Annotated in this window: 102 protein-coding genes, 2 tRNA genes and 3 pseudogenes (1 of these 107 running past the window's edge); 79 read left to right on the top strand and 28 right to left on the bottom strand. The window is 54.3% G+C overall.

Features of this window, described 5'->3' with window-relative positions:
* From K1V27_RS10250 to K1V27_RS10220, 7 genes are all read left to right on the top strand, one after another.
* Positions 1–277, top strand: the 3' portion of a protein-coding gene (locus K1V27_RS10250) for a PilZ domain-containing protein (RefSeq protein ID WP_258929900.1). Its footprint begins 200 nt before the window's first position; 277 of the gene's 477 nt are visible here — the last part of the coding sequence; its start codon lies beyond the left edge, outside the window; it ends in the stop codon at positions 275–277.
* Between the two features lie 34 nt (positions 278–311).
* Positions 312–1,043, top strand: coding sequence for a 3-deoxy-manno-octulosonate cytidylyltransferase (gene kdsB / locus K1V27_RS10245; protein ID WP_258929899.1), 732 nt, complete (start codon positions 312–314; stop codon positions 1,041–1,043).
* 197 nt (positions 1,044–1,240) lie between these two features.
* Positions 1,241–2,389, top strand: a complete 1,149-nt coding sequence (gene carA, locus K1V27_RS10240) for a glutamine-hydrolyzing carbamoyl-phosphate synthase small subunit (protein ID WP_258929898.1) — start codon at positions 1,241–1,243, stop codon at positions 2,387–2,389.
* Between the two features lie 89 nt (positions 2,390–2,478).
* Positions 2,479–5,724 carry a carbamoyl-phosphate synthase large subunit gene (carB, locus tag K1V27_RS10235; RefSeq protein ID WP_258929897.1) on the top strand — a complete coding sequence of 1,082 codons (3,246 nt, stop codon included), beginning with the start codon at positions 2,479–2,481 and terminating at the stop codon, positions 5,722–5,724.
* Positions 5,725–5,735: 11 nt separating this feature from the next.
* Positions 5,736–7,181 carry an amidophosphoribosyltransferase gene (purF, locus tag K1V27_RS10230; RefSeq protein WP_435051666.1) on the top strand — a complete coding sequence of 482 codons (1,446 nt, stop codon included), beginning with the start codon at positions 5,736–5,738 and terminating at the stop codon, positions 7,179–7,181.
* Between the two features lie 31 nt (positions 7,182–7,212).
* The gene (locus K1V27_RS10225) at positions 7,213–8,334 is read left to right on the top strand and encodes a KpsF/GutQ family sugar-phosphate isomerase (RefSeq protein WP_258929895.1); all 1,122 of its coding nucleotides are present in this window, start codon (positions 7,213–7,215) and stop codon (positions 8,332–8,334) included.
* Between the two features lie 34 nt (positions 8,335–8,368).
* Positions 8,369–10,222 carry a M48 family metallopeptidase gene (locus tag K1V27_RS10220; RefSeq protein WP_258929894.1) on the top strand — a complete coding sequence of 618 codons (1,854 nt, stop codon included), beginning with the start codon at positions 8,369–8,371 and terminating at the stop codon, positions 10,220–10,222.
* Positions 10,223–10,287: 65 nt separating this feature from the next.
* Here K1V27_RS10220 and K1V27_RS10215 read toward each other — a convergent pair whose 3' ends face one another.
* From K1V27_RS10215 to K1V27_RS10205, 3 genes are all read right to left on the bottom strand, one after another.
* On the bottom strand, positions 10,288–11,130 hold the full coding sequence (locus K1V27_RS10215; protein ID WP_258929893.1) for a DUF2333 family protein: 843 nt from the start codon (positions 11,128–11,130) through the stop codon (positions 10,288–10,290).
* Between the two features lie 402 nt (positions 11,131–11,532).
* On the bottom strand, positions 11,533–11,949 hold the full coding sequence (queD, locus tag K1V27_RS10210) for a 6-carboxytetrahydropterin synthase QueD (protein ID WP_258929892.1): 417 nt from the start codon (positions 11,947–11,949) through the stop codon (positions 11,533–11,535).
* 372 nt (positions 11,950–12,321) lie between these two features.
* Complete coding sequence (locus tag K1V27_RS10205) at positions 12,322–13,605, bottom strand: ISNCY family transposase (RefSeq protein ID WP_435051665.1); 1,284 nt, start codon at positions 13,603–13,605, stop codon at positions 12,322–12,324.
* A gap of 272 nt (positions 13,606–13,877) precedes the next feature.
* Here K1V27_RS10205 and K1V27_RS10200 point away from each other — a divergent pair.
* Positions 13,878–13,954: transfer RNA gene (locus tag K1V27_RS10200), tRNA-Met, on the top strand.
* Positions 13,955–14,124: 170 nt separating this feature from the next.
* Positions 14,125–14,409 carry an integration host factor subunit alpha gene (locus K1V27_RS10195; RefSeq protein ID WP_258929890.1) on the top strand — a complete coding sequence of 95 codons (285 nt, stop codon included), beginning with the start codon at positions 14,125–14,127 and terminating at the stop codon, positions 14,407–14,409.
* Positions 14,410–14,519: 110 nt separating this feature from the next.
* Here the strand turns inward: K1V27_RS10195 and dnaA are convergent, their stop codons facing one another.
* A complete protein-coding gene (gene dnaA / locus K1V27_RS10190) occupies positions 14,520–15,878 on the bottom strand; it encodes a chromosomal replication initiator protein DnaA (protein ID WP_258929889.1) in 1,359 nt (452 codons plus the stop codon).
* Between the two features lie 750 nt (positions 15,879–16,628).
* On the opposite strand from dnaA, the gene K1V27_RS10185 reads away from it, so the two are divergent.
* Genes K1V27_RS10185 through K1V27_RS10175 form a run of 3 tightly spaced genes read left to right on the top strand, consistent with a single transcriptional unit; the run spans position 16,629 to position 18,663 of the window.
* Positions 16,629–17,141 carry an HD domain-containing protein gene (locus tag K1V27_RS10185; RefSeq protein WP_258929888.1) on the top strand — a complete coding sequence of 171 codons (513 nt, stop codon included), beginning with the start codon at positions 16,629–16,631 and terminating at the stop codon, positions 17,139–17,141.
* 17 nt (positions 17,142–17,158) lie between these two features.
* Positions 17,159–18,094, top strand: coding sequence for a D-alanine--D-alanine ligase family protein (locus K1V27_RS10180; RefSeq protein WP_258929887.1), 936 nt, complete (start codon positions 17,159–17,161; stop codon positions 18,092–18,094).
* Between the two features lie 59 nt (positions 18,095–18,153).
* Positions 18,154–18,663, top strand: a complete 510-nt coding sequence (locus K1V27_RS10175) for a hypothetical protein (RefSeq protein WP_258929886.1) — start codon at positions 18,154–18,156, stop codon at positions 18,661–18,663.
* 245 nt (positions 18,664–18,908) lie between these two features.
* Here the strand turns inward: K1V27_RS10175 and epsC are convergent, their stop codons facing one another.
* The 3 genes from epsC to nifU are packed head-to-tail and all read right to left on the bottom strand — an operon-like array spanning position 18,909 to position 21,868.
* A complete protein-coding gene (epsC, locus tag K1V27_RS10170) occupies positions 18,909–19,853 on the bottom strand; it encodes a serine O-acetyltransferase EpsC (RefSeq protein WP_258929885.1) in 945 nt (314 codons plus the stop codon).
* A gap of 12 nt (positions 19,854–19,865) precedes the next feature.
* On the bottom strand, positions 19,866–21,041 hold the full coding sequence (gene nifS, locus K1V27_RS10165) for a cysteine desulfurase NifS (RefSeq protein ID WP_258929884.1): 1,176 nt from the start codon (positions 21,039–21,041) through the stop codon (positions 19,866–19,868).
* Positions 21,038–21,868: a Fe-S cluster assembly protein NifU gene (gene nifU, locus K1V27_RS10160; RefSeq protein WP_258929883.1), complete on the bottom strand. Its 831-nt coding sequence runs from the start codon at positions 21,866–21,868 to the stop codon at positions 21,038–21,040. Before nifU ends, nifS begins: the two co-directional genes overlap by 4 nt.
* A gap of 384 nt (positions 21,869–22,252) precedes the next feature.
* Between nifU and K1V27_RS10155 the strand changes: the two genes are divergently transcribed.
* From K1V27_RS10155 to K1V27_RS10090, 14 genes are all read left to right on the top strand, one after another.
* Complete coding sequence (locus K1V27_RS10155; RefSeq protein ID WP_258929882.1) at positions 22,253–25,135, top strand: hybrid sensor histidine kinase/response regulator; 2,883 nt, start codon at positions 22,253–22,255, stop codon at positions 25,133–25,135.
* 375 nt (positions 25,136–25,510) lie between these two features.
* On the top strand, positions 25,511–27,313 hold the full coding sequence (locus K1V27_RS10150; RefSeq protein ID WP_258929881.1) for an ABC transporter ATP-binding protein: 1,803 nt from the start codon (positions 25,511–25,513) through the stop codon (positions 27,311–27,313).
* Positions 27,310–29,232: an ABC transporter ATP-binding protein gene (locus tag K1V27_RS10145; protein ID WP_258929880.1), complete on the top strand. Its 1,923-nt coding sequence runs from the start codon at positions 27,310–27,312 to the stop codon at positions 29,230–29,232. Before K1V27_RS10150 ends, K1V27_RS10145 begins: the two co-directional genes overlap by 4 nt.
* 22 nt (positions 29,233–29,254) lie before the next feature.
* Positions 29,255–31,273, top strand: coding sequence for a hypothetical protein (locus K1V27_RS10140; RefSeq protein WP_258929879.1), 2,019 nt, complete (start codon positions 29,255–29,257; stop codon positions 31,271–31,273).
* A gap of 91 nt (positions 31,274–31,364) precedes the next feature.
* On the top strand, positions 31,365–32,549 hold the full coding sequence (locus tag K1V27_RS10135) for a glycosyltransferase (RefSeq protein ID WP_258929878.1): 1,185 nt from the start codon (positions 31,365–31,367) through the stop codon (positions 32,547–32,549).
* Between the two features lie 7 nt (positions 32,550–32,556).
* Positions 32,557–33,753: a glycosyltransferase gene (locus K1V27_RS10130; protein ID WP_258929877.1), complete on the top strand. Its 1,197-nt coding sequence runs from the start codon at positions 32,557–32,559 to the stop codon at positions 33,751–33,753.
* A gap of 275 nt (positions 33,754–34,028) precedes the next feature.
* Entirely contained in the window at positions 34,029–34,991 is a 963-nt protein-coding gene (locus tag K1V27_RS10125; protein ID WP_258929876.1) for a UDP-glucuronic acid decarboxylase family protein, read from the top strand.
* Between the two features lie 222 nt (positions 34,992–35,213).
* Positions 35,214–35,642, top strand: coding sequence for a 50S ribosomal protein L13 (gene rplM / locus K1V27_RS10120; RefSeq protein WP_258929875.1), 429 nt, complete (start codon positions 35,214–35,216; stop codon positions 35,640–35,642).
* A 19-nt stretch (positions 35,643–35,661) separates the two neighbouring features.
* The gene (rpsI, locus tag K1V27_RS10115) at positions 35,662–36,054 is read left to right on the top strand and encodes a 30S ribosomal protein S9 (protein ID WP_258929874.1); all 393 of its coding nucleotides are present in this window, start codon (positions 35,662–35,664) and stop codon (positions 36,052–36,054) included.
* 168 nt (positions 36,055–36,222) lie between these two features.
* Positions 36,223–37,257: an N-acetyl-gamma-glutamyl-phosphate reductase gene (gene argC, locus K1V27_RS10110; RefSeq protein WP_258929873.1), complete on the top strand. Its 1,035-nt coding sequence runs from the start codon at positions 36,223–36,225 to the stop codon at positions 37,255–37,257.
* A gap of 28 nt (positions 37,258–37,285) precedes the next feature.
* Positions 37,286–38,056, top strand: coding sequence for a tRNA pseudouridine(38-40) synthase TruA (gene truA / locus K1V27_RS10105; RefSeq protein WP_258929872.1), 771 nt, complete (start codon positions 37,286–37,288; stop codon positions 38,054–38,056).
* Between the two features lie 184 nt (positions 38,057–38,240).
* Positions 38,241–39,437 (top strand): pyridoxal phosphate-dependent aminotransferase, encoded by a 1,197-nt coding sequence (locus K1V27_RS10100; protein ID WP_258929871.1) that lies wholly within the window; start codon positions 38,241–38,243, stop codon positions 39,435–39,437.
* A gap of 573 nt (positions 39,438–40,010) precedes the next feature.
* Entirely contained in the window at positions 40,011–41,351 is a 1,341-nt protein-coding gene (locus tag K1V27_RS10095) for a CaiB/BaiF CoA transferase family protein (protein WP_258929870.1), read from the top strand.
* 60 nt (positions 41,352–41,411) lie between these two features.
* On the top strand, positions 41,412–42,776 hold the full coding sequence (locus tag K1V27_RS10090) for a CaiB/BaiF CoA transferase family protein (protein ID WP_258929869.1): 1,365 nt from the start codon (positions 41,412–41,414) through the stop codon (positions 42,774–42,776).
* Positions 42,777–42,977: 201 nt separating this feature from the next.
* Here the strand turns inward: K1V27_RS10090 and K1V27_RS10085 are convergent, their stop codons facing one another.
* Positions 42,978–43,454 carry a deoxycytidylate deaminase gene (locus K1V27_RS10085; protein WP_258929868.1) on the bottom strand — a complete coding sequence of 159 codons (477 nt, stop codon included), beginning with the start codon at positions 43,452–43,454 and terminating at the stop codon, positions 42,978–42,980.
* A gap of 381 nt (positions 43,455–43,835) precedes the next feature.
* On the opposite strand from K1V27_RS10085, the gene K1V27_RS10080 reads away from it, so the two are divergent.
* Both K1V27_RS10080 and msrB read left to right on the top strand, forming a co-directional pair.
* The gene (locus K1V27_RS10080) at positions 43,836–45,515 is read left to right on the top strand and encodes a YcaO-like family protein (RefSeq protein WP_258929867.1); all 1,680 of its coding nucleotides are present in this window, start codon (positions 43,836–43,838) and stop codon (positions 45,513–45,515) included.
* 328 nt (positions 45,516–45,843) lie between these two features.
* Positions 45,844–46,269: pseudogene (msrB, locus tag K1V27_RS10075) on the top strand (peptide-methionine (R)-S-oxide reductase MsrB); the annotation flags it as partial.
* 75 nt (positions 46,270–46,344) lie between these two features.
* Here the strand turns inward: msrB and K1V27_RS10070 are convergent.
* Both K1V27_RS10070 and K1V27_RS10065 read right to left on the bottom strand, forming a co-directional pair.
* A complete protein-coding gene (locus K1V27_RS10070) occupies positions 46,345–46,662 on the bottom strand; it encodes a DUF4389 domain-containing protein (protein WP_258929866.1) in 318 nt (105 codons plus the stop codon).
* An 89-nt stretch (positions 46,663–46,751) separates the two neighbouring features.
* Positions 46,752–48,305 (bottom strand): B12-binding domain-containing radical SAM protein, encoded by a 1,554-nt coding sequence (locus K1V27_RS10065; protein ID WP_258929865.1) that lies wholly within the window; start codon positions 48,303–48,305, stop codon positions 46,752–46,754.
* A 517-nt stretch (positions 48,306–48,822) separates the two neighbouring features.
* On the opposite strand from K1V27_RS10065, the gene K1V27_RS10060 reads away from it, so the two are divergent.
* The 8 genes from K1V27_RS10060 (at position 48,823) to K1V27_RS10025 (ending at position 56,834) form a co-directional block, all read left to right on the top strand.
* Positions 48,823–50,079, top strand: coding sequence for an aspartate kinase (locus K1V27_RS10060; RefSeq protein ID WP_258929864.1), 1,257 nt, complete (start codon positions 48,823–48,825; stop codon positions 50,077–50,079).
* Between the two features lie 60 nt (positions 50,080–50,139).
* Complete coding sequence (gene cimA, locus K1V27_RS10055; RefSeq protein WP_258929863.1) at positions 50,140–51,726, top strand: citramalate synthase; 1,587 nt, start codon at positions 50,140–50,142, stop codon at positions 51,724–51,726.
* Positions 51,701–52,318 carry a ComEA family DNA-binding protein gene (locus K1V27_RS10050; RefSeq protein ID WP_258929862.1) on the top strand — a complete coding sequence of 206 codons (618 nt, stop codon included), beginning with the start codon at positions 51,701–51,703 and terminating at the stop codon, positions 52,316–52,318. The genes cimA and K1V27_RS10050 overlap by 26 nt, the downstream gene beginning before the upstream one ends.
* 94 nt (positions 52,319–52,412) lie before the next feature.
* Positions 52,413–53,000: a VOC family protein gene (locus K1V27_RS10045; protein ID WP_258929861.1), complete on the top strand. Its 588-nt coding sequence runs from the start codon at positions 52,413–52,415 to the stop codon at positions 52,998–53,000.
* Positions 53,001–53,015: 15 nt separating this feature from the next.
* Positions 53,016–54,629 carry an MFS transporter gene (locus tag K1V27_RS10040; protein WP_258929860.1) on the top strand — a complete coding sequence of 538 codons (1,614 nt, stop codon included), beginning with the start codon at positions 53,016–53,018 and terminating at the stop codon, positions 54,627–54,629.
* A 346-nt stretch (positions 54,630–54,975) separates the two neighbouring features.
* Positions 54,976–55,683, top strand: coding sequence for an AzlC family ABC transporter permease (locus K1V27_RS10035; RefSeq protein WP_258929859.1), 708 nt, complete (start codon positions 54,976–54,978; stop codon positions 55,681–55,683).
* Positions 55,676–56,002, top strand: coding sequence for an AzlD domain-containing protein (locus K1V27_RS10030; protein WP_258929858.1), 327 nt, complete (start codon positions 55,676–55,678; stop codon positions 56,000–56,002). Before K1V27_RS10035 ends, K1V27_RS10030 begins: the two co-directional genes overlap by 8 nt.
* A 115-nt stretch (positions 56,003–56,117) precedes the next feature.
* Entirely contained in the window at positions 56,118–56,834 is a 717-nt protein-coding gene (locus K1V27_RS10025) for a translation initiation factor IF-2 (protein WP_258929857.1), read from the top strand.
* Positions 56,835–57,018: 184 nt separating this feature from the next.
* Here the strand turns inward: K1V27_RS10025 and proC are convergent, their stop codons facing one another.
* Positions 57,019–57,837, bottom strand: coding sequence for a pyrroline-5-carboxylate reductase (gene proC, locus K1V27_RS10020; RefSeq protein ID WP_258929856.1), 819 nt, complete (start codon positions 57,835–57,837; stop codon positions 57,019–57,021).
* A 277-nt stretch (positions 57,838–58,114) separates the two neighbouring features.
* Between proC and K1V27_RS10015 the strand changes: the two genes are divergently transcribed.
* Positions 58,115–58,711 (top strand): GNAT family N-acetyltransferase, encoded by a 597-nt coding sequence (locus K1V27_RS10015; protein ID WP_258929855.1) that lies wholly within the window; start codon positions 58,115–58,117, stop codon positions 58,709–58,711.
* Here K1V27_RS10015 and K1V27_RS10010 read toward each other — a convergent pair.
* Complete coding sequence (locus K1V27_RS10010) at positions 58,708–60,327, bottom strand: sensor histidine kinase (RefSeq protein WP_258929854.1); 1,620 nt, start codon at positions 60,325–60,327, stop codon at positions 58,708–58,710. The two genes, K1V27_RS10015 and K1V27_RS10010, sit on opposite strands and share 4 nt — an antisense overlap.
* 177 nt (positions 60,328–60,504) lie before the next feature.
* Between K1V27_RS10010 and K1V27_RS10005 the strand changes: the two genes are divergently transcribed.
* From K1V27_RS10005 to K1V27_RS09925, 17 genes are all read left to right on the top strand, one after another.
* Entirely contained in the window at positions 60,505–60,927 is a 423-nt protein-coding gene (locus K1V27_RS10005) for a response regulator (RefSeq protein ID WP_258929853.1), read from the top strand.
* A 67-nt stretch (positions 60,928–60,994) separates the two neighbouring features.
* The gene (locus K1V27_RS10000; protein WP_258929852.1) at positions 60,995–62,104 is read left to right on the top strand and encodes an ATP-binding response regulator; all 1,110 of its coding nucleotides are present in this window, start codon (positions 60,995–60,997) and stop codon (positions 62,102–62,104) included.
* 121 nt (positions 62,105–62,225) lie between these two features.
* On the top strand, positions 62,226–62,705 hold the full coding sequence (locus tag K1V27_RS09995) for an NADH-quinone oxidoreductase subunit NuoE family protein (RefSeq protein WP_258929851.1): 480 nt from the start codon (positions 62,226–62,228) through the stop codon (positions 62,703–62,705).
* A 1-nt stretch (position 62,706) separates the two neighbouring features.
* Positions 62,707–64,560, top strand: a complete 1,854-nt coding sequence (locus tag K1V27_RS09990; RefSeq protein WP_258929850.1) for an NADH-quinone oxidoreductase subunit NuoF — start codon at positions 62,707–62,709, stop codon at positions 64,558–64,560.
* Between the two features lie 15 nt (positions 64,561–64,575).
* Complete coding sequence (locus K1V27_RS09985) at positions 64,576–64,956, top strand: NADH-quinone oxidoreductase subunit A (protein WP_258929849.1); 381 nt, start codon at positions 64,576–64,578, stop codon at positions 64,954–64,956.
* Positions 64,938–65,453, top strand: coding sequence for an NADH-quinone oxidoreductase subunit B (locus K1V27_RS09980; RefSeq protein ID WP_309574007.1), 516 nt, complete (start codon positions 64,938–64,940; stop codon positions 65,451–65,453). Before K1V27_RS09985 ends, K1V27_RS09980 begins: the two co-directional genes overlap by 19 nt.
* A gap of 2 nt (positions 65,454–65,455) precedes the next feature.
* Complete coding sequence (locus tag K1V27_RS09975; RefSeq protein WP_258929848.1) at positions 65,456–65,929, top strand: NADH-quinone oxidoreductase subunit C; 474 nt, start codon at positions 65,456–65,458, stop codon at positions 65,927–65,929.
* Positions 65,922–67,043 (top strand): NADH-quinone oxidoreductase subunit D, encoded by a 1,122-nt coding sequence (locus K1V27_RS09970; RefSeq protein WP_258929847.1) that lies wholly within the window; start codon positions 65,922–65,924, stop codon positions 67,041–67,043. Before K1V27_RS09975 ends, K1V27_RS09970 begins: the two co-directional genes overlap by 8 nt.
* An 83-nt stretch (positions 67,044–67,126) precedes the next feature.
* Positions 67,127–68,107, top strand: a complete 981-nt coding sequence (nuoH, locus tag K1V27_RS09965) for an NADH-quinone oxidoreductase subunit NuoH (RefSeq protein ID WP_258929846.1) — start codon at positions 67,127–67,129, stop codon at positions 68,105–68,107.
* 21 nt (positions 68,108–68,128) lie between these two features.
* The gene (locus K1V27_RS09960; RefSeq protein ID WP_258929845.1) at positions 68,129–68,569 is read left to right on the top strand and encodes a 4Fe-4S dicluster domain-containing protein; all 441 of its coding nucleotides are present in this window, start codon (positions 68,129–68,131) and stop codon (positions 68,567–68,569) included.
* The gene (locus K1V27_RS09955) at positions 68,566–69,087 is read left to right on the top strand and encodes an NADH-quinone oxidoreductase subunit J family protein (RefSeq protein WP_258929844.1); all 522 of its coding nucleotides are present in this window, start codon (positions 68,566–68,568) and stop codon (positions 69,085–69,087) included. Before K1V27_RS09960 ends, K1V27_RS09955 begins: the two co-directional genes overlap by 4 nt.
* Entirely contained in the window at positions 69,084–69,392 is a 309-nt protein-coding gene (gene nuoK, locus K1V27_RS09950; RefSeq protein WP_258929843.1) for an NADH-quinone oxidoreductase subunit NuoK, read from the top strand. Before K1V27_RS09955 ends, nuoK begins: the two co-directional genes overlap by 4 nt.
* A 6-nt stretch (positions 69,393–69,398) precedes the next feature.
* Entirely contained in the window at positions 69,399–71,396 is a 1,998-nt protein-coding gene (locus K1V27_RS09945) for an NADH-quinone oxidoreductase subunit 5 family protein (protein WP_258929842.1), read from the top strand.
* A 110-nt stretch (positions 71,397–71,506) separates the two neighbouring features.
* Positions 71,507–72,934: a complex I subunit 4 family protein gene (locus tag K1V27_RS09940; RefSeq protein WP_258929841.1), complete on the top strand. Its 1,428-nt coding sequence runs from the start codon at positions 71,507–71,509 to the stop codon at positions 72,932–72,934.
* Positions 72,935–72,957: 23 nt separating this feature from the next.
* Entirely contained in the window at positions 72,958–74,382 is a 1,425-nt protein-coding gene (locus K1V27_RS09935) for an NADH-quinone oxidoreductase subunit N (RefSeq protein WP_258929840.1), read from the top strand.
* A 70-nt stretch (positions 74,383–74,452) separates the two neighbouring features.
* Positions 74,453–75,319, top strand: a complete 867-nt coding sequence (locus K1V27_RS09930) for a (2Fe-2S) ferredoxin domain-containing protein (RefSeq protein ID WP_258929839.1) — start codon at positions 74,453–74,455, stop codon at positions 75,317–75,319.
* 70 nt (positions 75,320–75,389) lie between these two features.
* The gene (locus tag K1V27_RS09925; RefSeq protein ID WP_258929838.1) at positions 75,390–77,708 is read left to right on the top strand and encodes a molybdopterin-dependent oxidoreductase; all 2,319 of its coding nucleotides are present in this window, start codon (positions 75,390–75,392) and stop codon (positions 77,706–77,708) included.
* 320 nt (positions 77,709–78,028) lie between these two features.
* Here the strand turns inward: K1V27_RS09925 and K1V27_RS09920 are convergent, their stop codons facing one another.
* Positions 78,029–79,420 carry a peptidase U32 family protein gene (locus K1V27_RS09920; protein ID WP_258929837.1) on the bottom strand — a complete coding sequence of 464 codons (1,392 nt, stop codon included), beginning with the start codon at positions 79,418–79,420 and terminating at the stop codon, positions 78,029–78,031.
* 229 nt (positions 79,421–79,649) lie between these two features.
* On the opposite strand from K1V27_RS09920, the gene dprA reads away from it, so the two are divergent.
* The 6 genes from dprA to K1V27_RS09890 all read left to right on the top strand — a co-directional run bounded on the left by dprA (position 79,650) and on the right by K1V27_RS09890 (position 85,792).
* On the top strand, positions 79,650–80,792 hold the full coding sequence (gene dprA, locus K1V27_RS09915; RefSeq protein ID WP_258929836.1) for a DNA-processing protein DprA: 1,143 nt from the start codon (positions 79,650–79,652) through the stop codon (positions 80,790–80,792).
* Positions 80,793–80,810: 18 nt separating this feature from the next.
* The gene (topA, locus tag K1V27_RS09910) at positions 80,811–83,114 is read left to right on the top strand and encodes a type I DNA topoisomerase (protein ID WP_258929835.1); all 2,304 of its coding nucleotides are present in this window, start codon (positions 80,811–80,813) and stop codon (positions 83,112–83,114) included.
* Positions 83,114–83,905, top strand: coding sequence for a prepilin peptidase (locus K1V27_RS09905; RefSeq protein ID WP_258929834.1), 792 nt, complete (start codon positions 83,114–83,116; stop codon positions 83,903–83,905). Before topA ends, K1V27_RS09905 begins: the two co-directional genes overlap by 1 nt.
* An 18-nt stretch (positions 83,906–83,923) precedes the next feature.
* A complete protein-coding gene (locus K1V27_RS09900) occupies positions 83,924–84,694 on the top strand; it encodes a 16S rRNA (uracil(1498)-N(3))-methyltransferase (protein ID WP_258929833.1) in 771 nt (256 codons plus the stop codon).
* A gap of 15 nt (positions 84,695–84,709) precedes the next feature.
* Positions 84,710–85,339: a hypothetical protein gene (locus tag K1V27_RS09895; protein WP_258929832.1), complete on the top strand. Its 630-nt coding sequence runs from the start codon at positions 84,710–84,712 to the stop codon at positions 85,337–85,339.
* A gap of 377 nt (positions 85,340–85,716) precedes the next feature.
* Positions 85,717–85,792, top strand: a tRNA-Phe gene (locus K1V27_RS09890).
* Positions 85,793–85,861: 69 nt separating this feature from the next.
* Here the strand turns inward: K1V27_RS09890 and K1V27_RS09885 are convergent.
* Positions 85,862–86,707, bottom strand: a complete 846-nt coding sequence (locus K1V27_RS09885; RefSeq protein WP_258929831.1) for a 4Fe-4S dicluster domain-containing protein — start codon at positions 86,705–86,707, stop codon at positions 85,862–85,864.
* 236 nt (positions 86,708–86,943) lie between these two features.
* On the opposite strand from K1V27_RS09885, the gene K1V27_RS09880 reads away from it, so the two are divergent.
* Positions 86,944–87,759, top strand: coding sequence for an alpha/beta hydrolase (locus K1V27_RS09880; protein WP_258929830.1), 816 nt, complete (start codon positions 86,944–86,946; stop codon positions 87,757–87,759).
* Between the two features lie 135 nt (positions 87,760–87,894).
* Positions 87,895–90,180 (top strand): spermine/spermidine synthase domain-containing protein, encoded by a 2,286-nt coding sequence (locus K1V27_RS09875; RefSeq protein ID WP_258929829.1) that lies wholly within the window; start codon positions 87,895–87,897, stop codon positions 90,178–90,180.
* Between the two features lie 131 nt (positions 90,181–90,311).
* Here the strand turns inward: K1V27_RS09875 and K1V27_RS09870 are convergent.
* Positions 90,312–90,461 (bottom strand): annotated as a pseudogene (locus K1V27_RS09870) (transposase family protein); the annotation flags it as partial.
* A gap of 100 nt (positions 90,462–90,561) precedes the next feature.
* On the opposite strand from K1V27_RS09870, the gene K1V27_RS09865 reads away from it, so the two are divergent.
* On the top strand, positions 90,562–90,714 hold the full coding sequence (locus K1V27_RS09865) for a DUF4160 domain-containing protein (RefSeq protein ID WP_258929828.1): 153 nt from the start codon (positions 90,562–90,564) through the stop codon (positions 90,712–90,714).
* 155 nt (positions 90,715–90,869) lie between these two features.
* Here the strand turns inward: K1V27_RS09865 and K1V27_RS09860 are convergent, their stop codons facing one another.
* Entirely contained in the window at positions 90,870–91,238 is a 369-nt protein-coding gene (locus tag K1V27_RS09860) for a hypothetical protein (protein WP_258929827.1), read from the bottom strand.
* 339 nt (positions 91,239–91,577) lie between these two features.
* On the opposite strand from K1V27_RS09860, the gene K1V27_RS09855 reads away from it, so the two are divergent.
* From K1V27_RS09855 to K1V27_RS09840, 4 genes are all read left to right on the top strand, one after another.
* Positions 91,578–91,805, top strand: a complete 228-nt coding sequence (locus K1V27_RS09855; protein ID WP_353740559.1) for an AbrB/MazE/SpoVT family DNA-binding domain-containing protein — start codon at positions 91,578–91,580, stop codon at positions 91,803–91,805.
* Positions 91,802–92,191, top strand: a complete 390-nt coding sequence (locus K1V27_RS09850; RefSeq protein WP_258929825.1) for a type II toxin-antitoxin system death-on-curing family toxin — start codon at positions 91,802–91,804, stop codon at positions 92,189–92,191. The genes K1V27_RS09855 and K1V27_RS09850 overlap by 4 nt, the downstream gene beginning before the upstream one ends.
* 162 nt (positions 92,192–92,353) lie before the next feature.
* Positions 92,354–92,746 (top strand): hypothetical protein, encoded by a 393-nt coding sequence (locus K1V27_RS09845; protein ID WP_258929824.1) that lies wholly within the window; start codon positions 92,354–92,356, stop codon positions 92,744–92,746.
* Positions 92,747–92,781: 35 nt separating this feature from the next.
* Positions 92,782–93,828: an ImmA/IrrE family metallo-endopeptidase gene (locus K1V27_RS09840; RefSeq protein WP_258929823.1), complete on the top strand. Its 1,047-nt coding sequence runs from the start codon at positions 92,782–92,784 to the stop codon at positions 93,826–93,828.
* Positions 93,829–94,091: 263 nt separating this feature from the next.
* On the opposite strand, the gene K1V27_RS09835 is transcribed toward K1V27_RS09840, so the two are convergent.
* The 5 genes from K1V27_RS09835 to K1V27_RS09815 all read right to left on the bottom strand — a co-directional run bounded on the left by K1V27_RS09835 (position 94,092) and on the right by K1V27_RS09815 (position 98,272).
* Positions 94,092–95,129: a DUF2939 domain-containing protein gene (locus K1V27_RS09835; protein ID WP_258929822.1), complete on the bottom strand. Its 1,038-nt coding sequence runs from the start codon at positions 95,127–95,129 to the stop codon at positions 94,092–94,094.
* Positions 95,130–95,193: 64 nt separating this feature from the next.
* Positions 95,194–95,604 carry an HIRAN domain-containing protein gene (locus K1V27_RS09830; RefSeq protein ID WP_258929821.1) on the bottom strand — a complete coding sequence of 137 codons (411 nt, stop codon included), beginning with the start codon at positions 95,602–95,604 and terminating at the stop codon, positions 95,194–95,196.
* 204 nt (positions 95,605–95,808) lie between these two features.
* A complete protein-coding gene (locus tag K1V27_RS09825) occupies positions 95,809–96,243 on the bottom strand; it encodes a PEGA domain-containing protein (protein ID WP_258929820.1) in 435 nt (144 codons plus the stop codon).
* A gap of 242 nt (positions 96,244–96,485) precedes the next feature.
* Complete coding sequence (locus tag K1V27_RS09820) at positions 96,486–97,166, bottom strand: ISAs1 family transposase (protein WP_353740514.1); 681 nt, start codon at positions 97,164–97,166, stop codon at positions 96,486–96,488.
* Between the two features lie 53 nt (positions 97,167–97,219).
* Positions 97,220–98,272, bottom strand: coding sequence for a Druantia anti-phage system protein DruA (locus K1V27_RS09815; protein WP_258928225.1), 1,053 nt, complete (start codon positions 98,270–98,272; stop codon positions 97,220–97,222).
* A gap of 375 nt (positions 98,273–98,647) precedes the next feature.
* Between K1V27_RS09815 and K1V27_RS09810 the strand changes: the two genes are divergently transcribed.
* From K1V27_RS09810 to K1V27_RS09790, 5 genes are all read left to right on the top strand, one after another.
* Complete coding sequence (locus tag K1V27_RS09810) at positions 98,648–100,153, top strand: sigma-54 interaction domain-containing protein (protein ID WP_258929819.1); 1,506 nt, start codon at positions 98,648–98,650, stop codon at positions 100,151–100,153.
* Positions 100,154–100,924: 771 nt separating this feature from the next.
* On the top strand, positions 100,925–102,085 hold the full coding sequence (locus K1V27_RS09805) for a DUF4007 family protein (RefSeq protein WP_258929818.1): 1,161 nt from the start codon (positions 100,925–100,927) through the stop codon (positions 102,083–102,085).
* 123 nt (positions 102,086–102,208) lie between these two features.
* Complete coding sequence (locus K1V27_RS09800; protein ID WP_258929817.1) at positions 102,209–102,550, top strand: endonuclease domain-containing protein; 342 nt, start codon at positions 102,209–102,211, stop codon at positions 102,548–102,550.
* A 317-nt stretch (positions 102,551–102,867) separates the two neighbouring features.
* The gene (locus tag K1V27_RS09795; RefSeq protein WP_258929816.1) at positions 102,868–103,335 is read left to right on the top strand and encodes a hypothetical protein; all 468 of its coding nucleotides are present in this window, start codon (positions 102,868–102,870) and stop codon (positions 103,333–103,335) included.
* The gene (locus K1V27_RS09790) at positions 103,332–103,781 is read left to right on the top strand and encodes a hypothetical protein (RefSeq protein ID WP_258929815.1); all 450 of its coding nucleotides are present in this window, start codon (positions 103,332–103,334) and stop codon (positions 103,779–103,781) included. Before K1V27_RS09795 ends, K1V27_RS09790 begins: the two co-directional genes overlap by 4 nt.
* Positions 103,782–103,791: 10 nt before the next feature.
* Here K1V27_RS09790 and K1V27_RS09785 read toward each other — a convergent pair.
* The 7 genes and pseudogenes from K1V27_RS09785 to K1V27_RS09755 form a co-directional block, all read right to left on the bottom strand.
* A pseudogene (locus K1V27_RS09785) lies at positions 103,792–104,385 on the bottom strand (ISAzo13 family transposase); the annotation flags it as partial.
* Positions 104,386–104,414: 29 nt separating this feature from the next.
* A complete protein-coding gene (locus K1V27_RS09780; RefSeq protein ID WP_258928282.1) occupies positions 104,415–105,635 on the bottom strand; it encodes an ISAzo13 family transposase in 1,221 nt (406 codons plus the stop codon).
* Positions 105,604–106,356 carry a RepB family DNA primase gene (locus K1V27_RS09775; RefSeq protein ID WP_258929814.1) on the bottom strand — a complete coding sequence of 251 codons (753 nt, stop codon included), beginning with the start codon at positions 106,354–106,356 and terminating at the stop codon, positions 105,604–105,606. Before K1V27_RS09775 ends, K1V27_RS09780 begins: the two co-directional genes overlap by 32 nt.
* A gap of 68 nt (positions 106,357–106,424) precedes the next feature.
* A complete protein-coding gene (locus K1V27_RS09770; protein WP_258929813.1) occupies positions 106,425–106,604 on the bottom strand; it encodes a hypothetical protein in 180 nt (59 codons plus the stop codon).
* Positions 106,605–106,629: 25 nt separating this feature from the next.
* On the bottom strand, positions 106,630–107,439 hold the full coding sequence (locus tag K1V27_RS09765) for an ExeA family protein (RefSeq protein WP_258929812.1): 810 nt from the start codon (positions 107,437–107,439) through the stop codon (positions 106,630–106,632).
* The gene (locus K1V27_RS09760) at positions 107,436–108,737 is read right to left on the bottom strand and encodes a DDE-type integrase/transposase/recombinase (protein ID WP_258929810.1); all 1,302 of its coding nucleotides are present in this window, start codon (positions 108,735–108,737) and stop codon (positions 107,436–107,438) included. The genes K1V27_RS09765 and K1V27_RS09760 overlap by 4 nt, the downstream gene beginning before the upstream one ends.
* A 109-nt stretch (positions 108,738–108,846) precedes the next feature.
* Complete coding sequence (locus K1V27_RS09755) at positions 108,847–109,290, bottom strand: hypothetical protein (protein ID WP_258929809.1); 444 nt, start codon at positions 109,288–109,290, stop codon at positions 108,847–108,849.
* A gap of 146 nt (positions 109,291–109,436) precedes the next feature.
* Here K1V27_RS09755 and K1V27_RS09750 point away from each other — a divergent pair, with 146 nt between their 5' ends.
* The 7 genes from K1V27_RS09750 to K1V27_RS09720 form a co-directional block, all read left to right on the top strand.
* Positions 109,437–112,979, top strand: a complete 3,543-nt coding sequence (locus K1V27_RS09750) for a BREX-1 system adenine-specific DNA-methyltransferase PglX (protein ID WP_258929808.1) — start codon at positions 109,437–109,439, stop codon at positions 112,977–112,979.
* Positions 112,980–113,045: 66 nt separating this feature from the next.
* Complete coding sequence (locus tag K1V27_RS09745) at positions 113,046–113,240, top strand: DUF4258 domain-containing protein (protein WP_258929807.1); 195 nt, start codon at positions 113,046–113,048, stop codon at positions 113,238–113,240.
* A gap of 102 nt (positions 113,241–113,342) precedes the next feature.
* Positions 113,343–113,582 (top strand): DUF2283 domain-containing protein, encoded by a 240-nt coding sequence (locus K1V27_RS09740; RefSeq protein WP_258929806.1) that lies wholly within the window; start codon positions 113,343–113,345, stop codon positions 113,580–113,582.
* Between the two features lie 22 nt (positions 113,583–113,604).
* On the top strand, positions 113,605–113,841 hold the full coding sequence (locus K1V27_RS09735; RefSeq protein WP_258929805.1) for a DUF2283 domain-containing protein: 237 nt from the start codon (positions 113,605–113,607) through the stop codon (positions 113,839–113,841).
* A 403-nt stretch (positions 113,842–114,244) separates the two neighbouring features.
* Positions 114,245–114,469, top strand: coding sequence for a DUF433 domain-containing protein (locus K1V27_RS09730; RefSeq protein ID WP_258929804.1), 225 nt, complete (start codon positions 114,245–114,247; stop codon positions 114,467–114,469).
* Positions 114,469–114,837, top strand: a complete 369-nt coding sequence (locus tag K1V27_RS09725; RefSeq protein ID WP_258929803.1) for a DUF5615 family PIN-like protein — start codon at positions 114,469–114,471, stop codon at positions 114,835–114,837. Before K1V27_RS09730 ends, K1V27_RS09725 begins: the two co-directional genes overlap by 1 nt.
* Before the next feature lie 39 nt (positions 114,838–114,876).
* On the top strand, positions 114,877–115,343 hold a 467-nt coding region (locus tag K1V27_RS09720), incomplete at its 3' end, for a hypothetical protein (RefSeq protein WP_258929802.1).

Genomic DNA, 115,343 nt, shown 5'->3' with positions numbered 1-115,343 from the left:
TCAAAAGCTCACCCCTGAAGGAATCGTGGGCAATGAAATCAACGTTGAAAACCTTTCCCTCGGTGGCATTGGCTTCACCACTCGCGACAGTGCCTTCATGCGCGAAGGCGAAATAATCGATTTGGAATTCATATTGGACAATGCGGAACGCTCTGTTATTTCCAAGACGGCGGTGATACGAAAAGTGGCCGGGGACTATGTGGGCGCGGAGTTCATCGAGGCGGCGGATGCCTCGGACAGGGACCCAGAATTTGAGGCCTACCTGCAGGAAAGTTGACCGCCAAATCATGCTGAAGAGTTTCACTCACCCTATGCAGATAATCGGCATTATCCCTTGCAGATACCATTCCAGCCGGTTCCCCGGTAAGCCTTTGGTTGACATCCGTGGAAAGCCGATGATTCGCCACGTTTATGAGCGGGCCGGCCGCTGTCGACGGCTTGACAAGCTGCTGGTGGCAACGGATGATGAGCGCATCAAGCAGGCGGTCGCCGCATTCGGCGGAACCTGTGTACTCACCAGAAGCGACCATGCGAGTGGTACGGACCGGATTTTTGAAGCAGCGGAAGCGCTCGGCCTGAAGGACTCCGATATTGTCGTCAATATTCAGGGCGATGAACCCCTGTTGATGCCGGAGATGATAGACCAGCTGACAGGAGTTCTGGATGGCTTTCCCGAGCGTATCATGGCAACCCTCGCATTCATCAGCCGTGACCCGCAAGAATATCGTGATCCCAATGTGGTGAAAGTCGTGCGGGACTCAGGCGGTCGGGCCCTTTATTTTTCCCGGTCTCCGCTGCCTCATTTCAGAGATGGCCAGGACAACCCGACATTCTTAAAGCACCTCGGATTTTATGCCTATCGCCACTGGTTTTTGCGTGAGTTTACCCGACTGCCTCAAGGTCGGCTGGAAGAAGCGGAAAAGCTCGAGCAATTGAGAGCCATGGAATACGGCTATGCCATCCATGTCGCATTGTCCTCCACGGATACTCGTGGGGTGGATACGCCTGAGGATCTGGAAAAGATGCTGCAATCACACAGGTAGGTCGGTGAAGGGCTGCCGGCAGGCAGAGTCGACCACCCCCTGAATTTGCGCAAGCATAATGCTTCCCTGGTGATGGTATTTTCACTATAATTTTAGGTTGGCTCTGACGGCGGATCACGATTGGTTCATGCACTACGCGGGGCGCGCGGCGGTGCAGCCGCATTCACAAAAATATAGGCTGTTTATGAGGATTATCTATGGCGTCACCCTGGAAAAAAGACAAAGCACTGCTGGTGCTCGAAGATGGGACTGTTTTTTACGGATATACATTCGCCGGGCACGGCCGTGCCTTGGGTGAGGTGGTGTTCAACACCAGCATGACCGGCTACCAGGAAGTCCTGACGGACCCTTCCTACAAAGGCCAGATCGTGGCCATGACCTATCCCCTCACCGGAACTTACGGAATTAACGATGAAGACATGGAATCCGCGGCCATCCAGGTGGAAGCGTTTATCGTCAAGGAGTACCAGGATTTTGCCAGCAACTGGCGAAGCACTCGAACTCTGGCCGACTTTCTGAACGAGTATGGGAAAGTCGGCATAGAGGGCATCGACACGCGAGCGCTCACGCGGCATATCCGGTTGGCCGGGGCCATGCGGGGGATCATCGCGACCGATAGCGACAATGTTTCCCGGCTGCTGCGGCAGGTGCGGGATTATCCCGGCCTGACCGGCATAGACCTGGTGCAGCATGTGACCAGCCCGGAGCCTTACCGCTGGCAGGCAGGATTAAAGCCGGCAAGCTCGGGGACGGAGTGGCTGGACGGTCATACCGGCTTTCGTGTGGCTGCCTTGGACTGCGGGGTAAAATACAACATCCTGCGCAAGCTTGAACAGGAGGGTTGCCAGGTGATGGTTTTTCCCGCCCACACGCCGGCAGGCGATATTCTTTCGATGAATCCGGATGGCATTTTTCTCTCCAATGGCCCGGGCGATCCGGCCGCTCTGGACTATGTCGTTCACACCGTCACTCAACTGCTGCACAACAAGCCGGTATTCGGCATATGCCTGGGGCACCAGGTGATGGGTTTGGCTTTGGGGGGCCGCACCTTCAAGCTTAAGTTCGGCCACCGGGGCGCCAATCAGCCGGTTAAGGATTTGACCACGGGAAAGGTGGAAATCACTTCGCAAAATCACGGCTTTTGTGTAGACCCGGAATCCATGCGGAACAAGCCGGTGCGCCTGACTCATATCAACCTCAACGACAATACCCTGGAAGGAATGGAGCATCTCGAATTGCCGGCTTTCAGCGTCCAGTATCACCCGGAAGCTTCCCCCGGCCCGCATGATGCTTCCTACCTTTTTCAACGCTTCACCAGGCTCATGCAGAAAGTTCACGGCAAATAACCGGAACGGCAAATTGGCTAGGCAGCCATGATGAGTATCGCCTCGTGCATTCTCGAGCAGACTTAAGAAACTGAAAGGAACCACAGTTCATGCCGAAACGAACAGACATTGGGAAAATCCTCATCATCGGTTCGGGTCCGATCATCATCAGCCAGGCGTGCGAATTTGACTACTCGGGTACCCAGGCATGCAAAGCGCTTCGCGAAGAAGGTTATGAGATCATTCTCATCAACAGCAACCCCGCCACCATTATGACCGATCCGGAAACCGCACACCGCACCTATATCGAACCGATCACACCGGAAGCCGTGGCCAAGGTGATCGAAAGGGACCGCCCCGATGCACTGTTGCCGACTCTGGGCGGTCAGACAGCCTTGAACGTGGCGGTCAAGGTTGCCGAAATGGGCATCCTGGAAAAGTACGGAGTCGAGATGATCGGGGCGCGTGTCGATGTCATCAAGAAGGCCGAAGACCGCGAATTGTTCAGGGAGGCGATGAAACAAATCGGAATGCGTGTTCCGGCAAGCGGCATAGCCCGCAGCATGAGTGATGTGGAAGCCATAGCGCGGGGAATCGGCTTTCCCATTATCGTCAGGCCCTCCTTCACGTTGGGAGGCACGGGTGGGGGGGTGGCCTTCAATCGCGAAGAGTTGCTGGAGCTCGCCCAGAGTGGACTGGATGCCAGTCTGATTCATGCGGTGATGCTGGAAGAATCGGTACTCGGCTGGAAAGAATTCGAGCTCGAGGTGATGCGCGACTTAATGGACAATGTGGTCATCATCTGCTCCATTGAGAATGTGGACCCCATGGGAATCCATACGGGCGATTCCATCACCGTGGCGCCGGCGCAGACACTCACTGACCAGGAATATCAACAGATGCGAGACGCTTCCATAGCCATTCTGAGGGAAATCGGAGTGGAAACGGGGGGCTCCAATGTGCAATTTGCCATCAACCCGGAAAACGGGGAGATGGTGGTCATTGAGATGAATCCGCGCGTTTCCCGTTCTTCGGCTTTGGCGTCCAAGGCAACCGGATTCCCCATCGCTAAAATTGCCGCCAAACTGGCGGTCGGCTATACACTGGACGAAATCGCCAATGACATAACCCGTGAAACCAAAGCTTCCTTCGAACCGACCATCGACTATTGCGTGGTCAAAGTGCCGCGCTTCACTTTTGAAAAGTTCCCCAAGACCGAAGACCTGCTCAGCACGGCGATGAAATCGGTGGGTGAAACGATGGCCATTGGTAGAACGTTTAAGGAAGCTTTGCACAAAGCCATCCGTTCTTTGGAGATCGACCGCTGTGGGTTCTTGGATCCGCCCGAGGCGGCGAACGGGGAGTACCTCGAGGCGCTGAAACAAAAACTGCGGCGTCCAAGCTCTCAGCGTCTTTTTGAGATCGGGACAGCCCTGGGGTTAGGAGTAAGCATCGAAGAAATTTATCGTCTGACTCACATCGATCCATGGTTCCTGCATCACATCGGGCAAATCCTGCAAATGGAGGATGCCATCAGACAGGCAGCCGCTACGCAGAGCATTCTGGACGACCGCGAGCTGCTTTTTCAGGCCAAGTCCTGGGGATTTTCCGACATGCGGCTGGCTCAACTGGTTGGAACGGACGAGGAAACCGTTCGCAACAAACGCCTGCAACACTCCATCAAGCCCGTCTATAAGCTGGTTGACACCTGCGCGGCAGAGTTTGAGGCTTATACCCCCTATTACTATTCGACTTACGAAACGGAAAACGAAGCCAAGTCCTCGGATAGATCCAAAGTCATCATCCTTGGCGGCGGGCCCAACCGCATAGGGCAGGGGATCGAGTTCGACTACTGTTGTGTGCATGCCTCTTTTGCGCTGAAGGAGATTGGCCATGAAGCGATCATGGTCAATTCCAACCCGGAAACCGTCTCCACAGATTATGATACTTCCGATAAGCTCTATTTTGAGCCTCTGACACGTGAAGATGTACTGCATATCCTGGAAACGGAAGAACCTGAGGGCATGATCGTACAATTCGGAGGCCAGACGCCGCTGAATCTGGCTGTTCCCCTGGAAAGGGCCGGAGCGAGGATTTTGGGAACCTCCCCGGATGCCATCGATTTGGCTGAAGATCGGGAACGTTTTCAGCAGTTACTCCATAGATTGGGTTTGAAACAACCCCGGAACGCCATAGCCTTGACCGCCGACGAAGCTCTGCAGGCCGCCGGGGAAATCGGGTATCCGGTGGTGGTCCGACCTTCCTACGTATTGGGCGGCCGTGCAATGGAAATCGTATACGACGAAACCATGCTCTGCCAGTTTATGGAGACCGCAGTACACGTCTCACCGGGTCATCCCATCCTGATCGACGACTTTCTGGAGGATGCCGCCGAGTTGGACGTGGATGCCATCAGTGACGGCAACATCACCGTGATCGGCGGCATCATGGAACATATCGAGGAGGCCGGTATCCATTCCGGCGACAGTTCCTGCGTGTTGCCTCCCATTGGCATTTCCAAAGAGCTGCAGGAAGAAATCAAGCGGCAGACCAGGCTGCTGGCGCGAGAGCTCGGTGTTGTGGGCCTGATGAATGTGCAGTTCGCGCTGCAAGGGGGCGACATTTACATCCTCGAAGTCAACCCGAGGGCCTCGCGCACGATTCCTTTTGTGAGCAAAGCCATCGGCGTGCCCTTGGCAAAACTGGCCACCAAAGTTATGTTGGGGATGTCCTTGCAGGAATTAGGGTTTGTGAATGAAATAGAGCCGCGTCATGTGTCCGTGAAGGAATCGGTTTTTCCGTTCTCCAGGTTCCCCGGGGTGGATATTCTTTTGGGGCCCGAGATGAAGTCTACGGGTGAGGTGATGGGCATCGGCAGTAATTTTGGAATCGCTTTTGCCAAGGCCCAAGCGGCCGCCGGCTACGCTCTGCCCACCCAGGGAACCGTGTTCATCAGTGTGCACGACCGGGACAAACCGGCAGTGTTGCCCGTGGCCATGAAGCTGCAAGGTTTGGGCTTTGCCTTGATCGCCACCAGCGGCACCGCCGGGTTCCTCAGGGATCACGGCATCGAAGCCCGCAGCGTTTTCAAACTCAGGGAAGGTCGGCCCCACGTCCTGGATCATATAAAGAACAACGAAATTCAGCTGGTGATCAATACCAGCCTGGGCAAGAAAACGTTTTCCGATTCTTATGAGATACGTCGAGCGACGCTGCTTTACAACATCACCTATACGACGACGATTGCCGGAGCCAAGGCCATGGCTGAAGCGGTGGAAGAATTGCAGAAGGGCGATTGGGATGTGAAGACCATTCAGGAATATCATGCCGGTCGATCGTTGCGCCAAAGGATTTGAAATTGAATTCGATACCCACGGATTTTGGACCGTTTATCCCGAGCAAGCGCGAAGAGTGCGGCATCTTCGGAGTATTTGGCAATTCTGATGCAGCCAAGCTGACCTACTTCGGCCTTTATGCTCTCCAGCATCGTGGCCAGGAAAGTGCCGGGATAGCCGTATCCGACGGCAACAAGCTGAGAGAGTCCAGGCACATGGGGCTGGTGTATGAGGTTTTCAGCGAAGAGACCCTGAAGGAGCTCAAAGGGCATCTGGCTATCGGACATGTTCGCTATTCCACTACCGGATCTTCTCTGCTGGCCAATGCGCAACCCTTCGTGGTGGTTCATGGAAACGAATATTACAGCATTGCGCATAACGGCAACTTGGTCAACGCCATCCAATTGCGCAGCGACTTGGAAACCCAGGGAGCCATTTTTCAGTCGACCATGGACACCGAAGTGATCATGCACCTCATGGCCAGAAACTTAAAACATGGTCTCGAGGAAGCTTTGATTGAAGCGCTCAGGCAGATCAAAGGCGCCTATTCTCTGGTCATGTGTACGCGCGACAAGTTGATCGGAATTCGTGATCCCAAAGGATTTCGGCCCCTCTGCCTGGGTGAGCTGAATGGCAGCTATGTTCTTGCTTCCGAGACCTGCGCGCTGGACCTCATTGATGCCACCTACCTGCGCGATGTGGAGCCGGGTGAAATTGTCATCATCGATCATAACGGCCTGCGCTCGTTGCATCCCTTTCCCAAAGTTGCTTCGGCCTACTGTATTTTTGAATTCGTCTATTTTGCCCGCCCTGACAGCAACATCTTTGGTCAGAATGTGTACCTGTGCCGGAAGCGTCTGGGACACATCATGAAACACGAAAACGAATCGATAACCGCCGACTTCATCATGCCTTTCCCGGATTCAGGCAATTACGCGGCACTCGGCTTCGCGGAAGCCTCCAAGATTCCGCTGGAAATGGGCGTCATTCGCAACCATTACGTGGGACGCACTTTCATCCAGCCAAGTCAAGCCATGCGCGATTTTGGAGTTCGGGTCAAATTGAATCCGGTGCGCGAATTGCTGTACGGCAAGAAGGTGCTGCTGGTAGAAGATTCGATCATTCGAGGCACCACCACACGAACGCGCATAAAGGCTTTACGCCATGCCGGGGCCAAAGAGGTGCACATGGTGGTGAGCTGTCCTCCACACCGCTACCCTTGCCCCTATGGCATTGACTTCTCGACCAAAGGAGAGCTCATTGCGGCGTCGCACAGCGTAGATCAGATCAGGGATTTTATCGGGCTGGATTCCCTCAATTACCTGAGTCTGGAAGGGCTGCTCGCAGGCGCCAACGCCACCGCGAACGATCACCCCTACTGTGTGGCCTGCTTCAATGGTCATTATGCGGTGGAATGTGAAGAACAGGTACGCAAGGATTGTTTTGAGACCCATCGTGCCGTGGCCGGCAAAGTATGAATTTCATCGGTCATGGGAAAAGGAAGGTTGAGTGAGCATAGAAAGCCGGTCGCCCCTCACAACAGACGTTTTGCCTGAAACTGCAGCCGACGGCGGCGAGTCCGCTGCTGCGGCCACCCCCTCTGTGCGCGATCTGCCGTGCACGGGTGCAAAATTCGTCCGCATCAATACAAACAGTCGCCAGCTCCTGGAGATCGCCAGAGAGGTGCTGAAAATCGAAGCCGACGGGATTTTGCACCTGCTGGATCACCTCGATGAATCATTTTCCACGGCGGTGCAGTGGATCTATCAGGCCAGCGGCAGAATCATCGTATCCGGAATAGGCAAATCCGGCATAGTGGGACGAAAAATTGTCGCCACTTTGAGCAGCACCGGAACACCCGCTCTGTTTATGCACCCCGTCGAAGCCATGCATGGTGATCTCGGCATGGTCCGCAGGGAGGACCTGGTGCTTGCCCTTTCCAACAGCGGTGAAACAGAAGAGCTCAATATCATATTTCCCAGTCTGCGCAACATTGGAACCCGCACCATTGCGTTGACCGGGAATCTCCATTCGACCCTCGCCAAATTCAGCGATTTGGCTATCTACACCGGCGTGCCGCGCGAGGCGTGCCCTTTCGGTCTGGCGCCGACCGCCAGCACCACCGCAATGCTCGCGGTGGGAGACGCCCTGGCCGTGGCTCTCATCAAAATGCGCAACTTTCAGGCGCACGATTTCCGCCGCTATCATCCCGGAGGACGTTTGGGAGAACGGCTGCAGGTTCCCATTCGTGAGGTGATGCGCCGAGATGCGGCCATCCCGATGGTCAGCGAGGATACACCCATTCACGACGCGCTGGAGGAAATGAATTGCAAGGGGATGGGAGCAACGCTCATCACAGGCCACAACAAACGGCTGCTGGGAATATTTACAGACGGGGACCTGAGGCGCGCCATGAAAAAATTCGCCACCCTTTCCACCAAGACAATCGCTGCAGTAATGACTCCCAACCCATGCACGATCCAATCAAGTTGCTCTGTTGCAGAAGCTTTGGAGATTATGGAACAGCATTTGATTACGGTGCTGCCCGTGGTCGACGAGCAGGGTGGGTTAGCGGGCATCCTGCACCTCCACGACCTGTTGGGAAAGGGAAGGATTCAATTCACGCGCTGATGACGAAATTGCAGTCGCGACTTCAAGCCGTCTCATGTACAGTCAACTGATCTACCTGCTCATCGTCCTGCTGCTGTTCACTCTGCAGCAGCCGGGCGCTCAGCCCTTATTCCCACTGCCGGCTACATTGCTGCTCACTGTAACGGGTCTGCTGTTGTTTGCTCTGGTCTGTCGCCTGACCATGCAGCGTTTGGCTCGCTCTCTGCCACATACCCCCCAGTCTGCTCTCACCCGGCAATATCATCGTGCCCAAAACCGCCTGACTATTCTGGCGGTGGCCTTTGTTGCCGCCGATGTTTACCTCCTGAATATCAAATTTTACCTCATGGCTGTTCCCGGCTTTGAAAGGTCTCTCACCGTTTCGGGACTGATCGGTATCGGCCTGTTTTTGCTCCATGTCTTCATGATTTGGCTCTGCAGCCACCCGGTTTATAGAAGTATTTATCATTCGCACGCAACCCTGCTTGCTTTCCTCAAGAACCAAATCGCATTTATTTCCGCGATCCTCATACCCTGGCTGCTCATTTCGCTTGCCAGTGATCTTCTGCAGTGGATGCCGCTTCCCGCATTTCTCGCCGGTGAAGTCGGCCAGTTGCTGCTCCTTGGCGTTCTCCTGCTGCTCCTCATTTTGGTTGCACCCTGGCTGATAGTTCGCTTGTGGGGCTGTAAACCTCTTCCCGAGGGGCGGATAAGAGATGAACTGGAAGCATTTTGCAGTGAGCACGATTTTCGCCTGGGCGGGTTCATGTCGTGGCCGCTCCTTGGGGAAGAGATGCTTACCGCCGGTATCATCGGGATCCTTCCCAAGTGGCGCTATATTCTCATAACCAAAGGGCTCATGATGCTACTTGGCGGCGCCGAGTTGAGAGCGGTGGTCGCTCATGAAATGGGACACGTGCGGCGCCTCCATATTCTGGTCTATGTCATTTTTTTTATTGGCTATTCCGTACTTGCCTATGCATTCCATGATGTCATTTTTCTGTTTATTCTGAAAAACGATCTGTTTCTGCACTGGGCAATGGCGCAGGATTCCTTAAGTCTCACACTGTTTTCCGTTGTCTATGCTGTGCCCATCCTGGTCCTGCTCATCGTCTATTTTCGTTACATATTCGGGTTTTTCATGCGCAACAGCGAACGCCAGGCGGATCTGTACGCCTTGCGTCTGATAGGCCATCCACACCCCCTGATATCGTCCCTGCAGAAAATTGCCTTCTACAGCGGTCGTATCGAGGATTTGCCGAGTTGGCATCATTTCAGCATACGCCAACGCATCAATTTTCTCATTGAGTGCTATCGAGACCCTGCCCTGATGCGCAAACACGACTGCAAGCTGTACGGATCGATGGCGCTTTTCCTGGTGCTGCTCAGCGGCTTAAGCTGGTCGGGCTACCAGTTGCAGGAAAGCAGCGCCATACAGCGCTGGCGGGCGCAGGTTCAGACACAGGTCATACACAAACAAATCCAGGAAAAAGCTGACGGCGGCGGCTCCGAGCTCTTGGCGGCCTACGGAGGATTGATGCTGGATTCGGGGCGCTATGAAACTGCTCTGTCATTCCTGCAAAAAGCAGTGCAACTGGACCCTGACAACCCCATTATTCTGAACAATCTTGCCTGGCTCTATGCCACTTCACCGCCACCGTACTTCCGCCCTGCAGAAGCCCTCAAGATGGCTCTCAAGGCGGCGTCCGGCCTCTCTGAACCTCATATCCTGGACACCCTGGCCGAGGCCTATTACGCAAACGGCCGATACCGCAAGGCGTTGGAGACCATCAAGCAGGCGCTGGCGAAAAGACCGGACAACAGGGATTATTATTTGAAGCAACTGGCGAAATTTGAAAAGGCCGTCACACGTCAAGAACCATCGGGAGAAGCTCAATCGTGGCCTTGATAGAGGGGATTATCGGGGAAAGCTGCAAGCGGATGGATGCTCAGCCTTCCCCGGGTCTTATGAAGCTATAATTGACTGAGAATGACCAGCAGGTGCGCCACCTCACTCAACGGTGCGTTCAGGTTGGCCCGGTGATTGGCAAGAAAGCTGTTGGGGCCGGCATTGAGCACCAGCCAGGGGTCCATCTGTTCAGCCCGATAGAGTTCATGCAGCACCTCATCCATTATCGCCACCGCATCCAAAGTCAAGGCCAGCTGGCTTTCGAAGCCTACCCTTACCACTTTCAAGATCTCAAAGTAGACATGCGCCACCCCCTTGGCGTAGTAAAAGTAGTCGTCACTTTCAAACCAGCCGACATTTTCTCGGATCAAATTCCTGTTCACATTGCCCATCAGGTCTCGGTAGGTGGAGATCAGCAGCTGAAGATTGTCGCTGCGGTAGTAGAAATGGCGCTGACCTTTTTCCAGCTTCACCAAAAATTGCTTCAAATGGTCTACGGCTTCACCATAGGAATTCTCTGCGGATGGAAACCAGAAGAGTGTTGCCCGGTTCATCAATAGATTGAGAGCCGCTTCCAAATCGGGATCGTAGGCGTCGGCATCTCCCATTCGGGTGAGGCTGTCTTTGAGACGCAGAGTAGTGAATCTGAGGGCTTCCAAAACGCCCAGCTGAAAGCTGTTTATGTTATCGGTGAGCCGGCCGAGGATAATGTCGTTAGGACGCCAGCCAAGGGTCCGGCCGCTCAGCTCATGCTCCATCAGACTGATCATGGTTTCAACAAAACTGACTCCGGGGGTCGGTGAGATCTTTGGCAGCACGACTCCGTGCTCGACATGCGCATCCTCTTCCTCATCATGTTCCGGAAGTCCTTCGGGTGGGGCAATGGCAGTATGATCGCCTTCCGCCATGGGCAGTGATGGTTTGCTGATATGTTCCTCGCCGGAGGGTGTTTGGCTGGTTGCTGCCGGCGAAGATAAAGAGGGGGTCGATGTTTGCTGTGAACCGGGTGGGGGGGGATGTTCGCTTGGGGCAGAGAGTTGGCTTGCGACGGGCGCAGTTGCCCCTGCTGTAGGTGAAGGAGTCTGGGAGTGTGCCGTGGAACGGCCGGCCACACTGGTTGCACTATCCTCGGTCGTTGCTTGCCCCGGCGTCAACTCATGCCGTTGCAGTGCCCAGCCGGAGTTGCCGTAGGCCGTTATAAGAACAGCCGAAAAAAACACACAAAGGCACTTAAGGCTACTCATTACAAACGAATTCCTCCGCAAGCTCTCCGCCCTCACGCTACGCAATTTCATTGTTCTCACTCCTTTTCAGGCCCGGTTGGTTTCCGCCCGGAAGCCATCATCATACATAAAGGTGGCGCACGCATCATTGGATTCCCAGGCGGTCACCCTGTGCACCCATAGATTGTTGCCCGCGATCTTTTCCGCCAAACGCTCAAACAGAAAGCGGGCGATATTTTCCGAAGATGGATTGTGATCCTTAAAAAAAGGCAAATCGTTCAGGTAACTGTGATCCAGTTCGGCAAGCAGGTCGCGAGTGGTCTGTTTCACTTCGGCAAAATCTACCAGAATGCCGCTCTCGTTAAGGCGTCGTCCACGCAGCACCACTTCGATGTTCCAGTTGTGGCCGTGCAGGTTTTCACATTTGCCGCGGAAGTTCCGCAAATTGTGAGCGGCGGCAAAATCACTGATAATCATGACTTCATACAATGGCTGATTGGTCAAAGCGATTTCTCCTCAGGACAATATCGTGTTGCCGGGTTGTTGTTTCCGGTTGATCACATGTGGGTATAAACGAATTTGGTTTCCACGCCAGCATTTCCAGGGTTTGTCTAACCACCTCAAAAAACAGAAAAAATTCTCTCAGCGGTCAACAACATTTAACTGAAACACTGTTTTTTGTCAATTGCAATCCCGGACTGGGCAGCAATTCTCATTTTGGGTTTTGTCGAGTTTTTCGCACTTGCTCCCAGGTGATGCGAGGGCAAAGATATAGCCTGCGTCTTCTGGTAAGACGTTTCCGAGTTCAATCTTGTCTGTAGTTCGTGTTGCGGGCGGGCAATATACGCTGAAGATGTCCTCTCTACAATCCATCGCTTATCCAGGTGCAGCGCGCGTAAGGCCCTTTAGCATAAAGTCCAGGAGGTGTTGCCAGCTATCAAAACAAATGTAGCGGGTCAAGGCCCGTAGGTCATCGAAGAATGTCTTGCGTGACGGTAGAATCTTTCGAAGCCGCTGGTAGTCTTGGTCGGTCCATTCCAAGACGGTATGGAACAAAAAGGCCAGCAGGTTGAAGGCGACCAGCAGTGAGGACAGGTGCTGCTTGCCGTGTCCGTAATTGTGTTCGAGATTGTAGCCTTTGGTCTTCAGCGTATTATTGTTCTCATTTTCTACTTTCCAGCGGCTGCGGCCACCGGCGACAAGGATCTCCACATTATGATCGGTAATCTTAAAATTGGTGGCAAAGGCATTTTTGTAGAGCACTTGACCGTCTTCTTTGGAAATGGTCAACTCCATCCAGTTGACTGTCAATGCATCTTCGGTGTCGCGCAGAGGCACGTCGTTGGCGTATTTATAGGTGTAGATCTCCCGCTGCTTCCCATTCCAACGGGTGATAACAAATTGGTTGAGGTCTCCATGCTGCTCCAGCAGTTCCACCCATCGATAAAGGCTTTTATGCGAATCGGGCTTGCACACAAACAAGAAGTTGAACCCCTTGGAGAGAACCAGCCGGCACATTGGTTGACGACAATAGAGGTCGTCGCCCAGAATAGTTACAGCAATTTTACGGAATTTATCGCCGTGCTTTTCCAGCCACCGCTTAGCGGCATTGGTTTCACAGTCCTGTTTGTCACTGCCATCTTGAGGGACAACGAATTCAGGAGCCAGGGAAATCGCCACGTTGTGGGCAGGGTTTACGATCACCGGTGTAATGGCACTATGATGATAGGTTACCGAACCATCTTTGCGCATAGTGGTTGAACAATTCGGGCAATGAATCTTCTTGGATGAAAAATGGTAGGTACCATCAAAGGCCATCGCCAAATTGTCCCGGTACCAGAGCATAGGCGAGAGCAGATTCTGCGTTTTAAGAGTTTCGAACACATTGTCAAAGACCTGCGAAAGATATGATGGAGCAACTGGGTCAAGCATGTCTCGGATGTGGTTATCGGAAGGAATTTGTTGGATACCAAAAATAGTTTGAGTATTGTCTCTACCGGTGCGTTGGCGCATTGCTTTTTGATGTGCGAGGAATGAAGGATTCTGAGTGTAGAACACGGAAAACGCGGCCATACCAATGTCTTGCATGCTATAGGTGGTATTGTTGCCGGTTCGCTGATCCGGGAAGTGATCAATGGCGGCTCGCAGAAAGCTCAACAACGTCTCCAATTTAACCGGTTTATTGGACATCTCCCCTCCAGTCCTGCTGCAAATTGTTATGGGCCTAAAAACAGTCCAAATAACAATTGCATACACGACTATGGGCGTGCTGTCCAGGACAAAATCTTCAAAATGAGAATTGCTGCGGACTGGGGGAGCGTACGGCGGATTCCGTCCCCCCTGAGTTGTTTGGACGGCAGTGAGAGAGGACCAATCTTGCACCTTTTGGGTTGACTATGAAGAAGTTTTACTATAGATTTCCCTGTGCTTTTGGCGGTGTAGCTCAGTAGGTCAGAGCATGCGGCTCATATCCGCAGTGTCCGGGGTTCAAGTCCCTGCACCGCCACCATTAAGATTTAGTGAGGGGTTCCTTATTCGCTTGGAGCCCCTATTTTTTTGTTGAAAAACAGTAAATTATCCTTTAATTAGGCTATAAGGTCGATGTCACTCCAACAATTGGCCGGTGACAGGTCGCCTGACTTTCGCCTCTGGGTAATGCCGACAAAAAGGAGAGCTTGCATGACTTTGACGAAGGCGCATATTGTAGAGAATCTGTTTGCCAAAAACATCTTCACCAAGACCGAGTCTGCCCATATCATCGAGACACTTTTTGAGATAGTCAAACAATCCCTGGAGCAGGGTGAAGACGTTTTGATCAGTGGATTTGGTAAATTCAGTGTTAAAGACAAGAATCAAAGACGCGGTCGTAATCCGCAAACGGGCGACCCGATCATGCTCTCCCCGCGCAAGGTGATCACCTTCAAATGTTCTGGTGTGCTGCGCGAAAAGATCAATCAGGAATAGCCTGGATGGAGGGTTTTACCGTTAAGTTGATTGGGCTCGGAGCCCGGTAAAGGGCGAGATGGGTGAAGGATTCTGTGCTGCTGACCGAAACAATCCATGTGAACGATTCTTTATCGGCTGGAAAGACAGCTGGTTTCCAGACGGCGACTGAGATATTCCACTTGACGCTTTAGTTTGCTGTTTTTCTCGACCATTTCCTTATTCAATCCGTTGACCGCATATACTACCGAACTGTGGCTTCGTTTAAACGACTTGCCGATAGTCGCCAGGGATTCTGAGGTGTATTGGCGGCACAGATACATGGCCACCTTGCGTGCCAGGGCCAGCTGTTTTCTGCGGGAAGCCGACTGCAGGTCGGCAACGGAGACCTGGTAGCTTTCGCATACCACCTTTTGCACGTGATCAATGGTAATTTTGGGCAGCCGATCCAACAGGGTTTGCGTGATGTCCCGGGCAACGTTGAGGGATATCGGCACTCCCATGATATTGGTCTTGGCGACCAACCCCACAAGGCAGCTTTCCAGCTGCCGAACGTCGCTGGTGATCCTGTCCGCCAGAAACTCGACAACATCCATGGGAACCTTGACATTTTCGATTTGCGCTTTGCGTTTGATAATCTCCATGCGCGTCTGGAAATCGGGACGCTCGATGGGAGCCAGCATCAAGCCCCCCAGTCGAGATTTCAATTCACTGTTGATCTTGGGAATGTCTTTGGGATAGGAGCTGCCTGTGCACAATACTTTCTTGCCCCGGTCCAGAAGCTCATCCAAAGTATAAATCAATTCATTCTGAATCTTTTCCTTCCCGCTCAGGAATTCAATGCGCTCCAGAAGTAAGATGTCGCATCCGGAACGAAATTTATTCTTGAAGGCGTCAATTTTGTCATTCCTGAGGGCATAGATCATTTCATTGGCAAATTGCTCGGTCGTTAAATACTGCACGCGTAGATCCGGCTTTTGACTGAGCAAGTGGTTGCCGATGGCGTGCGATAGATGACTCTTCCCAAGCCCGGTCTCGGAAAGCAGGTAGACCGACTGATCAAAAAACTGCTGTCCATTGGCCATGGCCATGGAGGCGGCATAGGCAAACTGGTTGCATTGCCCGACGACAAACTGATCAAAGGTAAATTTCGGATTAAATTTTGGCCCCGGGCGACGGATCAGATCACTGAAGCTCATCTGAAGTGGAACATCGAGCTCTTGATTCTCCACTGTGACTTTCAGATCATCGGCCGATGCAATTTGGTATTCCAGTTTCTTGACCTGCGGAAAATATTGGCGGGAAACGCTCAGCAACCTGGGTTGGAGCTTTTCGCGCAGCCACTCGATGTGAAATCGATTGCGGCAGGCCAAAATGAGACGGTCCTCCTTCTGGTCGATAAAATCCACTGTGGATACCCAAAGATCGTACTGCCCTTTCGAAAGGCTCTTCTTTAACTCACTTTTAATGTGCTGCCATTCTTCACACATAGCACGACCCCTCCCGCAAATTCAAACGCGGCCAGCTCATAAGACCCTTACCTCTGCCAACCCACACCCAACGGATCAGCGATTAGCGCCAGCAGGAGCCCCATACCATCAATAGCAATGACCAAAGGAACTCGAACTTACTGATTTAAAAAAGAAAAAGATTGACATTGAGGTGATTTGAACATCTTTCAGCCCCCTTGTTGGTGGGCACATTTCTAATTCACTGCTCCCCAAACCGTCAAAACTGATCTGCCGTAGTTTGAGCGAGAAAGGCCCATTCCATTACGATCTGGAAATCTATCAGCATGAATTGATGTTAGCATCTGAGCAAAGGTAACATATTGACAACAAAGTGATTATGCAGAATAGATTGTTTCTCTAATATTTCAATGAGTTGCTCATTATCAAGTGAGTGCTTCTCTGAAGTGAGCCAGGTCGATCTCTGTTTATCTCGACTTTTCATAAAAATTCACTCTTGACCAGACCATTAAGACGATCGGCCCCATCAACCGTGTCCGATGGAACCTCCCATGTGGCTGCAAACAGGACTGATAGATTTCCCCGTCAGCCAAATCCCGGCGTACGCCGTATCTCTCCGATGAATCCGCGGGTGACCAAGACACAACCAGGCTTACAAATTTCTCTAAAATGATATATTAGGAAAACACCGACAATCACCTCAAAGGATTCGCTCAGATTATGGCCATTCCGACACGCAGCGAGTGTTTCAGATTGATGAGGAAAACGCAGATGCCGCCACACATCCAAAGACACAGTCTGTTGGTGGCGGAAATTGCCCTCTACTTGGCAGAGCTCCTGAAGCAAAACGGCGCGAGATTGAACTCTGCATTGGTAGAGGCCGGTGCCCTCTTGCACGATATTGCAAAGTCTCGCAGCTTGTCCACCGGGGTGCGGCATGAAAACATGGGCGCACAGCTACTCCACGAATGGGGTTACTTAGCGCTTGCGGCAATCGTTCAAGATCATGTAAATCTTGATCTCATTAGGCTGAACGGACCGATTACCGAATCTTTACTGGTCAATTATGCAGATAAGCGCGTGAAGCATGATCAGGTGGTTTCCCTGGAAGAGCGGTTTTATGATCTTATCGACCGCTACGCAAAGACTTCTCGACAGGAGCAACGGTTGCTGCAAAAGCTGCAACTGTATGCCATTCTGGAACGCAAGATCTTTGGGCGATTGACCATGGAACCGTATGACCTGGAACGTCTGCAGCTTCACTCACAGCAAAGGGTACTCTGAGGAGGAGGGAGAACAGCATGCACTCGAGTAAACTAAAGGTTGCCTTGCTCGCCGGTGGCAAGTCTGCCGAACGGGAAGTATCATTGAAGAGCGGGGAGCAGGTCTATCTGGCGTTGGACAAGGAACGCTATGAGGTTCTGCGCTATGATCCCAGGGACGACCTGGCGCGACTGGCCCGTGAGGCCGACCGGATTGACGTGGCCTTGATCATTCTCCACGGACGTCTGGGTGAGGATGGCACCGTGCAGGGATTTCTGGATCTGCTCGGCATACCTTATCAGGGCAGTGGAGTTCTTGGAAGCGCGGTGGCCATGAACAAAATTCTCAGCAAGCAGCTCTATGTGCAGGCGGGGCTGCCGGTTGCCCCCTTCGCCGTCATGGATCGACGTGGTTCTCGAGACAGCCGCGCCGTTGTGAAAGAGTTGGGGTTGCCGCTGGTGGTCAAGCCGGAACATGAGGGTTCCAGCATTGGTCTCAGCATCGTGCACGATGCGGCGGACCTGGCCCAGGCCCTTGAAGTTGCCTGGCAATACGATCGCCTGTGCCTCCTGGAAAAGTATCTGGATGGTGTGGAAATTACCGGTGCCGTGCTGGGCAATGATGCGTTGGCGGCCCTGCCATTGATTGAAATCGTTCCCGGTAAAGAGTACGAATTCTTTGACTACAAAGCGAAATATCTGCCTGGGGCTACCCAGGAGATTTGTCCCGCCCGCATCACACCCGAGCTCGCGGCAAAAGCGCAGGCATACGCCAAGCAAGCACATCAGACTTTATATTGCCGCGGCTACAGTCGCACTGATATGATCGTTTCAGGCAATGACATTTTCGTACTGGAAACCAACACAATCCCCGGCATGACTGAGACCAGCCTTTTTCCACAAGCGGCCGCCGCTGCCGGTATTTCGTTTTCCAGTTTGTTGGACCGCCTGATTGAATTGGCTCTGGAAAAATGATCTCGGGCCAAGCCAGGTGTTATGTTTAACAGAATGACATCCAGTTTAGGAGCTATCACATGGCAGATACCGTTTCCAAGATATCCGGTGTAGGTCGGATGTCCAATGGCATTCAGCGGGCATTGAGAGCGAATGGTTTATATTCCGAGATCTGTGCGGAGAACGGCTTGAAGGTTGTCGCCTGGTACACATTTGAAGCGTGGAAGGAATACGTTGACGGAAAAATCGATGAATCGCAACTCAACAGCAAGGCCAAGGTGGAGCTCGAGGAACTCTCAAGAACCTTTGGAAAGTATGTGGTCGCAGACAAAGACGACGAGCAGAAAAACCTGCGGGAAAAGAAAGAAAAACTCGATCGAGCCAGGCAGGCCAATCGAATTTACCGCAAGGTGTGTGCCGAAGCAGGGGTGCAAGTCTCTTTTTTCCAGGATTTCAGCAGCTGGAGTGATTTTGTGGAGGGCAAAATCAGCGAAGCCGATTTTTATCAAAGGGCACGCAAGGAAGTAGAAAAGGTGCTGGCCAAGAATAAAAGGGAATGCGAATCAGCCCACCGTCCCTCTATGGCTTGACCACGCGGCCGGGCGGAACCTAGCCGGCACGGACCTCGATCGATGGCAACCTTTCAGTGGGGTGCTGACATCGGGTGGCGGGATTCCACTAATGCCCGATGTCAGCACCCTTTTACGAAAAAATAGAAATAGGTGAAAACCCTCTGAAACTATAAAGCCATGCGAGCCGAACTTTTTCAATCCGTAAAACTACGCATTTTCATATAGGCAAAAGTACCTATACAGTCGGCAGCATGCGCCGGGTATCACTTGTACACCAACTCCGGCTTCTTCGACAGCACCCGAGTGTCCGGCGGGACCGATGCGGTAATCCAGACATTGCCGCCGATGACGGATCGGGCGCCAATAACCGTATCGCCTCCCAGGACTGTAGCCCCGGAATAGATGATCACATCATCTTCAATGGTGGGATGACGTCTCTTGTGCCTCAGGCGTTCGCCGGCATCTTTGGGAAGGGACAGTGCGCCGAGTGTCACTCCCTGGTAGATCCTCACCCGGTTGCCGATGCGCGTGGTCTCGCCGATCACTACGCCGGTGCCGTGATCGATAAAAAAACTGTCCCCTATTTGCGCTCCGGGATGGATGTCGATGCCGGTCGAACTGTGGGCGAACTCGGACATGATCCGTGGAAGAAGAGGGACACTGCGGATGTGCAGTTGGTGAGCAATACGGTAAACGGTTATGGCAAAGAGGCCGGGATAGCTGAAAATAATTTCATCGTAGCTCTTGGCTGCCGGATCGCCTTCAAAGCCGGCCCGCACATCTTTGGCCAGAGCCGCGCGCATTGCCGGTAATTCCTGCAGGAATTCGATGGCCAGCGCCTGGCCGCGTTCTTCGCATTGAACGCAAGGCTGGTTGTGTCTCATGCAATCATGCCGGATGGCCAGGGTGATCTGTTCGGACAGGGTTTCGAACAGAGACGTCACTTCCTGACCGAGGTAAAAGCTCAGGTTCACCTGATCCAGGCGGTTGCGGATGAAATAGCCCGGATACAAAATGAGGCAGACTCTGTGGATGACGTCTATGACGAACTCGCGCGAGGGGATCGGTTCCGGACCTACGTGGTCAAAACACTGCCCATCACCGCAGGATCGAACCAGTTGATCAACGATCCGGGGAAGCTCTTCGCGGTACTTGCGTCGAGTGGTCATTTCCGTCTTGCATTGGTCCCGCTGAGATGTTGCATTCATAATCATAAATCCTCACGAGCAGACCATTTTGTCTACATTCCAGTAGGGTGAAAGCCCGCGCAGCTTTTCGATTACACCGGGCACCTTATCCAGCACAAAATCGATTTCATCCTCCGTATTGTAGATGCTCAAGCTGAATCGGATGGAACCGTGCGCCATGGTAAAGGGCACGCCCATGGCCCGCAAAACATGCGACGGCTGAAGAGAACCCGAGGTGCAGGCCGAACCCGAAGAGGCACAGATGTGAAACTCATCGAGCAGCAACAATATGGCCTCTCCTTCCACAAATTCAAAGCTGATACTGGTGGTGTTGGGAAGTCTCCAGCTGCGGTCTCCATTCACCCGGCTGTTGGGTATGCTTTTTAACAATCCGTTCTCCAGCTTATCACGCAGCTGTTTGACTTTGGTATTCTCCGGCTGCATGTTTTGCGCGGCAAGTTCGCACGCCTTGCCCAGTCCGACGATCCCGGACGTGTTTTCCGTACCGCCGCGCCTTCCCTTTTCCTGGTGACCGCCAATCAAGAACGGCGAAAATTTTGTTCCTTTTCGGACATACAGGGCGCCCACCCCTTTGGCGGCATGCAGCTTGTGTCCTGAAAGGGAGAGCATGTCTATGGAGGTCTTGCCCATGTTGATGGGAATCTTGCCAACCGCCTGGACCGCGTCGGTGTGAAAGAGAATTCCCCTATTCTCGGCGATTTCAGCCGCCTCCTCGACGGGAAAGAGCACCCCGGTCTCGTTATTCGCCCACATGAGACTGACAATGGCGGTATCCGGAGTCAGGCTCACACGATATCGGTCCATATCCAAGCGTCCCAAATTGTCAACCGGAATCTCAGTTACCCGATAACCCTGGACTGCCAAATGGGATACCAGGGATCTCACCGCCGGGTGTTCCACCCTGCTGGTCACAATATGACGCTTGTCGGGGTAGGCATGCAGTGCGGACCGAATGGCCGCGTTATCGCTCTCCGTTCCGCAACTGGTAAAAATGATCTCATCTGCCGACGCCCCGATGAGGGCGGCCACCTGTTCTCGTGCCTGCCGCAGGGAGCGGCCCACCTGACCGCCAAATGAGTGCATGCTGGAAGGGTTGCCGTAAAGCTGTGAAAAGTATGGCAACATGGCTTCAAGCACCGGGGGAGCGACCTGGGTCGTGGCGTTGTTGTCCAAATATATGGTTTTCACTGGGCCACCTCCTCAACCACCAGTTCGGGCGTCACTAATTCCCTGAGTTTCATTTCCACGAAATTCTTGATGGTCTGCTGGGATGCCTGGCACGTGGCGCAAGCGCCGCGTGTGGCAACCAACACTCGATTGCCCTCCACATCGATCAATTCGATGTCTCCCCCGTCCTGCCTGAGTGAAGGTCTGATCTCCCGTTCGAGGGTTTCTTCAATCATCCTGATTTTCTGGATATTGGTCAATCTCCCTTTGGCGGTGGGTTTGATTTCCGACTTGCTGCGGATCTGGTCGATGATCTGCTGGATGGCATCGTGGCAGTTGCCGCAGCCACCGCCCGCCTTGGTGAAATTGGTGACTTCTTCAATGCTGCTGAGATTGTTTTCTCTGACTGCCTTTTCAATCTCCTTCTCGGTGACCCCAAAACACTCGCAAACAATCTTCCCTTCAACCGCTTCCCCGGATACACCTCGGTAGTTTGCAATAGCCCGGTCAAGAGCCTGCCTGCCCATAACCGAGCAGTGCATCTTTTCCGGCGGGAGCCCGCCAAGGTAGTCGACAATGTCCTGATTGGTGATCTTTTCGGCTTCCTCGAGCGACTTGCCCTTGAGCATTTCCGTCAGAGCCGAGGCGGTGGCAATGGCACTGGCGCAACCAAACGTTTTGAATTTGGCTTCCTTGATCCGCCCGTTTTCGTCCAATTTAAAAGCCAATTTGAGTGCATCGCCACAGGCGATCGACCCCTCTTCGCCCACACCGTCGGCATCGTCAATTTCGCCTACATTCCTTGGATTGAGAAAATGATCTTTCAGTTTTTCTGTATATTCCCACATCTGATTCCACTCCTTACGCCTATATTCGCCGAAATCTCGCGCGCTTTGCTCACGCGTCATCTCATTGCAGTGCCTATAATTTAATACATCTCCCGGCAAATACTACAGCCTGCCTGAATTTGCTCCGATCCAGCTGCACCTCATTGACCTCGCCCGCCTGGCCGTAATAATATCGATTTTGCGTTTGCATTTGGCTGGTGATCTGTCGATTCTAGTGCGGCCGCGCACGTTACAGCTAGGAGCGGGTTGAGACGAGCACATCCTTTGTTTTTCTTATCAGGTTTCCACTTCTTACGCGGGGTTTCCGAAGTGAAAATGAAAAACCGCACAGCTCCACGCCTTTCCTGGATGAGGACCTCCCAAATAACCAGGAGAAATCGTTAGATGAAACTCAGGACCATAGTCTTTGTTCTCACTTTGCTTTCCTTTCTCTCGTTGGCCTCGGCAGCATACTTTCATTACTCCGCCATTTACCGATCTTTGCAGCTGGATGCCCTCAAGGATGTCGAATCCCAGGCCAACAGCCTGAAACGCCTGGTTGCGGCGTTCTTGACCAGGCACCAGAGAGCGGTGGAAGCTCTTTCCCGTATAGAGCAATCCCGCGTGCTCCTGGAACATGCCGATGCAAACGCTCTGGAAAGGGCCAACCGAGCCTTGGATGAATTTCAAACCTCGTTCCAGGTGAGCGTCTGTTACCTGATGGATATTCATGGAATTACAATCGCTTCTTCCAACCGGCACGATGCTGACAGCTTTGTGGGGCAAAGCTATGCTTTCCGCCCTTACTTTCAGGATGCCATAGTTGGTTTTCCATCCATTTACATGGCTCTGGGAGTCACTTCAAAACGGCGTGGTATTTATTACAGCCATCCCGTCTATACAAACAGAGGTGACAACCTCATCGGTGCGGCTGTCATCAAAGCTTCCATAGAGTCACTCGAAGAACAGTTCAGCGAGATCCATAAAGGCATCGTGCTGCTGACCAGCCACCACGGATTGATCTTCGCGTCAAGTCGCAAGGACTGGCTCTATCACAGGCTTTGGAATGTAACCGTTGAGGATGCCGCGGCCGCCGTTGAAGCGCGACAATTTGGCGAGGGACCCCACCAGTGGGTTGGTTTTCGACGGACGGGAGATGCCGGTGCGGCAGACAGTTCGGGAAAAGAATACCTCCTCTATGAAATGGACATCGCCGGTTATCCGGGCTGGAAGGTTGTCTATCTGCTCAACGTTGACGCCCTTTCAAGCAGCGCTCTGCAAGCGTTTAAGAATAGCAGCGTTGCTCTCATAGCGATTTTGTGCGCCTTGGTTTCAGCGGCCGTTTTTTACTTTTACCGGTTGGCAAGCCGAGATATTCATCGGCGCAAGACTGCCGAAGATGCCTTGCGTGAGAGTGAAAGCAGGCTGAGATCCATAGTCGAACACAGCAGTAACCTGTTCTATGCGTACACAACCGATCATGTGCTGACCTACGTGAGCCCACAAACGCGAGCGTTCCTTGACTGCGAGCCGGAAGAGGCGCTGGTCGGTTGGAACAAGTTGCTAACGAATCATCCCGTCAACGCCGAAGGCTATAGAATCAGTCAGAAATCCATCGCCACGGGAGAACGTCAGCCTCCCTATCCGCTGCAGTTGATCGGCAAGAAGGGACGTATCATCTGGGTCGAAGTGAATGAGAGCCCCATAGTGGAAAACGGACGGACTCTTGCCGTAGTCGGTGCTTTGAGCGACATAACCGAACGTAAATCGGCACTGGACGCTCTTCAGGAAAGTGAGGAAAGGTTCCGCAACATGGTGGAGCTCTCTCCCTTTCCCATCGCCATCCTGGAACCCGATGGGCGCTATAGTTTCTTGAACAAGAAATTCATTGAAGTGTTTGGATACACGTTGAACGATATTCCCACCGGTCGGGATTGGATGCGAAAAGCGTTTCCGGACTCCGCCTACCGCAGGGAGATAATCGGCCTCTGGCTGTCGGACCTGTATAAATTCGACAAGTTTCGGGTGCGGCGGCGGGAGGCAACGGTGCGATGCAAGGATGGCTCCCTGCGCGACATCGTGTTCCGACCTGTAACCATCGCCGATGGCAAACAGTTCATTACCTATGAGGACGTGACTGATCGCAACAAAGCCGCCAGAGAACAGCTGAAAATGGATAAATTGGAGTCGCTGGGTATTCTCGCAGGTGGAATTGCTCATGATTTTAACAATTTTTTAACAGGCATCGTGGGTAACATTTCGCTCGCCAAAGAGATCGCTATAGACCATCATCAAGTCGCCACCAAGCTGAAACAGGCGGAAAAGGCGGCCTTGAGAGCGAAGGAACTCACTCAGCAATTACTCACCTTTTCCAGAGGTGGCGCGCCCATCAAGCAGAAAACTTCCCTGAAAGAGCTCATCATCGATTCATGCGAATTCATTTTGCGAGGTTCCAAATCGTTGTGCAATTTTGATATCGCTGACGATTTATGGTCGGTCGAGATAGACAGCGGTCAAATCAGCCAGGCCATCAGTAATATCGTCATCAATGCGGATCAGGCCATGAAGGATGGTGGTGTCATCGAGGTGAGAGCGGAAAATTGCAGGGTGAAGGCCGACAGTGGACTAACCGTTGAGCCGGGTCGTTACGTCAAGATCACCATCCGTGATCAGGGCATCGGAATCAGTAGCGAGCATTTGCCGAAGATCTTTGATCCTTACTTTTCGACCAAGGAAAAAGGCAATGGCCTGGGGTTGACCACCGTTCATTCAATTGTCGCCAAGCACGGTGGCTGTGTTTGTGCCGAATCGGCTCCGGCAGTCGGTACTACCCTGGCGGTTTTTCTACCGGCTCTGCCTGAGGTGAGCGTCGCGGCGCAAGATTCATGCGGGCCGGAGCCATTCATGGGCGAGGGGAAAATTCTTCTGATGGATGACGAGGAAACCATCAGAATGGTTGCCGGAGAAATGCTCACCTACCTGGGATATGAAGTGGAATACGCAACAAAGGGGGAGGAAGCAATTGCCATGTACCAGCAATCGCGAGATGCCGGACAAGTGTATGATGCGGTAATCATGGATTTGACCATCCCGGGAGGCATGGGCGGCAAAGAAACCATGCGGGTGCTGCGGACAATAGATCCTGCGGTTAAGGGGATAGCCTCGAGCGGCTATTCAAATGATCCGGTAATGGCCAATTTCCGCGACTACGGCTTCCTGGCAGTGTTGACCAAGCCTTATCGGACCGAAGAGATGCGCAAGGCCCTGCAAAGTTTGGCCAGGTCCTGATCTGAGCAACCCGCCGGAAAGCAACCGCTCGGTTTTTTCCCAATGTTCCCGCCATGCCATTTGCATCCCTTTCCCCTGTCTAACTTTTTTCACATGCATGGACTGAAACGCAGGCATGTGCAAGAATGGTAACCATTGTGCAAAAAATGTTCAGTGAGAGTCTCGTGCAGTGGTTGCCGGAGCCCATCAATGGAGCGCTCATTGCGCACCCTGCGATTGGCACGATTGTCGCTAACGAAATACTTGTTCTGCTGTCTATCTGCGATGGGTGGGCATCTGGTCTATGGGAGCACGAAGGTCTGCTGCAGTGCTGCGGGCATTTTCGCTATGATGGTTTTTCCTGATTCCCCGGAATGAGTGCGTAAACGAATCAAAATGAATAGATATCGGCGGTTGCTCAAATACACCTTTCAGCAGTGGCCTTTGTTGTTGATCATTCTTGTTCTGAGCATCTGTGCATCAGCCATTGCTGCACTGCAGCCCTGGCCCATGAAAATTCTGGTGGACTATGCTCTGGATGGCGCCGCCTTGCCGGAGACTTTGCAATCACTCCTCGAAGCCCTGACGCTCCAGACCAGCCCGGCTCTATTGGTTTTGTCGGCCGCGTTGGGCAGCTTGGGCTTTTATGCCTTAAACAGCCTGGTCGATGTCGCCCTGAGCTGGGCGTGGACGGCGGCCGGGCAGAATATGGTTTACGGCCTGGCTGCGGATCTTTTCCGACATTTGCAGAGGCTCTCTCTGCTGTTCCACACGCGGCACGGAGTGGGAGATTCCCTGAGTCGACTGAGTGGCGATACGTGGTGCATCTATACGGCCACCAACCAGCTGCTGGTATCGCCCATGAAAAATGTTCTGACGCTGGTTGTGGTGACGGCGGTGGCCTGGCATCTCGACCGGCAGCTGGCACTGCTTTCCCTGGCGATGGCTCCACTGCTGGGCTGGTCGGCGTTATTCTTTGGGCGCCGGCTGAAAATCCGCACACGCAACAACAGGGAAGCGGAATCACGGCTTCTTTCCTTTGTTCACCAGACCATGTCGGCCATACCCGTAGTTCAGGCATTCACAGCGGAACGACGCAACGGCCGCCGGTTCCGGGAACTTGCCACAAGTGCGGTAGGACTTTCACAGCGGGGCATCCTGGTGAAAAATTCCTTCGAATTTGCCAATGAATTCATTTTGACCGTGGGAACCGCCATTGTGCTCTTTGCGGCAGGAAAACGGGTGTTGTCCGGTGCGCTGACCCTGGGGAGTCTGCTCATTTTTCTCGCTTATTTGCGTTCTTTGCAGGGTGCGTGTCGAGGCTTGCTCGGCATCTACGGGGGGGTGCGATCTGTGAGCGCCAACATCGACCGGGTTTTAGAGATTCTGGAGACACAGGAGGGTGTGTGGGATTTGCCGGGTGCGCGTGCGGTGGTGTGGCCCGGGCGGGGAGTGGCGGTAGCGTTCGACGGGGTGACGTTTGGGTATGAAGCGGGGCGTCCCATTTTGCAGGAGATCACGCTGGCTGTGCGGCCGGGTGAGACGGTGGCTCTGGTGGGTGCGACAGGGGCGGGGAAAAGCACTCTGGTTTCCCTGATTCCACGCTTTTTTGATCCGTGGGAGGGGAGGATTTTATTCAACGGGTTGGACATTCGCGAGGTCACGCTTTCGAGCCTGCGCAGCCAGGTGTCGTTGGTGTTGCAGGAGCCGTTTCTATTGCCGCTGAGCATAGCGGAAAACATTGCCTATGGACGTCCCGGGGCGAGCCGGGAGGAGATGGTGGCGGCGGCACGGGCAGCCAATGCGGAAGAATTCATTGGGCGTTTGCCGCAGGGCTACGAGACGGTTTTGGGGGAGCGGGGGGCGAGTCTATCGGGGGGAGAGAGGCAGCGGTTGTCGATAGCGCGGGCCCTGTTAAAGGATGCGCCGGTAGTGCTCTTGGACGAACCGACGTCGTCTTTGGATGCGGGGACGGAGGCGCTGCTTTTGGAGGCGCTGGAGCGGTTGATGGAGGGGCGCACGACGTTTATCATCGCGCATCGGCTGTCGACCATTCGCGGAGCCGACCGGATCTTGGTGATGGACCGTGGGCGCATCGTGGAGAGCGGCACCCATGAAGAGCTGCTGGCCGCGCGCGGCGCTTATTTCAGACTGGATGCCTGTCAGGCTGCCAAGAAGCCGCTGGAGTTGGTGGCGTGATAAGAATATTGAGAAAATTCTGTGCGCATTTGACGGAGCAGGCCGCGGGGCGGCCCGGGCAGAATGGTCCATTAAGGGCGGCTGAAGCGGAGGCAGGCAGTAAATGGTTGATGCCGTGGTGGCTTGCCTTAATGCGCTTTGCAAGGCCGCACATCAAGAGCATGTCGATAGTCGTTGTGCTCATGCTGTGCGGCATCGGTTTCGACCTGCTGAAACCGTGGCCCATGAAACTGATCGTCGACCAGGTGCTGCAAAACAGACCACTGCCATCTTCCATTTCGTGGCTCATCCAGTTGGCCGGCGATGAATCGCGCCTCGCGCTGCTTGCCTGGTTGACGGCAGGAACTGTGCTGATCTTTCTGGCAGGTCAATCGGTGCGCATGCTCCGGTCCTACCTGGAGGCGGGTGTAGGCAGCCGCATGGTGTATGATCTTGGCGCAAAACTGTTTGAACACCTTCAGGCCCTCTCATTGCAGTATCACGGGAAAAGGTCCAGGGGAGATTTGGTGAGACGGGTGGTGACCGACAGCAGTTGCGTCAAAGAGCTCATCCTGTGGGTGCTGTTGCCGGTTTTAAGCTCCAGCGTGAGTCTCGTCGGAATGTTTGTGGTCATGTGGCAGCTCGACATCTCCCTCTCCCTGCTCGCTCTGTTTGTTGCCCTGCCGTTGGGGGTGTTCATAAAGGTTTTTTCCAAACCCATGGGTGATCGCACCTACAAGCAGCAGCAGCTCGAAGGACAGATGATGGCGCTTGCCGAGCAGACGCTTACCGCGTTGCCCGTCGTTCAGGCGTTTGGGCAGGAAGAATACCAGGACAGGCGCTACCGGGAACTGTCCCAATGTACGATCAAGGCGGCGTTGCTGACAGTCGGGGCACAGCTGCAGTTCAAGGTGAGCACCTCGGGTGTGACGGCGGTCGGCACGGCTGTCATTATGGCAGTGGGCGGTTTCCATGCTCTGCAGGGATCTCTGACGGTCGGCACCCTGCTTGTCTTTTTGTCGTACCTTGCGTCGCTTTATACGCCTTTGGAGACACTGGCCTATGTATCGTCCGGTTTCGCCTCGGCGTCGGCGCGGGCGCGCCGGGTTTTAGAGATTCTGGAGACACAGGAGGGTGTGTGGGATTTGCCGGGTGCGCGTGCGGTGGTGTGGCCCGGGCGGGGAGTGGCGGTAGCGTTCGACGGGGTGACGTTTGGGTATGAAGCGGGGCGTCCCATTTTGCAGGAGATCACGCTGGCTGTGCGGCCGGGTGAGACGGTGGCTCTGGTGGGTGCGACAGGGGCGGGGAAAAGCACTCTGGTTTCCCTGATTCCACGCTTTTTTGATCCGTGGGAGGGGAGGATTTTATTCAACGGGTTGGACATTCGCGAGGTCACGCTTTCGAGCCTGCGCAGCCAGGTGTCGTTGGTGTTGCAGGAGCCGTTTCTATTGCCGCTGAGCATAGCGGAAAACATTGCCTATGGACGTCCCGGGGCGAGCCGGGAGGAGATGGTGGCGGCGGCACGGGCAGCCAATGCGGAAGAATTCATTGGGCGTTTGCCGCAGGGCTACGAGACGGTTTTGGGGGAGCGGGGGGCGAGTCTATCGGGGGGAGAGAGGCAGCGGTTGTCGATAGCGCGGGCCCTGTTAAAGGATGCGCCGGTAGTGCTCTTGGACGAACCGACGTCGTCTTTGGATGCGGGGACGGAGGCGCTGCTTTTGGAGGCGCTGGAGCGGTTGATGGAGGGGCGCACGACGTTTATCATCGCGCATCGGCTGTCGACCATTCGCGGAGCCGACCGGATCTTGGTGATGGACCGTGGGCGCATCGTGGAGAGCGGCACCCATGAAGAGCTGCTGGCTGCGCGCGGCGCTTATTGTCGCTTATACACCATACAGGCAGGTGGGTTACCAGGAGCGGGCCTGACTGCAAATGCTTAAGAGAAACTTGATGGGAGAGAATGTGAAGCGGAATTTAATCTGTCTGAGCATTGCTTTGCTGTTGCACAGCTTGCTGCCAGACGGCGGTTGGGGAGCTCAAGTCGCTTCCTTAGCGTCACGACAATGGTCGCTGGTCAAAAAGAATGGAGTTTACTGGTTTCAAACCCCCGCGGGGAATCGGTTTTATTCTAAAGGAATCAATACGTTCTATGGGGGAATGGAGAATGAAAAGAGCCGGCGCAAAGAGGCCTTCCACTGGAAAAATCATTTTGCACGCATCGATCAGTGGCGCCAAAACGGGCTCGAAAGGCTCATTCAATGGGGTTTCAATACGCGCGGAGCGTGGTCCGATACCTCGTCCGATCTGAAGTTGCCCCTAATGGTTGAACTGGATCTGGGACGGCATGCCAAACTGCACTGGTTCGATCCCTTCGACCCGGCAAGCGAGCGCAAGACCCTGGAGAGTGCCTTGACACTGACGGCTCCCTATCGCAACGACCCGCACCTGGTTGGCTATTTCACGGACAATGAAGTGGGCTGGTGGAATGCACCGCTGTTCCGCTGGTATCTGGAACAGGGTTGGGATAACTATACCAAGCGGGTACTTTGGCAGTTGATCTGCGATCACTATGCGGGCAGTTGGGAGTGCTTCCTCAAGGACTGGGTTGTGCAGGATTCAGTGAGCAATTTTGAAGATCTGAAGCAGGCCGGCACAAGGCTGAAATTGCGACCGGGCGGCGAGGGCATTCATCTGATCGATCGATTCACCTATCTGTGTGCCCGTCGTTACTATGAGCTGGTCAACAAGGCGATACGCAAGGCGCACCCGGGAGCCCTGGTTCTGGGGGATCGTTTGCCGCTCTATTACCATCAGGACGCGGTCTTGGCCATGGTCGATCAGGTCGACGTCATATCCACCAACTACAATGTCGATGTTGCGGACGGATGGGTTGCTCCCTACTACTTCAACGGCTTGCGTCAACTGGCGGACAAACCGGTGCTGGTGACCGAATTTTTTTTTGCCGCCGATGAAAATAGAAGCGGCAACCTGAATCCAGGTCACCTCATGAACGTAACAACTCAAACCGAACGAGCCGACGGGACGGCTAATGCCATCCGCAATTTTGCCGCATTCCCCAACGTGGTGGGGGCTCACTGGTTTCAGTATGCAGATGAACCCAGGGGGGGAAGGGAAGACGGTGAAAACTATAATATGGGTTTGATCGATCACTTCAATGAGCCCTACGCAAAGGTCACCTCCGTTTTCAGCCGGGTGAATCCGGAGCTTGATGATGTGCACCGCTGTTCACAAGGTTTCAGTGTGGTGCCGGTTTCCGATGGGTCAAGTGAAGTGATCCCGATCGAAGAGAAATCCGGGAAGATCAGTGTGACCGATAACTCGCTGATGGATTGGGACAAGGCAGCCACGCGGCTGGAAGGATTTCGTGCCCGAGAACCTTATGTGCCTTTCGCCGACGTGCATCTGACCTGGGCTCCCGAGGGGCTCTATCTTGCCAGCCTCGCCAGCAACTATGTGGATTGGGGGCTGCTGGATTACCAGGGAGCGTTTCCTCTCAGCGAAACCTTCCAGTTGCATATTCTCGTCGGGGACAAGGAGAGCACATTGCGGCATTACGCCATTCATTTATTGCCCGAACGCAGCAAGCGTTTCCCCGACCGTTTGGAAATTCAGCCGCGGCTCTATCGCTATGCCCATGGAGACGCACTGCAAAAGTTGCCGCCGCAAGGGCACCTGCAAAAGCTCAGTAAACCTTTGCCGCATATTGCTTTCGAGGCTTTTTTCCCGGCCGAGTGGTTTGGGTTTGCACGCTTTCAGGCAGGCGATCAGCTGGCAATGAACATTTTTCTGGTGAACTATTACCGGGAGCTCACCATGACGTGGTCTGCCGCCGGTACCCTCAAGCAGGAAGACCTGCCCGGTGCCATGCGCACGGTCGTCTTGCAGGGCGGCGATCAACGCATTTCCGGGAGCGGTAACGGTCGCTATCTGGTTTCCGGCGGGAAGCCTCCTCTCCCCTGAAGGCTAAGCATTGCGCGCTTATGGCTCTGTATGAAATACACGGCGACACGGAAAACCATGGCAGGTTGGATTGCAGGAGGCACTGTTTAAGTTGAAAAATACCGGTAGGAAATCAGATCGCTTGCGCATCATCATGCTGGGTTACATGGTCAGAGGCCCGTTGGGCGGCATGACCTGGGCCAATCTACATTATCTGATGGGGCTGCATAGTCTCGGGCACCAGGTGTATTTCCTGGAGGACAGTGACAGTTACGCTTCCTGCTACGATCCTGAACGAAACGTCATGGATATCGACCCGAGCTACGGCTTGAAATATGCGGGAGCCGTTCTCGAGAGGGTGGGATTGGGGGATCGTTGGGCCTATTACGACGAACATACATCGCAATGGTTCGGCCCATGTGCCGAACGAATTGACCATATTTGCGCTCAAGCCGATCTGCTGTTGAATCGTGCCGGAGTCAATCCGCTGCGACCATGGCTTGCACAAATTCCCGTTCGCGCACTGATCGATGTGGATCCTGTTTTCACACAAATTCGTCATTTGAAGTATGCCGCCTCGATGACTTATGCCAGGCAGCACACGGCCTTTTTTTCGCTGGCGGAAAACATAGGCTCCAGCCGATCTACCATACCCGATGACGGCCTGCCATGGCAGCCGACCCGGCATCCGATTTTTCTGGATGCGTGGCCGGTAACTCCCTCTGCCGGCAAGGGAAGCTGGACGACGGTCATGCAATGGAAAAGCTACCCTGCGGAGAGTTATGGGGGTGTCAGCTATGGGATGAAATCGGAATCCCTCACGCCCTACTTGAACATTCCGGAACACAGTGGTGAAACGTTTGAGCTGGTCATTGCCGGTGCCAATTCGCCCCGCCGCATGTTGACCGAGAGGGGGTGGCTGATCAAGAGCTCCCGTGAGATGAGCGGCGACCCATGGGTGTATCGGCGCTACATCCAGGGATCCAAAGGGGAATTCAGCGTGGCCAAGCAGGGCTATGTCACGACTCGAAGCGGCTGGTTCAGTGAACGCACTGCCGCCTACCTGGCCAGCGGTCGTCCGGTTGTTACGCAGGAGGCCGGTTTCAGCGATGTGCTTCCGGTTGGAGCCGGGTTGCTCGCCTTTACCAGCCTGGATGAAGCGCTTGCGGCGCTCGCCGAGGTACAGGCCCACTATGCTCGTCATTGCCGCGCTGCCCGGGCTCTGGCCCAAGAATATTTTGACGCGCGTAAAATCCTGCCCGGTTTAATTGAAAAGGCCATGCAGGGTATCGAGTGAGCCGTTGATGACAGTCAAGAAGCTACGCATCGCAGTGACAGGCCTTGCTGCAACCTACCCATTTGGCGGCGTCTTCTGGGATTATCTCCAGTATGTTCTGGGATTGCACCGGTTGGGCCACCAGGTGCTCTACATCGAAGATACCGGCAAGTGGTGCTATAATCCGACGACCTACACCTTTGTCGAGGACGGCACCCGCAACGCTGCCCTGCTGGCCAAGAATATCGAGCGGATGGAGCGCGAGCTGCGCGATCGTTGGTTCTATCGCGATGCAACCGGAAAAACCTACGGTCGCGATTGGGATTCGGTCAAAGCATTCTGCCGGGAAGCGGATTTGTTTCTACATATCTCGGCCTCCTGTTGGATGCGCGAGGAATATTTCGCCGCCGCCAGGGTAGCATTCATCGACAGCGACCCCATGTATACCCAGTCGTCGGTACCGGATTATCTGACCGGGCAAATTTCCAAAGAGGCCCGCAGTCGTGTGGAAAAGCTCTTACAGCACGACGTTTTCTTTACCTTTGCGGAAAACATCGGCAATGCTGACTGCCTCATCCCAACGGGTCTGTTCAACTGGATTCCCACGCGTCAGCCGGTGGTGCTCGATTGCTTCAAAGACTTTATAGTGCCGGTGAGCGGGCGGCGCCCGGTGCTGACCACGGTTGCCTCGTGGGAACCCAGTGAAAAGGGACCTCGAGTCGGAGACGTCCAGTATTACGGCAAGAGCACTGAATTCGAGCGTTATATGGAGCTTCCCGCAGTCAGCACGCTGCCCATCGAGCTTGCCATAAGCGGTAAGGCTCCGTTGAGCCGCCTGCACCAAAACGGCTGGGCGACCATTGATGCTTATCAGGTTTCCTTCGACCCCTGGGTTTACCGCCATTACCTGGCACATTCATTCGGGGAATGGAGCGTTGCGAAAAATGCTTATGCCGCCAGCCGCAGTGGCTGGTTTTCCTGCCGCAGCGCCTGCTACCTTTCTCTGGGTGTGCCGGTCATCGTACAGGATACCGGTTTTGGCAGGGTTATCCCGGCCGGAGACGGCATTCTCACTTTCAATGATATGGAGCAGGCAAGGGATGCCATCGAGCGATTGCGCAATGAGCCGGAAAAGCACGCAACGGCGGCCCTTGCCATGGCACGCGAATACTTCGATGCAAATAAGGTCTTGGCAAAATTGATCGAACGTGCACTCGATCGTTAGCGCAGCGCTACCCCAATGAGTGTCCGGCCCGCAGGGTGCCCGCGCAGGCGGCCGTCCAGACGGTCATAATGGATGCCTGCCGGAAGCATGGGGAGATGACCTCCAGGGGAAACGGACACGTTATTCGCTGAAGTTGTACTTCGGTTACCGTCGTTTTCAGGTGGATTGAATTGAATGGACTGTTTGTTCACACAATAGGAGACTCTCGCCGCAGTGTCCGGTTCGCTGCAACGAGCCAGATTGCCGCGGGAGACTCACAATGGAAAGGAACTCTCATGCATCTCAGAAAGCGCACCGTGGTAACAGGCGGCGCCGGATTTCTCGGCTCTCACCTGTGTGACCGACTCCTCCAGGAAAACTTCGACGTGTTGTGTATCGACAACTTCTACACCGGAAGCAAGCGCAACATCGTGCATCTATTTGGCAACCCCTATTTTGAAATGTATCGGCATGACATTACCTATCCTCTCTACGTGGAAGTGGATGAGGTCTATAATTTGGCCTGTCCGGCATCTCCGGTGCATTATCAGAATGATCCGGTTCAGACCACCAAAGTCAATGTGCATGGTTCCATAAACATGCTCGGCTTGGCCAAGAGGCTCAAGGCAAAGATCCTGCAAGCATCCACTTCCGAGGTCTATGGTGACCCGAAAGTTCACCCTCAGACGGAAAATTACTGGGGCCACGTCAATCCCATCGGCCGCCGCTCCTGCTATGATGAAGGCAAGCGTTGCGCGGAAACCCTGTTTTTTGACTACCATCGACAGCATGGTCTGAAGATAAAGGTGGCGCGCATTTTCAATACCTACGGCCCGCGCATGCATCCCAATGACGGGCGCGTGGTCTCCAACTTTATCATGCAGGCGCTCAAGGGAGACCCCATCACCATTTACGGAGACGGCAAACAGACCCGTTCTTTCTGCTATGTGGACGATCTCGTCGACGGCCTCTACCGGCTCATGGGAACTGCAGACGACTTCACGGGACCGGTGAACATAGGCAATCCGGCAGAATTTACCATTATGGAACTTGCCGAGAAAATCCTGCAGATAACAGGGTCTCGCTCAGAATTGGTGTTTAGACCTCTGCCTTCGGATGACCCGGTACAGCGGCAGCCGAACATTGAACTGGCCGGGGAAAAACTTGGCTGGGAACCGAAAGTGCCCTTAGATACAGGATTGCGCAAGACCATTGACTATTTTGACGATCTGCTGCGCTCCGGTAACGCCAGGGAATAAATGCAATAGAGCGAACGGCGGAGAAAGAGGCCCTTTCATGTTTTTGGGTCGTGCCACTCTCCATGCGCTGGTGTACGGTCCCAAAGGCAGCGGGCTGTTTGTTGCCAGGAAAAGTGGAGTGATGGAAAACATTCCGGCAAACAAGCCTTGACATGCCCGATGGGATATTTTATACAACTACGCTTCCGATTTGATATTTTTCTAATGTTTGGAGAGCTTTCGATGAAAACAGTAAGCGCGAAGTTTGAAGCGGATCGGCGCAAGTGGATTGTGGTGGATGCCGAAGATCAGGTATTGGGGCGACTGGCCAGCCAAGTAGCCATGCGTTTGAGAGGGAAACACCTGCCGCAGTTTACTCCGCACGTCGATGTCGGAGATTTTGTGGTGGTTATCAATGCCGAAAAAGTGAAGTTGACCGGAAGGAAGTGGGACCAAAAAGTATATTACCGGCACTCGGGCTATATGGGTGGTTTGAAGGCGGTGACGGCGCGCAAGCTGAACCAGGAAAATCCGGAGAAGATCATCCGACTTGCTGTTTGGGGGATGCTCCCGAAGAACCGCCTGGGGCGTAAGCTGATCAAGAAGCTCAAGGTTTATCAAGGCTCCGATCATCCCCACGAAGCTCAACAGCCGACCAAGTTGGCTTTATAGAGGACCATGAGGAGAAACAATGGCTGACCAACGTTTTGCAGCGACGGGCAAGCGAAAGACGGCGATAGCTCGCGTCATTCTGGAACCGGGCGACGGTACCGTGACCATCAATAAACGGCCGGTAGACGAATATTTGGACCGTGAAACCAGCAAGATGATCATCTCCCAACCCCTCCTTTTGACCGGTACCTACGGAAAACTGAATGTCCGGGTCAATGTGGCCGGCGGCGGCGGTTCAGGTCAGGCGGGTGCCATCCGACATGGCATTTCCAAGGCTTTGTTGGAGTTCAATCCAGAGTTCCGTGACGTGCTCAAGCGTGCTGGTTTCCTGACTCGCGATTCGCGCGTTAAAGAAAGAAAAAAATACGGCCAGCCTGGTGCTCGTGCTCGTTTCCAATATTCCAAGCGTTAACCATTCCTGCCACTGCCAATTTTTCTAAGCAGCATTTTGATTGATCAGGGGGGCATTGCGCCGCACGGCACAATGCCCCTGTGTGCGTTGACGGGGCAAGCGCTTCGGTTGCCGACCCGTCATTTATGCAAGGCAGCGGATCGAACCTTTTCTGGAGGCCAGCAAAACATGATACCCACAGCCATAGCCGGAGCTTCCGGTTATACCGGAATGGAATTGATCCGAATTCTGGATCAGCACCCTGAAGCCGAGCTGCGGGCGGTCACCTCACGCGGCCAGGCCGGTCAGAGAGTGGATGAATATTACCCTTCGCTCAAGGGGCATTGCGACCTCGTGTTTCAAGAACCTGACGCGGATACGCTGGCGGCGCGGGTTGCTGTGGTTTTTACCGCATTGCCCCATCAGGCGGCAATGGACCTCGTTCCCGACCTCTTGCAGCGCGGTTTGAGGGTGGTGGATCTGAGTGCCGATTATCGCTTCCGGGATGCCGGCGTCTATGAACGCTGGTACCAGCCGCACAAGACGCCTCAACTGCTGGCGGAGGCGGTGTACGGACTGCCCGAGCTGTACCGACGCAAAATCCAGTCGGCCCGGCTTGTGGGCAACCCCGGGTGTTACCCCACCAGTGTTATTCTGGCCATGACCCCGCTCCTGTCGGCGCAGCTGATTCACCCGCAAAGTATCATCGCCGATTCCAAATCGGGGGTCAGCGGTGCCGGGCGGGGTGTGTCCCTGGCCACACACTTTTGTGAGGTGAACGAAGGATTCAAAGCATATAAAGTGACGGAGCATCGCCACACACCGGAAATTGAACAGGAATTGAGCGCAGTGGCGGGAGTGCCGATCACGATCACGTTCACGCCGCACCTGGTGCCCATGAGCAGAGGCATTTTGAGCTCGGTTTATGCCGGCCTCAGAGACGGGATCACTGAATCTCAGGTCACGGAAGCGTTTCGCTCATTCTATCGGGATGCGCCGTTTGTGCGCCTGTGCGGAAAGCAAGTGCCTTCCACTTTGCAGGTGCGTGGCAGCAACTACTGCGATTTGGGCTGGCGTGTGGATGAAAGAACCCGCCGCGTTATTGTTATTTCAGCGATAGACAACTTGACTCGGGGTGCTTCGGGGCAGGCCGTCTGCAACATGAATCTGATGTTTGGCTTAGCCGAGACAGTGGGTCTCGATGCCCCGCCCTGGCAGCCGTGACCCGGATCAGGGTGAATGAGCTGCCGCTATGGGCCGGAATGGGAAGCGCAATTTCAAGCTGGTTCTCGAATACGACGGAGGATCTTACCACGGCTGGCAGCGCCAGTACGGGGTGCTGACCATTCAAGAAGTGCTCGAATCCCGTCTCGAAATCATGCTGCGCAGTTTCATTCGAGTGAGAGCTTCGGGGCGGACCGATGCAGGCGTTCATGCCCGTGGGCAGGTGGTCAATTTTTACGCCCATACAAACATGGGCGCGTCGCAGATCCAGCGCGGCCTCAACAGTCTGCTGCCCGCCGATATCGTCGTGCTGGATGCGCAGGAGGTGCCCCATTCCTTCCATGCCCGCTTTTCCGCCGTGAGTAAGGTCTACGAATACCGAATCCTCAACCGCCCTACTCCCTCCGCACTGGAAAGAAGATTCTCCTGGCATGTTCGCCGGCCTCTGGCCGTCGGCCCTATGCAGGAGTCCCTCCGTTTGCTCACCGGTTCACATGATTTCTCGGCTTTTATGGCGGCGGGATCCTCGGTGAAATCCACGCAGCGCACCATCTATCGAGCGGAGCTCAGGGTGCATGAGCCCTGGCACCTGGTCTTTTTGTTTGAAGCCAATGGTTTTTTGCGACACATGGTGAGAAACATCGTGGGCACTCTGGTTGATGCGGGTAAGGGTGCTATGAGTCGAGCGACCTTGGGCGAAATTCTGGCCAGCAAAGATCGCCGTCGGGCAGGCATGACCGCACCCGCTCACGGCTTGTACCTGATGAGCGTGCACTACCAGGATGGAGCCGCCGGTTAAAAAAAAGCACGAAGGTCGCAGCAAAGCGTCCCGGCAAATTCCAAATGGGAGGCCGGGACAGGTGCGGCAAGCCGCAATTTGTGTAGATTCCCGGCCCCCCCGTCGGAGCGGCACTGCCGCAAAATTTTGAAGTCGTCTTTAACGTGTTAAGATTTCAACGAATACACTCATAAGCGAGGATGCAATGAAACTAGCCCAACGAGCAGCTCAGATCAAACCTTCGGCAACTTTGACCATCAGTGCCAAAGCCAAAGCGCTGAAGCAACAGGGAGTGCAAATCGTCAATTTCGGCGTGGGTGAGCCGGATTTTGATACCCCCCAGCACATTCAAGACGCGGCCGTGGAGGCTCTCAAGAAAGGCGAGACGCGCTACACGGCGGTGGGCGGCATTGATCCGCTGAAAGATGCCATCTGCCGGGTGGTTGCAGAAGACTATGGGCTCCGCTACGGAAACGCAAACGTCCTGGTCTGCTGCGGCGGAAAACATGCCCTGTACAATCTTTTCCAGGCGGTGTTGGATCCGGGTGACGAGGTGATTATTCCATCCCCTTACTGGGTTTCCTATCCGGATATGGTCCAACTGGCGGGAGCCATCCCCGTGACGGTTGCCTGCCCCGAGGAAACCGGCTTCAAACTGCGCCCGGAAGATTTGCAGGAAGCCATCACCGCCCGTACTCGAATGATCATTGTCAACAGCCCTTCCAATCCAACCGGAGTTCATTACCGGCGCAGCGAATATCTGGCCCTGGCGGAGGTGCTCGCCCAGCATGAAGATGTGATCATTGTTTCCGATGACATTTACTATCGCATTCTGTTCGCGGGCTACGAGTGGGTAAACCTCGCCATGCTCGATGAGCGATTACGGGAACGCACGTTGATCGTCAATGGCGTGAGCAAGACCTACTGTATGACGGGATGGCGCATTGGGTATCTCATCGGGGATGCCGGTGTGATCAAGGCCGCCAACACGATCCAGAGTCAATCCACCAGTAATCCGACATCCATAGCCCAGTGGGCCAGCGTGGCCGCCCTCAACGGCGATCAGCAAATTGTCAGCAACATGGCGAGAATTTTTGAAGATCGGTGCAAATATGTGCTGGGTCGGCTCGCCCGGTTGCAGGATATCACCTGTCCTTGTCCCGCGGGGGCGTTCTACGTCTTCCCCAATGTCAGCCGCTATTACGGTAGAGAATATGCGGGGCAAACCATCGAAGATTCCCTTGGTATGGCCGACTTTCTCATGGACAAGGCGCATGTGGCCGTGGTGCCGGGCAGTGCTTTCGGAGAAGATCGGTGCATCCGGTTTTCCTATGCCCTTTCAATGGATGACCTGAAAGAAGGTTTTGACCGGATCGAAAAAGCACTGGCGCTGCTGGCTTAGCGGCTCGCCTGAGAACACCCTCCTGACGCCGTTGGAATGCCCTGCCGCCCGTCGGGCGGGAATCCACAAATGCGCGTGGTTGCTGGATTGCTGCGTGGGTGTGTAGAGCAAAGACGGCGCAGTGTCTCTCATCATTTTCGGACCTGCTCCGGGCACATGGATAGCCCGATTGCGATGGTGTCGATTGTCATGGTTGACTATTTGAAACTTTTTTGCTAGACGATAAACCCCGACAGGCGGAACACTCATATTCGTTTAACTCAGGATGCTGAAAAGTCGCTATGGTTCAGGTGCTAAGCTCCGATGACATCTCTTCTCACACTGGGTCTCCTGCTGGTCAAGCCTGTCCTTTTTTCATGCCTTTCAGTCCGATGAAATTTCCCTTTCTCGGTTGATTCTCTGCGGAGCGCGAGTCAGATTCAGGCCCGTGGGCAGCTTCCTTGTGATTTTGTGCAATTTTTCTCAGAGGTCCGCGGCATCACTTCAGGGTGAAAGGAGGTGGCTAGAATCGGCAAGGTTCATTGTGGGAGACCAGTGTGACATCCCTGTGTTTACAACCTAATAGGAGGAACCATGAGTCGCGAAGACTACTTAGCCTGGACTAACCAGGAATTTGACGCATCCAAAATCTTTTCCAAACCCGAAGCACTCAAGGGCATTCGTGTCCTGGAGCTGTGCACGCTCATTCTGGGACCTGCCACTCCCGACTACCTGGGCGAATATGGCGCCGAGGTCATCAAAGTCGAATTGCCGGGTGCCGGGGACACCATGCGGTCAGTGACTCCCTACGGCAAATTCTGGAAGAATCAGAGCCTCGGCCAGATGCCCCAAAACCACAACAAATTTCATTTGGCCCTCGATGTGCGTACCTCAGCGGGTGCAGAAATTTTCCGCAGGCTCGCCCAGCGGTGCGATGTGGTTGTTGAGAACTTGCGGGCCGGAACCATGGATCGCTGGGGCATCGGCTATCAGCAGCTGAAAGAGGTCAATCCCGGTATCATCTACATCGCTCTGAACGGTTTCGGGCAATGGGGCGCCTACTCGGTGGGGCGCGCCTCCTATGATGCGGTAGCCCAAACGGTCAGCGGCCTGCTGGCCACGACCGGCTTCCCGGGACGTCTGCCCCTCAAGACGGGGGTCTTCATCGGAGACTATTTCGGTGCGATGCTGGGATCGATTTCGGTTCTTGCCGCTCTTTATTATAGAAACCGCACGGGTAAGGGTCAGTTCATTGAATTCTCTCAGGGCGAAGGTCTCATGCGCCTGCTGGATTGGAGCTGGATTTACTACTATCTGGAGAAATACAACCGGCCAATGACCGGCAACCGCGACCTGGCCGTCTGTCCATCGGATGTATTCATGTGCAAAGACGGGCCGGTAGCCCTGGCCGCAGCAAGCGACGAGGAATTCAAGGGGCTCTGCCAGGCGATGGGGAAACCTGAATTGGCATCGGATCCTCGCTTTGCCGATTTGCTGATCCGTCTGAAGGACGAAAACGCGGTCGCGCTGCTCGATATTATCAAAGATTGGGCCAAGAACAAGACCATCAGTGAAGTCGACAAGCTGGGCGCCGAGTACGGGTTTGCCTCCAGCCCGATTCTGAATGCCAAGGATCAATATGAATCGGCTCACTTCAGAGCGCGTGCAACGGTTTTTGAATATGAAGATCCAATCTACGGCAAAACAGTCGAGGTGAGCTCGCCGGCCAAGCTTTCCAAGACCCCCGGTCGGCTCAAGTGGACCAACAAACCGGTTGGTTTGGATAATGAGTTCGTTCTCCGAAAATATTTAGGGCTTCGAACCTATCAAATTCAAGCTTTGGCGGAGAAAAACATTATCGGCAAGTGGGTTGAAAATCCTCCCGGGCGAAAGCCACCCGATGATTGGGACGGCAAATCCGGAATAGTCATGTGAGAATCTCACCAACCCTTTTACTCGGTAAAGCTTGAAAATGCTCAGAAGGAGAAGCAACTCATGACATTGCCCAAAATAACGACAACACTTCCATACGAGGATTTTGCCGTGGAAACCGATCGCACCTGGGTCGATTGGATCCACGACGCGGATGATCCCAAGAAGAACCATTTGAAGCTGGAAGCACTCGATGACCTGCTGGTTCTGGATGTCAGTGAAGCCAATATTGGTGGTCTCTTTTGTTCATCGATTCTGGGTGAATTCGGCGCCGATGTGATACGAATCGAGCCGCCCGAAGGGGACCTGGCCCGCAAGTTCACTCCCTTCGGTTATCTGTACAAGGGAACCGGATTAGGCTATCTGGTCGAAGGCCGCAACAAATACCACATCACTCTTAACCTGAAAAAGCCCGAGGGTCAGGAAGCGTTTCGTCGACTGGCCGCCCAGGCGGATGTCGTCATCGAATCCTCCAAGCCCGGCGTGATGGATGAATACGGTCTCAGTTACCGTCATCTGCGCGCAATCAACCCGCGCTTGATCTATTGCTCCATCTATACTTACGGTCACTTCGGACCTGAAGCCGGTTGCGGCAAGCCGGATTACGATATTTGTGATCAGGCCCGGTCGGGCATAATGGCCGTTACCGGCGAACCGCAGGAACAGGAACAGCGCATGCCCTGGAACGTGCCAACCAAGGAAGGCAACTGGATGGGTTGGTACGCAGGTGGAGCATGGGCTTCCTTCGGCATATTGGCTGCGCTGAACTATCGCAATAACACCGGTGAAGGCCAAATGGTGGATGTGGCGCCGCCGGAAGCGGAGCTGCGTTTCGCCGATTACCATATCCAATACTATCATGCGTTCAAGGAACTGCGCGGGATAATCGGGGCCTATGACAGTGCCGTATTCCCCTACACCATCATCAAAACCAAGGATGGGTTCAGTTTCATTGCAGGCTTCAGTGATGTCAATTGGGAAGGCCTGACCAACATCATGAAAAACCCTGAACTACGAGAACGCTTTCCGACCATATTCGACCGCCTGAACAAAGAGAACCAACCGTTGATTCATCAGGAACTGGAGAAATGGTCGGCCCACTACACCTGCGATGAAATCCTCGATATGGTGCAGGATTACGTTCTCAATCGACGCGGCCCCGGCACGGTCGCGACCGCCAAAATGACGGACATCAAGGAAACCTTTGAAGACGAGGCATGGTGGGAACGAGGCGTATTCGATAAGGGTACGGATCCGTACTATGGCGACGTTGCATTCCAGGCTCCCGCATGGAAAATGACACTCACCCCGGCCCGCGTCAAGTGGCTCTGCCGGCCGATCGGCGCCGACAATGAGTACATCTTCCTGCGCTATCTGGGAGTTGGAAAAGAAAAGCTGAATGAGTGGCAAGGGCAGGGCATCGTGTAAACCGTAGAGAAGCTCTTTCACCCGGTCGCTCAGGCGGCCGGGTGAAAAACGACTTGGACCACCCGACTACCCTTTATGGGGGTAATCGGGTGGATTGCACCTCGCCATCCGGCATCTAGCAATCGTGCAGTTCTCGGCATCCCCACCGGCATGGCGGCATTGTGCGGGAATGACGCAAGGCCGGTATTTGGGAACGGGCTTCTAGGATAAGGGAACGCGATCTTCATTGACCCACTCGTCCACATCAATGTATCTGAACCTGCCGCATTCCCCCGGAAGTATGACGCGCGTGATTCCTGCATTTATGATGACTCTTCTGCACAACAAACAGGGTTCGGGATAGAGCACCGGTTTGCCGGTTTCAGCATCAAAACCTGCCAGATACAAGTCGGCACCCACCATATCAAGCCTCGATGCATGGATGATGGCGTTCATTTCCGCATGGACGGCTCGGCATAATTCGTAGTTCTGCCCTGATGGGATGTTCAGATTCTTGCGGGCACAGACCCCCAGATCAATGCAGTTGGTGGTTTTCCTTGGGGCGCCGTTGTATCCCGTGCTGATAATCTGGTCGTTTTTGACGATCACCGCACCGAAGCGCCGCCGCATGCAGGTACTTCTGCGTGCGACGGATCGTGCTATATCGATGTAATATTCGCTCTTGCTGGGTCTGCTCATGGTCTCCTCATTGCGTGCTCGGAATCAAGATTCAGGCATGCGCCTGCCTGTTGTGCCGGCGGGAATCCCGCCGGCACAAGGGGTTCGGCAAACATGGACGCTATCAACCCAATGCGTCAAATTATATCTTACTGCAAAACGCGCCTGGCGAGGTGCAAAAAAGTGACACGATCCAATACAGCGGTTCTGTCACTCCATCGTTTTACATCGTTGCATGCAGGATTATGGTTCAAACAGGTGGGGTTCCGTCCTACCTTGGTCGACTGGCTTCATCACGCGCTTGGCGAGGTGCAACGAAGCCTCGGCGAACCCCGGAATCTTTTTCTTGAAAACTATGTGTCGAATTGAAAGGTAACACTCTTGAAAACAACAGACCAACCAATGCACTATGAACTGCGTCTGGTATCAAAAGCTTCAGGGGTCGGGTATTTTTCTTGCTGCCCCATGGAAGCCGTGACAACGGATGCCGCACTTGCCTACCTGCGAGCCCATCCGCATGATGAGTTCATGCACAAGTACGTTTTGGACAGGGTCTGCGCATGCGACCCGGAAATTGTCGGACAGCTCATCGCGCAGGCGCAGCAGGACTCAATATTTTTGGCCATCCTATGTGAAGCGGTCCTATCCGATAAAAAGTTCCGCGCCTTGCGTTCACGATTTCCCAAGGGTGAAGTGAGAAGACTCTCCAACCATACGCCGCTCATCTACCTCAAATCGTATGTGTTGGAAGATCAGCCGACTCACCATCAATGGATTACGTACTTTGCGCACAACATCCTCGATCACAAGCCTTTAGATTCGCTGGAGAATCCCAGCATTTCGCTGCCAATCCCAGGCGATCGGCCGGGATCACCCCGGCTTCCGGTGCATATCGAAGAAGTCTTGAAACGTATGGCTCACAGCTTGCCATCTCAGCGGGAAAGTCCGATACCAGTGGAAGTAACCGCGCAGAACGCTCGCGAGAAGCTCAACGCCATAGGCATACTGGCAGGTGCTGAAATGAAACACACGTCATCGCTCAGCCCATGCGGACTGTACAGGAAATGGCAGCTGCGCCTTTCCGTCAAACACGCCGATCACAACTATACCCTTGCCGGCATTCAGACAAGCTTCGGACGGGGGCTCGACGAGTCTCACGCCCGTGCCTCCTGTGCCATGGAAATGATCGAACGTTACTCAGCCTTTGCCAGTTTCGATGAGTACGGAGCCAGTGGATTTGTGCAAAAGCACCCGCTCACCGGGGGCAGTTACCTGGATCTGCAACATCTGCCGACTCTGGACCCGAATTCTATCAGGCTCGAGGTTCCCTATGCCAACGATTCATTATACTGGATTGAAGGCGAGCAGATCATCAGCGGCATGTCCAGGTCGATTTGGGTCCCGGTCCAGTGTGTTTTTCTGTTTTGCAACCTTGCGGAAGTGAGCCTTTTCAGCGGACTCGGGTCGACCGGTCTGGCATCCGGCAATTCCATTCAGCAAGCCAAACTCAACGGTCTCCTGGAAGTCATTGAACGCGATGCTGAAGCGACTTCGTTTTACGATGTGTCCCGCTGCTTCCGGCTCAAGGCGGAAGATCCGGTCGTTTCCCGCCTGCTGGATGACTACCGCGCGAGGGGGATCCAGGTGCAGTTCCAGGACATCAGCCATGAGTTTGGAATACCGTGCTACAAGTGTTTCGTGATTGGCCCCCAGGGGCAGGTGATCAAAGGCTCCGGTGCCCATTTGGACGGGAAAAAGGCGTTGCTGTCGGCCCTGACCGAGACCCCTTATCCTTACCCCAACGGCCCTGCCTCTCTGCCGGGCCCCGCCGGCATTGCAACGCGGCTGTTTGAAGAACTGCCCGATTACTCTTCGGGCGGTCCGCAGCAGGACCTTGCGATCCTGGAAGCGGTCCTGAACACCAACGGCTATCAACCGGTCTATGTCGATATAACCAAACAGGATTGCGCCATTCCCGTGGTCAAAGCATTGATCCCCGGGATGGAGCTGATGGCCGATTTTGATCAGTTTTCACGCGTTGGGCCGGGGCTTTTGCGCAACTACTTGAAAGTGAAAAAATAAACGGATGGGTTTCGAATGTTAGTCGCGACCTTGCCGGTCTGGGTATTGGCAGAGATTTTATGGAATGATTAGTATTGTGTGTGAAGCCAGCGGGTTGAATCGAATTCGCGGGGAGGCGTTCTTGATTTCCCAGTTTGGTGGCAATGTGCGAGATGCGTGACAAGAAAACATGCCGGCACGAGGGAGAAAACACATCATGAAATCCATTTTGCTGATCGTCTTGATGGCTTTATTGTCGGCGCTGTGGGGACCCTGCGCATGTGCCGAAAATCACCACAAACCGAAGGGGGACGCGATGCAGGACGCCGAACACTATAACAAGCCAAGCGATGAAGAATTGAGAAAAACTCTGACGCCAATGCAGTATAAAGTCACCCGGAAAGAAGGGACTGAGCCGCCGTTCAACAATGAGTACTGGAACAACAAAAGGGAAGGCATTTACGTTGACATCGTCTCCGGGGAACCCCTCTTCAGTTCGAGGGACAAGTATGAATCCGGTACAGGCTGGCCGAGCTTCACGAAACCGCTGGAGCCCGGCAATATCGTGGAAAAAAAGGACCGCAGTTTTTTTATGGTGCGCACCGAGGTCAGGAGCAAGCACGGCGATTCCCATCTCGGTCACGTCTTTCCGGACGGTCCGGCGCCGACCGGTTTGCGTTACTGCATCAACTCCGCGGCCCTCAGGTTCATACCCACAGAAGATCTGGAGAAAGAGGGCTATGGAGACTACCTGGGGTTCTTTCAGGACAAGTGATCACACCTGAGCGGGGGTGCCGGCTTGATCGGGGCGTCGGGGAAACCCGTCGCCCCGGTTCTACAACAGTTTGGATCACTCGAAGGTGACATGATCCGCCGGTTTTTCCATCTCTTCCGGAAATTCATGAAATGGAAAGGGGCGATGATTGTCGTTGAGTGTGACGTAGCGAATGGTTTGGTATGCGTAGGTAGCGACTTTATTGGAAAAATTTCTGAGGGGCGAGCTGTATTTCTGGGTGATCAGAAGATAAATAAACTGAAACACGGCGGTGATCTGGATGACGGTTTTTAGTATCTCGAAGATAATGAGATACATGATGGTGTAGAGGAGGCGAATCCCCACTTTTTTGCGTGACAGCTTGCTTTCGACAACTTCCCTGGTGCTCTCCATGGCAACTCCTTCACTCTGTTAGTTGAATCCAGCGTCAGAACTATAATCGTTCGAGCAACCCGCGATACAAAAGGGGAATCTACCCTGTGTCATTTTGGGCAGGCTCCCGATCGGCCCACAACGTTTGCGTCCTCACTCCACCAGTCGGACCATTTGAACGAGACGTGGGGCGTCCAGAACATTTTGCGAAAATGGTACCCGTAGATCGCCATGGTCATCGCGTCCGCGAAGGACCGACGATATCTGGCAATACCTTCCTTGAGCAGCTTCCAGTAATATCCCCTCGATTTTGGCTCGCGTAGTCCCAGAAACCAGATGGATCGAAAAAAGGCATAGAGGTCTTCTCCACTGAGACTGGTCGTCGCCATGGGTCTGTACTGGCGCAAAAATGCGAGAGTCCGATTATAATACATCTCCGGAGAATAAATGGTGTTCATTACCCATCGATATCCGTCAATGATTTTTCGCCGCTCCATTTTCGGAATAAAATTCAAACTCCCGCTAACATCCGTGTTATCACCCGAAGGTCGAAAAAGCAAACGCCCCTCTCGCTCCAAGCGATGGTACAACCTTGTGCCGGGGATGGCCGTGAGCAAACCGATCATTGCGGTAACTATGCCGTTTTTCTGGATGAACTGGACCTGTCGTTGAAAAATGTCCGGCGGATCGCTGTCAAAACCGATGATGAATCCACCCATCACCGCCAGCCCATTGTTCTGAATAATCGTTACGGAATCCGACAGACTGCGCCGCAGATTCTGGGCCTTGCCGCACTCTTTCAGTCCCTCCTCGGACGGTGTCTCCAGCCCGAGAAAAACCTTGTTGAATCCGGCCGCCACCATCAGACGCATGAGCTCTTCATCTTCCGCCAGGTCGACGGAGGCTTCGGTAAAAAAGGTAAACCGTCGTCTTCTCCTGCCCTGCCATCGGATGATCTCGCGCAGCAGCCCCTTGACCCGCTTTCTGTGGCCGATAAAGTTATCGTCCACAATGAAAACCGACCCGCGCCAGCCAAGTTCATACAAGGCGTCGAGTTCGGCCAGCATCTGTTCATTGGTCTTGGTGCGGGGCACCCGCCCGTTCATAATAATGACGTCGCAAAATTCGCAGTTGAATGGACAGCCTCGGGAATACTGGACACTCATGGTAACATAATCGCTGAAGTTGATCAGGCTCCACAGCGGGATGGGAGTGTTCTCCAAAGGGGGATGCTCACCTGATCGATAGCGCGCCCTGGGAGTCCCACTTTGCAGATCTCTCACGAATTGGGATAGAACCGCTTCCGCTTCACCCAGGATCACGTGATCCACTTCATGAAAGTCATCTTGATAGGAATGAAAAAGGGGGCCTCCCCCAACGATTTTAATGCCCAACCGGCGGCATCGTTCGATAACGATCCGGGCAGACCGTTCCTGCGCAATCATGGCGCTGACGAACACATAATCGGCCCAGCGCAGATCTGCGTCTTGCAAGTCCCGCACGTTCATATCCACCAGACGCTTGTTCCAGGATGCCGGCAGCATCGCGGCAACCGTCAAAGCTCCGAGGGGGGGAAAGGCCGATTTGCGGTCCACAACGCGCAGGGCGTGTTTAAAACTCCAAAACGTTTCGGAAACCTTGGGATAAATCAATAGAATTTTCATCTGACTTCCTCTCTCACTTCCAGACCCTGATCCAAGAAAGAGGCACCAACGAATGAATCAACTTCGTAAACTCTATAATCAGTGGAGGTTGAAAGCAAGAAAATCTGCAGGGGAGGGGATCATTTTTTCACCAGCGGCAGTCTGCCATCATCCCCCGAATGGTATAAAATTCCAGCGAAAACCTGCTCGTCTCCAGTAGTGTTGCAAGTCTTGACAGTGCTCGGCCGGACAAAACCGGTACCCAGATTTGCAATCCGCATGTCGAGGGTGCTCATTTATTGGGACAGCCTCCATGGGGTGAGATGAGAGCGGTTTAGCCGATGCTCAAAAATAGTGTACATTTCATTTCAGGATTGTGTTATAGAGTTCGTTTACGTTTTTCTGCAAGGCAAATGAAAACCGGAGATGCTCTTGGCCGCACCAGACGGGCAGGGCTTCCGCCCTGAGGAATGCCGGCAGGTAGGGCGCCAGGGGGGATAGCAGGACCAGTAGATCAAACCGGGGAGAGGCTAAATCTATGGCACTCGTTGTTCAAAAATACGGGGGCACGTCCGTTGCTGACACCGAAAGAATTCGCAATGTCGCCCGCAGAGTCGTGGAGCGCACCCGATCGGGAGACCAGGTTGTCGTTGTTTTGTCTGCGCGGGCCGGTGATACGGACCGACTTCTGCAGCTGGCCAATGAGATGAGTCCTGATCCGGATCCGCGCGAAACCGATGTTCTGCTCGCTACGGGTGAACAAATCACCATTGCGCTTTTCAGCATGGCCGTCAAGGACATGGGTTCTCAGGCCGTCTCCATGACCGGCTATCAGGCGGGAATCATTACCGACGGCCGTTATGGACAGGCGCGCATCAGCTGGATTGAAACACTGCCCATCATGGAAAAGCTGCACGAGAGTAAAATTGTGGTTGTGGCCGGTTTCCAGGGCTATGATGATGCCGGCAATATCACTACGCTGGGGCGGGGTGGTTCCGACACCACTGCGGTGGCTCTGGCGGCGGCGCTGGGAGCTGACGTTTGCGAAATCTATACCGATGTCGAGGGAGTATTCACCACAGACCCCAATATCTACTCGAAAGCGCGCAAGCTCACACGCATCAGCTACGAGGAAATGCTGGAAATGGCGAGCATGGGAGCCAAAGTGCTGCATATCCGCTCGGTCGAATTCGGCATGAAATACAATGTACCGCTGCTGGTATTGTCTTCGTTTACCGACGCCCCCGGCACCCTGGTCACCAAGGAGGACGATGAGATGGAAAAAGTGGTGGTTTCCGCAATCACCTACAGCAAAAAAGAAGCCCGCATCACAGTCACCAATGTGCCCGACACTCCAGGTATGGCGGCCAGATTGTTTTCTCCCATTTCCCAGGCCGGCATCAATGTGGACATGATCATTCAGGGAAGCGGGTCCATACCGGGAAGGGCGAATATCTCCTTCACTGTTCCCCGTCTTGATTACGAAAAGACGGTCAAACTGGCGGAAAAAGTCGCCGGTGAAATCGGTGCCGGGGCAGTGCACAGCAACCCCCACATTGCCAAAGTCTCGGTGATCGGCCTCGGCATGAAGAGCCACAGCGGAGTGGCCAGCAAAATGTTCGAGACATTGGCACGAGAGAACATCAACATCAAGATGATCAGCACCTCGGAAATAAAAATTTCTGTTGTGGTGGACGAGAAATACACCGAATTGGCGGTAAGAGTATTGCACGATGCGTTTGAGCTGGATAAGGAATACCACGGCCGTTTGGAGATCAAAGAAGAGGTTCGCTAGAGCGCTGGAGAGCCGAAAAGAGCAGCAGACGCCGGACCGGAGGCGTATTCAGAGGTGAGCATGCAAGAAGTAAAGGTTTACGACACGACGTTGAGAGACGGTACCCAGGCTGAAGACTTCAGCTTGTCCATGGAAGACAAGATCCGCATCGCATTGAAGCTCGATGATCTCGGCATCCACTACATTGAAGGGGGCTGGCCCGGTTCGAACCCCAAGGATGTGGGATTCTTTGATGAAATACTCAACTACCATCTTAAGAATGCTCGAATTGCCGCCTTCGGGTCGACTCATCACCATGCCCGAACCGCCGCCACCGATGCCAATCTCAACGCTCTCATAGCGGCCAAAACTCCGGTGATCACCATCTTTGGTAAAAGCTGGGGCGTGCATGTTCGGGACGCACTGCATACCACTCTGGAGCGCAATCTTGAACTGATTTGCGACAGTCTGCAATATCTGCGGCCTCACGCACAGACTCTCTTCTACGATGCCGAGCACTTTTTCGACGGCTTCAGGGACGATCGTGAATATGCGCTGGCTACCCTGGGAAAAGCCATCGATGGTGGGGCGGAATGCCTGATTCTGTGCGACACCAACGGCGGCAACCTGCCCGCCACCATCGCCGAGGTCTTTCAAGTGGTCAAAGAACGTTATCCCGGCATGCCCCTGGGCATTCACGCGCACAATGACACCGACCTGGCAGTGGCCAACAGCTTGGCCGCCGTGCAGATGGGGGCGGTACAAGTGCAGGGAACGATCAACGGTGTGGGGGAACGGTGCGGCAACGCCAACCTGTGCTCCATTATCCCCAACCTGTGCATAAAAATGGGCGTGCCGGTTCTCTCGGAGGAAAATCTGCGCAAGCTTCGCCCTATCAGTCGCTATGTGCTGGAGTTGGCCAATGTGCCTCCATTCCGCTATCAACCCTACGTCGGCAGAAGCGCTTTTGCCCACAAGGGAGGCGTGCATGTGAGCGCCGTCGAAAAGAATCCTCTCACCTATGAACACATTGACCCTGAACTGGTCGGCAACCGCAGGCGCTTCCTGGTGTCCGATCTTTCCGGGAGGGCAACCATCAAACGCAAGGCGGAAGATTTCGGGCTTGAACTGTCCAAATCCGATCCGGTCGCGATGCAGGTTTTGGAGGAGCTCAAGGAACTGGAAAACCAGGGCTTTCAGTTCGAGGCGGCGGAAGCCAGCTTCGAGCTGCTCATCAATAAAGCCATGGGCCGATCCAAGCGCTATTTTGAACTGGTGGGGTTCCGTGTGATCGACCAAAAGCTGAGCGAGACCAAGGAGCCCGTCTCCGAGGCCACCATCATGGTCAAAGTCGGGGGCAACGTGGAACATACCGCAGCGCTCGGCACAGGCCCGGTGAATGCGCTCGACAATGCGCTGCGCAAAGCATTGGAAAAGTTTTACCCGGTGCTCAAGGAGATGGAACTGAGCGATTACAAAGTCCGTGTGCTGCCGGGACGGGACGGCACTGCCTCCAAAGTGCGGGTGCTGATTGAATCGCAGGACGGGGTCGATAACTGGGGGACCGTTGGCGTTTCTCACGACATCCTGGAGGCCAGCTGGCAGGCGCTGGTGGACAGTATCAATTATAAAATGTACAAGTATGAAAAAAAGAACGGAATATGCTGATAAGAAGCTGAAGAACGATTCCTTGTCAGGTCAATGGGCGGCCGTATCCCTGCTGGCCGCCCTCATCTTTTGCCTCCTCCTTGGCCGTTACTACCGGAAACTGCATTTTTCCCCAGAACCCTCTTCTGCTCCCGTCATCTGCACCGTTCAGGGTGCTGTCAAGCGTCCCGGTGTCTATGTGCTGGCAGACAATGCAGCCACCCTTTTTCATGCAGTGGAAGCGGCAGGAGGCCTGCGCGGCGGGAAACCAACCGAGATGGGGGCAGCTCTGTTGCGCCGGCGGCTGATCACGGGCAGCCTCGTGCAGATCCGACGCAATGCTCAGGGTGAATTTGACGCGCGGGTGGAGCCGGGAAGCGGCAGACTGCGATTCCTCATCGGGCAAAAAATTGATCCCAACCGGGCTGCCAAGGATGAATTGATGCTCATCCCGTTGATGCAACCGGAATTTGCCGATGCCATCATAGCACGCCGGGCTTCGCGGCCATGGCAGAGGCTGAGTGAGTTGCGGGAAATACCGGGCATTGGACCAAAAACCGTGGAGAAATGGAGAAAATATCTTGAAGTTGAGGCTGGCTCATCAGGTCGCTGATATTCCTGTGTCTCTGCGTGCTCCGAGATCTCTGCGGAGAACGATTACATTGTGACAGGGTCACCAACAAACCACCGGAAAGGAGAGAGTGGCAATGATTAAATTTAATGGTATCAATCACCTGGCCATGGCGACGGGGGACATGGATAAGACCATTCGCTTCTGGAGGGACTTGCTGGGCATGAGACTGGTTGCCGGGTTGGGCAAGCCGGGATACCGGCATTATTTTTTTGAAATTTCACCACATGATTTGATTGCCTTCTTTGAATGGCCGGGCGTGCAGCCGGTTCCGGACAAGGACCATGGCAGGCCGGTTGAGGGTCCTTTCATTTTTGATCATGTCTCCTTCGGCGTGGAAACGGAAGAGGACCTGTGGGAAATCAAGGACAAGCTGACGGCGGCGGAATTCTGGGTGTCGGAAGTCATCGATCATGGTTTCATTCACTCCATTTACGCCTTTGATCCCAACGGTATTCCCATCGAGTTCAGCTGCCATGTCGAAGGGCGGGATATCCGCAAGAACCCTGTGATGAAAGATGCTTCTCCCTCGACCGTGACCAAGGAAGGGCCGCAGCCGCAGATGCAGAAGTGGCCGCAAGTGGGCCGACCCACACCCGTGCAGGAGCGTAAAATATATCCGGGGGCCGGCAGCGAGCTGTTTCATGGAAAAGAACAATCCTGACGACCGGGAACGCCAATGCAAACTAATGGCGCCGGCGATTCCGTCCCGCTGAAAAGACCGACATCCTGGAGTCCTCTGCGGCGCCCGGTGTATCGAGCCCTGTGGATAGCCACGCTGGTATCCCACATCGGCACATGGATGCAAAACACCGCCTCCGCCTGGTTGATGACTTCTCTTGCGCCTTCGCCTCTGATGGTTTCGCTGGTCCAGACGGCGACCACCTTGCCGTTATTTGTCCTGGCTCTGCCGGCGGGGGCGTTGGCCGATGTTCTGGACCGGCGGCGCCTGCTGCTGCTGACCCAGTCCTGGATGATCTTAGCGGCGGCCGCTCTCGGCTGGTTGACCGTGGCAGATGCCATCACTCCCTGGCTGTTACTCTCTTTTACCCTCATGCTGGGAATCGGTGCAGCCATGAACGCACCCGCATGGCAGGCCATTGTTCCCGAACTGGTGGAGATGCGGGAAATTCCCGCTGCAGTGGCTTTGAACAGTGCGGGATTCAATGTTGCCCGGTCGGTCGGACCCGCGCTTGGAGGGCTGGTATTGGGACTCTTCGGCGCAGGTGTGGCATTTTTCATCAACGCCTTCTCTTTTCTGGGAGTTTTGACCGTTTTGTTTCTCTGGCGACAAAAGCCCCGGGAAAGCGCGCTGCCTGCCGAGAGGGTCATCAGCGCCGCGCGCACCGGGCTGCGCTATGTTCGCCATGCACCGGCGTTGCAGGCAGTTCTAATTCGGACCGCAGCGTTTATCGTTTCAGCCAGTGCCGCCATGGCGCTTCTCCCCCTGGTGGCCAAAGACATTCTGGCACTTGACTCGACCGGCTACGGTTTGCTGCTTGGTTTCTTCGGGCTGGGGGCGGTAGTTGGAGCAGTTCTTCTGCAGCCGATCCGCCGCAGGATATCCGTTGATTTGCTGGTAATGGTGGGCACCATAGGCTTCGCCGGGACTTTGACCACATTGGCTCTGGTGCGAAATTGCCCCGCCGTCTGTGTCGCTCTGGCAGTGGGCGGGGCCGCCTGGCTGGCGCTCATTTCGAGTTTCAACAGTGGCGTCCAGGCGGTCGTTCCCTCCTGGGTGCGCGGCAGGGCGCTCTCGGTCTATATGCTGGTCATTTTCGGAGGCATGGCTGGTGGGGCCACTCTGTGGGGGGCTGTCGCGGTGCTCCTTGGCCTCCCCCGGACGTTGCTCACCGCGGCGGGCAGTCTCGTGCTCGCCTGGGCTCTGAGCGCTGCTTACAGCCTTGCCGGAGACAGCCCGGATCTCAGCCCATCGATGCACTGGCCGAGCCCGTCGCTTGCCGTCGAGCCGCGTCCTGAGGAAGGTCCGGTGGTGATCATGGTGGAATATCTCATCGATACGGGAAAATCGGAACAATTTGTGTCCCTCATGCGCGCAAGGCGAAATGCTCGCATGAGAGATGGGGCCCTTAGCTGGGGTTTATATGTTGACGCTTCCAGACCGGAGCGTTACGTGGAATCTTTTACCGTGTCATCCTGGCTGGAGCATCTGCGCCAGCACCAACGAGTCACGGTGGCCGACCGCGAGCTGGAAAAAAAACTGTACAGCTTTCATACGGGCACAGAAGCTCCAATAGTCACCCATTTCTTGTCCAAGGCGCTCCCCAAATAGAATACCGATTTAATCGGCCTGCCCCATCCCACAAAGTTCAAGTTGGGCTGCATAATCAACAAACTGGCCGCAGGTTTCTGGTTATCAACTGCCGAAAACCCTAAGTTCCGAGCTCCATGCCCTCTGCCCCATAAGCTCCTCCGAAAAACAGGCACTTGTGACTATTGACCTGGTGGTTCATTGCAGTAAAGTGCATGTGTACGACGGGTGGTGCGAAACGGCTTCGAGGGAAGGGGATCACTCTCCGAAAAATCGCTCGGAAGGCTTGTTGCACAGCGGGGATCGCTGCCTCGCTGTCGTAACAGGGTCGAAATGTGAGTTCTTGGGTTTAATGGAGTGTGTCAGGGTGAACACGCGAATCAGGTTTATTCTCCTGGAGGGGTTGAGAACTTCCTGGCCCATCTGCATGGGCTATTTCCCCATCGGTCTGGCGTTTGGGGTGCTGGGGCAGAAAGCGGGATTGAACCCGTTTCAAATCGGCATGATGTCGCTCCTTGTATTTGCCGGCAGTTCGCAGTTTATCGCGGTTTCCATGCTGAGCTCCGGTGCCGAGGTCATGTCCATCGCCATGACGACCTTTGTCATCAACCTGCGGCACTTTCTCATGAGCTCCTCGCTGGTGGTGTATCTGCAGCAGGCCGGTTGGAAATTCTTGTCGGCATTTGCCTACGGCATTACCGATGAGAGTTTTGCGGTGAACATGACTCGCTTCAGAGCCAACGAGTGGGGTAAGTATCGCGCTCTGGCCGTAAACCAGTGGGCCAATGCTGCATGGGTGGCAAGCACTGTGATCGGCGGGATGGGCGGAGAATTCATCCCTGCCGGGAGCTTCGGGATTGACTACGCCCTGAGCGCCATGTTCATCGCCCTGCTGGTGTTTCAACTGCGCGGGCGCATTTACGTGATGACCGCGCTGCTGGCAGGAGTCCTGGCGGTTGCCCTGGCTCTTTTGATTCCCGGAAACTCGTATGTGGTCCTGGCATCGCTGCTTGCGGCAACGGCAGGTTTTGCACTGAAAAAATATGCTCAGAAGAAAAAGGGCATCCATGTCTGAAACGAGTTACTTACTGGTCGTCCTCAGCATGGGAGTTGTGACTTATGTCCCGCGCTGGTTTCCTTTGTTTTTTCTCGCGCAGCGGCGCCTGCCCATGTGGTTGATCGAATGGCTGGATTTGATTCCGGCGGCCATCCTCAGCGCACTCATTTTCCCGGATTTGTTCACCGCAAATGATCCACGTCAACTGGAGCTTTTTCAGATCAAGAGCCTGGTTGCCGTACCCACGCTCTTGTTCTCTTTGAAGACGAAGTCTCTGGGCGGCACCGTGGTGGTGGGCATGTCACTTTACTGGGTTGCCGGGAAACTGATGGGCTGAGCAACTTCCCAAGATCGAAATGATGTGCTCGAATGCCTGGTATACGAAGCTTTCCTGCTTATTATAGTAGATAAATGGGCTATGGGACCAACGCCGTCAAGGCGCAGGAGGCGAAATGCACGCTAAGAAACACGCGAAGGATTCTATCCCGCAGGCCGCACGAGCATCCGGTGATGATCGCAGAAGGCTGGAGTTGGTGGTCAAGTGTGATGCGGCAGGAGTGATCGATGCTGTGATTGCCGCCATCGATGCCGTCAAGGTGGACGGTGTCCGGCTCCAGGTGATCCACAGCGCAGTGGGGCCCATCTCCAAATCGGATCTTCTCATGGCCATGACCGGCAGCAGACTGGTGGTGGGCTTCGAAGTCGATTTGATGCCGAAGCTCGAGCTGTTTATCAAGGAAAACGGTCTGGAGGTCCGTCTTTACAAGGTCATATACCACCTGGTGGAGGACTTGAAAAGCATCGCCCGCAGCTTGCTCCCGGTTGTGCCCAGAGAGGAGATCCTCGGCACGGCCAAAGTGATCGCTTTATTCAAGAGCAGCCCCAAGGACAGTATCCTCGGCTGCGAGATCCTGGAAGGGACGCTCGAGGTAGGCAGGACCTTTCGGGTCATTTCCGCCATGGGTCCCATTTACACGGGGAAAATTGAATCGCTGCAGATTGAAAGAAAATCCGTCACCAGGGCAAAAGCGGGTCAGCAGGTGGGAATAAAGATCCGCGGCTTCAACCGGGCGGCTGTGGGAGACGTTGTGGAATCCTTCAAGGTCTATTCGCCCGGGGATTCGATGACCTGGGCACCCAAAGGCGACGTGATCCGCGTTGACCGGTGAAACTCCTGTGCAAGGCTCGCCTGGTCAAGGCAATCTACACAGGCGAGCATTACCCGGCGTGAACGATTCCAATGGATCGGCTTCCCTCTCTCCTTGAGGGCCGAGGTGAGGCGGAAGCCGTCAAGTGCTCGCCGCAATCTCCGGCGTGCGCAAACACCGCCGCAGCCATGTTATGGGGAGCGGCTCAACTGTCTTTGCCCAGCTCTCCGGAGCGCTCCGATGCCGCCTTAACCGCCCCGATGAGAGCGCCCCGAACGGCTTCCTGTTCCATGACCTGCAGCCCATGAATTGTGGTGCCGCCCGGTGAAGTGATCATATCTTTCAGCTCAGCCGGATGCTTTCCGGTTTCCTGGACCATCTTTGCAGTTCCCAAAACCGTTTGCACCGCCAACTCCCTGGATATTTGCCGCGGCAGTCCCATAAGGACGCCGCCGTCGATCAGAGCTTCCAGCACCAGCAAGACATAGGCGGGTCCGCTGCCGCTCAAACCGGTGACAGTGTCCATCCATTTTTCTTCTACCTCGATGGCCCTGCCAACCGCTTGAAAGAGCGAGACGGCCAAGTGCATCTGTGTGTCGGTCACATGACTGCCGCGTGCCAGAGCCGAGGCTCCTTCCATCACCAGAGCCGGCGTGTTGGGCATGACTCGAATGAGGGGCAGTTCCTCGGGCAATCGTTTGGAAAGAGAGGCTAGAGTGACGCCGGCGGCAATGGAAATCACCAGCGGCATGTGAGCAAGCTCCGCACTGAGCTCATCGAGAACTTCGCTCATGTTTTGCGGCTTCACCGCAAGCACAAGCACCTGACTCATTTCAGCCAGGCGGGCGAGTGACCTGTGCACATTGATCTGATAGTTTTCCTTTAAATATCCCGTTCGGCTGCTGCTGATATCGTAAACATGAAGCCGATCCCTGGCGACCAGTGAGGCGGATATGATCCCCTTGATCAATGCCTCTCCCATATTTCCGCCACCCACAAAACCGATTCGAAGCCGTTCGAACATGCCCACTCCTCCCCAAAGGGTTGTTGCGATTCCAATGGATTCTGTTAAGTAAATAGCTTGTTTTTAGCTCAAGTTCTCAGTAGAATGCAATCCACAGTCCGGGGCGGTTGCTTAACTTATTGTATTCGATAAACAATCAGATCAGTTCATGGGACAAAGCGGATTCCTTTTCTCCGGCGAGCTGCAAAAGGACGATGAGGAGGGCATTGCAGATCGAGGTGGAAATTTGCAGCAGCGCCTCTAATGTAAACTGCGAAGCGGAATTGGTGTGTTTTATATGAAAAACAGTCTTCAAGAGCTGGACTTTCCCCCCAAACGATCAGTCCTGATCAATGGCGATATGGTCGTCTTCAAGCTGCTTCAGAAGTCCGACGGGGAGGCTCTCAAAGCTTTCTTTTCGCAGGTTCCGGACAGTGAGGTGGAAACCCTGCGCGATGATGTCAAACACCCCGATACGGTGGCGCGCTGGGTTGCAAATCTGGATTACCGCCGAGTTATGCCGCTGGTGAGTTGGGATGAGTCGCAGGAGTCCGTCGTCGGGGTATCGAGCCTGCATCTCATGCAGGGGGTCTATCGGCACATCGCCGACGTGCGCATATTTGTGGGCAAGGGATATCGGCGATTGGGACTGGGCTCCGCGATGATCAAGGAACTGATCGAAATCGGCAATAAGCTGGGGCTCTATTTTCTGCGAGCCGAAATACTGACGGAAAACCAGCTTGCGGTGAAAGCGTTTCGGCAGCTGGGATTTGAAGCCAAATGCAATCTCGAAGATGGTTTTATGTCCCTCAACAGCAGCAGAACACGTGACGTCATGCTTATGATGAAACGATTGCAGGTGAATCTGGAGGAAGATTTTTTCTACGTCTTTTAGGGCGCTCCGAATCGCGCTCCGGCGTTGCGGTTTTCTGCCTGCACAGGCGCTTCGGCGGGCAGGGTGACAATGACATGAGTCCCCTGGCCAAGCGTGCTTTCTATCTCAATATTCCCCCGATGCGCCTTGATGATCCCGTAAGAAATGGCGAGTCCCAAACCGGTTCCCATCTCCTTGGTGGTGAAAAATGGGTCAAAGAGCTTGTTCAGATGCTCCGGGTCAATGCCTGGCCCGCTATCGCGGAAGTGCAGGACCACCTGGGATCGGTCCGGCCGCCATTCCGCGCTGATCTGCAGGGTGCCCGCCCCTGACATGGCTTCGGAAGCATTCATCAGGATATTGAAAAGGACCTGTTTGAGTTGATCTTTGTCTGCCATCAGCTGGGGAATGTTGGCATCGATGTCCTGTTCGAGCTTGATGTTCTGAAAGGATTCCTGATTTTCAACCATGTAAAGGACTTCATCCAGCAGTTCCTCGATGTTGACCGTCCGTTTTTCCGGCGCGCTCTGGCGAGCAAACTCCAATAAACCGCGGACGATGCCGCGGCACCTGATGGTCTCCTGGACGATCACCTTGAGGTCCTGGTGTTCCTGGCTTTCGGGGGGGAACTGGTCCATGAGGAGCTGGCTGAAGGTCAGAATTCCGGTGAGCGGATTGTTGATCTCGTGGGCCACCCCGGCCGAAAGCTTGCCGAGGGAAGCGAGTTTTTCACTCCTTATCAACTGCTGCTGAGCATTCTCGAGGTCGCGCGTTCTTTCGGCGACCATCTGTTCGAGTCGATTGCCCCATTCCGTGAGTGAAATCTTGGCGCGCTTCAGGTCCTGTGTCATCTGGTTAAAGGAGGCGGCAAAAATCCCGATTTCATCCTTCGAGCGAATGGGAATCTGGAAATCCAGGTCCCCTTGGGCCACCCGATGTGTACCGGTTATGATTTTACGCAGGGGCTGGTGGAGGAAGTGGTTCATGAGGATCTTGATCAGAATGGCCAAAGCGATCACACTGCTGATTCCGGTGGCCAGCAGTTTCGCTTCCGCCGAGCGAATCTGTTCGTCCATGGGTTTCAGCGAGACGTCGATGTCGAGCACACCCAGCACCTTCTGATCCGGGGGATGAACGTGACAACTGGCATTGTAGCAATCCGGCTCATTGTAGACAGGGTTGATCATGCCCAGAACACGATAGCTGCCGGAATTGAAGATGCGTGTGCGCTCCGGTGTGCCAAGCTTTTCGAGAGGCTTTTCGGCGGAGTGGCAGGCATAGCATTGTTCGGCTCGTTTATCCACCAGCATTCCCATTTCGGACTTGTCGGAAGAGTAGATGATTTCACCCACGTAATTGAATATACGTACTTTTTCCAGAGCCGGCTGAGTGCCGAAGGTATCCACCAACTGGTGCAAGCGGCTCGGCGAATAGAGCAGCATATCCTTGCGAGCGCTCAACTTGATGGTATCACTCAGCAGGTTGACGCTGCGGATGACTTCTTCCGTGAGGTATTCGCGCTGGCTCTTGATGGAAAAGTAGGTGTAGGCGCTGATAAAGATAATGACCAGCAGGCTGGTCAACACGCTCATTTTGGTGCCGATGCGTTTGTACCAGGTGAGCTCTTTGAACCACATGGGCTTCCTCGCCAGAAAATTGTTAAGCATCTTCAAAATGTTAACGGCACTTTGTGAACTATGGTACTAGATTTCGTGTTGACAGGCAAGCGCGATTCCGCTACTTTCCACCATGTTTTGGGGGAACCGCTATAGGTTTGTGAACTTTTTCTCCTCATATGCCCGGGAGGTGTGTGCATGGCGACCAAGGGAAAGATCCTTATTGTAGACGATGATCCGGATTTCGTGAAGACCACTAAAATGATCCTGTTGGCTGATGGCTATGAGGTGCAGGTGGCGAGCGACGGAAAAATGGGCCTGGAAAAGATCCGGGAGGTGAAACCCGACCTCATCCTGCTCGATATCATGATGGAATCCATTTTTGAAGGCTTCAGCCTCATGGGGACTCTCAGGACCTCACCCGAATACGAGGACTACCAGGGGATTCCCGTCCTGATGGTTTCCAGTGTGCGGGCGGACACGGGTTCGCGCTTTTCCTTCAGTGACGAGGAGGATATGGGGGACATTCCGCAACCGGACGAGTACATGGACAAACCTCTCAAGCCCAAAGAGCTCCTCGAAAAGGTGGGCAATCTGATTCAACGGTTCTCAAAAGCGTAAACCAGGTCGTGGTTTTCTTTCAAAGGCCGCCGCAAAGCCAAACAGATGTTGTTGTTAGAGGGTAGATGTGGATGCACCCAGGGTCCTCGTGATTGATGATGAAGAAATTGCGCGAATTTCCTGTCAGAGAGTGTTGAAGAGGGAGGGCATTCAAGTCACTTTGGCCTCGAGTGGCCGCGCGGGACTGGAAACCTTGATGCGCGAGCCTCACGACCTGGTGCTGGTGGATCTCAAGATGCCGGAAATGGATGGTGTCGAGGTCGCCCGCAGGATTCAGCATTTCGATCCCAACATCGTCGTCATCATCATCACCGGGTACGCCACTATCGAGAGCGCGGTGGCGGTCATGAAGGAGGGGGCATACGATTACCTGCCCAAGCCGTTCACGCCCGACGAGCTCTTGATTGTGGTGCGTCGCGGCCTGGAAAAAAAGCGACTGGACCAGGAGTCGCGGGCTTTGCGGGAAGAAAAGGAGGCCATGGAGCGGAATTTCGTCACCATGGTCACACACCAGTTGCGCTCTCCTCTGGCGGCAATTTTTCAGTACATCGAGGTGTTGTTGAGCAACATTGGAGGGGAGCTCAGCGAGGTGCAGCGGGAAATGCTCGAGCGGGCCCGGGAGCGGCTTGATGGCTTGCTGCAGCTGATCAACGACTGGCTGGACATGAGCCGCATCCAGGCAGGGGAAATCCTGCACCGGTTGAGGCCTGTCGAGTTATCGTCGTGTGTGGATGCGGCCATGGCCGGGGTGGAACTGGCCGCCCGGGAGAAGGGCGTACAAATTGTCACAAAATTGCCCCACGACCTGCCCCGCGTCAATGCCGATATCGATACCTTTCGCGAAGTTCTCAGCAACATCATCTCCAACGCCATTAAGTACAATCATCCCGGGGGATCTGTCACCATTACGGCGCGTGAGCAGCCGGAGTGGGTGGTGGTGGATGTGAGCGACACCGGCCCGGGTGTCGATGAAAAGGAAATCCCCTTTATCTTCGAGCAATTCTACCGAAGCAAAGCGAAAGACATCCGAAAAATGGAGGGGACCGGGCTGGGCCTGGCCATCGCCCAGCGAATCATGCGGGCGCATGGAGGCAAGATAGAGGTGCGCAGTCAATTGGGTCATGGATCGACTTTTTCCATTTTTCTCAATCGCGCTGTCGCGGAAACTACTTCGTGAGTATGAGCTATTTTTCACTTGACGAACAGATCACTTTGTGAGAACAATCACCGCCCAGTTAGGCCTGGATGATTGAATTCAGCTTCTGGTAGCGAGCGTGTCAGGTGGACGGAGGAACTAAATGGATTTCAACCTTCAAGACGTAGATGCAATCATTGATCAGTGGGGTCCCAAGCCGGCTTCTCTACTGCAGATCATGTTGGACATAAACCATCGTTACAACTATCTCCCCAAAGAGAGCATTGAAAGAGTAGCCGATCGATTGCGCATGCCGGTCAGCCAGGTCTTTGGCGTGGCCAACTTTTTCAAGGTGTTCAGTCTCACTCCGCGCGGTCGCGTCATCATGCATGTGTGCACGGGAACGGCCTGCCACGTCAAAGGCGGACCCAAAATCATCGAGCGTCTTGCACAGGAAGCCAATCTCAAGCCGGGTGAAACCACCGAGGATCTCTTCCTGACTCTGGAGACGGTCAACTGCGTCGGTGCTTGTGCTTCGGCTCCGGTGGTGGTGGTGGGGGACACGACCCACAGCGAAGTGACGGCCAATAAGATTTCAAAGTTGCTGAAGGAACTAAAAGAGCAAGAGGCTCAACGGAGTTAACATGAAGCGGCTCAATAGCATTGAAGATCTTGAGGTGCTGCGTCAGCAGATCCTGGAACAGAGAAAGTCCATTCGCAAGCGAGTCAGGATATGTGGTGGGCCCGGGTGTCATTCCGGCGGAGGGGAGCGCCTGATTGAAGCGTTTCAAAAGTTGCTGGATGAAAAGGGGGTGGGGCATGAGTACATGGTGACCCAGACCGGTTGCCACGGATTCTGCGCGCGCGGGCCCATCGTCGTAATAGAGCCGGCGAATATCTTCTATGAGCGGGTCAAGGTGGAGCGCGTGCCCGAAATCTTTGAGCGCTCGGTGCTGGGTGATGACCTGGTGGACGACCTGCTGTTTGTCAGTGAGGAGACCGGGGAAAAGATTGTACGGGAAAAGGATATCCCCTTCTATGCACATCAGGAAAGAATCATTTTCAATGATACCGGGCTCACCTGGTCGACGGAGATAGATGACTACATAGCGCGCGGCGGCTACTCGGCACTGGCCAAGGTGCTGTCGGGCATGAAGCCCGAAGAGGTCATCGAAGAAGTGAAGATTTCAGGTTTGAGGGGGCGCGGCGGCGGCGGCTTTCCCACAGGTGTCAAATGGGAGTCCTGCCGCAAGGCCCATGGCGAAATGAAATATGTCATCTGCAATGCCGATGAAGGCGATCCGGGAGCTTACATGGATCGTGCCTTGTTGGAAGGCACGCCGCATCAGGTCATCGAGGGTATGATCATCGGCGCCTATGCGATCGGCGCGCGCGAAGGATACCTCTACTGCCGCTATGAGTATCCTCTTGCGGTCAAGCACGCGAACCGGGCTTTGGATCAGGCGCGCGAATACGGCCTGCTGGGAGATAATATTCTGGGGACCGAGTTTTGCCTGGATATGTTTGTCAACCGGGGTGCCGGCGCGTTTATTTGCGGTGAATCCACAGCACTGATGGCATCCCTTGAAGGCAAACTGGGGGAGCCCCGCGGGAAGCACATCCATACGGTAGAGAAGGGATTGTGGAATCGGCCCAGCAATCTGAATAACGTCGAGAGCTGGGCGAGCGTTCCCCTGATTGTCAATCAAGGCGGCCAATGGTTCGCGTCCATAGGAACCGAGCGGAGCAAAGGAACCAAAATCTTTTCCGTGGTCGGCAAGATCAACAACACCGGGCTGGTGGAAGTGGCCATGGGGACGCCTCTGCGCAAGATTGTCTATGATATCGGCGGGGGCATACCGGGCGGCAAGCGCTTCAAAGCGGTGCAGACCGGTGGCCCTTCGGGCGGCTGTGTTCCCGAAGAGCTGATCGATCTTGCCGTTGACTTCGAGCAGTTGAAAAAAGCGGGCTCCATGATGGGGTCCGGGGGCATGATCGTCATGGATGAGGACACCTGCATGGTGGATGTCGCCCGCTACTTTCTCAATTTTCTGGTGCAGGAATCCTGTGGCAAGTGTGTTCCTTGCCGGGTGGGCGTGAAGCGAATGCACGAGATTGTCAGCAATATGTGCGAGGGCAAGGCCGAGCCCGGGGACATCGAGCACCTGGAAGAGCTGTGTGACACGATTCAGGAGGCCGCCTTGTGTGGGTTGGGCAAGAGTGCTCCCAACCCGGTTGCCAGCACGCTGCGCTACTTCCGCGATGAATACGACGCGCATGTGCTGGAAAAACGTTGCCCCGCCAAAGTGTGCAAGCCTCTGCTGACTTACGAAATCGATACGGAAAAATGCACCGGTTGCGGGCTGTGCCGGCTGCGCTGCCCGGAAGGGGCCATTATAGGAGCAAAGAAGGAATGCCACTGCATCGATGAAGAGTTGTGCGTGCGCTGCGGCATATGTATAGAGAATTGTAAGTTTGGCGCCATCTACATCGAATAACGAGCGGAGATTGGGATGCTGCCCAGAGAATTGATGACGGATTTTTTGGCGATTGCGCTCTACCTGCTGGTAGGAGTGATCTTTGCTGTGGTTCCTTTGATCATTTCCAGACTGATCGTTCGACGGAGCACTGGAGCACAGCGCGACGAAACTTATGAAAGCGGAATGCACACCATCGGCAGTGCCTGGATGCAGTTCACCGCCGCATACTACATCTATGCTTTGATATTTCTAGCTTTCGACGTGGATGTCCTCTACCTTTTCCCCGTGGCTTTGGCGTACGGCAAGTTTGCCGTCAGGGACTTTGTGGAAGTGGTGATTTTTGTGGGCATTTTGTCGCTGGCCATTGTGTACGCCTGGCGCAAAGGAGTGTTTGAGTGGAAAGTCAAAGAGTAGAACCGGTTATAAAATTTGCTCTCCTGGAAGACATCTTAAATCTGGCACGGGCCAATTCGCTCTGGCCAATGACTTTTGGTTTGGCGTGCTGTGCCATTGAGATGATGGCTGCGGGTGCCTCAAGATTTGATCTGGACAGGTTTGGAGCAGGTGTATTCAGGCCGTCGCCAAGGCAATCCGACGTGATGATTGTAGCCGGAACCATTTCCAAGAAGATGGCCCCCGCCATCCAGATGTTGTGGGAGCAAATGCCCAATCCCAAATGGTGCATCGCCATGGGAAACTGTGCCATATCCGGCGGACCCTTCGAATATGACGGACAGTATGCCATAGTGCCGGGTGCCCATTTGATCGTGCCGGTGGACATAACCGTTCCGGGCTGCCCGCCTCGGCCGGAAGGATTGATCCAGGGCATTTTGGCTCTGGAGGATAAGATCACCGGTGGAGAACACCGCAACTACCTGCGACGATTCCGACGTATGGGAGGAAGAGGCTGATCATGAGCAACAGGGAGACGATAACGCAAAAGCTGCAGGCGATGCTCCCGGCGGATGATGTCTGTAGAGACGAGTCCTGTCAGGCGGGGGTGCTGTTTTCTGCCCAGGTGCCGCTGGCCAAGCTGCGGGATGCGATGAAAGAGTGTGATACCGCGGGGTATTACCTGGAATCGATCACGGCCCTTGATTTCGAGGACACCTTCGAACTGGTCTATCATTTGAACTGCTATGAACCGCGAGCCCGGGTTGCCGTTCGCGTACTTTGCGGACACGATCAATCACCCGCTACCGTCAGCGACATTTTCCCTTCGGCGCTATGGCAGGAGAGAGAAGTGCACGACTTTTTCGGGATTGAGTTTGTCGGCAGTCCCGATATGCGGCCTTTGCTGATGCCCGAAGACGCTGACTGCTACCCGTTGAGAAAGACTTTTGGCAAGGTTTACGCATATCACAAACGGGATGAGATCTATGGCTGAGCAATTTCAAGAACCGGTTGTCGAACAGATTTATACCCTCAACCTTGGACCGCAACATCCTAGCACGCATGGTGTCCTCAGGGTTCTGTTGGATCTCGATGGCGAGTTCATCATAAAAGCGGATCCGGTCATCGGATATGGACACCGCGGCCACGAAAAAATGGCCGAGAACCGGACCTATAAGCAGTTCATGCCGAACAGCAGTCGCATGGATTACCTTTCGGGGCTTCTCTACAACCACGGATTTGTGCTGGCGGTGGAACGATTCGCCGGAGTGGAAGTCCCGGAGAGAGCCAAGTACATCCGGGTCATCTGCGCTGAACTGAACCGCATATCCAGCCACCTTTTGTGGTTCGGAACCTACATCATGGATCTGGGTGGGTTTACGCCCTTCCTGTATTGCTTTGATGATCGGGAAAACATCCTGGATATTCTGGACAGGGTTACCGGGTCTCGCCTTACCTATTCCTATTGCCGTTTCGGCGGTGTCAATCGTGACCTGGATGGGGAATTCATCAGCATGACCAGGGCATTCATCGAGCGATTGCGCAGCCGCTGGACGGACTATCATAATCTCGTTACCAAGAATGTCATTTTTATCCATCGTACCCGCGACGTTGGCGTGATCACGCCTGAGCTGGCGCGCCAATACGGAGTGGTCGGCCCCAACCTGCGAGCCTGCGGGATTCCCTTTGATGTGCGCAAGAGTGAGCCCTACGAAGTGTATGATCGGTTTGATTTTGTGATACCCACGGGTACCAAAGGGGACGCCCTCGATCGCTACAATGTCCGCCTGGAAGAGATGGAACAAAGCTGCCGCATCATCGAGCAGGCGCTTGATCAGCTTCCCGAAGGCCCCCACATCAATGAAGTGGCTCCTTTTAAAGTGAAGCCTCCCCGGGGTGAGATCTATTTTGCTTTCGAGAGCGCCCGCGGACTGACTGCGTATTACCTGGTGAGCGACGGCAGCCCGTATCCGTATCGATGTCACATCCGCGTGCCGAGTTTTGGAAATCTTCAAGTTTTGACCGAGGTGTTTCGCGGAACTCTGGTCGCCGATGCTATTTCCATCCTCGGAAGCATCGATGTGGTCATTCCGGAAATCGATCGCTAGTCTGTTCTGCAACCAGCTGGCCGTGTTTGTTGGGTGGGAACTGATTGCGGATTGCCGTATCCCGCCGAAGGAGAGCAAAGAAGATGGGAAGTGAAATGGCTTCGGATTGGATTCGAATAATTGTTGGCCTGATCATTGTGCTGGCATTTTCCCAGCTCAATGCGCTGTTTCTGGTTTGGCTCGAGCGCAAGGTGGCGGGTCACATTCAATTGCGTTACGGACCCATGGAAGTAGGCCCGCATGGGATTTTGCAGACAATTGCCGATGGTATCAAGCTGGTGGGCAAGGAATTGATCACCCCCTTGAGTGCCGACTGGAAGCTCTTTGTCATTGCTCCGGTTCTTGTTTTCATGCCCGTTTTGGTGGCCTTCCTGGTGCTTCCCTTCGACGAAAACCTGGTGATTCGCGACATGAACCTGGGTGTGCTGCTGATATTCGCCTTTTCCACCCTGAGTGTTCTGGCGATCCTTGCCGGCGGCTGGGCGGCCAACAATAAGTACGCCCTGCTCGGGGCGATTCGCTCGGTCGCGCAAAATGTAGCCTACGAAATTCCGCTGCTGCTGGCGGTTTTAAGCGTGGCGCTGATGACCCAATCGTTAAGGTTCTCAGAGATTGTCGCGGCGCAGTGCAGGGTCTGGTTTATCTTCCTGCAGCCTGTTGCCGGGCTGATTTTTCTGATTTGTGCCACCGCCGAAACGAACCGGGCCCCTTTCGATATCCCCGAAGCCGAGTCGGAACTGATCGCCGGGTTCCACACGGAATACAGCGGCATGCGCTTCGGACTGTTCTTTCTGGCGGAATATACCAACATGTTCATCGTCAGCGCGGTTGCGACGGCGCTGTTTTTCGGCGGGTGGCACGGACCGTTCGGCTTTAGCTTTGGGCTTCCGGGAATAGTGTGGTTTCTGCTCAAGGTCTACATACTGCTGTTTGTCATCATGTGGGTGCGCTGGACTTTTCCTCGCGTTCGCTTTGACCAGTTGATGAACTTTTCCTGGAAGGTGATGCTGCCATTGAGTCTGCTGAATCTGATCGTGACGGCGGCTGTATTGAAGTTCATATAAGGGTATGGTGGAAGAGAGACTATGAGCTATTGGAAAGAGATTATCGAGGGTGGCTGGAGCCTGGTCGAGGGAATGCGGGTCACAGTTCGACGATTGGTAAGGCCCGTCGTCACTGTACAATATCCTCGCAAACAACTGACTCTCTCTCCAGCTTATCGAGGACACATCGAGTTCAAGGTGTTTCCGGAAATCGGAACGCATCGATGCATCGCCTGCGGGACCTGTCAGCGCACCTGTCCAAGCGGCGTTATCAAGGTGCAGGGAGTCAAGGATCATGCCAGGGCGCCCAAGGTGGCCACTCATTACATGATCGATTTCACCCGCTGCAGCCTTTGTGGGCTGTGCGTGGAGTGCTGCCCCACCCAGACTCTCAAGTACTCCACGGAATACCAGTTGGAGGAAGAATCCAGGTGGGACGGGGTCTATGACTTGATGGCAAGGTTGGAGGAAAGGCGGACATGAATTTTATGACTGAAGCAATGGCACAGGCAGCCTTCTGGATCGTCGTAGGGCTCACCCTTGCAGGGGCGGTCATCGCAGTGTTTCCGAGGAACATTGTCTACAATGTGCTCGGATTGGTCTTGGCTCTCACCGGGGTTGCCGGATTGTATGTGTTTCTCGGGAGCATGTTTATCGGGTTGATGCAGCTGCTTATCTATGTGGGAGCCATCTGCGTTGCGATCGTCTTCGCCATCATGCTGTCACGACCGCTGCACCTGGAAGTTCCCCAGCGCAAATTGCCCAAGGTGCTGCTGGCGGCTATGGCCAGCTGCCTGTTTGCAATCGCGCTTATCGGTGTGAGCCTGCGCACCGCGTGGAAGCCTGCGGCCGAACGCGGCACCGATTGGTCGGTTGCCACCATCGGGGAATTGCTGCTGACGCGCTACGACCTGGTCTTCGAAGTCATTTCGCTGGTGTTGCTGGTAGCGATTCTGGGAGCAATTGTAACGGCCGGATTCAGTCGGAGGTTGACCTCGTGAACACATTGAGCACCTATTTGATTATTGCTGCATTACTGTTTGGTCTTGGCCTGCTTGGGGTGTTACAGCGCCGCAACCTGATCGGAATGCTCATCTCCATAGAGCTCATGCTCAACGGGGCCAACATCAACTTCATGGCGTTTAATCGGTTTTTGGCTCCCGAGCCCGCGGTAGGGCAAATCATAACGCTGTTTGTCATGGGTTTGGCGGCGGCGGAGGCTGCCATCGGGCTGAGTATCATTCTGGCCCTGTTCCGAAAGTTCAGGTCCATCAACGTCGAACGCGCACAGCAAATGAGGGGATAACGAGACATGAGTTGGCTTTTTAAAGATCCGGTTTTGCTTGCAGCGGTGCTCTGCACGTGGTTGCCGTTCCTGTCCATGGCGGTCATCCTGATCTTCACACGTCACAAACCGCAGCTCTCCAGTTATATCTCCATTGGTGCCGTCAGCACATCTCTTATCTGTGCCCTTTACCTGCTGATCAAACTGGTGCATGTGGGAGAACCGGTCGAATACAGGACGGCCTGGCTCATCGCCGATGACATCATCATTCCTTTCGGCTACCTGTTTGACCCTCTCAGCCTTTTGATGCTGCTCATTGTAGCCGTCATAAGCTTCCTCGTGCAGGTGTATTCGCTCGGCTACATGGCCGGCGATCCCGGCTTCAGCAGGTATTACGCATTCCAGTCGCTGTTTGCCTGGGCGATGATGGATATGGTCATCGCACCGGGGATGCTGCAGCTCTACATCTTCTGGGAGCTGGTTGGACTGGCCTCGTATCTGCTGATCGGTTTCTACTACGAAAAGTGGAGTGCCGGACAGGCGGGCAAGAAGGCTTTCGTCATGACGCGGCTCGGTGACATAGGGTTTTTCCTAGGCCTCATTCTCCTCGTGCTCGGCTTCGGTGACCTGGGAATTGTTGCCATGAATGAGGCGGCACAGGCACAGGCGATTCCAAGCTACCTGATCACTGCATCGGCGCTCTTGATCTTTTGCGGTGTTATTGGCAAGAGTGCGCAGTTTCCGCTGCTCACCTGGTTGCCCGATGCCATGGAGGGGCCCACACCGGTCAGTGCGCTGTTGCACTCAGCCACCATGGTGGCGGCGGGTGTCTACATGTTCAGCAGGATTTTCCCGTTTTTTGCCGCGTCGCCTACCGCCATGGCCATTGCCTTGGCCATCGGGACGATCACCATGCTGCTTTCTTCCACCATGGCCATGGCGACATACGACATTAAGCAGGTGTGGGCCTATTCCACCGTGAGCCAGCTCGGTTTTATGGTGATGGGACTGGCGGCCGGCGGCTACTTCGCGGGCGTGTTCCATCTGACCACCCATGCCGGCTTCAAGGCGCTGCTGTTCCTTTGCTCCGGCGTTTTCATCCATGAATATCACAGCAACGACATGCGGGATATTGGCAAGGGGGGCGGGCGCAGCCTCAAGATTCCCATGGTCTGTATGACCGTAGGGGCTTTGGCCCTGTCGGGGGTTTTTCCTTTCTCCGGCTTTTTCAGCAAGGAAGCCATTATGGGGGTCCTTGCCGCGTACCCTAACAAGATCTGGCTCCTGGCCGGGCTGCTGGGAGCGTTGATGACGGCCTACTACTCGTTCCGCTTGATCTTCATGATTCTTTTCCCGAAAAAGGTGGACGCGACCATGCCTCATGACGCGGTACACTATCATCAGGAAAAGGACGACAAGATCCAGATTGATCATGAAGAGGCTGCGGCAGGACACGGGGCGGCGCACGGCCACGGGTCTTCACACGGGCATGAGGAAGGTCATGGCAACGTGTTTTGGTATATGGCCTGGCCGCTCATTATCCTCACTACCATCACGCTGGTGCTCGGTTTCTTCCAGCACTCGCTGGAAGGGTTCCTGCTCGGCCATGCTGCCGACGCCCATGGCGGCGAGGGGGGACACGGAGCCGGTCACTACGCACTGCTCATCGCGGCCGTGAGCATGGGCCTTGCCGGTATTGCCTGGGCGTATTACGAGTTTGGCCGCAAGGGCGCCAGCCAGGAGGGATTTCTTGCCCGACTGCCGAAGACGCAAGCGCTCTTTGCCAACCGCTGGTATATCGACCGTTTTCTGAGAAGATTCCTGGATCGGGCCATTTACGGCGGTTTGACGAATGTGTTCACGCGAAACGACCGACGAGTGATCGATGGCGGCATCGACGGATTCTGTCTGTTCACCATTGGAAGCGGCCGGTTGTTCAGCTTTCTGCAGTCGGGTATGCTGCAGTACAACCTGCTGGTGATGGTTGCGGCGGTTGGTCTGGTGGTCTTGTACTTCGTGGTTTGATGAGAGAGTGTTGGTTGGGGCGATACAGGAATAACCTTTTTCAAGAGCGGACGGACTAGCTTATGACTTCCATGGAAATGGCGCACTTTCCAATCCTTACGGCGATTTTGATGTCGACTGTACTGGGACTTATAGTCATCATGTTCATTCCGGACGGGCGCGATAAACTTGTCAAGCAAGTGAGCCTGGTATTTTCCGGAATCGGCCTGATTCTTTGTCTGTGGCTGTACCATGCCTACGATGTGGAAAAGGGTGGGCTGCAGTTTGTGGAACGTACGCTGTGGGTGAAGAGTCTCGGCATTTACTGGTTCATGGGAGTGGACGGCATCAATTTGCCTATGCTCCTGCTGACGGCGGTAGTGCTGTTCACCGGTGTGCTGACCATGTGGGAGCTGGAAAATCGGGTGAAGGAATTTTTTGCTTTCACCTTCCTCCTGGTTGCCGGCGTATACGGCGTTTTCATGTCGATGGATCTCTTCTGGATATTCGTCTGGTACGATGTCTCGCTCTTTCCCATGTATCCCCTGATTGCCATTTGGGGCGGTACCCGCAAAGAATACGGCGGCATGAAGCTGACCCTGTATCTCCTTGCCGGGAGTGTGCTCATCTTGCCGGGCATCATCTATCTGTGGGCCGAAGGCGGCGCACACACCTTTGACTTGTTTGAACTGGCCCGCGGCGGCTTTTCCCCGCAGGTGCAAAACATCGCCTTCCTCATGTTGTACCTCGGGTTTGGCGTGCTGGCAGGCGTCTGGCCGTTCCACACATGGTCTCCGGTGGGCCACGTTGCCGCTCCCACGGCGGTCAGCATGATCCACGCCGGGGTGCTGATGAAGCTTGGGGCCTACGGTATTCTTCGGCTGGGTATGACCTTGTGTCCGGAGGGCCTGGTCTACTGGGCGGATCTCATGGCGCTGCTGGCAACGGTCGGCATTGTCTACGGCGCCTTCGTCGGGCTGGCGCAAACGGATCTCAAGTATGTCATCGGCTATTCCAGCGTATCGCACATGGGGATCGTGGGGCTCGGGTTGTCCACCATGACGGTCAATGGAATCAACGGTGCGGTTTTTCAAATGTTTGCGCACGGCGTCATGACGGCCTTGTTCTTCTCCGCGGTCGGCTACATTTATGATAAGACGCACACCAAGATGATCCCAGATCTTGGGGGACTGTCCAAGACCATGCCGGTGGCTTCGGCCTTTTTCATTATTGCGGCCTTTGCCGGAATTGGGGTGCCGTGCATGGCGAGCTTCTGGGCAGAGTTGCTGGTGTTCATCTCGGCGGTTCAGACTTACCCGGTACGCGGTATCTTTGCGGTGCTCGGATTGGTCGTCAGCGCGCTGTTCATGCTTCGGGTTGTCATGAGCACCTTCTACGGAGAAAAGAATGAACGCTGGGCGCACATCCCGGATGTTCCGATGTCCCTTGCGACTCCGCGTATCATTTTGGTTGGAGTAATCGTTTTCTTCGGTTTATTTCCGCGGATGATACTGGATGTGATCCAAAGTGCGGTGATCCCATTTGTGAGCAGCTTATAGGCAATTGAGGGGAAAGATTGGCAATGATGAAATGGGTGCTTTTTATTCCTGAGTTGTATTATGTGTTGATGGCGGTGGTGTTTTTTGCTTTATCGCTGCAACGAAAATCGGAACCTAGGCGACTGTATACTTGGGCTGTGATCCTCTCGGGAGTCGGTGTTTTGGTGGCCGTTTTGTCCGCCCGTCTTGAGGGAATGGTATTTTTCGATGCCTACAGGGTGGATCTGTACAGTCAGGTATTCAAACTGCTGCTGGCCCTGGGGACGTTCTGGGTGGTGCTCACCTGCAGCGAACTCGAAGGCATCGACAGCAGGCAGCACGCCGAATTCTACCTTTTCACCTTCATCTGTACCCTTGGAATGATGATGCTGGTCAGCGCGGTTGAGTTGTTGACCATCTATATTTCCGTCGAGCTTTCTTCCTACTGCCTGTACCTGCTGGTGGCGATGCGGCGCAAGACGGATGAATTCGCTGAAACAGGCATCAAGTACTTTATGGTGGGATCGACTGCTTCGGGCTTCATGGTCTTTGGCATAAGCTACCTGTTCGGCATGACCCATACAACCTATGTTGCTGAACTGATGAAGGTGCTGCCGGGAATGATGACCGAGCCCGCAGCGATAGTAGGATTGGTGCTGGCCCTTTCAGGCTTCTTTTTCAAACAGGCCCTGTTCCCCTTCCACATCTGGGCGCCGGATGTCTACCAGGGTGCCGCCAACCAGGTCACTACATACATCGCAACCGCTTCCAAGATGGCTGCGGCCGCTATCGTGATCCGCTTTGTCGGATTTTCCGGCGGCGAGAGTGCGGTGTTTATCAAGTTGCTGGTGGTGCTTTCCATCCTTTCCATGACCTTTGGCAATCTGGTTGCCATCATCCAGAAAGACATCAAGCGGTTGCTTGCCTATTCCAGTATTGCTCACGCCGGATATATGATGATAGGCATCCTGAGTATGACGCAGCGGGGCTATGCGAGTGCCATCTATTATGCCTTGGCCTACCTGATCATGAATTTTGCCTGTTTCATGGTGATTTTGAAAATTGCAGACGATGGACACAACCTTAAGATCAAGGAACTGGCGGGATTGCACAAGCGCTCACCACTGCTTGCCATGACCCTGATGCTGGGTCTCTTCGGCCTGGCCGGCATCCCCCCTACGGTGGGTTTCACCGGTAAGTTTCTGGTCTTCGCGGCGGCGCTCGAGCAGGGCTACCTGACATTGGTCATCATCGGCATGATCAACGCTACCATCTCCTTATATTACTATCTCATCGTCATCAAGGCAGCCTATCTGCTGGAACCTGTTAATCCCTACCCACCTGTGCGGGTGGATAAATGGACCAAATCACTCGCAATCTTTCTGGTCATTGCAATGGTGTATGTGGGAATTTTTCCGGATCAATTTGTGGCTTTGACCGAAGCCGCTGCCAGGTCCTTATTCATCTGATATTCGGAGAAACCATCCGCACTGAGCGATGCTGCCCCGGGCGGAATGGGAAAGAGAGCGGAAGACAGCTATGCTAGGACGATTCAAATCGCTGAAAAACGAGGCACAGAAAACCCCTTTGAGTCTATTCACTCGGTCGGACGCCGGGAAACGGAGCAAGGGAGAAGCGATCGGCGGTATCAAAAAGCGCAAACCTTTCTGTGATCCAACCTCAAATAAGGATTGCATCACGGTTTGCGCGGCTGAGCCCGGGTGCTCATGCGACGCAGAATCTGTTAGAAATGCGCTGGAAGCGGAAATTGCACGCAGGCATCTCAGCTGTAGCGTGGGCAGGGCCAAGACGGGTTGTGGGGGCAAGTGCAAGAACGGGCCATTCCTGGGATTTCCACAGAAGAATTTTTTCTACCTGGGGATCACTGCCGACATGATCCCCGACGTTGTCGAAGAAACACTGGTCCGTGGGCGCATCCTGTTTCCCCTCCTTTCTATACAACCGAATCGATCCTATCGTGCCGACATCTATTACGAGCGGGATACCGGGCTGATTGGCGGCATCGATGATAAAGTCTGCATGGTGGATGTGGCGAAATACTTCCTCGACTTTGAAGAAGGCCTGTCATGTGGTAAATGCGTGCCCTGCAGGCTTGGGATGAAGCGTATGCAGGAGACCATGGAGCGGATAGTTGCCGGACAGGGATCAGAGCACGATTTAGAGCAGATCAGAATTTTGTGCCAGACCATGGTGGATGCGCCGCATTGCGATTTTGCAGTGACCAGCAGTCGGCCCGTGTTGAGTGCCATCACCTATTTCGAGGATGAATTCAAAGCGCACATTGAACGCAAGGAATGCCCCGCCGGCGTGTGCACGGAATTGGTCGAAATGCAGAAGAAAGCGGCTCGGCTCCAGCAGCGCAAGCAAAAGAAGAAGAAAAAATAAGGGTGAAGAGGGAAAACAAGGCTCTCCAAGATTTCTAGCTAGGTTGAAATAGTTAAAGGATAAAAGCATCATGGCAAAAGTGACACTGAAAATTAATGGCCAGGAAGTTGAGGTAGAGAAGGGCACAACCATTTTGGAAGCTGCCAAGCAATTGGGGATTTACATTCCTACCCTCTGCTATCATCCGTATCTTCCCCTAGAAGAGGCATGCCGTATATGCGTTGTGGAGGACATTCGGGGAGGCTGGTCGACCTTGGTGGCAGGCTGTGTTTTCCCTGTCAGGAATGGAATGGTCATTGAAACAGAATCGGAAAAGGTGATCGAGTCGCGCAGGACGATCATGGAACTTCTGCTTTCCGACCACCCAAATGACTGCATGACGTGCTACGCGACCGGCGAGTGCGAGCTGCAGGATATGGCTTATCTGTACAAGGTGAAGCCAACCGCTTTTGAGGGTGGAGAGCGGCATAAATATGAGATCGATCCCGATCCCAATCCCGAGCTGCACTTGAATATGAACAAGTGTATTCTGTGCCGCCGGTGTATTCGCGCTTGCAGCGAGATACAGGGAGCGGATGTGTGGACCAAGGTCGGGCGCGGATTTGATCAAAGGATCTCGACCGCCTTTGATCTGCCCACCATGGAGGCCGGTTGTGAACTGTGCGGGCACTGCGTGGATTTCTGCCCGGTGGATGCCATCGGCTGGCGCAGGGGGCGGGACGAGGTTCGCTCATGGCAGTTGAAACCGTGTGCCACCGTGTGTTTGCAATGCTCAATGGGATGCCGGGCGGCGTATGATGTTTTAGACGAGAAGGTGGTACGGGTGCGCGGTGACTTTGCTTCCCCCGCGAATATGGGGGCCTTGTGCAAGATGGGGCGGTTCAATTTCGACTTCATCAATTCGCCGGATCGAGTCAGGACTGCCTGCCTCAAGGACGGCGATGGCCTCGCCCCGTGCTCCCTTGAAGACGGCTTGAAAACGGCTGCTTCGGCCCTTGAAAAGGTGCGGGATACGGATGGTGGGAATGCTATCGGTGTGGTCTGCGGCGGTATGCTCACCAACGAAGAGTACTACCTTGCCCAGAAGTTGGCACGGGGGGCTCTTGCCTGCAACAATGTGGACAATATCGACGGTCCCTGGCAGCAGGTCATTTACGATGGCCTGGCGAGCAGTACAGGACTGGGTGCCATGAGCAATACCCTGGGGGACATTGCCAAAGCCGGGGCGGTTCTGGCTCTGGGAGCGGATACCATCGAAAAGCACGCCATTGCCGGCATTCGTGCGAGAAAGGCGAGTCGTCAAGGGGGGATCCTGATCGTGGCGCACCCCCAGCAAGTGCCACTGACGAAAACGGCGACCAAACATCTGGCGGTGAAGGAAGGCAGCGAGGACGCGCTGGTCCTCGGCTTGATCAAGACGATCATCGAAGAAGAGCTGTATGACAAGGATTACCTGGAACAGTACACGCAGGAATTTGATAAGCTGCAGCGCAATATCGAAAAGATCGGCATGGGTGAGCTGACGGAAAAAACCGGGTTAGGCGAACAGGAGATTCGCGAGACGGCTCAGCTTTATGCGAGCAAGAAGCCCGCCTGCCTGATCTATGGCGTGGATCGCAAGACGGCTCCGCTCAACGAGACCTTCTACAGGATGTGTGCGGCTCTGCAGATGCTGCTGGGTTCCCTCGGCGTCGAGGGTGGTGGCGTGAACGTGATGGGGTGCACCGGGAATGCACAGGGGGCCATCGACTTCGGCGCGGTTGCCAAGTACCTGCCCGGTTACAGCCCTGTGACTCGTGCCGCCGCACGCAAGACGGTGGGCAAGCTGTGGGGTGTTGAACCTTCGGATCAGGGCGGATTGAGCTGGCCGGAAATGTTTGAGGCTATCGAGAAGGGTGAAATGAAGGCACTCTATCTCATCGGGGTAGATCCCTTTGAACTGGGATATCCCAGGGCCAAGGTCGAAGGGGCGCTGAGCCGCCTGAGCCTGCTGGTGGTGCAGGATTGCGTCAAGAACAGGGCGTTCGATTATGCGCATGTGGTGCTTCCGTCCTTGAGCTTCATCGAAAAGGAAGGCACCGCCACCAATTGTGAGCGGAGGGTGCAGCGACTGCACAAGGCTCTGACCATTTGCTCTGACGCCAGGTCGGATTTTGAGTTGATCAACGGGGTGTTGAGTAATTTGAACCCGGAATTGAAGGCCGAAAGCCTTGCCGCGACGTTCGCTGAAGCCGTTCAACTGATAAAGGAGCTGGATGGGTTGAGCTTCGAGCAAATCCCCGACGAAGGTGTCCAGTGGCCTGTGGATGGAGCGGGTGCAGGCACCGTCAGACTGGGCCTGCCGGAGGAAGAAAAAGCCAGGTTCAAGTTTTATGCAGCCAGGTTGTGATGCCCTGGAGTGCTCGTCAGGGGTAGTGTTTTACAAAATGATTTGCACTTCCGGGTGGGCTGGGTTTCGTGATGCGAAACGGTGACCCAACCCAACCCGCAGCAAAAACATGTTCCTTGAAACTGTAAAAAGATAGATCGATCCCATAGGCGGATGATAAAACAAAGTCGGGTTGCCGGAGGCAACCCGACTTTGTTTTTGGGGATCGTAGCGTCTGCAAAACCAACTCAGACAATCTCACCGCGGCGGTGTTGACCTGAAAGGCTGCAGAGGACTTGCACCGGGATTTGCATTGGCATGAGGCCCAAGGACAATTGCCATTAGGCGGCGCGGCTCCTGCGGGCACTCACAACCTGCAGCGGGAAGACTTCCAGGGGTGCCGGGAAGCGGATCCAGCTATTGGGATGAGCTACCTGGAGCCTGTTTCCAAGGAGGTCTTCAAAGGAATTTAAAGTCAGCGGCAGAGTTCGTCCGTCCGGGTAGAGGAACTCCACGACGCTTCCCTCTTTCAGAGGACTGCGCACTTCCATGCACACCCAGCCGGTGGTGTTTCGTAGCAGGACGTTCTCCGGTTCCCATCGGGATTCGGGGAAAGGCCTCACGATGCCGGCCAGCGTGTGGGTCTGTACGTAGGAAGTGGAAGGAGATACGTCCCCTGTGGTTTCTCGGGGCTCGGGAAAAAGCATCCCCTTGGTGTACGGACGGTGGCTCACCCGCGCCAGGTCGTCCACCCAGTCGCGGCGCACCACATAGCTGCCCGCTGCGTCACAGCAGTGGTCGATGGCCTGGCGGTAAGTGCGAATGACGTTTGCCAGATACAGTGCACCCTTCATGCGGCCCTCGATCTTGAGGGCGTCAATTCCCAACTCCATCAGTTGGTCAAGCTCTTCGATCAGGCAGAGGTCTTTGGAATTGAATATGTAAGTGCCGCTCTGGTCTTGCTGAATGGGGAAATATTGTCCGGGCCGCTTCTCCTCTACCAGGCGGTACGACCAGCGACACGGCTGCGTGCAACGCCCAAGATTGGCGCTGCGCCGATTGAGTATGGCGCTGAGCAGGCAGCGGCCGGAATAGGAGACGCACATGGCCCCGTGGACAAATACTTCCAATTCCATTGCCGTCTCTTTGCGAATGGTCTGAACTTCTGAGTAGCTCAGCTCGCGTGCAAGGTTCACCCGCCTGATACCCTGTTTGCCCCAGAACGCAACGCTCAGGCTGTTGGTGGTGTTCGCCTGGGTGCTCAGGTGCAGGGACACATCGGGGGCCCATTGTTTTGCCAGGAGGAGCACACCGGGATCGCTTAGGATGAGTGCGTCTACTTGAATATCCTGCAGGTATTCAAGGTACGGGGGAAGCGCAGTGAGATCTCGATTGCGCGCAAAGGTGTTCACGGCAACATAAACCTTCCTGCCGAGTTTATGTGCGGAGAAACACAGGGCGGCAAGTTCCTCGCGGTTCAGGTTGCGCGCCGAGGCGCGCAGACTGAAATTGGTGCCCCCCGCATAAACGGCGTCTGCTCCATAGGCGAAAGCGATCTGCGCCTTTTCCAGACTGCCGGCGGGGGCGAGTAGCTCGGGTTTGGCGAATGTTCCTGGGCCGTCTTGCTGGCTCACCTTGCGATCCTTGCGAGAGATGTTGGCATTTTGCGGGGCTGGCTCCACTGTATTCTGTTGGCAGCTGTGCAGCATCAATTTGACAAATGGGACCGGCATCTGTAGTTATCATGTCAACGTGACCGAAAACAAGATGCAATGCAGCGTAATCCGTGCTCGACAAGTTACTCGTCATGCATTTTCCCTGCAGAAGGTTTGGAGCAGGTGAGGCAAGTGGTCCTTCCAATACCTGCATCCTGGTTTCAGCTCTTCTGCTCAAAACAGGGCGCGTTTGTCGAGGATAGGTGATGGGGAAGTTATTGCCAACTTGAATGGCAGATAGGTCCCGATGGAAGCTATGACCGGAATTGGTGAAGAGGAAAGAATTGCCTGGCTGACACTCACTTTGATCCCCGGCTTGGGAAATCGCTCCATATTGCGGCTCATAGAGCACTTTGGGTCGCCTCTCGGCGTATTGAGGGCCGCTCCGAAGGCGGTGGCCGGTGTGCCCGGGTTGCGCGACAAAGCAAAACAGGCGCTGCTGAAAAAAGCAACCATGCGCTCTCCCGAGTTTGAATTTAAGAGGCTGCAGGATCAACAAGTTCAGCTCCTCTGCCTGAACGATGCCGACTATCCGGCAAATTTGCGCGCCATTCCGGACCCTCCCGCGGTGCTCTTTGTCAAGGGCACGATTGAAGCAAGGGACCTGGTTTCCGTCTCGGTGGTGGGTTCAAGGGCCGCCTCACCGCTCGGCATCGCTTTTACGGAGCGGCTGTGCATGGACCTTTCGCAATATGGGGTCACTATTGTGAGCGGTCTTGCTGTGGGCATCGACAGCGCAGCGCATCGTGGCGCTCTGCGCGGCAAGGGCAGAACTCTGGCGGTTCTTGGGTGTGGATTGGACATCGAGTATCCCAGAATCAACCGTGCCCTGCGCGGGCAAATCATCAAAGCCGGTGCCTTGTTGAGCGAATTTCCCCTGGAAACGCTGCCGTCCGCCGGTAATTTCCCCATGCGCAACCGCATCATAAGCGGTCTGTCTCTGGGTGTTGTGGTGGTGGAAGCAGCCCATCGCAGCGGCTCCCTCATTACGGCTCGCTTCGCCCTGGAGCAGGGCCGCGAGGTGTTTGCTGTGCCGGGCATGGCGCGCCATTACCGCAGTGTCGGCCCGCATCGCCTGCTGAAACAGGGAGCCAAGCTGGTGGAGAGTGCCGAGGACGTGCTGGAGGAACTCCGCCCGCTGATTCGCGTCAGCGGCAATTTCACCACTACTTCGAGGACGACCGCGGCACCACCCGATCTGAGTGGTGACGAAGCCAGGCTGCTCAATGTTTTGGACCAGCATCCCAGGCACGCTGACGACCTATGTCGGGCACTGCAATTGCCGGCGGCGGAGGTGATGGTTATCCTACTTAATCTGGAACTGAAGGGTTGCGTTCAGCAGCTTCCGGGAAAATTTTTCGTGCGTTGTGATGACAACATCCATAAATAGAATTGCCAAGGAATATTCATGTCGAAATCGTTGTTGATTGTGGAGTCTCCCACTAAGGCCAAAACCCTGGAACGCTATCTCGGCAAGGACTTTATCGTTAAAGCTTCCGTCGGCCATGTCAAAGACTTGCCGAAAAACAAACTGGGAATCGATCTGGAAAAACGTTTTCTTCCGGAATATCGGGTTATCAGGGGCAAAAAGAAGATCATTAATGAATTGAACAAGGCTGCGGCCAAAGCCGACGCCATTTATCTTGGACCGGACCCGGATCGAGAAGGGGAAGCCATTGCCTGGCATATCGCCGAGGAGATGCAACAGGACGGGAAACCGATTCACCGAGTGCTTTTTTACGAACTAACCCAAAAGGCCATCAAACAATCTCTGGAACACCCAAGCCCTCTCAACAAGTCCCTGTATGAAGCGCAGCAGGCCAGGCGCATCCTGGACCGCCTTGTGGGCTATCTGATCTCTCCTTTGCTGTGGTCCAAAGTAAAGCGGGGATTGAGTGCCGGAAGAGTTCAGTCGGTGGCATTGCGCCTGGTTTGTGAGCGGGAAAAGGAGATCCAGGCCTTCGATCCGGAGGAATACTGGACTATTGGTGCGGACCTTGAAGCGGGCGTAGACAAGCAGTCGCACGGCCCGTCGCAGGGTTTCAGCGCACAGCTCGCCCGTTGCGGCAACAAAAAGTGCAAGATTTCCACGGGCACAGAAGCCCACAAACTGGTTGACGCGATCCGGTCGTTGCCGTTCAAGGTGACCAAAGTAGAACAGAAGATGAGGCGCCGATCGCCTGCTCCCCCCTTCATCACCAGCACTCTGCAGCAGGAAGCGGCGAGAAAGCTCAGGTTTCCGGCCCGCAGAACCATGGGAGTGGCCCAGAGACTCTATGAAGGCATCGAGCTCGGCGATCAGGGCGCGGTTGGCTTGATCACCTACATGCGCACCGATTCCACCCGCCTGTCCCAGGAAGCAGTGGCCGCGGCCAGGGATTACATTCAGGCGGAATACGGCAAAGACTACCTCCCCTCCAAACCGGTAGCCTACAAGGCCCAAAAAGCAGCGCAGGATGCTCACGAGGCGATCCGTCCGACCGATGTGAAGCGTACCCCCGAAGCCGTCTCGCGCTATCTGAGTAAAGAGCAGTTGCGGCTCTACACTTTGATTTGGCAGAGGTTTGTGGCCTGCCAGATGGCCCCGGCAAGAATTGCTCAAACCGCCGTCGACATCAGTGCGGGTGAATATGTGTTTCGTGCTTCCGGCTCCGTGATCGAGTTTCCCGGGTTCATGTCGATTTATGTGGAGAGCCAGGAAGATGAGAGTAACGGCGGAAAGGCCGAGGACCGATTGCCCGAGCTCCATGAAGGTCAGGTTCTTGAACTGGTGAAATTAGATCCCAGACAGCATTTCACACAACCTCCCCCACGCTTTTCCGAGGCCAGCCTCATCAAGGAATTGGAGGAACTGGGGATCGGCAGGCCGAGTACCTATGCGGCCATACTCTCCACTATCCTGGACCGCGAATACGTTACCCTCGATCGACAGCGACTCAAACCCACGGAATTGGGCCTGATGGTGAACAACCTGGTGGTGAAAAATTTCCCCAGGATCGTGGATGTGGACTTCACCGCCAAAATGGAAAACAGCCTGGATGAAGTGGAGCGAACGGAGTTCCCCTATGTCGAGTTGTTAGAAGAATTTTACAGTCAGTTCCAGAAGAGTCTCAAGTCGGCCGAGAGCAATATGATCAACCTCAAAACAGAGGGTTGGCCGACCGACTTGAAATGCCCGGAGAGCGGGCATCCACTGCACATCAAGTGGAGCCGACACGGCCCGTTTCTGGCCTGCAGCACCTACCCGGACTGCTCGTTTACCTCGGATTACGAACGGGACGAGAAGGGGCGAATCCAGCTGCGCACCGACCGAGCTACCGAAGAGGTCTGTGACAAGTGCGGACGTCCCATGATTCTGAAGTCGGGACGTTTCGGTGAATTCCTGGCTTGCAGCGGCTATCCGGAATGCAAGAACACCCGCAGTGTGGGAATCGGAGTTCCCTGCCCGCGGCAAGGCTGCGATGGCCAGCTGGTGGAGCGGGTCAGCAAGAAGGGGCGCCGCTTTTACGGCTGCAGCAACTACCCGGAATGCAACAGTTTGTTTTGGAACCAGCCGGTGGCAAAATCGTGCCCCGTGTGTCATTCACCCATTTTGCTTGAAAAAAAGCTCAGAGGGGGCAAAGTGAAATGGGTTTGCCCCAATCCGGAATGTAAGTATGAAGCCGACGATATTCCCGAAAACGGTTCGACGGGGAAAGGGGAAGCGGGTTAATGGCGGAGAATGCTGCTTTCGCGCTGCAGCAACTGGCCGTTTTTCTGATCGGCTGCTGCCTGGGAAGTTTTTACAACGTCATCATTCATCGTCTTCCCAGGCAGGAATCCATTGTTCGGCCCGGCTCCCATTGCCCCCATTGCGGAAAGCCCATTGCTTTTTACAATAACATACCGCTTGTCAGTTACCTGGTATTGGCCGGCAGGTGCGCCTACTGCAGGCAGCATATTGCGCTGCGCTATCCGCTGGTCGAAGGGATTACGGGTCTGCTCGCCCTCCTTTTGTTCCGCCGCTATGGATTTCAGCCGCAGCTTTTTGTGGAATTCTGCTTCGTTTCTCTATTGGTGCTGATCACCTTCATTGATCTCGACACCCTCACCATCCCCGACGTCTTGTCCCTGCCGGGAATCGGGCTTGGGTTGATCGGCTCCTTTTTTACCCCCGCCGTTGCCTGGCTCGATTCCCTTTTGGGCATTCTTTTGGGCGGCGGTTTTTTTTATTTGATTGCCGTAGGATATCATTATGTTCGTCATCAAGAGGGACTCGGAGGCGGGGACATCAAGCTGCTGGCAATGATTGGTGCCTTCACCGGCTGGTCGGGGGCCATGTTCACGGTTTTCGCGGCTTCGCTGACAGGCGCACTGGTCGGCTTCGCCGTCATGTGGCGCAGCCGCAAGGGCCTCACGACGATGCTTCCCTTTGGTCCTTTCCTGGCGCTTGGAGCGGTGTGCTATCTTTTCTGGGGGCAGCGCATCTATGCCTGGTATCTCTATGAAGTGCTTGGCAAATAGCAGAACAGCCGGTGATCCGTGACGCGCAGATGCTTCTTCATCGAGACTGTTGAACCGGACCAGGGCTGCGTTGTTCTCACGGGGCAAACGGCTCATCATATCCTGAGCGTTCTGCGCATGGGCACGGGAGACGCTCTGGAGCTGCGCGACGGTCGCGGCCGCGGCTGGAAGGGAGTGATTGTCGGCGGGCAAAAGACGTCCGTGCGGGTGCAGGTGAACGAGAGCGAGCCGCTGCGAAACGAGTCGCCTCTGAAACTGACGCTCGCCATGGCCATGGCGCGCTCCGATCGGATGGATCAGGTGGTGCGCCAGGCGACCGAACTGGGCGTACATCGGTTTGTCGGCTACCGTTCACAGAGAAGCCAGTACGGGCTGTCGGACGCCCGGGCGCGAAAGCGTTGTGAACGCTGGCTGCGAATAGCGCGTGAAGCCATGTGTCAGTGCGGTCGCATGATCGTTCCAGGAATCACTTATGTGCCGGATTTGACGGAGTTCATAGCGGCGCAATGGGGAGCGGGCACACCTGGAAATTTCCTGCGGCTGCTGGCTTCCGAAGAGGAGCAGAACAGCGCTCTCCAGGATGTCTGGCAATCGACCCCGGTGTGCGACGCAATACTCACGGTCATAGGTCCCGAAGGGGGGTGGACCGAAGGGGAACTGGAGGAGTTTGCCGCCAATGGTTTTCGAACGGTCCATCTCGGCCCCAGAATTCTCAGACTGGAAACCGCGGCCGTTGCCTTCGTCGCAGTGGTCCAGATGCTCTGGGGCGATTTGAGCTCACGACGGTAAGCGAGGTGGCAACCGATGAGATGCCCGAAATGCGGATACAACAGTTTTGATTATCTCTCCCATTGCAAGAAATGTAATGCGGACCTTACCGGTATACGGCAGGAATTGGGCATGCTGCACGTCAAACCGACCAATCCATTTTTGCTCGGGGCCCTGCTGAAAGAGGGAACAAAACCTCAGGCGGTTGATGGGCAGAGCTCGGAGGAGGTGTCGGCATTTGCAGGGTTTGAGGAATTGCGCCCGGATTCGGGAGAAAACACGGCGGATCTGTTTTCCATGGAATCGCGGGAAACGGTGGATGAAATTCCCGCTGCATTCCACGAAGAGCCGGAAACTTCACCCTCTCCCGGTGCTCCATCCGACTCATCCGATACGACAGACCTCTCCATTGAACTGACCGACGAATTGGCCGACTGGTCGTTTCTGGATGAAGCAATGGACGAAACCTTAACGCCGCAACCGGCCGATGCCAAGAGTGTTGACGATCGATCAGGACAGATTGATGATCCCAGTACACAGGCCAGGCGTCGCACGAAGGAAGCGGATGACCACATCATCGAGCTTTCGGAAGAGGACCTGGAGGGATTGTTCATCGACCTGAATGACACGGATAGCGAAAAGGATGGAACCGACAAGTCGCAATAACCTGTCCGAGCATACCCGTTTGATGCTATTCCGATGTACTGCGGTCACGCCGGCTGGACGGAACAACTCAATAGAATGTCCAAAATGCAGCGGACTGGGGGAGGCCGTGGGTTGGGTTGAGCGCAGCCAAACCCAACGAATAGGGATAGATCGTGAGAGCGAAGCGAACGACGATCTTATCGAGTTTGTTGAATCACGATCCTATCGGGTTCATTAGTCGGCCCAGCATGGTATTCGGCCCCTTAATTGTGTGGCGCGGTACTGATGGATCGGCGCAGCTGAAGCGCAACCGGCGGGATTGAGTCAGATATCTTGAGAAAACCGTGTAGAAAACCCTTGACATCCAAAGGCTATTCCAGTAGGTTCAACGCGGCTTTGGCGGGGTAGCTCAGTCGGTAGAGCAGTGGACTGAAAATCCTCGTGTCCGCAGTTCAATTCTGCGCCCCGCCACCACCTCCAAACCAATGAAAGCGGGAACTTACAAAGTTCCCGCTTTTCTTTTGTGCGCCCGGCGGGGCGCTCCTACCAAAGTTTACGGGCTACGGGATGTTCGTTGCGGGCAGAGAGCTCGATGGCCTGCTGTTCGCAAACGGTTCGGCAGATGCCGCAGCCATAGCAGCGCACAGGATCGATGAAAGCTTTGCGGCGATTGACGGAATAGCCGATGGCGCCGAACTGGCATAGCGCCAGGCAGGCCCTGCAGCCGATGCAGGCGGTGTCGCGTACCCGGCCCACGTATTCACTTCGGAAAAACAACTGAAATTCATACTGGTAGCTCACCATGGCCAGGCAGTCGGCTCGATCACAATTGCATATGGCACCAATGAACGGAGTCTTGAATGTCCACAGGGTATGGATGAGCCCTTCCTTCTCGAAGCCCTTGTGGAGTGCGAGCGCTTCGTCCCTCGTCAATTTCTGAAATGTGTCGGCATTGGGGCCCGGCCGAAAGGTTGCCAGGAAGGCCTCCCTGACGTCGAGCAGTTTTTCCGGGTCGATTCCGAGGGCGATGCAATAGGCGGCATCCGATCGTCCACTGGTATTCTTGCGACAGATGCACGGCAGGAGAGTGATGGAATTAGTCAGTTGCAGCACTTTTTCGAGGTCCTCCATGGGGATCACCTGTCCAAAGTGGTCCCGCCGGTAGCGTTTTTCATACAGTGCATAGAAGCAATGACGCAGCCAAGCGGGGGCTTTCATGGCCCGACGAAAGGCATTTTCCAGCTGAGACACATGGCCGTTGCCGACATCGCTTATGAAATCCAGGATATAGCGGCGCCTGTTCATGTCCGAAAGCAGGTCGTCGGAATAGTTCCTGGCCTGCAAGTACCACTTCTTCCCCTCACCATGCTGGTGACAGAATTGACACATGACCCAAACTCCTCACGCTGTCGTTAGATCGGAAAGGCAGAGAGCAACCACTGTATTCTCATACGTCACGAGGAGCAAACAAAAAGGATTAAGCAAGAGCGCCTTGACAGCATGACGGACTGTGGTGAATTTAGTCGCGTGGCAAAGTGCCGTTAGTGATGCCGGTTGCAGCAAGTGCGGCGCATCGATCGATATTTTTCCGAGCTCGCGTGTGTGCGATGCGAAAACCCAGGCCTATGAATATTTTCATCGCTGTCGCGGCGTCTGCAGCAGGGCTCTATGTGTTGCTGCTGCTGTTCATTTTTGTATTCCAGGCGAACCTCATCTATTTCCCCACCGGTCGAATTCATCACACGCCCGGCGATATCGGTTTGTCATATGATGCCGTTACCTTTCGCGCTGCGGACGGAGTCAGCCTCACCGGCTGGTTTATACCGGCAAGATCTGACATGGTTGTTCTGTTCTGCCACGGCAATGCAGGGAACATCTCCGACCGATTGGATTCCATAAAGATTTTTCACCACCTGGGGCTGAACACATTCATCTTTGATTATCGCGGATTTGGTCGAAGTGAAGGAAGAATCAGCGAGCAGGGGAGCTACCTGGATGCCGAGGCGGCGTGGAACTACCTGGTGCAGGAAAGAGGCTTTGCGCCCGAGAGAATTATTATCTTCGGGCGCTCCCTGGGCGGCGCCGTTGCGACGCATTTGGGCATGACGCGCGTCGCGGGGGCACTCGTGATCGAGTCCACCTTCACCTCCATCCCCGACCTTGGCGCCAGGCTCTATCCCTTGTTCCCCGTCCGACTGCTGGCGCGGTTCAGTTACCGCACGTCCGATTACATTGCCAGGGTACGTTGCCCTGTGCTGGTAGTGCACAGCCCGGAGGATGACATTGTCCCCTACGATCTGGGCATGAAAGTCTACCAGGCGGCCAACGAACCCAAAGAATTCCTGGAGATTGCCGGCGACCACAACAGCGGGTTTCTCCTTTCGGGGGCACGTTATGTGAGGGGACTGAAGGCATTCATCAACAAGTATCTTCAGCTCTAACAGTGATGTCGGATGCTGCGGTGGCGCATTGCCAGGGTCGGGCTCCGCAGTGATCCAGGGATTCCGGATGACATCCGTAAATCCGGATCATTTGAAAATCGCTGTTTTCCGAACCTGGAAAGATGATTACAGACTGTGCGGCGTACTGCATTCATTTCTATAGCCGTCACCGGATTCGCCACGGGAATAGGGCAGATAGTTGTCCTGAGAGAACTGCTGATACTCTTCTACGGCAACGAATTGTCGACGGGACTGGTCTTGACTGCGTGGCTTGTGTGGACGGCTGTTGGCAGCAGCATCGGGGGCGGAATCGCCCACCGTTTTCCGCTGAGGCCGGCGGTCCACGGGTTGGGGCTGCTGCTATTGGCGTGCCTCTTGCCCGCGACTTTGCTGTGGCTTAGATCAGCGCGACTGCTGTGGTCCATTCCCTTGGGTGAATTGGTCGGCCCGGGTTTGATGATTGCCGTTTCCCTTACGACGACGGGTGCCTTTTGCACGGTTTCAGGCTGCATGTTCGCCTGGTGCTGGCACGTCTATGTTTGCGCTTCTCCGGAAGAACCCAGAGTACCGCAGCCCATCATGATCTATTTGGGTGAAGCGCTTGGGGCCGCTGCCGGAGGGCTTTTCTTTTACTTCGTGTTGCTGCCTTACGGGTCCAATTTCACGGCGATATGCGTCACGGCCGTGGCCACCTCGGGGCTGGTTCTTCTGTTCGTGCGCCCCTGGCGGGAGAGCACCGGCAGACGACCGCTCACTGCAATCATCGCGCTGACAATGGGTTTAGCGACGGCGGTCGCCGCCGTCAATTCAGATCGCCTGGATGAATTGAGCCATCGCTGGCAATGGGGGGCGGGTTTGGTCGCCGTGCAGGACACCCCCTACAACAACCTGGCTCTTCTCCAGGAAGCAAACCAGTACACTCTGTTTACAAGCGGCTTGTGGTTTTTTTCCGTACCGGACCCAAAGACTGCGGAGTTTGCGGTTCACCTGGCCATGCTCCAGCATCCGCGTCCGCAGAAGGTGCTGCTCGTGGGGGGCGGTTCTGTGGAACTGATCGGTGAACTTTTGAAGTATTCGAGTCTGGCCAGGCTGGATGTCGTCGATCCGGACCCCGGTATGGTCGGCCTGTTGTATGAATACTTGCCCGAAAAATTTATGAGGCCCGTCAAGGACCGGCGGGTACACCTTCATCATGAAGATGCGGTTGCGTTTATGGGAGATTCCCGCAGGAGCTATGATGTGATCCTGCTGAACCTGGGCGATCCCATGAACGCGGAGCGGAATCGATTCTATACGCTGGAGTTTTTTCAAAAGCTCGGCCGCAGGTTGAGCCCGGGCGGATTGCTCTCCTTTGACGTCTCTGCTTCCGATTTTCTTGGGCCGGTGCAAGTCCGCTTTTTGCGTTCCCTGTACGACACTCTGCAGGCGGTTTTCCCTGATGTCACCGTTTATCTGCTTGATTCTGCAAGATTTTTTTCCACAAGGCAACAAGGTTTGCTGGTATCCGATGCGCGCGAACTGCTGCGGCGCATGGCAGAACGGGGTCTCCATCTGCGCCATCTGCAGGAATCCTATTTGCTGGATTATCTGAATCCCATGCGGTTGAATTACTTGGCGAGTATCCTGGCGCAAAGTCTTCCGCAGAGCCTGAACAGGGATTTTTCCCCCACCTGCTACTTCAACAATTTACTGCTGTGGGCCTTTCAGCTTCATCCGGGACTGGAACAGGTTCTGATAGGCCTCTCCAGTGTTCCCCGGCGGTGGCTCTGGATCGTTTTGACGGCCGCTTTGGCTGTTCTGGCCGTGTTTTCCTGGAGGGGAGTGCTGGGGTGTGAGACGACATGCCAAGTGAGTGTAATGATCATGGGCGCGGCCCAGCTGATTCTGGAAATCCTGCTGCTGCTCAGTTTCCAGGTCATGCAGGGGTTTGTTTACCGGCAACTGTCCCTGATTGTGACTCTGTATATGGCGGGCGCAGCCTGCGGTGCACTGCTGGACTCTCTTCTCGCCGTAAGAATCAGAAGGGCCGCGCTTTGGCTCGCCGGCGTGCAGATCATCTTCGCGCTGTACGTTCTGGGTGTTCTGAAGATCCTGTTCGTGATGCACGATGGCTCCGGCGGCTTGGTTGGCGGGGTGTCGGCATCCGTCATCTTCGCAATCCTGGCCATGGCGGCAGGCGTGCTGGGAGGGGTGCATTTTGCTCTGGGAATAAGAGTGATTGCCGGTTTTGGGAGTGCCTCGGCAGCACTTGCCGGTCACCTCTACGGCGTCGATTTGATTGGTGCCGCATCGGGAGCCGTCGTAGCATCATTATTCCTGGTTCCGGTTTATGGGGTTGTTACCACCATGTCTGTCTTGGCCGTCGCCAGCGCCGGGGCAGCCACCGCCTTGCTCACGATGCAAAGCTCAAGTGTGCATTGAGCCCTTGTGATAATACGGCATTGTATGCCGCGGGGGGATTTTTGATTAGATGGGGTGACGAAAATCGCAACCAAAACAGCCGCGCAAGTGGTCAGTAATTTTGAATATATGCTTGTTAATTAGATTTTCCCAATTGCATCGGGATCGAGTAGCGCGAACACTCTTCCGAAGGTGTCATGGGAGGGTACGCCTCCCGGCAAGTCCAGAAATTCTCTGAACCAGGTTTCCTTGGCTTTTGCATAGGTGGCAATCTCCACCCAGTCATCAGCCCCGGCACGAATTTGTCTTTAACTTGATCGAGTGCAATGGTTGCACTATCATAACCTATGCCGACGATCAAAAGATTTAAACCCCCGCATCATAACCAGGCCGAGGGACCATATGCCGCCACATTTTCATGTGGGTTTGGCCGATGGTCGCAATTGCTTGGTGGAAATTGATACGCTGGATGTGCTCGGACCGATCAGGAAGGATGAAATTGCGGAGGCACGGGAATGGGCATTAGGTCATCAACAGGAGCTCGAGGCGGAGTAGAAAAAATGGCATCCATAAAGACAACCACCTAGGCATCGACATCTATCCGTTCCGCCTCACTGAGGTTGTCCCACCAATCTCCAAATTCATCTGTGTATTCGACTACCCATGCCATGGATGGAATATAACCTTTGTGGAATATCTGTCAAATCTTTTTAATCAGTGATTGATCTTGTGAGCCGATTCTGGCTGGCAAACCAATAGCCGATGTTGATGGCGTCTGCGACCTTGTGGTTGTCGATCCTTGCTCCGGCAATGTCGCCGGCCTTCAGGATCGAGCGGCGTTTGAGCTGGTCTCTGCCAAGTTCCGCACCGCCGAGGGACCTCTGCCATGCGAACGATTCAACAAGCCGATGGCCGATGTCGGACATGGCAAAGACAGCGGCTATGGTGGCGCGGGCGGCGACCAGCTGAGACACCGCTTTGAATCGTCTGGCGGCCTCCGGACCGCCCGGCAGATATTGGTTTTCGATGACCAGCAGCGCCGGCCGCCAGGTATCGATGATTCCTTTTATGTCCGGCATGATGCGTCGATCCGTCCACGCCTACCGGTTTTTAGCAGCACCCATTGGACGAGCTTGACATCGCGGAACACTGCAAAAGCAGGAGTTTTGCAGTCCGGATCGCACGAGCAAAGGATCATCATTCCGCTCCTACTACAACGGGAGAGCCGCGCCCTCTCTGCCTGTCGTTCCGAGTCACGCGATCGCGTGACAAGGAATCTATAGGGTGCATCAAAGATTTCTCGCTTCGCTCGAAATGACACTACGAGCGAAAATATGCACAGCTTGACACTCACCAGTATATGAAGTTATAACTTGCGTAGCAACATTGCTGTCAATGGCGACACGGAGGTGATGAAGATGCAAGCTCTGAAGGTTCGCAAGATTGGTAACTCGCTCGGGCTGGTTCTCCCTAAAGAAGTCTTGGCGCGGCTCAAGGTCGAGGAAGGCGACACAATATATCTGACCGACGCCGAAGATGGATACAGGATCACGCCGATGGACGTGAATTTTGCCAAGCAGATGGCGGCAGCTGAGGCTATCATGCGTGAAGATCGGGCTGTGCTACGCGAGTTGTCCAAACGATGAACTGGACCTGGATTGATCCGGCAGTTGTCCTGGCCATTCACGACCAGCAGATCGCCGAGCATGGCGGGGCTAATGGTGTCAGGAATATACGACTTCTGGAAAGCGCTCTGGCTCGACCGATGCAGCTTGAAGCGTACGGCGATCCGGATGTTTTTGACTTGGCCGCAACCTATGCTGACGGGATAGCACGCAATCATTCTTTTTTGGATGGGAACAAGAGGACGGCTTACGTTGTTTGTATGCTCTTCTTGCGGCTTCATGGCTTTCAGTTAAAGGCCAGTGGCCCGGATCGTGTCATCCTTTTCGAACGTCTTGGCAAAGGTGAGATCCAGCAAGAGGGCTTAGCCGCGTGGCTTCGGGAACATGCGATTTCGCGGGAAAGATGATGCAGCAGCATGGAACTCCGAAGGGCGAGACACTGTTTTTTATCCCTAATCTGAGCGATTGTACGGGGTGTCATTTCGAGGAGTCCAGTCTTTTATTGGACGACGAGAAATCCTTGGGGCGCTCGAAATGACAAAATATGAGCGGCTTCGCATTGACAAAATGTGAACTTCGTATTCGTAGGCAAGATGGGCGCCAGCCTCGATTTGCAGGAAAGCATCGCCGCTTTCTTTGGGCTCAGCTGTGAAGAAATTCTGGCAAGGGGTCGCGAGATCCTGAGCTCGCAAACCAAACCGGCTCGAAGAGATGAAAAGCCGGTTCCTTTTCAAGATAAGCTCGATATGGTCGGTCATAACAACAAATTGGCCGCCCGCCTCATTGCCGACGAAGCGGCGAGGGCCGTGGGCTTTCCCAATTTTATGACGGCCATCATAGATTCGGTTGGAATCTATCCGCCGGGGTGGCAGGAATATCTCGCCGGCGAGTTATCGGCTTATGACTTCTGGGAAGAAACCCAACAGTACGTATTGGACCAGGTAGGTAAGCTCAGGAAATAGGAATTGAAGAGCATCGAGCTTGGGAGGGGCCTGGAATGCTCTATGATCACATTGTTGCTGTCCAGAGCAAGTACCCGTTTTTCAATCGTAAAGCGTTGTCGATAGAGGACCTGGTTGCGTGGCGCGAGCAACTCGGAGCAAAACTGATACATGATCCGAAAGTGAGGCACTCCTCGGCCTACTGGGACGGAGGGCCGGTTATCCGGATCAATACGGATCGATCCGAGGCTCTTCAAATCCTCGTTTTGGGCCATGAAATAGGCCACGTTCTGCTCGGGCACCTTGAACTGAGCTCGACGCTCCCCTTCTCGATCCACAACTTATTCAGGAAAAACCACCGGGAGCATGACGCATCTGTCGTTGGGTATCTTTGCCTTATCCCCACCGCCGAGCTGATCAGAATGGTCAGAAGCGGCATAAGCGGACCGGAAGAGCTTTTCTCCGAGCTGCAGCCCATGTTCGGGGACGATGAGAAGCTCCGAATGAATATCTGCGTCGAGCGGATACGGATTTTCAAGCAGCTGCTGGAGGTCTGCGGCGGCAAGTGCCTGGAGGGAGGAAATTGTGATGCCTGCGAAGCCGTTCCATTCACGCCGGACCTGGCCGCACCCCTTGACGGCCGGTTGCCCGGTGACCTTCGCATCGTCAACTCCCCCTTCCATGTGGAGCCTGGAGAAGAGTACCGGCTGCGCTGGGATGCCGAAAATATCGTGAGGATCAGGTTCAAGCCGCCGGTAACCGGAAAGCTTATTCACCTGCTGGTGCGCGATGTGCCTGTCGCCGGCGTAACCTTTAATGAATCTCTGGCGAACACCACCGCTTTCATTTCAGGCCGCAACCGCTCCCTCATACTCGAACGCGACCCCGGAGACCCGCACGACCCCAACGCCATCCGGGTGATCGGCCGCTGGATCGGAGCAACCGGCAGCGAAAATGAAGGGCAACTGGGGTGGGTGCCGAGAAGTATCGCGGCAAGAATTGCACAACAGGCCAGGGGGCACCCCATTTACGGTGCGCTCAAGACCTTGTTTAGGCCCTGCGAAGGGAAGAATCCAAGGATTCGGTTTGGGATTTGGGTTTAGTGAGTTAAGACAAGCACATGATGGAAAATTTAGCACGCAGGGGAGTGCCGCAGTCAAGGTGCAAGAGATGACACGCAATTGCCATGACCAATTGGTACGCGTTCAGGACCTCGAATTCGAAGATCAGGACGAGCTCTCGCCTAATTACCTCATGCAGCTAGCTTGGCAAAAGCTTCCAGAGAGCCGAAACGGGAGAAGAGAGGGAATATTCATTAACTTCATCCACAACCGTATGCGAATCCGGCTCTTTGGGAGCTCTCAGTTCAGAACTCTTGTTTGATGCCGTCCTGGTAAATGATATTGGTCACTTCAAAGCGGAACGTCATATCTTGGAGGTCTGTATTTCGGACCCATTTGTGGCTGTCCTTAAATTGGTTGTATTCGAATCCGACTCCTGTTTCCAAATGCTGCCGCCCTGGAATCAGGGGATCATTGATAGTCCACTTGAGGCGCAGCTTGGGCTCGCCGAAAATATCAGCGATGATCAAGATGCCTTTTACCGCTCGGGTCGCCCTGGGTAGTTTCGAGGTGTCCCAGGTGACGTCAAACCATATGGCGTCTTCATAAACCCGGCGGCTGATATCCGACGGTTGATACCGTTTATTGCTTAGAGTTGGCGACAGTAGGGGCGGATCGGGCTTTTCAGGCTTGTGCTCGGTATCGGTTTTGTGGCGCTGTGACCTTTGAGTTGATGCTGCAACACTCTGGGTTGTCGGTTTTGGTATCTTGTTCTCTTCGAGAAAGGGCAGCCGCAGGGCCGAGAGCTTCCAGGAAATCAACCCCTCCCTCTTCAGAACAAACTCGACCGGCCGTTCCGAAGAATCTTTCTCTTTCACCTTAACAACAAATCGGTTGAAATTTTCATACCCCATGGACATATCGGGTTCCGATTCTTTTACCGGATGCCGGTCCGGTTCCTGTGCGAATGGTTTGCCCGACGCCATAGCCCCGGGCTTTTCCAGCGGGGGCCTCTCTCCCGCCATCAACATGGCCAAGCTCTCCGGGGTGACCAAGGCGTCAATCATGGGATTGACCAGGGCGGCCGCCAAGGCGGCTCCAAACGCCTCGAACGGGTTGTCGCTCTTGTTCTGGGCGACTTCGCGCGCCATCATGGCATTGAAGTTGGCCTTGAGGCTTTCCCTCAGGGCCGGGTAGTCAACATAATCGGAGAGAGCCACCGCGTCCTTTTCAACAGCGGCTTGCCGCATCTTGCGAACAGCCCAATGGGGGGTGAAAAAGAATCCGACCGCAACCGCGGCAATGAGCAGAATGCATGATGAAAAAATCGTTTTGTTTCGCATAACCTTCCCGCCTTAGAAATCCTTGGAAACTTTTTGGCCTGGGCGTGGACAAATCTACTCGCCTTCAGATTGTTTGATAAACGCTTACGAGCGCACGATTCCAGGGCTCTGTCCTGATATCGACTGCGGTTAGCTCCGCCCGCAGCTGAATCGCTTGATCCGCCATGGCGGCCAGCACCGTGTTGTCCGCGCGTGGCAGGTAACCCAGCTTGAAGCCCTCGAGAGTCAGGACCTCGATGGCGTTTTCATCGTGGGGATTGCCCGGTTCGCGCCTCAGAACGAGTTCCGCGCCTTCCCGTAGAGTTTCGGCGACCTCTTCTTTCATGCCGTCATAATACTGGAAGCCTGCCACAAAGGTGGTGAGCAGATGGACCATTTCTTTTGCCTTGGCCTCGGCTGGTGCCTTACAGCCAACGGCAAAGGGCAATAGAGCTGTAAGCCCGAGAGAGTGCAAGAAGCTGCGTCGGTCGATCATGGCGGTTTGCCTCCTTCCACTGGAATCACCACCTTGCGGGCGGACTCCGCCAGTGCAACTGAAAGTAGGGTGTGCCCGCATTGCTTATGGTGCGCAAAGCGCACCCTACCACCCAGGATTGCATGCGAAAGAATGAAAATCTCGATAGGATCACCTGCCAATTTGGATCCCCGCAATTTCGAGCTCCCGCAAGGGAGCCGGAGGCTAAGGCGAGGATGCCTTGCGCTTGTCGTCCACAGCGGCTGCGGTGGATTCCGCCGACGGCTGCGATGAGGGGGCGGCTGCGGTGATGGGGTTCAGTATAACGTGAGCCGGATTCGGCTGCAAACTGTAAACCGCTCCGGTACCGTAATCGATGACGCCGCCGAGAATCACCCCGGCGCCGGCAAGGGTCGGACAAACTGTCAAGGACTCGGCCTGATAACCATCTTTAGTGAACTTTAAAATGATGGTCTGGTTGCGCTTGCACTCCATTTGGCAGGGCGTCTTGCAGGCCCTGCCGTCGGAGAGCTTCACCTGGGCGCCGTCGGGCTCGCTGGTGATCATAAGGTTTTCCGAGGTGCCGCGGATCATGGTGGCACACCCGCCGGCAAGCAGTAAAACTGAGAGCAATGCGGTTAAGGCGATGGTTCTAATCATGGTGACCCCCTTTTGGATAATGAGTTATGCCCAGGCCGAGCAGTCAGCCATAACGCTGTGCTCAGCCTATGATTAAGCCTAAATCGTCGTGCAGCCGCCCTTGGCTGTCAGGACTGCTGCATGCGCCTCTTTACCGGCGCTTGCCGTCTTTCCAACCGTTTTTCCAATCAACTCTTTGACTTTCAAAATCTTCCTCCTCTCTTTTGCGTCGAGGTCCAATAGATTCCACGGTAAATTTGTTCTCATTCTAATTGCCGGTGAGCAGGGGTACATGAGTTTGTTGTCATACACAGATAGTCGAGAACTGAGCGGACATTGCGATTGAGTTGACGCATTTTCTGTGCGACGCTGTATACACCCTTGGACTTGATGAGCCCGACGGCAAATCGCCTAAGCCGGGTGATATTTTCGGGACCGTAGCCCTTGGATATCCTGCTGCGGTCCTCGTCATAGTTCCAATCGATGATATAATGGCAGGAATTTTCGATGCTCCAGTGGCCTCGATTAGTGTTGAGAACGTTTTGTGCGTCGGCTTCTTCCGGGGATTTGCTGGTGATGCCATAGACGGTCTCACAAGATTCTTTGCCTGATTTTTTGTCTATTGAGTGACGTTCGATTGCGAACGCTTGCCCAACATGAGGAAAGTTGAGGTAGTCGTTGAGCTCGGTGGTGGTCCAGATTTTACGGGTTTCAATCCGTCCATGATCACAAGAGTCGTTGTCGATATAATCCGGCTCTTTTGGGTTTTGGAAGAAGAATTCGATGTCTGTACGAAGTGTGGGTTGGTTATCCTTAACGGTGAAATGATAGTGAGCTTTGCGCTCCAGAACCAGATAATCGGCGAAGGCGCGTTGCGTTAGAAGGGCATCCGCCGTGATGACTTTGTCTTGAATATTGATAGGATCAAGGAGTGGGGCGGCCATTTTTATCTCGTTTGTTCGCTTGGCCTCCTCATCCCCTTCCTTGGGAAGGGTACCTACTTTTTTTGGGTGTAGCAATTCTTGGTCTGATGACCAATGGCGCTCATGATGTGGGTCTGATAGCCCTGCTCATCGATAGCATTGCGCATGACCTTGCCGTCGATTGCCAGGCTTTCATCCTTTTCGCCGTGGGTTTTATTCCAATTTTGCAGGGCGTGGTCCAGGTCCAGTGGATCGACACGGATAAGGACATTCCGGAAGACGTATTCGCTTGGAACCACACATCGGCCGTTTTCCACACGACACCTGAAACGTTCACGCGCCTTTTGGCCAAGGCTGTTTGCCCAGTCGGTGATAGCCTTATAGCCTCGCATTCCGCACAAGATTGCACCGGCCGCGATGGCGAGTACGGTTGAAAGCCTGTGGCGACGTCCTTGTGCACGACGGGGATCTGGTATATCGGTGAAGAATTGCGGCAAAGACTGCATATGCTCGGCAGTAATCATGATTTTGGCTCCTCCTGTATTAAAGGCCGATTCGAGAAGTGGGCGCGAGAGCAACTCTCGTGCATTGGGTCGCAGTGGTCTTACGAAGATCATTTTGGGCGGGTGGGTTCTAGCACTGTAGCCATTGCCGGTGCGGCGGAAGCCCCTGGTCTGACCGACACAGTGCCAGTTAGCTGCTCTATAGACGGTGCCCTGAAAGCGTCGAGGGTCCACAAAGGTTTCAAGCAACAACAAAGGATGGCCAAAGATATCTTGCCAATCGCGAGGGATTCTCTTCTGGCACAATGATAAGACGCGAGAGCCCAAATTCGGAAAGTGCCAGTCGGGAAGAATAAGAAAACGACTGTTGTTGGCTACCAGTTTCAACCGATCATACTGATGGCGTGGGCTCCAACCGATCCATTGGTCCCGCGCCGCGCACTTCCATGCGGCGGCGGAAAAGCTCAGAAGCGCCACCCACTGGTTGCGCCATAGGCCAATGTACCAAAGCGTTTCGCTGATCTTAGGCATGCGTCCCAGATAATGATGCTCATCCATCACTTCCTGATAGCGACCTTCCTCTGATCGCTCAACGGGCCTGACATGGACCTCCCATAGGTTCAACGTGGATCACCTCCAAAGTGAAGTAAGTAGCGTACTTTCTATACACCAATGGGAGGCAGTTGACCAGAAATAAGTGTAAGTCATGGAGTTTACTGGAAAATATATAGAGCACCTATTCACCGTGCAATAGATTCTTGCCTGCTTGCAAGCCAGTAATCCCTGTGCTACAAAGCAATTGTGTTACTTTCGATTGAGTTTCCGGGGGTCTTCAGGGCAATCCTTGTGCCATCCTGCTTTTGAACTGGATTGATTCTTCAATCACAAGTCATTTCAGTAAGATGACAGCCTGTTGTGGGTATTCGCGAAATGGCCTCCGAGGGATCGGAGCCATAAGCGATTTTATGATGCGGCAATTTTTTTTGTGAGAAAGCATCCATGGCAAAGGTTTTGGTGTGCTGGATCGGCCATGCCGATTTGAAGGCGGCAGAGGGCGGCGGAAAGCCGGGGCTGGGTCCGATCGGGCAGGCGGTCACCTCGCGAAGCTACGATGAGGTGGCGCTGCTGAGCGATCATCCGAAGGCACCGACCACGGCCTACTGCAAGTGGCTGAAGGCTCAATGTGAGTCGACGCTAAAGGTATATAGTGAACCTCTGAGCAGCCCCACCCATTTTGGCGAGATTTACCAAGCCTCGGTGCGCGCCGTCTCTGACGTGATGAAACGGCATGGGTCTGATGTCGAGCTCACCTATCACCTGAGTCCTGGAACCCCACCCATGGCGGCGGTCTGGGTGATTCTCGCCAAGACCCGGTTTGCCGCCGAGCTCATCGAATCTTCGCCGCAACAAGGGGTCAAAACCGCATCGGTCCCGTTTGACATTTCCGCAGAATTCATTCCGGATCTTTTAAGGAAATCGGACCGGGAGTTGGAGCGGCTGAGCACCGGTTCGCCGCCACCTGCTCCTGAGTTTGCCAGTATCATTCATCGCAGTGCGGTGATGAAGCGGGTGGTGGCGCGGGCCGAGCGCGTTGCCGTGCGGTCGGTGCCGGTTCTGATTGAAGGGGAATCGGGAACGGGTAAGGAACTTCTCGCGCGCGCCATTCATGAAGCGAGCCCGCGCTACCAGAAGCCTTTCAAGGCGGTCAACTGCGGCGCCATCCCGAGCGAGCTGGTGGAATCGGAGCTATTCGGCCACCTGAAGGGGGCCTTTAGTGGAGCCAGCCAGACAAAGATTGGTTATTTTGAGGCGGCCGACGGCGGCACTCTTTTTTTGGATGAAATCGGAGAGCTCTCCCCGTCCGCCCAGGTGAAGATTCTACGGGCTCTGCAGGAAGGAGAGATCACAAAAGTTGGAGCGACAACGGTTATTGCTCTGGATGTCCGGATCATTGCCGCGACCAATCGCAACCTGATCGATGAGGTGGCCGCCGGAACTTTTCGCGCCGACCTTTTCTACCGCCTGGCGGTGGCCATTCTGAGACTTCCCGCGCTGCGCGAACGGGCCGGCGACCTGAGTCTTTTGATCGATGGGCTGCTCGATCAAATCAATCGAGAAAGCACTTCGGAGCCCGGCTATGTTCGTAAAAAAATTTCTCCGACTGCAAGAAATCTTCTGCTTTCCTACCACTGGCCGGGCAATGTACGTGAGCTTATGAATACTCTCCGGCGGGCGGCTATCTGGTCGGACGGATCGACCATAAGCGCCGATGAAGTGCGGGATGCCCTGATGCCCGTAGCCACAGGGACAACCACCGATGTTATGGGGTATCGGGTGGAAGATGGTTTGAACCTGCAGGAACTCATGGCTCAGGTGGCTCGGCATTATCTCTCGCAGGCCCTGGAAAAGACCCACGGCAACAAAACCAAGGCCGCGGAATTGCTGAGTTTGCCGAACTACCAGACCTTCACCAACTGGCTGACAAAGTACAATGTGAAAACATAACCGGCATAACCCTTGCTGTGAGATCGCCTTGAAAGTGGCTATTAAAGATTTCGGCAGTAAATGCCGAGAAGATTTTTCGGGTTGATACGCAGGAAAAACCAATCGTGAGGACGTCACATGTGGCTCATTACCAATTTTGGATTTTTTTAGCGCCGTTCAGAAACCGGGAGATTCTGAACTGACGGTGCGTGCCAGATCTCGCAAAGACGTTGAGACATTGCGCGAAAAATATCTTCCCCAGTTTTTGAGTCATCTTTCGAAACAGCGCATGCCCCATGCCGATGCAGGGCGGCAATGACGCCCCAGGATTTTTGCTGTATGCTGGGATGGTTCGGTTATTCGCTTGGAAGACCAATGAATCAAAAAACGGAGCATTAGATAAATTATATGGCGGACTCTAACAAGAAATCACCGTATCAACAAATGAGGCGGGATTTCATTAATGATGAACCTGGATCGCGATCGGACAGAGTCACCCTTGAACTTCTTCTGGTCAATACTTTGCCCTACAAGGATGTAGAGCCCGTTGCTAAGGATCTGCTCAACAAGTTTGGAGATCTCTCCTCAGTGCTTGCCGCTTCCGCGAAAGATCTTGGGCGAGTTGAAAGAGTTGGTGAGGCGACGGTAGCTCTCCTGAAGGTCATAGATCTTCTGCGCTCTCAATCAAAGCTGACTGTTACCGAGCATCCATCTTCAGAAAGTCCACCTGATGTTGAATCTACTTCTCCCCTTCCGAATTCAGTCACCGCTTCAGATGAGTGTTCCATTTTGATGAGGGAGGAAGGACCTGTCAGCGCAATGGCCGGCGATGCCCAGGGCGAGGCTGAAGATTTGTCGGATTCTTCACATGAACCAAAGAAAGAGCCTTCACCTGAAGACCTGGGCGATTTCTTATCAGAGAGTCAGCCCGAAGATGTTCGCCAGCCGTTATCTGCGCACAGGCCCGAACCCATAGATGATCCTGATGTGAGTGATGACTCCCTCACCCCGACCCTCTCCCTCAGGGGAGAGGGGGATGCTGGACGGCGGGCTTCGAGGGATTCCCAGCCGCTGCAAACTACCATGTGGGCGCCGCGGAAACCTTTGCAGCAAGGCCAGACGAAGCGCAAGCTGCAGCTTGCCAATAGCTACATGCTGGAATTCGATCAACTGGCTCGAGTTCTCAATTTTTTGCTTGAACACAAAGAGCTTAAGAAGGTCTCCCGTGAAGACTTGCATGAAGAAACCGGACTGGCTGTTCGGCAGATCGCCAGCCTGGTAAGCATGGGCTCCGCTATGGGGCTCATTCAGCCTGCGACTCAGATCTTGACACCAATCGGCCAGCTCATTGCCGAGCATGACATCTTCATTGAAAAGAAAGGAACCCTTGAGTGGTGTCATTATGCGGGCGCCGGGTCTTTCTCCAATCTGGTGTGGTTTGAAGTATTCAATCGTCTGTTAATTAAAGACTCGCCGTTGACCATGAAAGATTGGACAGACCGCCTGCGGAGTGATCTGGCCGGGCAGTACACGGAAGCCACGCTCAAGAAACATCTGCAAAAAGAAGTTCGGTTTGTTGCGGATGCCTATTTTGAGCGAAACTTTCGGAAACTCGACCTCCTCCATTATGGTCCGGAGGAGGTGATTTACCTGCGGCGCTATCCAGCACTCGAGCCGCTGGTGCTGAGCGCGATGATTTATGATTTTTGCGAACAAAGGCGGTCGAATTTGTTTCAGGTTTCTGAACTGGCGGAATCACCCGGGTCCCCGGCACTGCTGTTTGGGTTAGACATCAGCACTTTCAGAAATCTCATTGAGGGCCTCCATGAGCGGGGCTTTCTGCGCTACGAAACGACTCATAACCTGGATCAAATTCGGATCAAGCCGTCTTTGTCTGTGCATGAACTGCTTCTGGCGCACTTTGAAGGACGATCTCCCCGGGAGCAGCTCTGACATTTATGCAGCTTTACCCCGGAGCCTTCTAACCGGTGACCCAGCGGGTAGGACGCGGAAGCTCCGCACAAAGAGAGCTTTTCTCCCTCTCCCTCAGGGAGAGGGTCGGGGTGAGGGGAAAACATGAAGGAAAAAGCCAGAGCCCTGAGGAAGAATCAAACGGATGCCGAAAAACTGCTCTGGCGCCATCTGCGGAATCGCCAGTTGGCAGGCCGCAAATTCAGACGACAGCATCCGATCGGTCCATTCGTTGCCGATTTCGTCTGTCTTGAATGTGGGCTCATTGTGGAGCTCGACGGCGGGCAGCACAGTGTGCAGGTGGAGAAGGACGAAGCTCGCACGAAGTATCTGGAGTCAAATGGATTTAAGGTTGTACGGTTTTGGAATAATCAAGTTCTCGGTGAAATAGAAGCGGTGCTGACGGTTATTCGTGGCATGTTGGAGTCTGATCTCCCCTCACCCTAACCCTCTCCCTGAGGGAGAGGGAACCTGGAGACGCCAGCTCTGGGAGGAAACGGGGACCTAGACCCACAGTGGCTTCCACCTGTAGGTCGAACTGGGAGCTTTGTCGAGAACTCCTTCTCCCCTGAGGGAAAGGGAACCATTCCTCTCGCCCCGGGGGGGAGAGGTCAATGCCGGTGAATTAAAGGTTCCCTCTCCCCCTGGGGGGGCAATGTTGTTGAAGTAAGCTCCGGTACGGTCTCCCTCTCCACCCTTTGGGGGGAGAGGGTCGGGGTGAGGGGGGAGATGAACTATAGAGAGAGTTGCAGAGGACGTGACAAGTGGACGAAGTCATTGATGTGATCGAGCTGGTGAATGATCTAAAGTCCCGGCCGAGGGGGCGCGCGTGTGTAGTGCTTTCGCACGATTATGGGGGGCAAAAAGAGTGGGCCGGGAAGCTGGCGGGGTTGACTGGTTCACAACATTTGGATCTGTTGGAGTTATTTGCAGCGGACCCCAATCTTAGCGGCAGAATGGCCGAATTTTCAGTGTCCAAGCTGTTTGACTTTCTAAAGAACGGAAGCAAGTCGCCGGTTTTGATTGTTTCCGGGGTGGAATTCCTCAAGGCTACCTGGAGCGGACAGTCGCATGCAGCGCAGGAATTTGCGCGGCGCCTGGAAACCTCGAATCAGAAACCGGCTTTGCTGTTTGTCATGCAATACGACAAAGCCATTGCCGGTTACCAATTTAGACGCCATAGCCAATACCCGTTTGCGGTCGATCAAAAGGAGACCTTTGCCATCTCATGAAAAATAACGGTCTTTTCAGCACGCTTTTTATCGAGAGCCTGAAGCAGGAAATTCAACTGGATGATGCCGCTAAAAGCCGCATGGCCACCCTGGCTCAGACCTGGCAGTCTCGCAACACCGAAAGTCTGTCCAGCCTCTGGGATACTTTCTTGAAGCAGGCTCTGGGCTATCTGGAATTTGTCCCTCCCGCAAAGTCTGACATTCCCGGTGTCTATCCGTTGTATGAAGATTGGGGTTTTTCGGACTCCATCGCCGTCCTTTACCTCATTGAACCGGGCGCTGACATAGACGATACTTCCGTAGGACGTTTTTTCCCCGCCAAACTGATCGCTCAACTGCGCAAACGCAAGCTCAATTGGGGGATATTGACGGATGGCTCACATTGGCGGCTCTATTCGACCAAAAGTTCGCGTCCTTTCGAAGACTATGTGCGTGTCACAAAATAACATTTACAGTTTATGCGGATTGTGGGCGTATAGCATAGTTCCACTCGCCATGGAATTCGTCACGGACGATGTTGACCTGGCGCAACTCCTTGTCCGAAACCTTAATTCCTTTGGGATACTTATTGGTATCGAGCTCGCACTTGACTGTCAGGCCTGTGCGGGTCTTCGTTGAAGCAATGAGGTTGACGATCACTTCATGACTCACAAGAGGTTTACCCCGCCAATTCTGACTGATGAAGGAAAAGAGTCGATGCTCGATCTTGTTCCACTTGCTGGTGCCCGGTGGGAAATGGCAAACCGATATGACAAGACCAGTTTCGTTGGCGAACTTCTGCAACTCGATCTTCCAGAGTCGAACTCTCGCCCCGTTGCTGCCGCCACCATCAGCGGTAATCAGAAGGCGAGCCGCCTTCGGATAAGCTTCCCGTCCCATGGTAATCCACCACTTGCGGATGCTTTCCACGGCAAACGTTGCAGTGTCATGGTCGGTTCCGACATTGACCCATCCGGTATTGCGGGTCTGGTCGTAAATCCCGTAGGGGGCCACTTTTCCAAGTTCGGGGATCTCAAAATCGTAGACGCGGACTTTTTCCGGGTTGCCCTTTGTGCGTGTCACAAAATAACATTTACAGTTTATGCGGATTGTGGGCGTATAGCATAGTTCCACTCGCCATGGAATTCGTCACGGACGATGTTGACCTGGCGCAACTCCTTGTCCGAAACCTTAATTCCTTTGGGATACTTATTGGTATCGAGCTCGCACTTGACTGTCAGGCCTGTGCGGGTCTTCGTTGAAGCAATGAGGTTGACGATCACTTCATGACTCACAAGAGGTTTACCCCGCCAATTCTGACTGATGAAGGAAAAGAGTCGATGCTCGATCTTGTTCCACTTGCTGGTGCCCGGTGGGAAATGGCAAACCGATATGACAAGACCAGTTTCGTTGGCGAACTTCTGCAACTCGATCTTCCAGAGTCGAACTCTCGCCCCGTTGCTGCCGCCACCATCAGCGGTAATCAGAAGGCGAGCCGCCTTCGGATAAGCTTCCCGTCCCATGGTAATCCACCACTTGCGGATGCTTTCCACGGCAAACGTTGCAGTGTCATGGTCGGTTCCGACATTGACCCATCCGGTATTGCGGGTCTGGTCGTAAATCCCGTAGGGGGCCACTTTTCCAAGTTCGGGGATCTCAAAATCGTAGACGCGGACTTTTTCCGGGTTGCCCTTTGGTCGGAGCTCCCGTCCACCGTTCTTGAAGTCACCCACACGTTCCTTCTTCTTTGTGTCCACCGAAATAACAGGCTGGTTACAAGACTGAAACTCCTTGACCTTCCCGTGAATGTGCTCAAACTGGGCATTCCGGTCCGGATGCTTGCCTCCTTCAGCGGTCTTTCGGTTCGCCTGCAGACTATAGTCCATCGCGGGAAGGAGCTCGGCAACCATCCGGTGACTGGTCTTATGTCCCATTTTCTTCAATTCATCGGAAAGATTACGCACACTCTTAGCCGTCCATCGCAATGGCGATTCGGGATCTCCTCTTGTGACGGGTTCAATGAGTCCTTCCAAGTCACTTCGAAGTGTCTCGTCAACTTCGATGGTACGCTTTCGTCCTCCGCCTTTCTTGCGCACACGCACCGCAGAGGACTTCGCAGAAGCCTCCTTTGTCGTTTCATCAAGAAGCTCTTTGCACCCCATAGTGATCGTTGGCCGCGAGATCCCTGTCGCTTGAGACGTCACGGAGATGCCTCCACGGCCAAGAACCAGCGCCTCGGCAGCCACGTAGAGTCGCAGCTGCCTCTCGTTGAGCAGTGGAGCCAGAAATTCAAATCGTTTTTTGATCAGTTCTTTCTCCATGACAGCAGTATATCATGGCAAGAAAGAGTGTAAAGTTTATTTCGTGACAGGCACTAAGTCCTCGGCGAAGCAGAGCCAGGGCATAAGAGAAATCGGTTCTTGACTCGTCGCCGCAGTCAAATTGTTTTCGGCAAATAGTGGATTGATGGCACACACCCCCCACTGGGGTAAAGGGAAAAGGGATTATGCGGGATCTGGATGAATCTTGAGGTGTTATAGCCGGTATGATGGCCTCAGTTTGCCAATCGATCCAGATGAGTTTGGAGAGAGGATATTGTCCCTTTTGGCTGCGGTATTTTTGTTTTGGGTTGCAGAAGCCGGGACATCTGCCGAAGCGGTTGGCGGGATCGGCTGCGGGGTCGCTGCGAAGTATCTTTAGCCAGTAGCGTTTATCTTGAAGCGCAAGAGGTGTATGGGAGTGAATCCACACCTGGAAGTTGTGGGGTGAGGTCTCAACCACCATGCGGCCGGGTTTCCATCGTCCCTGCGGGTAGCGATGATGACGGCAGACGAGGGGCCAGGTGAGATCGTCGGCGAGCAGGTAATGGGAAGAGTGCAGCGGCTGCATGAGGATGTGGCGGCCGTTGAGGTTCTGTGCCTTGAGGTAGGCGATATTGGAGGAGATCGGGGCAACGCACCAGAGTCCTTTTTTGAAGTCGAGAACTGCAATTCGCCAATGATTTTCAAAATAGCGTGCGAGTTTGACAAGGATTTTTTCCATAGCAGTGCCGACGGCAAGGTTTTTTTAACTGCAGGCTTTGGTGAGTCGGCCTGCAGTATAAAAGGGTTTTAGAAAGGCAGATCGTAGCCCTTCAAATAGGCAACGAGCCAATCGAGTTGTTGCATTTTGTGGGAATCGGCGCTGAGTTGGAGGAACTCTTGTTCATACCTGTCCCAGAGAATGTCATTGAGGAAGGAGAGAAGGGTCCATATCACCCAGGCGATTTTTATTTCATCGGGTTCTTTCATGTTCTTAAACCCCCTTGTGATGGTTTCAGATGAGCTCGCTTGAAGCGATGCGAACGTGCTCGGCCGAGACCTGCTGGATTTTTTCATGGGCAGCGGCGATGAGGGCCCCTCTGGCCAGGTGGTTGGCGCGCCGCAAAAGCCCACCTGAACCCTGATGGATGGCGGTTACGGCCTGATCGGCAAAAAGCGGATGGCTGATCCCTGCAATTTTCAGGTGATGGTTGAGGTAGAGCTCCATATCGGATCGAGAAATAGCCTGCAGGTGGCAGCGGGCGACAACTCTTGAGGCAAGCGGGATGGAAGTACGATAGAGGAGCAGATCGAGCAAGTTATTCTGGCCGGCAAAAATGATGGGAAGAAGAGGTCTTGAGTCTCCCTCGAACTGGGTGAGGGTGTGCAGTTCGGCAAAGACTTCAAGGCGCAGAAGCGATGCCTCATCAATAATGAGGACCGGTTTTTGTTTGCGGCCATCTGTCAGCTCAAGGATCTGGCGGCGGATAAATTTCAAAAGAGTGGCTCGGGAGTAAGTTGCGGTTTCCATTTCCAGCTCAGAGCTGAGCAAGCGGTAAAGTTCCAGGATGGAGCCGGAGCAAGCTGTGATCCAGATAGGGCGGAACTCTGAGGGGTGCAAACGGTTCAATGCCCATCTGAGAGCGGTGGACTTGCCGCTGCCGACTTCTCCGGTCACCAGGGCGATGGCTCCGAGGTTCACCGCATAGTCGAAGCGCTCTGCAACCGCGGTCACTTCCGCGGTTTGCAGGATCTGGTCCGCTTTGAGCTCGGCGGTAAAGGGCTCACGGGTAAAACCGAAAAAGGTTCGATAGAGAGGTTTCATGAGGTTTCCTCCTCGCCGGCAAAGGCCAGCCTGCCGGTGGGGATGGACTGTGGCGGGGAGCTTTCCAACACTAGACGCTGTGAATAGCGTTTGACCCGGCAGTTGGCGTTGAGGTCGAGAACCGTGAGGAAGCCATGGGAGCGCCCTTCCAGGGTAATTTCCACGCGGGCCGGATCATGGTCATGGTAGAGCAGCGTGATCTGTTTCCCAATGAGCGGTACCGGGGCTTCATAGAGCCTGCCGTTCAAGGCCACGGTGCGGTCTTTGGCAACACGTCTTCGGGCGCGTTTGCGGAAGTAATCTTCGAGGTCTTTGGGAGCGGGGCGGATACACTCCATGTGATCGGCATAGCGTTTGAGAGGGGGCTCTGCGGTCGCGCCATGGGGCCTTTTATGGTAGACATCTCGCAGCCAGCAATCGAGGGCTTCATTGAGCTCATCCAGGCAGTTGCCCTTAAAGCCGGGCAGAAATTGGGTTTGGATAGTCTTGAAGACCCTTTCCACCTTGCCCCGCCCTTCGGGCTTGTAGGGCTTGGAGTGAACCAGAGCGATGCCAAGGGAGGCGGTGATTTCCCGAAGGAGAGTGGATCTGAAGGCGGGGCCGTTGTCGACATAGAGTTTTCGCGGGAGCCCTCGTTTGAGCAGGGCACAACGCAAGGCGGAAAGAAAAGAAGGCAGGCCTTCGCTGAGATAGAACTCGGCATGAGGAATCAGGCGGCTCATGTCATCTATGAAGGCAAACAGATAGGTTTTGCGTTTTTTATCGCCCACGCGGATCATCGGTCCGTGCATGGCATCCGACTGCCAAATGTCATTGGGAAGCTCGGCTTCAAACTTGCGGCGGTCCACCGGGGCCGGACATTGCGGACGGAGCAGCCCCGCCCGATGGAGAAACCGGTAGACGGTTGCCTGAGTCAACACCTCGCCCGGCTTTAAGAGCGATCGCTGCTGCATCTCGGAGATGAGCGCATTAATAGGGCTCTCAGGCAGCTCGTGGCGCAGCCGAATGATCGCCTGGCCGGTTTCTTCATCGATGGCACGGGCCACTCCCTTATCCCTTCGGCTTTTTGGATAAAGCGCCTCCAACCGCCCTCCGGCCTTCTGGTAGACTCTTATCCACTCTCGAATGGTGGAAGCCGACAGCCGGCTGCGAGCAGAATGGGGGATCTGCCACTCTTTTTCGCACTTTTCTCGCAGCAGCCTGGCCCGTTTTGCATGACTCAAGTGGTTGCAGTTGACAAAATCACTGATGACCCCGAACCGAAATACAGCAATTTCTTTTTGTTGTTGCTCATCCATAAGGACCTCCCCTGTGTGGTTGATGGTTGCCTTGCTTTATTGCCGAAAGCCGGCTTAACTACAAAGGCACCCTTCGGTTGGGTCCGAGACGAGCACGCGAGCTCGCAGATTATATGGCTCGTGAGGCGGCACAGACTCCCCGGGCGATCAAGGAATCAAAAGCCTGCAACGGGTCATCGGAAGCGCCTGTGCCAAAATGGGTGAGGATCTGTTTCCTGAGCCCATTGAGCCAATGACGCTGCCTGGATCTAGGCAGGTCCGGCTTCCACCTGCGCTCGGTTAAGCGGTGCGCAATATGTTCACGGATGGTGGCAATGGCGGCCTGGAATCTGCTCCAGTAGCCGCTGGGGCGAGTTCTGAAAACGGTTCGGCAATCTACACATCGATATTTTCGAATCCACAAGGGTTCCGGGAAGTCATCAAAATAGGCGGTGTCAAAGCCATGAGCCCAGATGCGCCCTTTACAGCACGAGCATCTTTCGGGCCTTGGCCAGGGGTAGTTGCGGCCCAACTCAAAGAGGGTCTTGACGCATACGTCAAAAAACAATATCAATAAAGGGCCTTTTGTGAGTTTAACTCACTTTTCAACGGATGAGGGGTGCTTGTCCCACCCTTCATCCAACTTCATTGTCCAAAACAACCCCGCCTTTTCCTGTGAGCAGAATAATTCGATAATCTGCCCACTTGTGTCAAGTCATTGTGAAAAAAACACTGCTCATTGAGTCAATAGATTGTGCGAGTCTACAACTGTCCCTGACTGAGACGCTCGAAGCCAATGAAGAGGCGGAATACGGCATGTTTGAGCGCTTCTTCCACCGGGATTCTTTTATTGCGGAAGTTCCTGAGGATAGCGAGGAGGACCAAAAGGACGAATCCGCCGGTGTTTACAAGTGCCGGCTGGACCGCGACCGAGAACAATCTGAAAAAATCCTGAGCGATCGGGTCAAGACTCCGCTCCTCGCACAAGTGGATGAAATCTTGCAATATATCTGCAATGGCTTCATTCATGACATGCCCCAAAAGGAAGCAGGATATACAGAGGAAGAGCGCCGAGAAATCTTCCAGAGCGCCGTGAAACTCCTCTATCGTTGCCTGTTTTTCTTCTATGCGGAAGCACGCAGACTGCTTCCGTCCGACCCTGAAAAGCTGGAAACCTATGAGAGTCTTTCCATAGAAACCCTTTGCAGGGAAGCGCATAAACTCCAATGGAAAAAGCGCAGCGATACCGACCAATACGACCTCTGGAAGCACCTCAAGGGGCTGGTGCGGGCCGTCAACGAAGGCGACCCGGAATACGGCATCATGGGTTACGACGGCGGGCTGTTTGATGACGAGGAAGAAAAATTCCTCGGAAAACACCAGCTGCGCAACGATTTCCTTGCCAGAGCTCTTTACCTGTTGGCCTATGTCGAACCGTTGGATAACGACCCGGATAAGGAATACACCATTCCTTATGAAGACCTGGAAGTGCGGCATCTGGGGGAGCTCTACGAGAATATTCTGGAATACACCGTGCAGCTCGCCGATGCCGATCGCATACGTCGCCGGACCCAGAAGGGCGTTGAAATTCTCCTGGCTTCACAAACCGAGAAGCATAAAGGCGACACCCTGATCCACAAGGGCCAGGTCTATTTCGGTGAATCGGCTTTGGAGCGGAAACAAACCGGATCGTATTACACTCCCGAGTCGCTGGTGCGGTTTCTCAACGAAAAGACCATCGTCAATCCGTTGCGGGAAACCTTTGAAACAAAGCACCGGCAGCGTTTCAATGATTTTCTGGAACAGATCCGAAGCGGCCCCGACCTGTATTCCAAAAGAGGTGCCGCCCAGTCCGCCGCGGCGCTGGTGGAGCGGTTTGTAGACGAAGACGTCCTCCGTTTCAGAGTTTGCGACCCGGCCATGGGCAGCGGCCATTTTTTGGTGGATGCAACCAACCAGATGGCGGGGCTGGTGGTCTCCCTGCTGGAAGAAATTCCCGCGGTGGATGATTTGCGCGTCGCGGTTTCCAGTAAACCCAACGATTGGCGCCGACGCATCACCCGCCATTGCATTTATGGCGTGGACATCAATCCTTTGGCGGTGAACCTGGCCAAGTTGTCCCTTTGGCTCAACTGCTTTGCCGTCGAGCATAAGCTCACCTTTTTGGATCACCACCTGCGCCAGGGCAACAGCCTGATCGGCATTCGCTCCTTCGATCAACTGCGTGAGATCCCATTGCGAAAAAAAGACCGCCGCAAAAAGGACGAGAAACAGCTGGTCATGAATTTCGGCAACCTTTCGGCGACTCTTGCCAAAGCCGCCGAAAATCTCGCTGCCATTACCGCGATAGATGAAGATGATACCGATGCCCAAAAGAGCGTTTTTGATGAGGTGCAGGAAAGCGCATCAAAAAGACTGAAGCCACTGGCCGATCTCTTTACCGCTTACCTCATGGATGGCGACATTGGCCCCGGCGCATATCGGACCCTCTTCACTCATCTTGCCTCCGGCAAGACGGTAGAGGATCTCACCCATGATGAACTGCGGGAAACCTGGGAATCGGTGGAAGGTTACCGTGACTGGCATGAATTCTATCACTGGCCGTTGGAATTTCCCGATGTCTTTGGGCCGGGAACAGCTGGGGGATTTTCGGCTACTGTGGGTAATCCGCCGTGGGACGTCTTGCAGCCAAGCACTCAAGAGTTCTATTTGTTCTATGATCCCGATTTTCGCAAATATAAAAAGCAGGAAGCAACAGAGGTTATTAAATTACTAAAAAAAGCACATCCTAAGATTTATGAAAAGTGGTCAACTTACGAAAACAAATTCCGACAAAGTTCCGCGTACTTTAAAGAACCACTGGCCTACTCATATCTTCAGAGAGGAAAAATTGACCTGTACAAAGCATTTCTTGAGAGATCCTTTGCTCTCCTTAATAGGAAAGGTAATTTGGGCATTCTGATTCCAAGTGGAATCTACACTGACCAAAGTTGCCAGCAACTTCGCCAAAACTTTTTTTCAAAAAGCCTTCTATCGTTTTTATATTGCTTCGAAAATCGTTGGCCTACTAGCTTCAATGCTGTCGATGGAAGGTTTAAATTTGTAGCATTCGGGTGCCAAAAAGGAGGGAAGACTAAAAAGTTTAAGTGTGCTTTCATGCAGCATGATCCCGAGAGACTGATATCAATAGACGCTAGCCCTATCATGATATCAATTGAACAAATTCGGAAGTTTTCCCCAAACTCCTTAAGCTTGATGGAATTTACATCACCGCACTCTCTCGAGATAGCATCGAAAATCTACGCCGATTACCCCTTGTTAGGCGAGACATTGCCAGATGCCTGGAATGTGAAGTTCCTACAAGAACTAAACATGACAAGCGGCGTAAACCTCCTATCAACTGAACCTACAGAGTGCCCACTGTATGAAGGTAAGATGATTTGGCAGTTCAACAGCTTCTATGACGCTCCACAATACTGGGCTGACCTTGAAAGTGCTTTGGGAAAAATGAAGGTTCCGTCGCCCCTATTACCACGCGTGGTTCATAGGAGGATTGCGCGTAGCACAGACGAGAGAACGCTAATTTCCACTGTGATTCCAAATAAAACTTTAGCTGAAGTAAATTGCACTGTAATCTGGGTCTCAGATGAGCACGAGCACCGAGCGTCGATAAATTCTTATCTATGTGGCTGTCTCAATAGTTTTGTTTTGGATTTCATCCTGAGACATAAAATAACAACCACGTTGAATATGTTTTTCTTGGAGACTTTGCCAGTGCCACGCGATCCACAGGTCATTTCAAATGGTTTTGAGGCTATAGTATCGAGGACACTTCGATTGTTGTGCACTACCAACTTTTTCTCTGAGTACTGGAAGTCCGTATTTTCTGAAACTTGGCAATTGCCCAGCTTTTGGTATCCCCCATCAGACTCTCTGGACTACGGCCCCGCTCACGAACAAGAAATTCGCCACCGATTAGCCGAAGAAGCGAAAAGCCTCACTCACGAATGGGGACCGCACTGCGGAGTCCATGACCGGCTACCTGATCGGCGCGACACCGGCGATCGGGCGCAGCTGCGTGCCGAAATCGACGCTTATGTGGCGCATCTGTATGGTCTCAGCCGCGATGATTTCGCCTATATCTTGGACACCTTTCCCGTTCTCAAGCGCAAGGAGGAGGCGGCCTTCGGAGAGTTCATGTCTAAACGCAAATGCCTGGAGGAATACGACCGGATCGGGCGGGTTCTTGGGCGAATCGGCTGAAGCGAGTCATCAGATGGTATGCTGAAATTTTTCCCGGAGGTATGATTAATAAAATAGGAGAAAGCCATGGCCGTGCGACTGCATCCGCACGCTCGTGAACGCATCAAGGAACGAGGAGCTACCGAGGATGAAGTGACGGCAACCTTGGAATACGGCGAACGATTCCCCGCCAGGTTCGGGCGAACGGGGTTTCGAAGGAATTTTCGCAGTAGCGCAAAAGACACCTTTATTGTTCTTCCCTCACCCCGGCCCTCTCCCTGAGGGAGAGGGAGACCACCCCCGGGGCCAAGTGTGGGTAACTATCAGCTGAGGGAGAGGGGGAACAGAGCCCGCTCAAGGTGAGTTTTAGGGAGGTTGAGCACCATGAGATTCAGTTACGACCCCCGGTACAACATTGCCACCATTCGCTTTCAGTCTAAATCTTCGGGAGTCGAGTCCGTCAAGGTCAGCGATGAGCTGATTGTGGATATGGCCCCTGACGGAACCATATATGGGATCGAATTGCTGAATGCAAACGAACAACTTAACCGTGAAGATATGGGAAAACTCCTGATTGCGAACGAGGCAACCGGTGAGCAGGTAGAGGTGCCGTTGTCGATATGAGCCTCAGGCGCAAGGAAGCATCATGGTTTTTCAATACTATCGAGACAATGATATGCTCTACATAAAACTTGCCGAAGGGACCAGCACCGAGTCCGAAGAGGTTGCCCCCGGTATCGTGCTTGACTTTAACGAACACAATCAGGTGATCGGCGTCGAGATTGAAGATGCGAGTAAATTCATTGATCTGTCACGATTGGAATTGAAAGCCCTGCCCATAACCAGCCTGACACTGAGCGAGCCGACGTATGTACAGAAGTAATCATTCAGTCCCCCCTCACCCCGACCCTCTCCCTCAAGGGAGAGGGAGTCCTGAACCCCGGGTCTTCCCTCAAGGAAGAGGCGGTCTCGATCCCTGGCTCTTTTCTTCATGGCAGAGGGAGTTTCGAGCCTCGGGTCTTTCCCTCAAGGGAGAGGGAGTTTGCGATCCCATGTTGCTCCGCCAAGAGATGGGGTTTGAAATCCCGGGTCTCTTTGCCAAGGGAGAAGGAGTTTTGAATAAGGCTCTCTCCACCAAGAGAGACAATGCTGGTGAATTAGGGGTTCCCTCTCCCTTGGGGAGAGGGTTAGGGTGAGGGGAAGCGGGGGAGAGAAAAACAGTACTGGACCTTAAGTCAACCGCATTAACCGAGAGAGAGACGAATAGTAAGCACATGGAGAAGAATATGAACGTTACCTGGAAGGATCATGTCGTGAGCACACCCGATGTGCTTAGAGGCAAACCTCGCATCAAAGGCACCAGGATTCCGGTGAGCCTAGTGCTTGGTTATCTGGCATCGGGTTCTTCCCATGAGGAGATCATCCGTGAATTCCCTGATCTCACCCCTGAACAGATCATGGCATGCCTCGATTATGCTCGAGAGTTGGCGGAATTTGAGGTGGCCGTCTGATGGGGCTGAAGTTATTTGCAGACCATTGCGTTCCCTCAACCGTGATAACGTCATTAAACGATGCAGGTCACGAAGTGCTGAAGCTCAGAGAGCACATCCCTCAGGATGCGCCGGATCAAGTGGTAATTGCAAAAGCTCAGGAGCTGAGTGCAATCCTGATTTCTTTAAACGGCGACTTTATTGACATCGTGACTTATCCTCCAGGCAACTACAACGGCATCATTGCGCTTCAGATAAGAAATCACCCTCGATCTATCAATGCAATCATGAACCGATTGACTGTCTATCTCTCTTCCCAGCCGGACATGGCCCATTACCAAGGAAAGCTGTTTTTGGTGGAGCCGCACAGGATCAGGATACGTGCCTGATCTGAGCCGGCTGTCTCAAAAATTGGGAGTTCTTGAACCATGGCAAAAATAGCTGAGGTCGTCAAACTCAGAACCGGTTACGCAAATTTCGTGGAGTTGAAAAGTGCCTTTGAAGAGGCCCAGGAAAATGCCGAAAGAATGGCCATGTATCGGCCGACCAAAGCCCACCGGCAAGCTTTCGAGCGCATCTGCAAAGGCATCTATCAGCCAACCGACAAGAAATTCTACCTGCTGAGCGGCTCTTACGGTACGGGTAAATCGCATCTTTGCCTGATGACCGCCAATTTCTTGAGCCGTTCAAGCGGCGCCCCAGAAATTGCCGGTTTCTACGAAAATTACTCCAAACTGGACCCCGACAAAGCCAAGATGCTCAAAAATATCCGCAAAGACGGCCAATACCTGGTGGCCATCTGCGATTATTATTCGGGGAAAAAGTTCGAAGATGTGGTGCTCAAGGCGATCTTTGAAGCCTGTGCCGCTAGAGGACTCGATGCCGGCGTGCAGAC

It is taken from the genome of Desulfoferrobacter suflitae, from assembly GCF_022603395.1.
Classification (GTDB): domain Bacteria; phylum Desulfobacterota; class Syntrophobacteria; order Syntrophobacterales; family Syntrophobacteraceae; genus Desulfoferrobacter; species Desulfoferrobacter suflitae.
Note: the sequence above shows the minus strand (reverse complement) of the source record. Positions and strands in the feature narration are given on the sequence as shown.

What these genes read in the sequence shown, in the direction of transcription:
- carA (WP_258929898.1), top strand. Translation starts at nt 1,241, where the DNA reads ATGGCGTCACCCTGGAAAAAAGACAAAGCACTGCTGGTGCTCGAAGAT.
- K1V27_RS09905 (WP_258929834.1), top strand. Translation starts at nt 83,114, where the DNA reads ATGGCGGAGAATGCTGCTTTCGCGCTGCAGCAACTGGCCGTTTTTCTG.
- K1V27_RS10125 (WP_258929876.1), top strand. Translation starts at nt 34,029, where the DNA reads ATGCATCTCAGAAAGCGCACCGTGGTAACAGGCGGCGCCGGATTTCTC.
- K1V27_RS10080 (WP_258929867.1), top strand. Translation starts at nt 43,836, where the DNA reads ATGCACTATGAACTGCGTCTGGTATCAAAAGCTTCAGGGGTCGGGTAT.
- topA (WP_258929835.1), top strand. Translation starts at nt 80,811, where the DNA reads ATGTCGAAATCGTTGTTGATTGTGGAGTCTCCCACTAAGGCCAAAACC.
- K1V27_RS09925 (WP_258929838.1), top strand. Translation starts at nt 75,390, where the DNA reads ATGGCAAAAGTGACACTGAAAATTAATGGCCAGGAAGTTGAGGTAGAG.
- K1V27_RS09865 (WP_258929828.1), top strand. Translation starts at nt 90,562, where the DNA reads ATGCCGCCACATTTTCATGTGGGTTTGGCCGATGGTCGCAATTGCTTG.
- kdsB (WP_258929899.1), top strand. Translation starts at nt 312, where the DNA reads ATGCAGATAATCGGCATTATCCCTTGCAGATACCATTCCAGCCGGTTC.
- K1V27_RS10070 (WP_258929866.1), bottom strand. Translation starts at nt 46,662, where the DNA reads ATGGAGAGCACCAGGGAAGTTGTCGAAAGCAAGCTGTCACGCAAAAAA.
- dnaA (WP_258929889.1), bottom strand. Translation starts at nt 15,878, where the DNA reads ATGTGTGAAGAATGGCAGCACATTAAAAGTGAGTTAAAGAAGAGCCTT.
- K1V27_RS10060 (WP_258929864.1), top strand. Translation starts at nt 48,823, where the DNA reads ATGGCACTCGTTGTTCAAAAATACGGGGGCACGTCCGTTGCTGACACC.
- K1V27_RS10150 (WP_258929881.1), top strand. Translation starts at nt 25,511, where the DNA reads ATGAATAGATATCGGCGGTTGCTCAAATACACCTTTCAGCAGTGGCCT.
- K1V27_RS09775 (WP_258929814.1), bottom strand. Translation starts at nt 106,356, where the DNA reads ATGGAAAAAATCCTTGTCAAACTCGCACGCTATTTTGAAAATCATTGG.
- K1V27_RS10030 (WP_258929858.1), top strand. Translation starts at nt 55,676, where the DNA reads ATGTCTGAAACGAGTTACTTACTGGTCGTCCTCAGCATGGGAGTTGTG.
- K1V27_RS09780 (WP_258928282.1), bottom strand. Translation starts at nt 105,635, where the DNA reads ATGGAGAAAGAACTGATCAAAAAACGATTTGAATTTCTGGCTCCACTG.
- K1V27_RS10100 (WP_258929871.1), top strand. Translation starts at nt 38,241, where the DNA reads ATGAAACTAGCCCAACGAGCAGCTCAGATCAAACCTTCGGCAACTTTG.
- K1V27_RS10095 (WP_258929870.1), top strand. Translation starts at nt 40,011, where the DNA reads ATGAGTCGCGAAGACTACTTAGCCTGGACTAACCAGGAATTTGACGCA.
- K1V27_RS09860 (WP_258929827.1), bottom strand. Translation starts at nt 91,238, where the DNA reads ATGCCGGACATAAAAGGAATCATCGATACCTGGCGGCCGGCGCTGCTG.
- K1V27_RS10045 (WP_258929861.1), top strand. Translation starts at nt 52,413, where the DNA reads ATGATTAAATTTAATGGTATCAATCACCTGGCCATGGCGACGGGGGAC.
- K1V27_RS10040 (WP_258929860.1), top strand. Translation starts at nt 53,016, where the DNA reads ATGCAAACTAATGGCGCCGGCGATTCCGTCCCGCTGAAAAGACCGACA.
- proC (WP_258929856.1), bottom strand. Translation starts at nt 57,837, where the DNA reads ATGTTCGAACGGCTTCGAATCGGTTTTGTGGGTGGCGGAAATATGGGA.
- K1V27_RS09800 (WP_258929817.1), top strand. Translation starts at nt 102,209, where the DNA reads ATGAAGGAAAAAGCCAGAGCCCTGAGGAAGAATCAAACGGATGCCGAA.
- K1V27_RS10005 (WP_258929853.1), top strand. Translation starts at nt 60,505, where the DNA reads ATGGCGACCAAGGGAAAGATCCTTATTGTAGACGATGATCCGGATTTC.
- truA (WP_258929872.1), top strand. Translation starts at nt 37,286, where the DNA reads ATGGGCCGGAATGGGAAGCGCAATTTCAAGCTGGTTCTCGAATACGAC.
- K1V27_RS09895 (WP_258929832.1), top strand. Translation starts at nt 84,710, where the DNA reads ATGAGATGCCCGAAATGCGGATACAACAGTTTTGATTATCTCTCCCAT.
- K1V27_RS09960 (WP_258929845.1), top strand. Translation starts at nt 68,129, where the DNA reads ATGAGCTATTGGAAAGAGATTATCGAGGGTGGCTGGAGCCTGGTCGAG.
- K1V27_RS09970 (WP_258929847.1), top strand. Translation starts at nt 65,922, where the DNA reads ATGGCTGAGCAATTTCAAGAACCGGTTGTCGAACAGATTTATACCCTC.
- K1V27_RS09805 (WP_258929818.1), top strand. Translation starts at nt 100,925, where the DNA reads ATGAGGGAGGAAGGACCTGTCAGCGCAATGGCCGGCGATGCCCAGGGC.
- K1V27_RS10185 (WP_258929888.1), top strand. Translation starts at nt 16,629, where the DNA reads ATGCCGCCACACATCCAAAGACACAGTCTGTTGGTGGCGGAAATTGCC.
- K1V27_RS09945 (WP_258929842.1), top strand. Translation starts at nt 69,399, where the DNA reads ATGAGTTGGCTTTTTAAAGATCCGGTTTTGCTTGCAGCGGTGCTCTGC.
- dprA (WP_258929836.1), top strand. Translation starts at nt 79,650, where the DNA reads ATGGAAGCTATGACCGGAATTGGTGAAGAGGAAAGAATTGCCTGGCTG.
- K1V27_RS10220 (WP_258929894.1), top strand. Translation starts at nt 8,369, where the DNA reads ATGTACAGTCAACTGATCTACCTGCTCATCGTCCTGCTGCTGTTCACT.
- K1V27_RS09835 (WP_258929822.1), bottom strand. Translation starts at nt 95,129, where the DNA reads ATGCGAAACAAAACGATTTTTTCATCATGCATTCTGCTCATTGCCGCG.
- K1V27_RS09820 (WP_353740514.1), bottom strand. Translation starts at nt 97,166, where the DNA reads ATGGCCGCCCCACTCCTTGATCCTATCAATATTCAAGACAAAGTCATC.
- rpsI (WP_258929874.1), top strand. Translation starts at nt 35,662, where the DNA reads ATGGCTGACCAACGTTTTGCAGCGACGGGCAAGCGAAAGACGGCGATA.
- K1V27_RS09935 (WP_258929840.1), top strand. Translation starts at nt 72,958, where the DNA reads ATGATGAAATGGGTGCTTTTTATTCCTGAGTTGTATTATGTGTTGATG.
- K1V27_RS09880 (WP_258929830.1), top strand. Translation starts at nt 86,944, where the DNA reads ATGAATATTTTCATCGCTGTCGCGGCGTCTGCAGCAGGGCTCTATGTG.
- K1V27_RS10195 (WP_258929890.1), top strand. Translation starts at nt 14,125, where the DNA reads ATGACTTTGACGAAGGCGCATATTGTAGAGAATCTGTTTGCCAAAAAC.
- epsC (WP_258929885.1), bottom strand. Translation starts at nt 19,853, where the DNA reads ATGAATGCAACATCTCAGCGGGACCAATGCAAGACGGAAATGACCACT.
- K1V27_RS10015 (WP_258929855.1), top strand. Translation starts at nt 58,115, where the DNA reads ATGAAAAACAGTCTTCAAGAGCTGGACTTTCCCCCCAAACGATCAGTC.
- K1V27_RS10090 (WP_258929869.1), top strand. Translation starts at nt 41,412, where the DNA reads ATGACATTGCCCAAAATAACGACAACACTTCCATACGAGGATTTTGCC.
- K1V27_RS10175 (WP_258929886.1), top strand. Translation starts at nt 18,154, where the DNA reads ATGGCAGATACCGTTTCCAAGATATCCGGTGTAGGTCGGATGTCCAAT.
- K1V27_RS09825 (WP_258929820.1), bottom strand. Translation starts at nt 96,243, where the DNA reads ATGATTAGAACCATCGCCTTAACCGCATTGCTCTCAGTTTTACTGCTT.
- K1V27_RS10180 (WP_258929887.1), top strand. Translation starts at nt 17,159, where the DNA reads ATGCACTCGAGTAAACTAAAGGTTGCCTTGCTCGCCGGTGGCAAGTCT.
- K1V27_RS09840 (WP_258929823.1), top strand. Translation starts at nt 92,782, where the DNA reads ATGCTCTATGATCACATTGTTGCTGTCCAGAGCAAGTACCCGTTTTTC.
- K1V27_RS09930 (WP_258929839.1), top strand. Translation starts at nt 74,453, where the DNA reads ATGCTAGGACGATTCAAATCGCTGAAAAACGAGGCACAGAAAACCCCT.
- K1V27_RS10050 (WP_258929862.1), top strand. Translation starts at nt 51,701, where the DNA reads ATGAAAAAAAGAACGGAATATGCTGATAAGAAGCTGAAGAACGATTCC.
- K1V27_RS09990 (WP_258929850.1), top strand. Translation starts at nt 62,707, where the DNA reads ATGAAGCGGCTCAATAGCATTGAAGATCTTGAGGTGCTGCGTCAGCAG.
- K1V27_RS10010 (WP_258929854.1), bottom strand. Translation starts at nt 60,327, where the DNA reads ATGTGGTTCAAAGAGCTCACCTGGTACAAACGCATCGGCACCAAAATG.
- K1V27_RS09790 (WP_258929815.1), top strand. Translation starts at nt 103,332, where the DNA reads ATGAAAAATAACGGTCTTTTCAGCACGCTTTTTATCGAGAGCCTGAAG.
- K1V27_RS10215 (WP_258929893.1), bottom strand. Translation starts at nt 11,130, where the DNA reads ATGGCGGAAGGCGATCATACTGCCATTGCCCCACCCGAAGGACTTCCG.
- K1V27_RS09940 (WP_258929841.1), top strand. Translation starts at nt 71,507, where the DNA reads ATGTCGACTGTACTGGGACTTATAGTCATCATGTTCATTCCGGACGGG.
- K1V27_RS09735 (WP_258929805.1), top strand. Translation starts at nt 113,605, where the DNA reads ATGGTTTTTCAATACTATCGAGACAATGATATGCTCTACATAAAACTT.
- nuoH (WP_258929846.1), top strand. Translation starts at nt 67,127, where the DNA reads ATGGGAAGTGAAATGGCTTCGGATTGGATTCGAATAATTGTTGGCCTG.
- K1V27_RS09740 (WP_258929806.1), top strand. Translation starts at nt 113,343, where the DNA reads ATGAGATTCAGTTACGACCCCCGGTACAACATTGCCACCATTCGCTTT.
- K1V27_RS09745 (WP_258929807.1), top strand. Translation starts at nt 113,046, where the DNA reads ATGGCCGTGCGACTGCATCCGCACGCTCGTGAACGCATCAAGGAACGA.
- nifU (WP_258929883.1), bottom strand. Translation starts at nt 21,868, where the DNA reads ATGTGGGAATATACAGAAAAACTGAAAGATCATTTTCTCAATCCAAGG.
- K1V27_RS09975 (WP_258929848.1), top strand. Translation starts at nt 65,456, where the DNA reads ATGAGCAACAGGGAGACGATAACGCAAAAGCTGCAGGCGATGCTCCCG.
- K1V27_RS09765 (WP_258929812.1), bottom strand. Translation starts at nt 107,439, where the DNA reads ATGAAACCTCTCTATCGAACCTTTTTCGGTTTTACCCGTGAGCCCTTT.
- K1V27_RS09985 (WP_258929849.1), top strand. Translation starts at nt 64,576, where the DNA reads ATGCTGCCCAGAGAATTGATGACGGATTTTTTGGCGATTGCGCTCTAC.
- K1V27_RS09955 (WP_258929844.1), top strand. Translation starts at nt 68,566, where the DNA reads ATGAATTTTATGACTGAAGCAATGGCACAGGCAGCCTTCTGGATCGTC.
- K1V27_RS09760 (WP_258929810.1), bottom strand. Translation starts at nt 108,737, where the DNA reads ATGGATGAGCAACAACAAAAAGAAATTGCTGTATTTCGGTTCGGGGTC.
- K1V27_RS09850 (WP_258929825.1), top strand. Translation starts at nt 91,802, where the DNA reads ATGAACTGGACCTGGATTGATCCGGCAGTTGTCCTGGCCATTCACGAC.
- K1V27_RS09830 (WP_258929821.1), bottom strand. Translation starts at nt 95,604, where the DNA reads ATGATCGACCGACGCAGCTTCTTGCACTCTCTCGGGCTTACAGCTCTA.
- K1V27_RS09995 (WP_258929851.1), top strand. Translation starts at nt 62,226, where the DNA reads ATGGATTTCAACCTTCAAGACGTAGATGCAATCATTGATCAGTGGGGT.
- K1V27_RS09725 (WP_258929803.1), top strand. Translation starts at nt 114,469, where the DNA reads ATGGGGCTGAAGTTATTTGCAGACCATTGCGTTCCCTCAACCGTGATA.
- K1V27_RS09855 (WP_353740559.1), top strand. Translation starts at nt 91,578, where the DNA reads ATGCAAGCTCTGAAGGTTCGCAAGATTGGTAACTCGCTCGGGCTGGTT.
- K1V27_RS09770 (WP_258929813.1), bottom strand. Translation starts at nt 106,604, where the DNA reads ATGAAAGAACCCGATGAAATAAAAATCGCCTGGGTGATATGGACCCTT.
- rplM (WP_258929875.1), top strand. Translation starts at nt 35,214, where the DNA reads ATGAAAACAGTAAGCGCGAAGTTTGAAGCGGATCGGCGCAAGTGGATT.
- K1V27_RS09810 (WP_258929819.1), top strand. Translation starts at nt 98,648, where the DNA reads ATGGCAAAGGTTTTGGTGTGCTGGATCGGCCATGCCGATTTGAAGGCG.
- K1V27_RS10025 (WP_258929857.1), top strand. Translation starts at nt 56,118, where the DNA reads ATGCACGCTAAGAAACACGCGAAGGATTCTATCCCGCAGGCCGCACGA.
- carB (WP_258929897.1), top strand. Translation starts at nt 2,479, where the DNA reads ATGCCGAAACGAACAGACATTGGGAAAATCCTCATCATCGGTTCGGGT.
- cimA (WP_258929863.1), top strand. Translation starts at nt 50,140, where the DNA reads ATGCAAGAAGTAAAGGTTTACGACACGACGTTGAGAGACGGTACCCAG.
- K1V27_RS10130 (WP_258929877.1), top strand. Translation starts at nt 32,557, where the DNA reads ATGACAGTCAAGAAGCTACGCATCGCAGTGACAGGCCTTGCTGCAACC.
- K1V27_RS10065 (WP_258929865.1), bottom strand. Translation starts at nt 48,305, where the DNA reads ATGAAAATTCTATTGATTTATCCCAAGGTTTCCGAAACGTTTTGGAGT.
- K1V27_RS09885 (WP_258929831.1), bottom strand. Translation starts at nt 86,707, where the DNA reads ATGTGTCAATTCTGTCACCAGCATGGTGAGGGGAAGAAGTGGTACTTG.
- K1V27_RS10155 (WP_258929882.1), top strand. Translation starts at nt 22,253, where the DNA reads ATGAAACTCAGGACCATAGTCTTTGTTCTCACTTTGCTTTCCTTTCTC.
- K1V27_RS09730 (WP_258929804.1), top strand. Translation starts at nt 114,245, where the DNA reads ATGAACGTTACCTGGAAGGATCATGTCGTGAGCACACCCGATGTGCTT.
- K1V27_RS10085 (WP_258929868.1), bottom strand. Translation starts at nt 43,454, where the DNA reads ATGAGCAGACCCAGCAAGAGCGAATATTACATCGATATAGCACGATCC.
- K1V27_RS09920 (WP_258929837.1), bottom strand. Translation starts at nt 79,420, where the DNA reads ATGCCGGTCCCATTTGTCAAATTGATGCTGCACAGCTGCCAACAGAAT.
- argC (WP_258929873.1), top strand. Translation starts at nt 36,223, where the DNA reads ATGATACCCACAGCCATAGCCGGAGCTTCCGGTTATACCGGAATGGAA.